Genomic DNA, 100,699 nt, shown 5'->3' with positions numbered 1-100,699 from the left:
CGCGCACTTTCGCCAGCGCGACCTCGCGGCGGGAGGCGAGGGGGCGCCGCTGGCCTGCGCGTTCCACGCAGACTGGCTGGGGCACCCGACCGAGACGCGCGCGATCCTGAACCTCGGCGGGATCGCCAACCTGACCTGGCTGGAACCGGGCCAGCCAGTGCGTGGATGCGACAGCGGCCCCGCCAACACCCTCCTGGACGGCTGGGCGCGCCGGCATCTTGGCCAGCCCTATGATGCCGGTGGCGCGTGGGCGCGCACGGGGCACACCGACCCGTCACTGCTGGCACAACTCCTCGAGGACCCGTACTTCCTGCGTCCCGCTCCCAAAAGCACCGGGCCCGAGCACTTCTCACCCCACTGGCTTCGCCAGGTCGGGGGCGAACAGCTCGACCGGATGAACGCAGAGGACGTTCAGGCCACCCTGGTCGAACTCACCGTGGACGGGGTACGCCTGACGCTCGAATCCCTGCGAGCAGCAGCGCCCGACCGCGTCATTGTCTGCGGCGGCGGCGCCCACAACGGCTACCTGATGGAACGGCTGCAAAGCCGGCTGGCCGGCAGCAAGGTCGAGAGTTCCGAACGCCACGGGATACCACCCCAGCAGGTGGAGGGGGCCGCCTTTGCCTGGCTGGCGTATCGGCATCTGCGCGGCGAGGCGGGCAACCTGCCGGAGGTCACGGGTGCGCGAGGGCCGCGCATCCTCGGCTGCCGGATCCCCGGCCGCGCGCCCGAATCGACATAGAAATACGCACAAAAAAGGCCCGACCGATACGGCCGGGCCCTGACAGTAGTGTAACGACTCTGTACGTCAGACCGAGAAGCTGGACCCGCAACCGCAGGTGGTCGAGGCATTCGGATTGCGAATCACGAACTGCGCACCTTCCAGACCTTCGGTGTAGTCAATTTCGGCACCGACGAGATACTGAAAACTCATCGGGTCGATCAGCAGGGTAACCCCGCCGTTCTCGACCACGGTATCGCCCTCGCCAATGGTTTCGTCAAAGGTAAAACCGTACTGGAAGCCGGAGCAGCCGCCACCGCTAACGAACACCCTCAGCTTGAGGTTGTCGTTGTTCTCCTCCTCGATCAGCCCCTTCACCTTGCTCGCGGCGGCATCAGAGAAGATCAGCGGGCTCGGGATCTCCATGTCCATATCCGCCTCGGTATTGGATGTCATGGCTTCGGACATTGGGTGCCTCCTGTAAGAATCATTTTCATTTACGCTACGGAATACTGACCGTCAGCGTCAAGAATACCCCACGAATGATGCTGGGCCACGTTCGGCAAAGTGCCGGTTGAATGGGTCTCCCTCAGGAAACCGCAGTCTGCGGCTCGGCCTCCTGCACAGGAGGCTCCTCCAGTTCGCCCTGCAGGGGCTCTTCCATGCGTTCGAGCTGGCCGTCGATACTCGCGCCCTCGGTGATCTGCAGACTCTTGTAATACAGGTGGCCATGCAAACGCGCGGTCGCACCGAGTTCGACGTACTCGCTCATGTGCATATCACCCCGCACTTCGCCATTCACAACCAGGTGCGGCACCATCACCTGCCCCTCGACAACCCCCTGAGGCGCCACCATCAGTACGGCTGAAGGATCGCTCGGCGCACGAATACTGCCCACCACGCGGCCCTCGACATAAAGCCCCCCGCTGAACTCCACTTCGCCACGCACCACGGCGTTCTCTCCAATCATGGTGTCGACCCGACGTGCCCGCTTGCTACCACGCCCCCGCTTGCGTCCGATCATGCCCCTTCTCCCGTCATTCGATCCCATTCCCCGCGCTTCATCGTCGGCTCGGGGCCATCCTCTTCGTCGGGCTCCACCCTAACGGTTACACCCTCCGGCGTGAAATCCTCCGGCAACACGACCCGCGCACGCACGTTACGCAACAGTCGGAAGCCCTCAATGCTGCGCGATTGCTCCACGCCCAACTCGTCCTGATCGAGAGTCGTGTCCTCGTCGTCCCCCTCGAAACGCCCGGTTATCTCCAGCGACCAGCTCACATCCAGCGACCGGTTCAGGCCAGCCCGGTATATCTGGAACACCACATCCCACACCCCGGACTGTCCCGTCGCCTGCAGCGCCAGGTCTCGCAACCCCAGACTCGAGTCATTATTGTTCTCTGCCAGCCGCTCGTAGAACGCCACCTCATCCCGCAACCGTGCCAGTTCAGCCTCCTGGCGCTCGACATCCTCGCGATAGGCGTCTTTTTCGGCCTCCAGGAGTGACAGCTGCCGCCTCGCGCGTTGCTGCTCGGCCTCCGCCTGCTGTCGCGCTGCAACCTCGCGCTGCAGCTCGCCCGTCAGGGCATCGATACGCACCTGGGGATCGATCACGCCCTCGTCCGGCCAGTGCATCCACAGCCAGCCGCCGATTCCGGCCACCAACAAGAAAGGAGCCAGCAACAATACACCCAGGCCCCAGCGCCGCCGACGCTGTCGCACCGGCCGTGGCGGCGGGATCCGGGGGCGGCGCCGCGGCACCGGTGTCGGGAGCTTGGACATTAACCAGTGTTCCCCTATGGGAAGACCGCCAAGTCGCGCAACCCCTCGTCCTCCGGGTAGCCGAACATGAGGTTCATGTTCTGCACGGCCTGCCCGGCCGCCCCCTTGACCAGGTTGTCAATCACCGACAGGACCACCAGACGATCGGAGTGCGGCGGCCGTGCCACCGCGATCCGGCAGTGATTGGTCCCCCGCACGCTGGCCGTCTCGGGATGCGACCCCGGGGGCAGGACATCGACGAACGGCTCATTGGCGTAACGCTGCTCGAAACAAACCTGCCAGTCGGTCTCGGCTTGTCGCGACCGCAGATAGAGGGTCGCATGGATACCGCGCGTCATTGGCACCAGATGCGGCTGAAAGATCAGCCCGACCTCGCCACCGACCACATCGCTCAGGGTCTGGTGAATCTCCGGCCAGTGGCGATGCCCGCCGGCCGCGTAGGCGCGGAAGTTCTCCTGCACCTCGGCGAACAGGCCACCAATCTGCGCCTTGCGCCCCGCCCCGCTGACCCCGCTCTTGGCATCCGCGATCACGTCGGCCGGGTCGATCAGGCCCTGTTCCAGCAGCGGCAGGACACCGAGCGTCACGGCCGTCGGGTAACAGCCCGGGACGGCGATCAGCCGCGCAGGACGGATCCGGTCACGGTGAATCTCCGGCAGACCGTATACCGCCTCGCCCAGATACTCCGGGGCCCCGTGCGCCTGGCCATACCAGCGCTCCCACAACGCCGGATCGCGTATGCGAAAGTCGGCCGACAGGTCAATCACCCGCGTCCCGCGCTCCAGCAGCGCGCCGGCCATCGCGTGGGCCACTCCATGCGGCGTGGCAAAGAAAACCGCATCGCACTCACCCAGCACGCCGGCATCCGGCTCGCGAAAGACCGCGTCCACGGCCCCGCGCAGACTGGGAAACAAATCGGCGACCGCCGTACCCGCCTCGCCGCGCGAGGTGACCACTGCCAGGTCTGCCGAAGGGTGTCGGGCCAGCAGGCGCAGCAGTTCCACGCCGGCGTACCCGGTCGCACCGACAACCCCGATGCGGATAGGTTTGCTATTGGTTGTTGCCATCATGCTGCGGCATGATACCGCCTTACCACAAAGCACGGAACGAAGTCGCACTCGCGCCAGTCGAAACCGGCGATTTACAACCAACGGGAACCCCTGAACCCATGAGCAGCTTTCGCATCGACCGCAAGACCATCATTGGCGGCATCTTCATCCTGACCCTGATCGGGGTTGCCCTGGCGATCTGGCTGGCCGATGACGGCATGCGCCCGGCGCCGGAATTCACCGCCACGACGCTCGATGGCGAAGAGGTAGCACTGTCGGACTACGAGGGGCGCCCGGTGATGATCTCCTTCTGGGCCACCAACTGCCCGTCCTGCGTGCGCGAAATCCCGAAGCTGATCTACCTGCACGAGACCTATGCCGAGAAGGGCTTCGAACTGCTCGCGGTCGCCGTGTCCTACGACCCGATCAACCGGGTGGAGGCGATGCGCGAGGACCGCGAGATGCCGTACAGGGTGATCCACGACACCGAAGACGGCATGTCGCAAGCCTTCGGCGGCGTGCGTCTGACCCCGACCACATTCGTGATCTCGCCGAGCGGGCGCATCGTCTACCAGAAGCTGGGCGACCCGGACTTCGAACAGATCGAACGCCACCTGCAACGCTGGCTGTCCTGAACGCACCACCCCCGCCCCGCTGGGAGACCTGAAGCATGGAAGCCTATAACTGGCTGGTAAGCCTGCACGTGATCTTCATGGTCACCTGGTTCGCCGGGCTGTTCTATCTGCCACGGCTGTTCGTCTATCATGCGATGACCGACGACGCCCTGGGCCACGAGCGCTTCAAGACCATGGAGCGCAAGCTGTTCTACGGGATCATGACACCCGGCGGGCTGCTGACGATCGCCTTTGGCGGAGTCATGCTGGCCCTGATCCCGGGGTATCTGAACGAGCCCTGGATGCACTTCAAGCTCACGCTGGTGGCCCTGCTGGTGATCTACCACATCTGGTGCGGCTGGATCGTGCGTGACTTCCGGGATGACCTGAACCGCCGCGAACACACCTGGTTTCGCTGGTTCAACGAGTTTCCGGTGCCAATCCTGGTCGGCGTGGTGGTGCTGGTGATCAACCGCTCCATCGCGGATGCCCTGATCGCGATCGGGGTCGTGCTGGCGATCTTTGTGCTGGCCGCGCTGATCGGCTGGTGGAGACGCCGGCGCGAGGCCGCCTGACGCCGGCCGAATCAGTTCTTGCCCGCGCGCACCAGGCCGCCGAGCCCGGCCTGTACCAGGGCATTGTTCAGCAGCGAGCGGATCTGTTCCGCGTTCTCCAGCATGCGGCACTGGGCCAGTAGCGCCTCGGCACGATCCGTGGAGAAGCTTCGGATCACCCATTTCACCCGCGGAATTGCGGAGACGCTGACACTGAGGCTGTCGATCCCCATACCCAGCAGCAGGATCACCGCGGCCGGATCGGCCGCCATCTCGCCGCACACACTGACCGGCTTGCCCGCCCGGTGCGCCCCGTCGGTGATGATCTCCAATGCGCGAATGCAGGCCGGGTGCAGGGTGTCATAAAGGTTGGCCACCCGCGCGTTGTTGCGGTCCACCGCCAGCAGGTACTGAACGAGATCATTGGTCCCCACCGACAGGAAGTCCACGCGCCGGGCCAGCGTCTCCGACAGATACACCGCTGCCGGGACCTCGACCATCACCCCGACCTTGGGCATCGGGATCATGAACCCCTCGTCCAGCAGCTCCTCGCGCGCCCGGTTGAGCAGCGTCATCGCCCCCTTGAGCTCGTCCAGAGCCGAGATCATCGGGAACAGGATCTGCAGGTTGTCATGCGCGCAGCTGGCCTTGAGCATCGCGCGCAGCTGCGTCAGGAAAATCTCCGGGTGATCCAGCGAGATGCGGATGCCACGCCAGCCCAGGAACGGGTTGTCCTCCTTGACCGGAAAATACGGCAGCGCTTTGTCGCCGCCGATATCCAGCGTGCGCAACGTGACCGGCATCGGGTCAAAAGACGCCAGCACCTGCTCGTAGAGCTGGACCTGCTCCTCCTCCCCGGGGAAGCGGTCGCGGATCATGAACGGGACCTCGGTGCGATAAAGCCCCACACCCTCGGCCCCGGATTCCAGCGACGGCTTGATATCGGCCAGCAGCCCGGAATTCGCCAGTACCGGGACCGCCACACCATCGCGGGTGGCCGCCGGATCCTTGGCCAGGGAGCGCAGATCCTCGGCCAGCTCGCGCTCCTCGCGTACCAGGCGCTCGAACTCCGCGCGCAGTTCCGCGTTCGGGTTCACGAACAGGCGGCCGCGATAACCGTCGACCAGGATCTCGCGGTTTTCCAGACGGCCTACCGGCAGCTCCGAGACCCCCATCACCGCCGGGATATTGAGCGCCCGCGCCAGGATCGCGATGTGCGAGGACCCGGTGCCCTTGGCCGAAACCATCGCACCCAGGCGCTCGATCGGCACCTCGGCCAGGTGTGACGCGGTCAGGTCGTCACCGACCAGGATGCCCCCGTCCGGGAATTCCTCCTGGCTGCGCTCGGCCGGCAGCAGATGAGACAACACCCGCCGACCCAGGTCCCGCACATCGGCCGCGCGCTCGCGCAGATATGGATCTTCCATGTCCTCGAACACGCGAACGCTCTCGCGCACGGTGTCGCGCAGGGCAGCCGGAGCCCATTGACCGTTGCGAATGCGCGCCTCGGTCTTGTGCACCAGAGAGTCCGAGCCCAGCAACATCAGATAAGCGTCGAACAGGACCTGCTCGTCCGCGCCGAGCGCCTCGCCCATGCGCTGCTTGAGATCCTCGATCTCGGTGCGCGTCTCGGCCACCGCCTGTCCGAAACGCTCGAGCTCCTCGTCGACCCCTATGCCCTCGCGATCCGGGATGGAGTCGAGATCCGCCAGCCGGTAGGCCACCACGGCCCGGCCGATCGCGACCCCGGGGGAACCGGCGATCCCGGTCGCCTCGACATTGACGTGCCCGATCAGCGGGGTCTCGGAGGAGATCTCGTCGTTGAATTCCGCGTAGGCGATCGCACCGGCCAGCTGCGCAGCCAGGGTAATCAGGAAGGAGACGTGCTCGTCATCGAACTTGCGCGCCTGATGCTGCTGCACGACCAACACCCCCAGCAGGCTGCGTTGGTGGATAATCGGCACACCGAGAAAGGCCAGGAAGTGTTCCTCGCCGGTCTCGGGGAAATAACGAAAGCGCGGGTGGTCCTGGGCACTGTCCAGGTTGACCGGCTCGGCGCGCGAGGCGACCAGCCCCACTAGACCCTCGGAAGGGTCCATCTCCACATGCCCGATGGATTCCTCGCGCAGACCCTCCGACGCCATCAGCACCAGACGGCCCGACTGCGGTGACTTCAGGTAAATGGAGCAGACATCGATATCCAACGCGGCCTTCACGCGGGTCACGATGATATGCAGCGCCTCGAAAAAGTCGGCGGCGCCATTGACCTCCTGCACCACGCGGCGCAGGACCTCCAGCATCGACGGGGGGTTCGGACTCGTCAACGTGGCGACACCGTCGAAGCGTGCGACGGGACCTGATCGCTGGCGTCACGCCCCGGCGCAGGACGCGAACGCTGGCCTTCCAGCTCCGGGAACATCAGCGGCACCAGCTCGCACAGCGCGCGGCGATAGACCTGGCGCTTGAAATGCACGACCTCGCGTGCCGGGCGCCAATAGTCGATCCAGCGCCAGTCGTCGAATTCGGGGGTACCCATCGCATCCAGGATCACGTCGTTCTCGTTGCCCATCATCCGTAACAGGAACCAGCGCTGTTTCTGGCCGATGCAGACCGGGCGGCGGTGACGCCGCACCATGCGCTCCGGCAGGCGGTAGCGCAGCCAGTGCTGGGTATTGCCGAGCACCTCGACATGCTCGGGCAACAGGCCCGTTTCCTCCCGCAACTCGCGGTACATCGCCTGCTCCGGCGTCTCTTCCACGCGGATACCGCCCTGGGGAAACTGCCAGGCGTCCTGGCCCACGCGCTTGCCCCAGAAAAGCTGGCGCTCCCGATTGCACAGGATGATGCCTACGTTGGCTCTATACCCCTCACAATCAATCACTTGCATCAACCAGACGCTTTCTTCACTGATTGCATTGTTCCACAGCCCGAGGCCCCGCGGCAAAGACCTTGGGAAACGCTGATGAATGTACACGCTCGCGTTGGTACCCCAGGTTTTCCGAGGCAAGGCGCGCCGCGCAGCGGGTAGTGGTTCTACCCGCAAGTGGCACAACGCAGGATCGGGGAACCTGGGGTACCAACCCCAAGGGGCTCGGCCGCCCGTTGTTATCGAAAACGGGCGTCGGAACGGCGTTGCGGCTCCCTTGTGCAGAATGACTGCACGGCAGTCACCGCGCCTTGTTCGCACGCAAAAGCGACTCGAGCGCGAGCGTGTACATCCATCAGCGTTTCCCACGCATCCCCCGTGGCAGGACAGGCAAAGCTGCGTGCGAAGTCATGCCCCGGTAAACTCCCGCCGTCTTCCCAGCGCGACCCCTAATCCGCGGAGCGATCCATGAACCTGGCCCTGTTCGACCTCGACAATACCCTGCTCGCCGGCGACAGCGATCACGCCTGGAACCAGTTCCTGGCCGAGGTCGGTGCCGTACACCCGACCTGTCACGCCGAGACCAATGACCGCTTCTATCAGGAGTATGTCGCGGGGACCCTCGACATCCACGAGTTCTGCCGCTTCGCGTTCAGCCCGCTGGCCGAGCACCCGCGCGCGCAGCTGGAACAGTGGCGGGAGCAGTTCATCGAGACGCTGATACGCCCGATGATCGCCCCCGGCGCCCAGCGTCTGCTGGCCCGGCACCGGGAAGCCGGCGACGAGCTGGTAATCATCACCGCGACCAACCAGTTCGTGACCCAGCCGATCGCCGATATCCTCGGCGTGGATCACCTGATCGCCACCCTGGCGGAGGAGCGCGAGGACGGGGAGTTTACGGGCGAGCTAACGGGCGTACCCTGCTTTCAGGAGGGCAAGATCGAGCGCCTGCGCCAGCACCTCGCGGATCACCCGGACCCCGACAGCACGATCACGCGGGCCAGCTTCTACAGCGACTCGCGGAACGACATCCCACTACTGGAACAGGTCGGTCGCCCGGTGGCCGTGGATCCCGACCCGGCCTTGGCCGCACATGCCCGCGAACGGGGCTGGCCGGTGATTTCGCTGCGCGAGCCGGAAGGTTCGATCAGCTAAACAGCCCGGCCATCTGGTTCAGACGCTGGCCGGCCTGGGTATCGCCCTTGCCGGCGGCCACGACCGCATCGCGGTAGCCCGTCACGAGCTCCGGCACCACGGCCGTCACCTGCTTGCGGCGCAGACGGCCGGCGCCGGTGACCGGCCAGGTCGCGCGGAAGTCGCAGTTATCGAGCGCATCGCAAACCCACAGGCTCCATTCGTGCCGCGTCACGTCGATCTCGTGCTGGCGGATGACCAGGCGATAGACATGCTCGGCATTCATGTCCGCCATACCCACCCCGGGGCCCACGTGCTCCACCTGCAGCTCGGCGGCGATCCGGTTGATCTCCTGTTCCAGTGCGGCCAGGGCCTGGTCGACCTCCGCATTCAGCGTACCGCCGGCCTTCGCGGCGGCGACCAGGGGACGGATGGACTCGACTTCGAACTCGTGGCTCATGCTGCGTACACTCCCGGGATTCGGAACAAGAACGCCCCGGGGGTGCCGGGGCGCGCGCAACCTTAGCACGGGAGCCCCCATTCATGAATCATCCCCCGATCGCGCTGACCATTGCCGGCTCCGACCCCGGCGGCGGTGCGGGTCTGCAGGCCGACCTGACCACCTTCACCCGCCTCGGCGTACACGGGGCCACGGCCGTGACCGCGATCACCGTCCAGGACACCCGCAATGTGGTGGACTTCACCGTGCTCCCGCCGGAGCAGCTGCGCGCCCAGATCGAGGTCACCCTCGCGGATCTCGAGGTCGCAGCGATCAAGATCGGCATGCTCGGCTCCGTGGAGAATGTCACCGTCGTCTCCGCGCTGCTGAGCGCTCACCCGCACATCCCGGTGGTGCTAGACCCGGTAATGGTCGCCGGCGGCGGCGGGGCACTGGCTACCGAGGCGGTGGTCGACGCCACGCGCGAGGCCCTGCTGCCGCGAGCCACGCTGATCACCCCGAACGGGCCCGAGGCCGCCCGTCTGGCCCGCAGCGAAGACCCCGCGCAGTGGGGCCACCAGCTTCGCCAGCTGGGCGCGCGCAACGTGCTGGTCACCGGCGGGCACGAGGGCACCGAGAAGGACCCGATCATCAATCGTCTCTACCGCGAGGACGACCACGTGCGCCCGTTCGAGCTGCCACGCCATCCGGCCGGCTTCCACGGCTCCGGCTGCACCCTGGCCGCAGCGATCGCCGCCTTCCTCGCCCGTGGCCGCGACATCGAACCGGCCGTGATCGAGGCCCAGGCCTTCATGAACGATGCCATCGCCCGCGGCTATGCGCCCGGCCACGGCCAGCACATCCCCAACCGCCTGTGCCCGCATGACGACTGACAGCCGAGCGCCCCTGCGCGGGCTCTACTTCATCACCCCCGCGGTGCCGGAGGGCGCGGACCCGCGCGCCACCCACCTCGCCCATACCACCGCCGCACTGCGTGGCGGCGCCAGCCTGATCCAGTTCCGCGACAAGGAGCTTCAAGGAGACGCTCGCGAGGCGATCGCCCGCGAGCTGGTCACCCTCGCCCATACGCACGGTGCGCGCTGCATCATCAACGACGACACCGAGCTGGCCGCACGCGTCCAGGCCGATGGCCTGCATCTGGGCCGCGACGACCCGGACCCGGCCGCGGCCCGTGCGCTCCTGGGGCCCGACGCGGTCATCGGGGTCTCCTGCTACAACGAGCTGGCGCGCGCCGAGGCCGCCGCCCGGGCCGGCGCCAGCTATGTCGCCTTCGGCACCATGTTCGCCTCACCGACCAAGCCGCAGGCCGCCTATGCCGGGCCGGAACTGATCCGCCAGGCGCGCGCGGCCCTGGACCTGCCGATCTGCGGCATCGGCGGCATCACCCCGGACAACGCGGCGGAGGTGGTCGCGGCTGGGGCGGATCTGGTCGCCGTGATCCAGGGCATCAGCTCCGCGCCCGCCCCGGAGGCCGCCGCCCGGCGCATCAGCACACTGTTCGACTGACCACTTTGCACCGCCCGGCGGCCGCCGCTATGGTTGCCGGGCCTACCGATTCCATTGAACTACAGGGACACCGTCATGCAGGAAACCGAGCGTCTGTTCGAGGCCGCCAAGCAGCACATCCCCGGGGGCGTGAACTCCCCAGTCCGCGCGTTCAAGGGCGTGGGCGGCACCCCGATCTTCATGGACCGCGCCAACGGCGCCTACATGTGGGACGCCGACGGCCAGCGCTACATCGACTACATCGGCTCCTGGGGCCCGATGGTCGCCGGCCACGCCCACCCCGAGGTGATCGAGGCGGTGCGCGAGGCCTGCAACAACGGCCTGTCCTTCGGCTGCCCGACCCGGCTGGAGAACGACATGGCCGCGAAGGTCTGCGAACTGGTGCCATCGATGGACCTGGTGCGCATGACCAACTCGGGCTCCGAGGCCACCATGAGCGCGATCCGGCTCGCGCGCGGCTACACCGGCCGCGACCGCATCGTGAAGTTCGAGGGCAACTACCACGGCCATGGCGACTCTCTGCTGGTGAAGGCCGGCTCCGGTGCCCTGACCCTCGGCCAGCCGAGCTCCCCCGGCGTGCCGAAGGAGCTGGCCGCCCTGACCAGCACCCTCACCTACAACGATCCGGACGGCGTGCGCGCCTTCTTCGCCGAAAAGGGCGACGAGGTCGCCTGCATCATCGTCGAGCCGATCGCCGGCAACATGAACTGCATCCCGCCGGAACCGGGCTTCCTGGAGACCCTGCGCGAGGTCTGTGACCAGCACGGCGCGGTACTGATCTTCGACGAGGTGATGACCGGCTTCCGCGTCTCGAAAAACTGCGCCCAGGGCTATCTCGGCGTCACCCCGGACCTGACCACGCTGGGCAAGATCATCGGCGGCGGCATGCCGGTGGGGGCCTTCGGCGGCAAGCGCGCGATCATGGAACACCTCTCGCCGCTGGGCCCGGTCTACCAGGCCGGCACCCTGTCCGGAAACCCGATCGCGATGACCGCCGGGCTCAAGACCCTGGAGATCCTGTCCCGCCCGGGCTTCCACGACGAACTGGAGCAGCGCACGCAGAAAGTCGTCGCGGGCTTCGAGGACGCCGCGCGCGAGGCCGGGGTCGCCCTGACCACCAACCAGGTGCCGGGCATGTTCGGCCTGTTCTTCTCGGACCAGAAGGTCACCGACTTCGCCGGCGCCACCGCCTGCGACACCGCCGCTTTCGGCCGCTTCTTCCACGCGATGCTGGGCGAGGGCATCTACCTGGCCCCCAGCGCCTTCGAGGCCGGCTTCATGTCCAACGCCCACTCGGAGGCGGACCTCGACGCCACCATCGAGGCCGCCCGCAAGTGCTTCAAGGCGCTCTGAGCGCCTGCCCCGTCTCTCCGGACCCGGCCGGCTCCATGCTTGCTGGCCGGGCCCTACCTGACGACCTCACCCTTACGCCCCGAACATGCTTGAGGCCCTGACCCAGTCACCGCTGGCGCTGGGGCTGCTATTTGTGCTTCTGGGCCTGGTCGCCGGCATCCCGGCCGGGATGTTCGGCATCGGCGGCGGGCTGATCCTGGTGCCGGTGTTCGTCGCGATCTTCGGCCTGCTGGCCTTCGACTCGGCCAGCCTGGTGCAGCTCGCGGTCGGCTCCTCGCTGGGCGCGATCATCCCCACCGCGATCCTGTCCGCCCGCGCCCATCATCGCCGCGGCGGGGTGAACGGCACGGCCGTGCGCCGCCTGCTGCCGGGGATCATCGTCGGGGCCCTGCTCGGGGCCTGGCTGGCCACGCGCATCGACTCCGACCACCTGGGGCGCATCTTCGGCGCCTTCGAGGTCGCAATCGGAATCTGGATGCTGTTGAACGTTCAGCCCCCAAAGGCGCCCGTACCCCGACGCAGCGTATGGCTGGGCGGCGGCACCGTGATCGGGGCCGTCTCCTCGCTGATCGGCATCGGCGGCGGCACGCTGACCACCCCGTTCCTGGTCAGCCAGGGGCTGGAACTACGCCGGGCGATCGGCTCGGGCGCGGCCCTCGGCGTGCCGATCTCCATCGGCGCGAGCCTGGTGTTCGCCCTGCCGCAGTGGACCGATCCGACCTATCAGGCGCCCGAGTGGGCACTGGGGTATCTCTACCTGCCCGCCATCCTCGGCGTGGTCATCGGCACGGCCATCAGCGTACGTGCGGGTGTCTGGCTGGCGCACTATCTGCCCGTGGGCGTCCTCCGACGCGGCTTCGCCGGCGTGCTAATCCTCGCCGGCATCCTGATGCTCCTGCGCTAGTCCAGCGCATCGCAGCGCCCCCATGCGCGACCACGCGGCCCTGTGCCTCCGCCTTGCCAGTTGGTGGCTAGGCCTGGTTCGTCATCCGGTGTTTACGGTGCCTTCGTCCGGCCGCCTGCCTGCGCTGTCTCGGCAGCGCGCCCCGAGGTACTTTCTTGCTTGCCCAAGAAAGTACCCAAAGAAGGGCACCCGGATTCCGCCCGAGGACCTTGCTCCAGGGCCCTCGGGCCGGCGGCGCTGAAACTCGCTGCGCCTTTGGCTTCGCTCAGACAGTCAGCGCCTCTTTTCCGTCCCGAGGCCCCTTCCGCAAGGGGCTTCATACGGGGGGATAAGGTCAAGACAACGGCCGCTCTGACGTTTGTGCCAATGGTTGGAGGCAAGGTATTCGGACATCTTGGCACGCGCGGCCTTCGGCCATGGCGTGCCGCGCCCGCCAGCGGGCGCCAGACCCCATGTAGGATGCGGATGAGCGCAGCGAATCGCATCAGCGATTAGCCCCGGCACCGGGATGGTGCGTTTCGCTGCGCTCAACGCACCCTACAGCTCAGGGCTTACCTCTGATGCTGGAATGCCGCCTGTCTTGACCTACCCTCCCGATATGAGCCCCTTGTGGAGGGCGTGACAGGCCGGGAGAAGGCGCTGACTGTCTGAGCGAAGCGAGTTTCAGCGCCGCCGGCCTGGCGCGTCCGGAGCAAGGTTCCCGGGCGAATCCCGGGCGTGTTTCTTGGTTCCTTCTTTGCACGAGCAAAGAAGCCCGTTTTTGATTAACAACTGGCGGGGCGCGCTGCCGAAACAGCGCTTGGCAGGCGGCGGACCAAAGCCACCGTAAACACCGGATGACGAACCAGGCCCAGCCTGAAAACGACGGAGCTAGCGGCGCAGGCGCTCCAGGCACTCGGGGGTGGAGACCCGGGGTGTCCAGCCGAGCTGCTCGCGGGCGCTCGAGCAGTCCATGTGAAGGGCGCCGTCGAGGCCCTGGACCCAGCCGGGATCGCCGGCATGGCGGGTGAGTCGCCAGGCCAGCGGGTGCAGCGCACGGATCAGGCCCGGGGGCACCGGGATGCCCCAGCGGCGCCGGTGGAGCGCCATCCGGCGCATGGACCAGACAGGCTCGGCCCCGAGGTTGAAGATGCCCTCCGCCTGGCGCGTGACCGCTCGCACCACGGCGTCCGCGGCGTCGTCCTCCCACAGGATCTGCACCGGCACCTCGACGCCACCTGGATACACGCGACTGCGCGCGACCCGGCGCAGCAGCGGGTGGGCATGCGGCCCGACGATTGCCGGGGGGCGGAAGATGCAGGTGGTCAAATCGGGATACTGCTCGGCGACCGCCAGCAGGGCCTGCTCGGTGGCGACCTTGTCCTCGGCGTATGGAAAGCGCGGCCGCGCCGGGCTGCGCTCGGTCAGTGGGCGCGGCGAATCCGGCCATGGACCGTAGACCGCGGCGCTGGAGAGGAAGACGATCTGGCTCACACCGGCCGCGGCGGCTGCCTGAAAGACGTGGCGGCTCAGCTCGACATTCTGCGCACGCACCCAGTCGCGGTCGCGGCGCCGGCTCCCGCCCTGCCCGCCCATCAGCTGGAAGGCGAGGTGGATCAGGCTGTCATGCCCGGCCAGGTGTTCCGCACCGAGATCCGCGAGGTCGGATTGCAACGGGATTGTGCGCGCGGCGGCGGCAGCAACCGGGCGGCGGTCGATCGCGGTGACAGACTGGATATCCTCGGCGGCGGCCAGGGCCGGAACAAGCACCTGGCCCAGACGCCCGGCAGCGCCGGTCACGGCGACCCGCATGGACAGCTATCCAGCCGTGCCGGTGGCGCCCGGGGCGCGTTCGGCAAAGGCCGGCATGACCTCCTCTGCAAAGCAGTCCATGGACTCCAGCGCGAGTTCGTGGGGTACGGCCCCGGCCCCGAAGGCCAGCAGGACCTGGTCGACCCCGGCCGCGCGCAGCCCCTCGATGCGCTCGCGACACTCGGCGGGCGTGCCAACCAGCGTCATGCCCAGCATGTCGAGGATCTTCAGATTGATCCCGGCCTTGACCAGGTGGCGGAAGCGGCCGAGCGAACGATAGTAGTCGTAGCCCTCGATCAGCCGCTCCAGCACCGGCAGGGTCTGCTGGAACATGTGGCGATAGAACCACTCGAACGCGGGCTTGGCCTCGCGCCGGGCGCGCTTGCCATCCGGCAGGCACAGCACCCCGAGGGTCATCCCGACGCGCGGCGGATGGGCGATATCGGTGCGCGATGCGTCCCAGGCCTCGCGGTACAGGCGGATGTCTTCGCGGATCATCTGCCACGGCTTGAACGGACCTGCCAGCGCCCCGATGCCCTGCTCGGCGGCCCAGGTGAACGATTCCGGGCTGACCGCAGCGGTCCAGATCGGCGGGTGCGGGTCCTGCACCGGGCGCGGCATCACGGGCACGTCGTCCAGATGATGGAACGGGCCGTGCTGGGTGATCCGGCCGGTGGCGAAGGCCTGGCGCAGCGCATCCAGTCCGGCATCGACCCGCGCGCGGGACTCGCTCATCTCGGCGCCGAATGTGGCATATTCGCGCGGCGAAAAGCCGCGCCCGATGCCCAGATCCAGGCGCCCGCCGGAGAGCTGGTCGAGCATGCCGACCCGCTGCGCGACCCGCAGGGGGTGGTGGTAGGGCAGCGGGACCACGCCGAGGCCCAGACGCAGGCGTTCGGTGCGCTGGCTGGCCGCGGCCAGTACCAGGTCCGGCGCGGTGCTGTGGGAGAATTCCGGCATCAGGTGGTGCTCCACCAGCCAGGCGGTGCCGTAGCCAAGACGATCGGCCTGCTCCCACAGGGCCAGGGTCCGGTCGATCACCTCGGTCTCGGAGGTCTGCAGAAACTCCGGCACCGAGAGTTCATGAAAGAGGTCGAAGCGCATGGCGCCAACTGTGCCGCGCGCGCGGTGGCGATACAAGCAAGCCCGCCAGGCTGCGGTTGAACGAGGGAGACGCGGATGTCGAAGGATCAACAAGCGCTGGAACTGCAGGCTGCCGGGGTCACGGGCCCCGGTGAGCCCTGGTGGGAGAGCTTTTTCCCGGATGACCTCCCGACCGACTGGCAGCTGGAGTACTACACCCACTATCACAGCCGTCTACTGCTGCCGGCCTCTGTCTGGTCGGCACAGGATGAAGGCCCGTTCGGGCCATGGGCCGAGGCGGTCCCCGCCAAGCTGCAGCTGACACTGGAGTGGCCACGGGATCTTCCGCCGGAGGCGGGTGCGGCCGCTCTGGCCCGAATCGAGAACGAACTGGGCGACACGCTGCACGGTGTGGCCCTCGGCGTCATGGGTGCCGAGGATGCCGCCGCCGTGGAGGCGGCACTCAAGGGCGGCAACGTGAAAACCGCCTTGCTGGCCGGACCCGCCGAGGCTCACAAACTGCCGGGCACCCGCGAGGCCCTGTGGTATCCGGGCCAAGACGGCGCCGGCCTGTGGCAGATCGAACCGGAGACGGGTCTGGACCCGATGGGGTGGCGGGCCCTGGTGGAGGCCCTGATCGCGGCCGGCGGCCAGGGCCCGACGCCCGTGTTCCTGAGAGCGCGACCGGATCGACTTTCCGAGTTTCGCACCATCGCCCAGTTGCTGGGGGTGGGATGAACTCCACCCAAACCGGTTTGACCAGGCACCCGTCCCGCGCCAGACTCCCGAATCCCATTGGCCGTACGGCAAGAGGTGCCTGTGGCTGAGCCGGTCGCCGAAGACAGCCCACATATCGTTATCGAGAACCTGCGCTTCCGGCGCGGGCGCAAGGTGGTCTTCGAGGACCTGTCCATGCGCATCCCGCGCGGTCAGGTAACCACGGTCATGGGCCCCAGTGGCAGCGGCAAGACGACCCTGCTGCGCCTGATCGGCGGCCAGCTGCGCCCGGACGGAGGCCGCATCTGGGTCGACGGCCAGGAGGTCGCACGACTCTCGACCCGGCGCCTGTACGCCCTGCGCAAACGCATGGGCATGCTGTTCCAGAGCGGGGCCCTGCTGACCGATCTCTCGGTGTTCGAGAATGTCGCCTTTCCGCTGCGAGAGCACACGGACCTGCCCGAGGACGTGCTGCGCACCCTGGTCCTGCTGAAGCTCGAGGCGGTGGGCCTGCGTTCCGCGCGGGACCTTGACCCGGCCTCGCTGTCCGGCGGCATGGCACGGCGCGTGGCGCTGGCGCGGGCGATCGCACTGGACCCGGACCTGATCATGTACGACGAACCCTTTACCGGGCTGGACCCGATCACCATGGGTCAGATCGTGACCCTGATCCGGCGCACCAACCAGAGCCTGGGCCTGACCAGCGTACTGGTGTCGCACGACGTAACCGAGGCCATGGCCATCTCCGATCACGTGGTGCTGATCGCCGATGGCCGGGCGGTGGATGCCGGGGCGCCGGACGACCTGCGTGCCCGCGCCTCGGACTGGAGTGCGCAGTTCCTCGAGGGCCGCCCCGATGGCCCGGTGCCGTTTCATTACCCCGGCGACGGCTACCGCGAGGACCTGCTCGGGGTGCGGGAACGACGCGATGATTGACGCGATTGCCTCGCTGGGCCGCAGCTCGCTGAATGCACTGGTGGTATTTGGCCGCGCATTCCTGTTTCTGCTCCAGGTGCTGGCCAGCCTCGATATCGTGATCCGGCGGTTCGGGCTGACGGTGGTGCAGATCTACTCAGTGGGCGTGCGCTCGCTGCTGATCATCATCGTCTCCGGGCTGTTCGTCGGCATGGTGCTGGGCTACCAGGGGTATATCACCCTGGTGAACTTCGGTGCCGCAGAGGCCCTGGGCGGCGTGGTTGCCCTGTCGCTGGTGCGCGAACTGGGCCCGGTGGTGACCGCACTGTTGTTCGCCGGTCGCGCGGGCTCCGCTCTAACGGCCGAGCTGGGCCTGATGAAGACCACCGAGCAGCTCTCGGCGATGGAGATGATGGCGGTAAACCCCTATCGCCGTATCTTCGCCCCGCGCTTCGTCGCCGGGTTCCTCTCCATGCCGCTGCTGGCCGCGATCTTCAGCGCAGTGGGCGTAATGGGCGGTTATATCGTCGGTGTGGGCATGCTGGGCGTGGACAGCGGCGCGTACTTCTCGCAGATGCAGTCGGTGACCGACTGGAACGAGGATGTGCTCTCCGGGGTCATCAAGAGCATTGTGTTCGGGTTCGTGGTGACCTGGATCGCGGTATTCCAGGGCTTCAACGCGATGCCGACTTCCGAGGGCATCTCGCGCGCGACGACCCAGACGGTGGTGGTCTCCTCGCTGGCGATACTGGGCCTCGATTTCATCCTGACCGGGCTGATGTTCGGCGCGGGCTGACCAACCAGTGATTTCCTAGGCAGGTGGTTACAATGAAGGTACGTTTCTTCGAACTGGCGGTCGGCGTGTTTGTGCTGCTGGGTGTGGCGGCCCTGTTCTACCTGGCGGTCCAGGTGAGCAACGTGACCGACTACCACGACCGGGACACCTACACGGTGACGGCCTACTTCGACAACATTGGCGGGCTCAAGACGCGCGCGCCGGTCACAGTGTCGGGTGTGCGCATCGGGCGCGTCTCCGAGATTCGCTATGATCCGGAACAGTTCCGCGCCGAGGTCAAACTGGCGATCCGCTCCGAGCATGACTACCTGCCTATGGACACGCAGGCCGCGATCCATACGGCGGGGCTCCTGGGCGAGCAGTACATCGCCCTGGAGCCCGGTGGCGACTATGACACCCTGCAGGATGGTGACGAGGTGATGTTCACCCAATCCGCGCTGGTCCTGGAGAACCTGATTGGTCGTTTCTTGACCAATATGGGTAGCGACTGACACCCACACCGGGGACGACACGATGAAGACATTGCGATTTCTGGCGCTGCCGGCGCCGCTCTGGCTGCTTCTGCTGCTGGCCCTCCCGGGCGCCGCGCAGGCGGACAACCCCACCGAGATCATCAAGCAGTCCATCGACGAGGTCTACGAGAAGCTCCGGGCGAACGAGGACCGCGCCCAGGAGGACCCGGATTTCGTGATCGGTGTGATCGAAGACAAAATCCTGCCCGGCGTGGATGTCGAAGGCATGTCCCGGCTGGTGCTGGCGCGGCACTGGCGCGACGCCTCCAGCGAACAGCGTAAGCGCTTTACCGAGGCCTTCAAGAACACGCTTCTGCAGGCCTACGGGGTGCAGCTGGCCGATCATCTGGACAAGGAAATCCGCGTGATCGAGCGCCGTTCGCGCCAGGACGACCGCATGGCCGTGGTGGCCACCGAAATCGTGATGGGTTCCGGCCAGTCGAACCTCCAGGTCAACTATCGCCTGCGCCCGGTGAACGGGGAGTGGAAGGTCTTCGACGTCGAAGCCGAAGGGCTCAGCTTTGTCGGCAACTTCCGCAACCGCTTCAACGAAGAGATCAACCGCAACGGCCTCGACGCCCTGATCGAGCGTCTCGAGGACGGCGACCGCGACCTCGTCGATGACGCGATGGACGGCATTGCCGACGAGGTCAACAACGGTAATGGCTGAGGCCCGCCTGCACGCCACTCCGGAGGGGATCGCCATCTCCGGCACGCTCACGCTTGCCACCGTTCCGGGCCTCGAATCCCGTATTCGCACGCTGCTCCCGGGACTGCCCGCTCGCGCACGGGCGGACCTCGGCGAAGTGACCCGCATCGACTCGGCCGGCGTGGCGCTGCTGGTTACCCTCTGGCGTCGGGTACACGAACAGGGCGGGGAACTGGACTTCCATTCCATCCCGCAGGGCCTGGCACCCCTCGTTGAGCTTTACGACCTGCAATCGGTGATCGCCGATTCGGGTCCCGCGACACAGACCGGCACGGCCTGAGGGCCGCCCCACAGCCGGAAACGCGCGCTCCGCGGGCAGATTCGTTATCATGGCGTGTTTCGCTGGGCCATGCTGGTCCCCGCGACCGACCCGGGCTTTCCATGGACAAGCTGATCATCACCGGAGGCCGCCGCCTGGAGGGGCAGGTCTGGATCTCCGGGGCCAAGAACGCGGTTCTGCCGATCCTGTCCGCCACCTTGCTGGCGGACGGGCCGATGACCATTGGCAACGTCCCACACCTGCAGGATGTGACCACCACCATGGAACTCCTCGGCCGCATGGGTGTAAGCCTCACGGTCAACGAGCGCATGCGCATCGAGGTCGACCCGACCACCCTGACCCAGTGTGTCGCCCCGTATGACCTGGTCAAGACCATGCGCGCCTCCATCCTGGTACTGGGCCCCCTCCTCGCGCGCTTCGGCGAGGCCGAGGTCTCGCTGCCGGGCGGCTGCGCGATCGGTTCGCGCCCGGTGAACCTGCACCTGCGCGGGCTGGAGGCGCTGGGCGCCGAGATCGACGTCGACGGTGGCTATATCCACGCCCGCGCCAAGCGCCTGAAGGGAGCGCGCGTCGTGTTCGACCAGGTCACGGTCACCGGCACCGAGAACCTGCTGATGGCTGCCACCCTGGCCGAGGGCGAGACCCTGATCGAGAACGCCGCGCGCGAGCCGGAGGTGGTCGACCTGGCGGACTGCCTGACTGCGATGGGGGCCAAGATCCAGGGTGCCGGGACCGACACCATACGCGTGCAGGGCGTCGAAAACCTGCACGCCTGCGAATACGACGTGATGCCGGACCGCATCGAGACCGGCACCTTCCTGGTCGCGGCGGCCGTCACTCGCGGGCGCGTGCGCTGCCGCAACACCCGCCCGGAGCTACTGGATGCGGTCCTGGCCAAGCTGGTCGAGGCCGGTGCGCGCATCGAGACGGGCCCGGACTGGATCGAACTGGACATGGAAGGGCGCCGGCCAAAAGCCGTAAACCTGAGGACCGCACCCTTCCCGGCCTTCCCCACCGACATGCAGGCCCAGATGATGACATTGAACACGGTGGCCGAAGGCACCGGGTCGGTGGTGGAAACGGTGTTCGAGAACCGCTTCATGCATGCACTGGAGTTGCAGCGCATGGGAGCGGATATCACCATCGAGGGCAACACCGCCATCGTCAAGGGCGTGGAGCAACTAGTGGGTGCCCCGGTGATGGCGACCGACCTGCGCGCCTCGGCCAGCCTGATCATTGCCGGCCTGGTGGCCGAGGGCGAAACCGCAGTCGACCGCATCTACCACATCGACCGCGGCTACGAATGCATCGAGGAAAAACTGAGCCAGATCGGCGCGGGCATCCGCCGCGAGCCGGTCTGACCCGACACAGACGGACCGACACCCGACATGATGGACCCCAACGCCCTGACCATCGCCCTTTCCAAGGGCCGCATCCTCAAGGACACCCTGCCGCTGCTCGCCAGCGCCGGGATCGAGCTCCTGGAAGACCCGGACAAGACGCGCAAGTTGATCCTCGACACCAACCGCGAGGACGTGAAGATCGTGGTGGTGCGGGCAACCGACGTCCCCACCTACGTGCAGCATGGCGCGGCAGCAATCGGTGTCGCCGGCAAGGACGTGCTGATGGAGCACGGCGCGGCAGGACTCTACGAACCGCTGGACCTGCGCATCGCCGCATGCCGGCTGATGCTGGCCGGACGCCCGGGGCAGCAGCCGGACCCGCAGCAGCGCCTGCGCATCGCCACGAAGTTCGTGAACATCACCCAGAACTACTTCGCCGAGCAGGGCCGCCAGGTGGAGATCATCAAGCTCTACGGCTCGATGGAACTGGCGCCGCTGGTCAACCTGGCCGACTACATCGTGGACCTGGTCGACACCGGCAACACCCTGAAGGCCAATGGCCTGGAACCACTGGAACTGATTACCCCCATCAGTTCCCGGTTGATCGTGAACCAGGCAGCCATGAAGATGCGACATAGAACCATTCAAAATCTCATCGAGGGCCTGCGCGAGGCCGTCACGCCCGCGACGACGTAACGAGAGCATCATGACCGCCGATACCGACGACCTGAGAATCCGCGATATCCAGGAGGTGTCCGCCCCGGACACCCTGCGCGAGGAACTGCCCATCACGGACGCGGCCTCCGAGACCGTATTCGAGGCACGCCAGGCCTGCCATCGCATCCTGCATAGCGAGGACGACCGCATGCAGATCATCGTGGGCCCCTGCTCGATCCACGATGTCGACGCAGCGCTGGATTACGCGGATCACCTGAAATCTCTGCGCGAGGAGCTGTCCGATGCTCTGCACATTGTGATGCGCGTGTATTTCGAGAAACCGCGCACCACGGTCGGCTGGAAAGGGTTGATCAACGATCCCGACCTCGACGGCAGCTTCCACATCAACAAGGGCCTGCGCGTCGCACGCGGGCTGCTGCGTGATCTGGCGATCAAGGGCATGCCGGCCGCCACCGAATACCTTGACCTGATCAGCCCGCAGTACATCGCGGACCTGGTCGCCTGGGGGGCCATCGGCGCACGCACCACCGAGAGCCAGGTGCACCGCGAACTGGCCTCGGGCCTGTCGTGCCCGGTGGGCTTCAAGAACTCCACCGATGGCAGTTTGCGCGTGGCGATCGACGCGATCCGTTCCGCGTCGCGCCCGCACCACTTCCTGTCGGTGACCAAGGCCGGGCGCTCGGCAATCTTCTCCACCTCCGGCAACGACGACTGCCACATCATCCTGCGCGGCGGCAAGCAGCCGAACTACGATGCCGAGAGCATCGAACAGGCCTGCAAGGAGCTGCGCATGGCCGAGCTCCCGGAGCTGGTGATGGTCGACTGCAGTCATGCCAACAGCCGCAAGGATCCAAAGCGCCAGGTGGACGTGGCCCGCTCGCTGGCCGAGCAGGTCAGCGGCGGCGATCGCCGGATCATGGGCGCGATGCTGGAAAGCCACCTGGTCGGAGGCCGACAGGACATCCAGCCCGGCAAGCCGCTGACCTACGGGCAGAGCATCACGGATGCCTGCATGGGGTGGGACGAGACCGAAACCAGCCTGCGCCTGCTGGCGGACGCCGTGCGCGCGCGCCGGAAAGTCGCCGTACCGGCCTAGGGAAACACGAGAGGAAGCCAACCATGCCCTCCATTGCCCGACTCGATACCCAGCAGCCCGACTTCGATCAGGCCCTGGAGCACCTGCTGTCCTGGGAGTCCGTTGCCGACACCGGCGTACGCGATGCGGTGGACGAGATCCTCGCCGCAGTGCGCACGGAGGGCGACGCCGCCGTGCTCCGCTACACCGCCAAGTTCGATCGCCTCGATCGCAGCGCGGTTGCCGACCTGGAGATCCCGCGGGAGCGCCTGCAGGCCGCGCTGGAGTCCATTCCAGCGGAACAGCGCAAGGCGCTGGAGACCGCCGCCGCACGCATCCGCCAGTACGCCGAACACCAGAAGATGCAGGACTGGGACTTCACCGATGCCGACGGCACGCTGCTCGGCCAGCGCGTGACCGCGCTGGATTCCGTCGGCCTGTACGTCCCCGGCGGTAAGGCCGCCTACCCGTCCTCGGTGCTGATGAATGCGGTGCCGGCGAAGGTCGCGGGCGTGGAACTGCTGGTCATGGTTGTGCCCGCCCCGGGCGGCGAACTGAACGATCTGGTGCTGGCCGCCGCCGCGGTGGCGGGTGTCGATCGCGTCTACACCATCGGGGGCGCCCAGGCGGTGGCCGCGCTGGCCTACGGCACCCAGACCATCCCGGCGGTGGACAAGATCGTCGGCCCGGGCAATATCTTTGTGGCCGCGGCCAAGCGCGAGGTATTTGGCACGGTCGGCATCGACATGATCGCCGGCCCCTCGGAGATCCTGGTGGTCTGCGACGGCGAGACCGACCCGGACTGGATCGCGGCCGATTTGTTCTCGCAGGCCGAGCACGACGAACAGGCCCAGTCCATCCTGCTGTCCTGGGACGAGGCCTTCCTCGACCGCGTGGCCGAAGCCATGGACCGCCTGCTGATCGAAATGCCGCGCGCCGAGATCATCCGCACCAGCCTCGACAAGCGCGGCGCGCTGGTGAAGGTACGCGACTCCGCCGAGGCCGTTGTCGTCGCCAATCGCATCGCCCCGGAACACCTCGAGCTGTCGGTGGCCGACCCGCAGGCGATGCTGGACGCCGGGCTGCGCCACGCCGGCGCGATCTTTATGGGCCGCTACACCTCCGAGGCCCTGGGCGACTACTGCGCCGGGCCCAACCACGTGCTGCCGACCTCGCGCACCGCGCGCTTCTCCTCGCCGCTGGGGGTCTACGACTTCCAGAAACGCTCGAGCATCATCCACTGCTCGGCCGAGGGGGCGGCGAAGCTCGGCAAGACCGCCGCTGCCCTCGCGCACGGCGAGGGGCTGACCGCCCACGCCCGCTCCGCCGAACTGCGCGGCGGGCAATGAGCCTGCCGCACGAAAGCCGCAGCCCGGATGCCCTGATGCGTCCGGAGGTCCTGGCGCAGCCGGCCTATCAGGTGGCCGATGCGACCGGCCTGATCAAGCTGGACGCAATGGAAAACCCGCACCCCTGGCCCGGCGCGCTGGAAGACGCCTGGCTGGAGGCCCTGCGTGACCCGCAACTGAATCGCTACCCGGATGCTCAGGCCCGCGACCTGGCCGAGCAGGTGCGCGCCGCCCATGGCGTGCCCGAGGCGGCCGGGTTGATATTCGGCAACGGCTCCGACGAACTGATTCAGATCCTGATCATGGCGGTCGCCGCCTCCGGCCGCCCGATCCTGGCGCCAGAGCCGACCTTCGTAATGTACGGTGTCCTGGCCCGCGCAATGGGCGTGCCCTTCATCGGCGTCCCGCTGAACAACGATTTCACCCTGGACCTCGACGCGATGCATGCCGCCCTGGCCGAGCACGTGCCGGCGGTCGTCTTCCTGGCCTACCCGAACAATCCGACCGGAACACTGGACGACCCGGTCGCCGTGCAGGCGATCATCGAGGCCAACCCCGGCGTCACGGTGGTCGACGAGGCCTATGCCCCGTTCGCCTCCCACAGCTTCCTGCCGGAGGTCGGCCAATACGACGGGCTGATGGTGATGCGTACGGTCTCGAAGCTGGGGCTGGCCGGTGCTCGCCTGGGCTATCTGGCCGCCTCCGCGGGCTGGATCGATGCCCTCGACCGGCTGCGCCTGCCCTACAACATCAATACCCTGACCCAGCGCTCGGTCGCCTTCGCCCTGGATCACCGTGAGGCCCTGGATGAGCAGGCGCACGGCATCATCGAAGAGCGCGGCCGGCTGTCCGACGCGCTTGCGGCGATCGACGGCGTCGACCACGTGTTCCCGAGTCAGGCGAACTTCATCCTCTTTCGGGTGCGCGAGGGGCAGGGGCATGCGAGCTTCGCGGCCCTGCGCGACGCCGGCATCCTCGTCAAGGATGTTGGCCGCGCGCACCCGCTACTGGCTGACTGCCTGCGCGTCACCGTCGGCCGCCCCGACGAGAACGACGCGTTTCTTGCGGCCCTGCGCAACGCCCTCGCCGGCTGAACCCTGATTTCTGAGGCTGGGCCTGGTTCGCCATCCGGTGTTTACGGTGCTTTCGTCCGGCCGCCTACCTGCGCTGGCGAGACAGCGCTTGGCAGTATGTGGACCGAAGGCACGTGAACACCGGATGGCGAACCAGGCCCAGCCTCGAGAAGGCATGGAGGCAGAAGGGGAGGGTTAGGCGTCCTCGCCGAAGCGGTTGGCGACGAGTTCGGTGAGGGCGTCGAGGGCCTCTTCGGCGTCATCGCCGTCAGTGGTGATGGTGACCTCGGAGCCCTGCGCCGCCGCCAGCATCATCACCCCCATGATGCTCTTGCCGTTCACTTCCTGGGAATTCCGGGATACGGTCACATCGGACGCGTACTGGCTGGCCAGGCTCACAAACTTGGCCGCCGCACGCGCATGCATCCCCAGGCGATTAACGATGGGGACTGCGCGCTGCGGCATCCGAACACTCCTGGTCACAAAGAAGGATGCCATCGTGCCCGCCCGACAGGGCCTTGTTGACCAGCTCCGTCAGCGGCAGATGGCGGTAGTTCAGCACACGGATCAGCATCGGCAGGTTGATCCCGGCAATGACGCGGGCATTCGCCCCCCGCGCCACGCGGCTGGCCACATTGGAGGGGGTAGAACCGAACATGTCGGTCAGGATCAGCACGCCGGAACCGGAATCCAGCTCGCCCAGACGCGCCCTCGCGCGGGCCAGCACCTCGTCGGGGTCGTCATTCTGCGACATCGCCATGGACTCGCAATCCTCTGGCAGGTCGCCCAGCATGCTGCGGGCCGTCTGCAGCAGGGTGTCGCCGAGGTTTTGATGCGTGATCAGGATCAGACCAACGCCCATGGACTCACTCCGATTCGAGGGGCAGGGATAGCTCGCGGTGACGGGTGCTAACAGTAACATGTTCGCGCCCCCGCCACGCAGCCGCCAGCCGCTCCACGAGATAGACCGAACGGTGGCGCCCGCCGGTGCACCCGATCGATACGGTCACATAGCTGCGGTGATCCTGCCGGATACGCGGCACCCACTGTTCCAGAAAGCCCTGTATCCCGTCATACATCTCCTCGACCTCGCCATGACGCGCAAGAAACTCGCAAACGGCGGCGTCGCGCCCGGTCAGTGGGGCCAGGTCGCGTTCGTAGTGCGGGTTGGGCAGGCAGCGGACGTCGAACACGAAGTCGGAGTCCAGCGGCGCCCCGTGCTTGAACCCGAATGACTGAAAGAGCAGGGACAGACGCTCTTCGCCCAGCAACCCAACGCGGTCGCGCAGGGTGCGTGCGAGATCATGCATCGACAACCGGGAGGTGTCCACGGTCAGATCGGCCTCGGCCGCGACATGCCCGAGCCAGTCGCGTTCACGCTCGATAGCGTCGACCAGCGGGACGCCGTCGCGCGCCAGCGGATGCCGGCGCCGCGTCAAGTGGTAACGCCGCAGCAGGACCTCGCTGGAGGCCTGCAGGAACATCACCTCGACCTGCAGCCCCTTGCCTCGAAGCTCGCGCAGCAGGTCGGCAAAACCCTCCAGCGCAGTCAGCCCGCTACGGACATCCACCCCGACCGCCAGATGACGGTCTTCGTCGGCATCGTAGTCGCCGCTGCGGACCTGATCGATGAGCCCGGGAAGCAGCGGCAACGGCAGGTTGTCGACGCAAAAATATCCGGCGTCCTCCAGCGTGTGCAGGGCGACCGTCTTGCCGGAGCCCGAAAGGCCACTAACCAGCAGAAGTCGCACTCAGCCCTCCGGATCCGGGTTGGGAACGGTGGTCGCCGGGATCGCACGGTGGTAAGGCGGCTCCTCGGGCTCGCCGCTCATCTGCCGGCGCTGACGTGCGCGCAGGTCGTCACCGGCGACATAGCCCTGCATGTGCAGCATGTGGCTGCGCACCGCCGCCTCGATCATGACCGCGATGTTGCGCCCCGGAGCGACCGGCAGGCTGATCAGCGGGATGCGCAGCCCGAGGATATCGATCTCCCCACGGCGCCCGTTCAGGCGATCGTCCGGCACCGGCGAAGGCTCGCTGTGGTCGCGCAGGTCAATGATCAGCCGCAGATACTTGCCACCCTTGATTGCCGAATCCCCGTACATGGCGCGGACGTTCAGCACCCCCAGCCCGCGGACCTCGAGCAGGTCCTGCAGCAGGGCCGGGCAATGTCCGCGCACGATATCCGGGGCGATGCGGGCGAACTCCGGCGCATCGTCGGCAATCAACCGGTGCCCGCGCGAGATGAGCTCCAGCGCCACCTCGCTCTTGCCCACGCTGGAGGCCCCGCTGATCAGCACGCCGATTCCGAGGATCTCCATGAACACGCCATGGCGCACCTCGAAATGGGCCAGCCGCTGCTGCAGGAAGTAGCGCAGCAGCGAGATGATCTCGTGGCTGCTGGTGGAGGAGCACAGGATCAGTGGCAGCTGCTCCTCGGGGACGTCCGGCATCTCCGAGAACGGGCAGGTGTCCTCGGCAAAGATCACCGCGGTCGTGCCGGTGCGGGCCATCTCCAGGATCAGCTGCTCGCGCTGCTCATCGCTCAGCCGCGCGATATAGCGCGCCTCGAAATCGCCGATCACCTGAATGCGATTTGGCCGGATCAGGTTGAGGTGCCCGGCCAGGGGCAGGTCGTCTCCGTCCCCGCCTACCAGATTGCGGTCGGGTGCGACCTGCTCGCCATGGACGTAGCGCAGGTCCAGGCGGTTGCCCATCGCCTGGATCAGGGCCTCGACGGTGATGTCGCGTGCGATGCCACCCTCCCCCAGTGCCTCGTTCATCCACGCATCTCCGGAAGAGTCAGCGTTGAGTGTCGGAACATGGTGAACACTGCTGGGGCCCCATGATCAGGCGTCGCCGAAGGCCCTGGTCAGTGCACGCTCCAGGGCGTCCGCGTCACCGGCACGACGCAGCGAGGCGATATTGTCGGGCTGAGAAAGGCCACGAGCCAGCTGCGCCAGGAGATCCAGGTGTTCACTGGTAGCCGCCTCGGGGACCAGCAGCGCGATCAGGATATCCACCGGCTCGTGATCCATGGCGTCGAAGTCGACGCCCTGGTCCAGCCGCAGGACCGCGACCCGGGGGGCGTCGATCTCGGCCAGGCGCCCGTGCGGGATGGCCACACCATGACCGAGACCGGTGGAGCCAAGCTTCTCGCGGGCAGAGAGGGCCTCGAAGATGGCCCCGCTGGCCGGACCGGCGGACTCCTCGCCGCCGACGGCCAGCAATTCGGCCAGGGTCTCGAGCGACCGCTTCTGGCTGGAACACTCGGGTTCCAGTCGAATACGGTCGCGGGTGATCAGCTCGGCAATGGTCATTGCGTTACAGGGCCTGTTCGCGGTTGCGCTGGGCACCCTCGGCGCGGTGATGGTCCTTGACCTTTTCCTTGTGCTTGATGAGCTGGCGATCCACCTTGTCGATCAGGCCATCGATCGCCGCATACATGTCCTCGTGACTGGCTTCTGCGTGGATGTGATTACCGCTGACCTGGAGATTGGCCTCTGCCTTGTTGTTCAGGTTCTGATTTTTCTCGTGGGTCAGCACCACATGCACGTCGATCACCTTGTCGAAGTGGCGCTCCAGCTTCGCGAACTTTTCGTTTACGTAGTCGCGCAGGGCGTCGGTGATATCGACGTGATGGCCGGTCAGGTTGATCTGCATGGTCAGGCTCCTTTTTGCTTGGTTCCGCTTGGCATGCTCGCCATCTGCCGGCGTTCACTGGAAGACGGTATGTGCATGGCCTCGCGGTACTTGGCCACGGTACGTCGGGCCACATTGATGCCCCGATCCGACAGGATCTGGGCCAGTTTGGCATCGCTCAGTGGCTTGTTCGCGGTCTCGCCACCAATCAGTTCTCGAATCATGGCACGGATCGCGGTCGCCGAGCATTCGCCACCGTCGGCCGTCCCGACATGACTGGAAAAGAAATACTTGAACTCGAATACCCCACGCGGGGTGTGCATGTATTTCTGTGTGGTCACTCGCGAGATGGTCGACTCGTGCATCTCCAGGGCCTCGGCGATGTCACGCAGGATCAGTGGCTGCATGGCGACTTCGCCATGCTCGAGAAACCCCTGCTGGCGCAGGACGATGGCCTGGGCGACCCGCAACAGGGTATCGTTGCGGCTGTGCAGGCTCTTCAGGAACCAGCGCGCCTCCTGCAGCTGATCGCGCATGAACGCGCTGTCACGCGCATCGGAGACCTGCCGCACCATGCCTGCATAGAGATCATTGATGCGAATGCGCGGAGCAATCTCCGGGTTCAGGTCCACACGCCAGCCATCGCGGTCATGGCGGACATAGACATCCGGCACGACGTATTCCGAAGTGGACTCGCTGATCTGGGCACCCGGACGCGGGTTCAGAGTACGGATCAGGTCCAGCGCCCGCGCCAGTTCGTCTGGATCGCGCACGCCTGACTGCCGCTGCAGGGCCCGGTAGTCCCGCTTGGCCAGGCTCTCCATGCCGTTTTCCAGGATGGCTCGAGCCGCGTCGCGCGCCGGGGCATCCGGCGCCAGATGGCGCAGCTGGATCTCCAGACACTCGCGCAGGTCCCGCGCACCGACGCCCAGCGGGTCGCACTGCTGAATCCAGTGCAGCACCGCCTCGACCTCGTCGACCCCCACGGGCTCGTCCTCGCCCTGGCTGATCATCTCCGCCAGCGCCTCGAGATCACCGTCCAGGTAGCCATCCGGGCTGATCGCGTCGATCAGCGCCGCGCCGATCCGCTGGTCGCGCGGGGTCAGGTGGCTCAGATGCAGCTGCCAGAGCAGATGGTCCTGCAGGCCCTCGTCGTCGCCGTCGGAGGTATTCTCCAGCGGATCGCGATCATCCAGGCCGCGCGGGCTCGGAGCGGGCTCGTAGATGTCGTCCCAGCGGCTGTCGGTGCTCAGCTCCTCGGGGATCACGTCATCGCCGGCCGTATCGGCCTGCATGCGATCCCCGTCGACCCGCTCGCCCCCTTCCTCCGGGCGCTCGCCCAGAGCCTCCTCGCCCTCGTCCTCCACCTGCTCGAGCATGGGATTGCTTTCCAGCGCCTGCTGGATCTCCGCCTGCAACTCCAGCGTGGAAAGCTGCAACAGGCGAATGGCCTGTTGCAGCTGCGGGGTCATCGTCAGCGTCTGCCCCAGCTGCAGATTGAGCCCGGGTTTCAGCATCGCGGTTTCAGGTCCATCGTGACCATTAAGACCCTCTCAAGAAGACATTGATCCATCTGCACCGAGAGCTCACAGCCGAAAGTTTTCACCGAGGTACACCCGGCGTACCTGCGGGTCGTCCAGCAGTTCCTGCGGAGTCCCCGCGCTCAGGATGCGGCCCTCGCTAAGAATATAGGCCCTGTCGCAGATTCCGAGTGTCTCGCGCACATTGTGGTCGGAAATCAGTACCCCGATCCCGCGCTGGGCCAGGTGTCCAATCACGGCCTGGATATCACCCACGGAAATCGGATCCACGCCGGCGAACGGCTCGTCCAGGCAGATAAAGCGTGGATCACCAGCCAGCGCTCGCGCAATCTCCGCGCGACGGCGCTCGCCTCCGGACAAGGCAATCCCCGGACTGTGCCGCACCGTCTCCAACTGAAATTCCTCGATCAGGGCATCGCCGATCCGACGACGTTCGTGGCGATCGAGCTCCGGCCGGAGCTCCAGCACGGCCTGGAGATTGTCCCAAACACTCAGTCGCCGGAATATCGAGGCCTCCTGCGGCAGGTAGCCCAGCCCGGCGCGGGCCCGCGCATGAATTGGGGCATGGGTTATATCCCGGTCGCCCAGCGTGATACGGCCGCGATTGGGCCGTATCAGGCCGACCAGGCTGTAGAAACAGGTGGTCTTGCCCGCCCCGTTCGGGCCCAGCAGCCCCACCACCTCGCCGGGCGCCAGGTCGACATCGACGCGATCCAGTACCGTACGCTTGCCATAGCGCTTGGTCAGCTCGCGTCCGGCCAGATAGCCGGCCACCGGAGGGGCTTCGCCATCCGTCCCTGCTGGTATGCTGGGGTCCACCTCGGTCATTCGCCGTCTTCGCGGGGCTGGATCCTGATGCGTACACGCTCGTCATCGGTCTCGCCACGCTCGGCTTCGATGATGTCGGTTTCCAGGTCGTAGACAATACGCTTGCCACGCGCCTCCTCGGCCGCCGTGACCACGTGTGCCTGGTCCGTCAGGATCACCCGGTCTTCGTTCAGCAGGTAGTCGATGCGCAGTGCGGTGGCGATGCGCATCTCCCCCGTCTCCGGATCCGGCGACTCCAGCCGCGCGGGCTCGCCGTGGGCCTCCATCTCGTAGGGACGCCGATCGCGGCTGCGCACATAGACCTTGTCCGCCTCCAGCGTCATATCCCCGCGGACCACAATCACATCACCGGTATAGGTACTCACGCCCCGGCGGTCGTCCATCTCCGCATGATCCGCGGTAATCTCCACCGGCAGCGCCTGCTGCTGGGCCACAAGCGGCGAGGCCAGCAGCAGCAAGACGCCCCCCACCAGCACAGACCACCCGGCCCGGGCGAGCGACGACCCACCACGTTCAGTCATTAGCGGCTTCCTCCTCGCCCGACTCGCTGTATAACGTGTACACATCATGGAACAGTTCTATGGTATCCCCTCGCGAGTCCACGCGCAGACCCACACCCCGCTGAAAGAGGCCAGGCTGATCCAGCGTCGACAGGGCCTCGGAGGTGGCGATCATGGTGTCGGTGGCCACCGTCACGTCGGAGGACTCGATCACCGTGCGTACGCGCTCGCCACGCTCGGGCTGCACACCTCGCGTGGGGCCGATCAGGTCGAGGGTCTCATCCATCGGACGGTGCAGCGCCTCGGGCGCGGTCCAGTGCCACTCGATACCGCCGGCATCGAAGATATCCAGGTCGGGGTCGTCGATCAGCTGGGGGCCGTCGCGGCCAAATTCGCGCAGCCGCGTTCCGCGCAGGCGGTGGCTCAGCTCGCCATCGTCGCCGGTCGCATGCAGCGTGAAGCCCTCGATCTCCAGCGTCACCTCGCCCTCCGGCTCATGCTCGCTGGCCACAGCGCCGGCCACCAGCGCCGCCATTGGCACCAGGAGCAGCGCCGTCAGTCCGACCCCCCACCTCATCCGTCGACGTACTCCGCGAACAGGGCCTCCAGGCGCCCCTGGGCCGCCAGCAGGCCCTCGCAGACCTCGCGCACCGCGCCACGCCCTCCGGGGGCCTGTGTGACCCAGTCGGCATGCTGCAATACCAGCGGATGGGAATCCGCCACCGCGATGCCGAGGCCCACACGACGCATCGCCGGCAGATCGACGATGTCGTCGCCCACAAAGGCGGCCTCCTCGGGCGCATGCCCGGTCTGTTCCAGCAGCTCGTGTAGTGCGGCCCCCTTGTCGCGCCGCCCCTGCAACAGATGCTGCACACCCAGATCCCGCATACGGTGCTCGACCACTCCGGAGGTGCGCCCGGTCAGAATCGCGATTTCCAGCCCGCCATCCAGCGCCAGGCGGATACCGTGCCCGTCGCGCGAGTGAAAGGCCTTGTACTGCTCGCCGGCATCCCCCATGAACAGGCTGCCATCGGTCAGCACGCCATCGACATCCAGGATCAGCAGACGCACCGCCTCCTGGCGGCTGTGCAGGTATTCGTCGCGCCGGTCCATCAGGCCACTCCCGCGCGCAACAGGTCGTGCATGTTCAAGACACCAACCAGTCGCTGATCGTCATCCACCACCGGCAGGGCGTTGATGCGCTTGCTCTCCATGGTCTCCAGCGCCTCCACCGCCAGCCACTGCGGACGGGCGGCATGCCCACCCCGCGTCATCACTTGGCCGATGGTCAGCGCCTCCAGGCTTTCACCACGATCCAGCGTGCGCCGGAGGTCGCCATCGGTAAATACACCAAGCAGATGCGCATTGGGATCGGCCACGATCACCAGCCCCAATCCCTTGCGCGTAATCTCGAACAGCGCATCCTTCAGAGGGGCCTCAGGACCCACGCGCGGAATCGCGTCACCCGTGTGCATGATGTCCGCGACATGGACCAACAACCGCCGTCCCAACCGGCCACCGGGATGCGAACGGGCAAAATCGTCCGCGGTAAAGCCGCGTGCATCCAGCACCGCAATCGCCAGGGCATCGCTCATCGCCAGCGCGGCCGTGGTACTGGAGGTCGGGGCCAGGCCCAGCGGACAGGCCTCGCGCTCGACCGAGACATCCAAGTGCACGGTGGCATCCTGCCCCAGACGCGACCCCGAATTGCCGGTCAGCGCGATCAGCGGTACATCCAGCCGCCGGATCAGCGGCAGGATGGTCAGCAGCTCGTCGGTCTCGCCGGAATTGGACAGGGCGATCACTACGTCATCGCGGGTGATCATGCCGAGATCGCCGTGGCTGGCCTCGCCGGGGTGGACGAAAAATGCTGGCGTTCCGGTGGAAGCCAGCGTGGCCGCCAGCTTGGAACCGATATGGCCGGACTTGCCCATACCGGTCACCACGACCCGGCCGCGGCACTCAAGGATGTGCCGACAGGCCTCCAGGAATGCATCGTCCACGCGGTCGGCCAGCCGACGCACGGCCTCGGCCTCGTTGTTGAGGACCGCTAGGGCCAGCTTGCGGGTGGTATCGGGATTGAAATTCATGCGGTTGCCGTCATTCCGAGATGGACAAGGTAGCCCGCGAACACCGCGAGCAGAAGCCCCCCCTGCCAGCGCCGCAGCTGGCTGCCACGCGCCAGGGCAAAAACGAACAGCGCGACGGTCATGCCGAGCATCACCGGGTAGTCGCGTACCAGCACCTCGGGCTCGATCGCCAGCGGCGCGATCAGCGCGGGGACCGCCAGCACGGCCAGCAGGTTGAACAGATTGGAACCGATCACGTTGCCGATCGCCAATCCCGCCTCGCGGCGAAAGGCCGCCACCAGGGAGGTCGCCAGTTCCGGCAGGCTGGTCCCGATCGCCACGATGGTCAGGCCGATCACCAGATCACTGATGCCCAGCTGCTCCGCAATCCCCACCGCACCCCAGACGACCAACTGGCTGCTGGCAATCAGCAGCGCCAGGCCAAGGCCCAGCCAGGCCAGGGCGCGACCGGTAGAAGTGGCCGCCGGGATGGCCTCGACCATGCCGCGCACCTCTTCAGGCGCATCGGCCGGGTCCAGCGCCTGCGCACGCCGCGCGATGTGAATCACCCAGGCGGTCACCAGCAGCAACCCTGAAATCAGAAGCCCGCCCTCCAGGCGGCCCAGCTCGCCATCCAGCAGCAGAAACAGGACCGCCAGACTCACCACCATCAGGATCGGCAATTCGCGGCGCACCAGGCCGTGCCCGATCACCAGCGGTGCCACCAGCGCCGCCATCGCCAGCACCAGTCCGATGTTCGCGATATTCGAGCCGATCGCGTTACCCACCGCGAGTCCCGGGTTCCCCTGAAGCGTCGCCAGGACGGAGACGACGATCTCCGGCGCCGAGGTCCCGAAGGCGACAATGGTCAACCCGACCAGCAGGGCACTCACACCCACGCTGCGCGCGAACGCCGAGGCACCAAACACGAAGCGGTCGGCACTCCAGGTCAGCAGTACCAGACCACCGATGACCGCAAGAACGGGCAGGACCATCAGCGGGTGCCGGGACCAAAGGTGGGTGGAGCGGGGTGTCTCTTCACCCGCCAATTGTAGCCGATCGCTGTAACCGATCGCCGGCGCCGGCCCGCCAACACGGTCACCCCCCAGGGACCAGATGTCCGGCGATGGCGAACCACAGCGGGAGGGTCAGCAGGGACAACGCCGTCGTCAGCGTGACCGCGGCCGCATACAGGCCGGTATCGAGTCGGAAGCGATCGCAGAACACGAGCCCCAGGACCATCGCCGGCATCGCCGCCTCGAGCACCGAACCAACCCCGGGCACACCCTCCAGCCCGACCCACCAGACCAGACCCAGCGCGAACAACGGTGCAATCAGCAACTGGATGACGGAGACCATGACCAGGGGCCGCAGATCGCGGCCGCGGAAGCGGTCGAACACCAGCGCCAGCCCCAGCGAAAACAGCATCAGGGGCGCTACCGAATCGGCCAGAAACCCGAGCCAGGTATCCAGCCAGGTGACCAGTGGCAGACCGGCCAGATTCAGGGCGACACCCAAAACCGCCGCCCAGATCGACGGGACGGCCGCCAGCCCGCGAATGGCCCCGCCCCCGCCATACAGCCGAACCGCTTCCGGATCCCCATAGTGCCTGGCCAGCAGGATCCCCAGTGTGAGCAACAGCGGTAGGCAGGCGAACAGGTCGTACTGGATCGCCACCGCGCGGCCGGCATCGCCGAACAGGCTGTCGAGGACAGGGAGTCCCAGGTAGGTGGCATTCGGCCAGGCCGCGGCCAGCAGCATCGCCCCGACCGCCCCGCGCTCGGCCAGACAAGCCCGGCAGGCAAGCAGGGTCACGCCCACCATCGCCAGCACGGTCGTACCGGCCACCAGCGCAATGCGCAGCGAGTCGAGCCCCAGGGGCGCGGTCCACAGCACCTGCAGTACCAGCGCGGGCAGCAGCAGATAGTAAACCAGGGTGGTAAGTACCCGGCGGGCGGTGTCGGCGTCCAGCCCGCCAGGGCGCAGCAGGCGCCAGACGACACCCGCAACGATCAGCGCCCCCATCTGGGTCATGACCGTCAGCATGGGGGCGCTCGTTTAGGGCGACAGGTTTCGCGTCAGAGGGTAATCAGGCCTGGCCGGCCTGCTGCTCCTGCTGCTGGCGTTCGACGTCGGCGCGCACCTGGTCCATATCCAGCTCGCGTACCTTGCCCAGCACCTCGTCCAGCTGCCCGGCGGACAGCACACCCGGCTGGGAGAAGACGATGATCTGTTCGCGGAAGATCATCAGCGTCGGGATGGAACGGATCTGGAACGCCCCGGCGATCCCCTGCTCCTCGTCGGTGTTCACCTTGGCGAAGACCACATCGGGATGCTGATCGGAGGCCGCCTCGAAGGTCGGGGCGAACTGCTGGCAAGGCCCGCACCAGGGGGCCCAGAAATCCAGGATCACGATGTTGTTGCCGGTGATCGTGGATTCGAAAGTATCCTGCGTGAGTTCCTGAACGGCCATTGGGCGGCTCCGGTTAAGAATGAACCGTCGACCTTACCAGCCCCGCCCGTCAGTGTCAGGATTTCGATGCCGCGAGCATGGCTGCGCGCAGGCGTTCCAGGCGCTCGATCGGGTCGTCCGCCTCCAGCAGCTGCTGCTTGACCTCGAGATCAATCGGAAGGAGCTCTGCCAACCGTCCAACGATCCAGGACGAGTCATCGAAGCGCCGCTCCAGATGCGACCAGGGCGTACCGAGCTGGTCCAGAAGCCGTTCGAGCAGATCCGCCAGCGAGGCATAATCCACCGGCAAGCTCACATCGGGGCGCTCCTGCAGCGGCTCGACCTCCGCCAGCCAGAGACCGTCATCGGCCCGGCGCGGATTGTGTATGCGGTGGCGCCGCTCGCCCTTGACCAGGATACCGAGCAGGCCGTCCGGCCGCTGGTCCCAGTCGACGATCGCGACCTCGGTTCCGATCGGGTGGAAGCCGACCGACGGGTCCGTCTCGGCCTCCGGGCGGGGCGCACCGGACTCGGTATCCGGCTCGATCGCGACGATCACGAAGCGGCCATCCTCGCGCAGGCAGCGGCGCACCATGTCGAGATAGCGCGTCTCGAAGATCCGCAGCGGCAGCAGCCCCTCCGGAAACAGCACGGTATTCAGCGGGAACAGCGGAAGCGTCGTCATGCCGGATCCTCCGGCGGCAACGACGCCTCGCCCCAGCGCGGACCCAGGGCATGCTCGACTTCCAGATGGTCCAGCACTCGCGCCACAATAAAATCAACCAGCTCGTCGATGGATTGCGGCCGATGATAAAAGGCCGGGTTGGCCGGCATCACCACCGCACCCATGCGCGCCAGACGCAGCATGTTCTCCAGGTGGATCTCGGAGAACGGCGTCTCGCGCACCACCAGCACCAGCCTGCGCCGTTCCTTGAGCACCACATCCGCCGCACGTTCGATCAGCCCGCGCGATGCGCCGGTCGCGATCGCCGAGACAGTCGCCGTGGTGCAGGGGCAGACCACCATCGCCTCCGGCACGGCCGAGCCGCTGGCCACCGGTGCCGTCCACTGCTCCGGGCCATAGCAGCGGATCTGTCCATCGGCGGCCCCATGTCGCTCGGCGAAAAAGCGTGCAATCTCGGCCGGACGCCCGGGCACGTCGAGATCGGTCTCCAGCCCCAGTACTACCTGTGCCGGTTTCGACAGCATCAGATGCACCTGAACCCCCGCCTGCACCAGGCACTCCAGCAAGCGCAGCCCGTAGGGTGCGCCGGAGGCACCGGTCAGGGCCAAGGCGATCGAGCGTGGCTGTCCACTCATGCAGGAGTCCCCGCGGATTCACGTAACTGTAACGCGGCAATCAGGCGCTGGTGCAGACCATCGAAGCCACCATTGCTCATGATGACCAGCGTATCGCCAGCACGCACGTTTGACAGAATACCGCCCATCAGGGCCTCGATCTCGCGCGTGACCGACAGGCGCTCGCCGAGGCGGCGCTCGAGGTCCGTGGTGGACCAGTCGATCTCCGGGGCATGATAAAGATGCACCACATCCGCGCACTCCAGGGCAGCGCCCAGAGCCTCGGCATGAACCCCCATGCGCATGGTGTTGGAGCGCGGCTCCAGCACCGCGATCAACCGCCCCCCGGGGGCGACGCGGCCCCGCAGGCCTTCCAGGGTCAGGCGGATCGCAGTCGGGTGATGGGCGAAGTCGTCGATCACCCGGATCCCGTCGATGTCGGCACGCAGTTCCTGACGACGCCGCACACCACGGAAGCCCGGCAAGGCCGCGATCCCCGCGGCCAGTGGCACCCCGGCATGGCGTGCCGCTCCGAGCGCGGCCAGGGCATTGGAAAGATTGTGCTGCCCCGTCATTTCCCAGGCCACACGGCCCTGGACCACCCCGTTGGCCAGCACCTCGAACTCCGACGCATCGGCATTCAAAGGCCGCGCCCCCAAGGCCACGGTATCCCCGGTATCCGGGTCGGTCGTGATGCGTTCCACCGGCGTCCAGCAGCCCATTTCCAGCACGCGCTCCAGCGCGGCATCGCCCGAGGGCAGCAGGATCAGGCCCTGCCCGGGAATAGTCCGGACCAGGTGATGGAACTGGCGTTCGATCGCGGCCAGGTCCGGGTAGATGTCCGCGTGGTCGAATTCGAGATTGTTCAGCACCAGGGTACGCGGCCGGTAGTGGACGAACTTCGCGCGCTTGTCGAAGAAGGCGGAGTCGTATTCGTCCGCCTCGATCACGAAGAATGGAGCCTCGCCCAGGCGGGCGCTGACACCGAAGTTGCCGGGCACGCCCCCGATCAGGAATCCCGGGCTCAGCCCGGCATGTTCCAGAATCCACGCCAGCAGGCTCGCGGTCGTAGTCTTGCCATGGGTCCCAGCCACTGCCAGCACCCAGCGGTCATACAGCACATGCTCGGCCAGCCACTGTGGACCGGAAGTGTAGGACAGGCCGCGATCCAGCAGGGCCTCGATGACCGGCATGCCCCGGGTCATCACGTTGCCGACCACGACCGGCCCGGCATCCGGCAGGGTGGCCGGGTCATGGCCCTCGTGATACGGAATACCGGCCTGCTCCAGTTGCTCGCTCATTGGCGGGTACAGCTTCTGGTCGGAACCGGTGACCTCGTAGCCGCGCGCCCGGGCAAGCTGGGCCAGCCCGCCCATGAAGGTTCCGCCGATGCCAAGTATGTGCAGCTGACCCGTGCTCACTACAGCGCTCCCAGGGCCACCTGGGTGATCACGCTGGAGACCACCACATACCCCAGCGCGATGAGCATGCCGACAAAGCGGCTGCCCAATTCCAGGGCCTGCTGCAGGATGTGCCCGAAGACCAGCAGCAACCAGCCCACCAGCGTCAACAAAGCCAGAAGGGCCCCGGTGGAGACCTCTTCCGGATCGGTCGGGGCATCGATCAGCATCAACAGGGCCATCAGCAGGCCCAGCAGGGCCCCGGTGCCGGCCATTGCGGTAAAGGTCTGCAACCAGCGGTCCGGCACACCCCCCATGCGCAGCACCACGACGATAAACATGTACAGCACGACCAGGTCGAGCACATTCAGGACCAGGGCCTGGCCCGTGCCGTACATCGGAATGCCGACGGCCATACCCGTGACCAGGGCAATCCCGAGCCAGAAGATCAGCGTAGCGCTGTCGGGCGGCAGATCCTGCGGTCCACTGCGCAGGCGCAGGATGTCCAGCATCGTCCAGAGGCTGTTCAATCCATGCCCTCCTCGGCTTCCATCGCCTCCAGGGCCTCGAGTTCGTCCAACTCGTCCAGCATCTCGGTCGCGCGCTCGTCCGAGGCCCCGCGCACCATGAAGTCACGGCGCTGCAGGTAGGCCTCGCGCATGGCGATGTAGCGATCGTCGGAGATCTGCTCCAGCATGCGCTCGGTCGGGATCAGCCCGGCGCGCATGTCGACCACGTCCAGCGCGATCAGACCCACCCACCAGCCGGTGTGATCGGTGCGCAGGTCCGTGTGATACATGGGGCTAGTGTAGCCGTCGACCAGGCGCGCCGGCGCGTCACGCGCGGTGCTCGGGCCCAGCAGCGGCAGCTGCAGGTACGGTCCCCGCGCCACACCCCAGGCACCCAACGTCTGGCCAAAGTCCTCGTTGTTCTTCTCGAGTCCCATCGGCGAGGCCACGTCGATCAGGCCGAGCAGCCCGAAGGTCGTATTGAACATGATGCGACCGGTATCCGAAGCGGCGTTCTCCAGGTTGCCCTGCAGCAGATTGTTGAACAGGACCGTAAAGTCATTGAGGTTGGAGAAGAAATTGCCCACCCCGGTCTGGACCGGCTGCGGCAGGCGGCGGTACTGGACCGCTGCCGGGCGCAAGAGCGCCTGGTCGAAGTCGTCGTTGATTTCGAATACCACCCGGTTGTATGACTCCCAGGGGTCGTCCGGATGACGATCCTCGCTGGGAACGGTCGCGCAGCCGGAGAGTGCCAGCACCATCAGGGCCGCCAGCCCCATGCGTATACGGGAAACAACCGACATAACGATTCCTTTTTCGCCGCGCCCGACGCTGGGCGTCAGGAACCGGTAATGGGGTGAACATCCGCCGGGCGGGCCACACCGACCTGGCCGCGCCCCTCGCTCTTGGCGGAATAGCAGGCCCGGTCAGCGGCCACGAAAGCCGCGTCCACGCCCGGCAGCCCCTCGATCAACTGCACCACACCGACCGAAGCACCAATGGTGACGTCCCGAGCCTCGACCTGCAACGGCCGATCCCCCAGGGCACTGCAGATTCGCTGGCCGAGGACCTGGGCCTGTTCGGCGTCGGTGTCGTACGCGATCACCGCGAACTCGTCGCCACCGATGCGGGCCACGGCATCGCGCGAGCGCGTCAGTTGGCGCAGGATGGTCGCCACCCGCCGCAGCAGTTCATCACCTACCTGATGGCCGTGGCGATCATTGACCGCCTTGAAGTAGTCCAGATCCACCAGCAGCAGGCTCGCCGCCACCGACGAGTATTCCCCTGCACTGTCCATTGCGCGCTGCATCTCGCGTTCGAATGCGCGCCGGTTCAACAACCCGGTGAGCGGATCGTGACTCGCTTCATGAACCAGGCGGTCGACCAGCTCGCGCTCCTCGGAAATATCGGTCAGCACCAGCAGGGTCCGCACCGAACTGCCCGCCACCGGGTCCAGCGCTGTGCGGTCGATCCGCACGATTCGCTCCTGACCGTCCGGGGTCACCAGCCTGGCCTCGGTATGCTCGCCCAGTTGGGGGGCGAGCGGCCCTGGATGGTCCGCGCCCAGCGGCCGATCTGTCCCCATCTCGCGCAGATCCAGGACCTGCTCCAGGGCGCAACCCAACGCCTGCAAACGAACCAGTCCCGCCATCTGCTCGGCGGCGGGATTCATGTACGAGACCCCGCCACGGTGGTCCAGGGTAATCACCGCATTCGGGATCGCGCCCATCGCCCTGCGCAAGTTGTCCCCGGCCGTGCGCATGCGGGCATGCACCTGCAGTACATACAGAAGGACCAGCGCAATACCGGCCGCGAGCACGGCAAACAATACCCCCAGGTTGTCGCGAGCCCATCGCATCACGGCGAACGGCTCCGGCGCATAGAGCCCGACGCCCAGTTCGTGCATCAGACCGTGCACGTCCTCGTAGGAGCGCGGCGCGGCCCAGCCCGCTATCCCGGCCGCCTCGCTCACCGGGTGCTCGGCGTCCAGCTCCAGGATGGCGCGGAGCACGGTTTGCGCGATATCGACATCGAGATCGCCGCGCATGGCCAGAGGCCACTCCGGATACAGACGGGTGGACGTCCGATACGAGAAACCGGGAATAGCCCGTTCGCCGACCAGGCGCAACTGGTCCACGCGTGGGTCGCCCTGCTCGCGCAGGTCCTCGAGAATTCCCGTGCGAAAGGTCGCGGCATCCACCTCGCCCGACAGCACTAGGTCCAGCCCACTGGAGACCGGAAAACCCGTGAAGACCACGTCTTCCAGGTCACCCTCGATATCCAGCCCTGCCGCCTGCAATTCGCGCCAGGCCATCCACCAGCCACCAAAGGCATCCGGATGAACCGCAGAAACTCGCTGCCCGGCCAGATCCCGCAGCTCGACCAGATCCGAACGATCCGCACGGGCAACGATCACGGCCCCAAAGCGGTCTTCCTCGCGCCCGACCTCGGCCGGGAGCATGGTCGCGATACGGGAGATACCATGGCGATGCTCAAGCATCACGTAGGAGCCGGAATTGGTCAGCACCAGGTCGAAGCGGTCCTCGGCGGCACCCGCCTGCAGGGTATCGTTATCGACCGGCACCAGACGCACATGAATGCCGCCCAGCGCCTGCTCCAGATACTCGGCGAACGGTGTCCACTGCTCGCGCGCCACGTCCTCGCCGCGGTGCGCGAGCACCCCGAGCACCAGTTCGTGCTCGGCCGATTCGACCTCCGCCCCGGCCGGGCCCGCCACAAGCGCACCAGGCACCAGGCACCACACCAGAAGCGCACCCCCGAGGCTGGTCCTGCTCACCTGCGACAGCCAGCCAAGTGATCGGCGGACAACCGCACACCAGTTCATCTCATGTGGGTTTCCGATGGCGGCTGGCGGCGATACGCAGACGCAGCGCGTTCAGACGGATGAAGCCTTCGGCGTCTTTCTGATCGTAGGCACCGGCATCGTCCTCGAAAGTGGCAATGGCATCGTCGAACAGAGTGTCCTCCGAACGGCGGCCAGCGACGATCACGTTGCCCTTGTACAGGCGCAGGCGCACCTCGCCGTTGACCACGCCCTGGGTGTCGTCGATCGCGGCCTGCAGCATGCGCCGCTCCGGGCTCCACCAGTAGCCGTTGTAGATCAGACTGGCGTAGCGCGGCATCAGCTCGTCCTTCAGGTGCGCGGCCTCGCGGTCCAGGGTGATCGACTCCAGCGCGCGGTGCGCCTTGAGCAGGATGGTGCCGCCCGGGGTCTCGTAGCAGCCGCGCGACTTCATGCCGACATAGCGGTTCTCGACGATATCGAGACGGCCGACGCCGTGGGCCCCGCCGCGCTCGTTCAGCTTCGCGAGCAGTTCCGCGGCGCTCAGGCGCTTGCCGTTGATCGAGACCGGGTCGCCCTTCTCGAAACCGATGGTCAGCGTCTCCGACTCGTCCGGTGCGGCCTCCGGGGAGACCGACCAGCGCCACATGTCTTCCTCGGCCTCGGTCCACGGGTCTTCCAGCGGGCCGCCCTCGTAGGAGATGTGCAGCAGGTTGGCATCCATCGAGTACGGCGACTTGGTGCCCTGCTTCTTGTAGTCCACCGGGATGTTGTGCTGCTCGGCGTAGGCCATCAGGCGCTCGCGCGAGTTCAGGTCCCACTCGCGCCAGGGGGCGATCACCTGGATCCCCGGCTTCAGCGCATAGGCCCCGAGCTCGAAGCGCACCTGGTCGTTGCCCTTGCCGGTGGCGCCATGGGCGATGGCATCGGCGCCGGTCTCCTCGGCGATCTCCACCATCCGGCGCGCGATCAGCGGCCGCGCGATCGAGGTGCCCAGCAGGTACTCGCCCTCGTAGATCGTGTTCGCGCGGAACATCGGGAACACATAGTCGCGCACGAAGGTCTCGCGCAGGTCCTCGATGTAGATCTGCTTCACGCCCAGGGCCTCGGCCTTGGCGCGGGCCGGTTCGACCTCCTCGCCCTGGCCCAGGTCGGCGGTGAAGGTGATCACCTCGCAGCCGTACTGATCCTCGAGCCACTTGAGGATCACGGAGGTATCCAGGCCCCCTGAATAGGCCAGCACGACACGGGAAATCTTCGAACTCATGGGAATACCAATCCTTCTTTCATCTTGAGAGTTATAGTCGGTTTTGTGACGGGCTTCACTACCAGCCCGCGGAGTCCGGCACGCCAGGCGCCGACTCCGGCTCCGCCAGTGGCTCGGCCGGAGGCAACTCGTGGCGCGTCTCGGTAGCGGCTTCAGAACCGGAGGACGGCTCGGCGGCGGCATCCGCCCCACCCAGCCACCAGATATCCACCCGGCGCGATCCCTCGCGCTCGCCTTCCGCCTCCGGATCGACGCCACCGGCCTCCACCGCCAACCCGTCGGCCGGCACACCGGCCTCGATCAGCGCTGCACGCACCGCCTCCGCGCGCTGTCGGCTCAGGCGCTCGTTCAGTTCGCGCGGGCCCTCAGCGTCGGTCAGCCCGACCAGACGCACCTGCGGGCGTTCCACCGTACGTAGAGTCTCGGCCGCGCGAGCGACCGTCTCGCGCCCTCTGGAATCCAGATCCCGGCTGCCGGTTGCGAAGTACACCGACCAGCGATCCAGCGCCCCGACATCCGGGCCCTCGGCCCCTGTGTAGCAGGCCTTGAAACCCTCGGCGCGCTGGGCAAAACGAATGCCGCGAAAATGCACCGCGTCCTCGGCACCGGGGAAATCGATACGCACGTCATGGCCCACTAGAAGGCGGGCCTTGAGTGCCTGAACCTGCGCGTCCGGCACCCGGAAGCGATCCGGCCGTTCGGCACGCAAGTCGAGATCCAGGGGCGATTTCGGACTCGCCCCAAGCCATTCCGGGGCCCCGGTGCGCAGTCGCGCCGTGGCGCCCTCGGGCATTGCGTAAGGGGCGAGCCAGAAAGCGCGAAGGGCCAGACCTGGCTGGGTCTCGAAGCGCAGCGTACCGCCGTGGCGAACGCCTTGTTCGATGCGGCAGGCGTCGTCCAGCTCGATCACCTGCCAGTCGCTGCGCTCCAGCGATTCGCGGTGGGGGACCACCCCCGCCTGGGCAACGTGCGCCAGCCACAGCCCGCCGAAAAACAGGATCAAAAGTGGGCGCAGCTCAGGCATGCAACCCGTGTGCTAGCGCTTCTTGGGTGGCAGGATATCGGTGATGGAGCCGTGCGCGACCTCGGCGGCAAAAGCCACCGTCTCGCTAAGGGTCGGGTGCGGATGCACGGTCAGACCAATGTCTTCCATCTCCGCACCCATCTCCAGCGCCAGCATCGCCTCGCCAATCAGATCACCGGCGGAGGGCCCAACAAGACCCGCGCCGATCACCCGACCATCGGCGTCGAACAGCAGCTTGGTCATGCCGTCCTCGGCACCCAGCGCGATCGCGCGGCCGGAGGCAGCCCAGGGAAACACACCCTTGGTGTACTCGATGCCGTCGGCCTTGGCCTGCTCCTCGGTCACGCCCATCCAGGCGACCTCGGGATGGGTATAGGCCACCGACGGGATCGCGCGGGCGTCGAAGTGCACCTTGTGCCCGGCGATCACCTCGGCCGCGACCTTGCCCTCGTGGGTGGCCTTGTGTGCCAGCATCGGCTGGCCGACCACGTCGCCGATGGCGAAGATGTGCTCGACATTGGTGCGCTGCTGGCTGTCGACCTCGATGAAGCCACGCTCGGTGACCTGCACGCCCGCCGCCTCGGCCTTGATCTTCGCGCCGTTCGGGCTACGTCCCACAGCGACCAGCACGCGGTCGAAGGTGTCCTCTTCCGGCAGGCCCTTGGCCTCGCCGTCGAACTGGCAGACGATGCCGGCCTTGGTGGCCTTGGCCTCGGCGACCTTGCTCTTGAGGAAGATATTCTCGAAGCGCTTCTTCGCGCGCTTCTCGAACGGGCGCACGATGTCGCGATCCGCACCCGGCATCAGGGTATCGGACAACTCGACCACCGTGACCTTCGTGCCCAGCGACTCGTACACGCAGGCCATTTCCAGGCCGATGATGCCGCCGCCGACCACCAGCATGCGCTTGGGGATCTCCGCGAGATCGAGGGCGTCGGTCGAGTCCATCACCCGCTCGTCGTCCCAGGGGAAGCCGAGCAGCTTGATCGCCTGCGAACCGACCGCGATGATCGCATGCTCGAAGCCGATCACTTCGCGGCCGTCATCGCCCTCCACTGCGATGCTGTTGGCGCCGACGAACTCGCCCGTGCCCTGCACCACGCGCACGTTGCGCTGCTTGCACAGCTGCTTGAGCCCGCCGGTCAGCTTCTTGACCGCATTGCCCTTATAGCCACGCAGGCCGTCGAGATCGATCTCCGGCTCGCCGAACTTGATGCCCAAGGCGGCAAAGCGCTCGGCCTCGTGCAGAACCTCGCCGGCGTGCAGCAGCGCCTTGGACGGGATACAGCCGACGTTCAGGCAGACCCCGCCGATCTGCGGGTAGCGCTCGACCATCACCACATCCAGCCCCAGGTCCGCCGCGCGGAAGGCGGCGGTGTAACCGCCGGGGCCGGAGCCCAGCACCAGCACCTGGCACTGGCTGTCTGTGTTCGGGTCGGCGGCCGCTTTGGGCGCGGCCTTCTGCGACTCACTCCCGGCCGAGGATTCCGCTTTGTCGGACTCGGTCTTGTCACCGCCGGACGCGGGGGCGTCATCGCTGCCCGCGGCCTCGCCGCTGGCCTCGAGGTCCAGGAGCTTGCTGCCCTGGGAGACCTTGTCGCCGACCTTCACATGCAGCTTCTTCACCGTACCGGCCTCAGGGGCGGGCACGTCGATGGTCGCCTTGTCGGACTCCAGCGTGATCAGCGGGTCTTCCGGCGCAATCTCGCTGCCCGGCTGTACCAGGACCTCGATGATCTCGACGTCCTTGAAATCCCCGATGTCCGGGACTTCGATGGTCTTCGTCTGGCTCATCCAGTCACTCCGGTTGCAATTACAGAAGCATGCGGCGCATGTCGGACAGCAGCGCGCTCAGCGTGGTGGCGAAGCGGGCGCCCAGGGCGCCGTCGATCACCCGGTGATCGTACGACAGTGCCAGCGGCAGGATCAGGCGCGGCTCGAACTCTTCACCGTTCCAGACCGGCTTCATGCTGGAGCGCGACACACCCAGGATCGCCACCTCGGGGGCATTCACGATCGGGGTGAACTGCGTACCACCGATCCCGCCGAGGCTGGAGATGGTCATGCAGCCGCCCTGCATGTCCGCGGGCTTGAGCTTCTTGTCGCGGGCGCGCTGGGAGATGTCCATCAGCTCGGCGGCGATATCAACCAGGCTCTTGCGATCCACATCGCGCACCACCGGGACGACCAGGCCGTCCGGCGTGTCCACCGCGATGCCGAGGTTGTAGTACTGCTTCAGGATCAGGTTCTCGCCGGTCGCATCCAGCGAGGCGTTGAAGCGCGGGTACTGCTTGAGCGCGGAGACCACCGCCTTCATCAGGAACGGCAGGAAGGTGACCTTCACGCCCTTCTTCTCGTACTCCGCCTTCAGCGACTTGCGGAAGTCCTCGAGCTCGGTGATATCGGCCTCGTCGAACTGGGTCACATGCGGGACGGTGACCCAGTTGCGATGCAGGTTCTTGCCGGTGAGCTTGTTGATCTTCGACAGCGGTTGGGTCTCGATCGGGCCGAACTCGGAGAAGTCGATCTCCGGCATCGGCTCGACCCCCAGACCGCCACCGGCGCCCTGGCTCAGCGCGCGCTTGACGAATCCCTGGACGTCCTCGCGCAGGATGCGCCCCTTGCGCCCGGAACCATCGACCTTGCTCAGGTCCACGCCCAGCTCGCGTGCGAACTTGCGCACCACCGGCGAGGCGTGGGCCTTGCGGAAGGCCGATTCGTCGCGGATGTGCTCGGTCGGCGACGGGCGCGGATCGGCCCGGTCAGCCGCTTTTGGCGCCTCGGACGGCGGCGGCTGCTCGGCCTGCGCGTCCGAGGAAGGCGGTGCTTCCTCCTTCGGCGCTTCTTCCTTCGGCACCTCGTCCTTGGCGGAGGTGTCCTCGGCCGCGCCCTCGTCGGAGGGCTCCAGTTCCAGGATCGGGTCGCCCTCGTTGACGCGGTCGCCAGCCTTCACCTTCAGCGCCTTCACCGTCCCGCCCTGCGGGGCCGGAATCTCGATGGAGGCCTTGTCGGACTCCAGCGTGATCAGCGGATCCTCGGGAGCCACAGTGTCACCGGGGCTGACGATGACCTCGATGATCTCGACGTCCTTGAAGTCGCCGATATCCGGGACGTGCACAGTAGTCGTGTTGCTCATGTCTGCTCCTGCCTCGGGTCCGGCGGCCTCAGGCCTGCAAGGGGTTGGGCCGTTCGACGTCGATCTTGTACTTCTTGATCGCATCACTCACGGTCTTGACCTCGACGGTCCCGGCATCGGCCAGGGCCTTCAGGGCCGCGACCGCGATGTGGTAACGATCGACCTCGAAGTGCCGGCGCAGCGCGGCGCGGGTATCCGAACGACCAAAGCCGTCGGTGCCCAGCACGCGATAGTCGGCCGGCACGAAGGCACGGATCTGGTCGGCATAGGCCTGCACATAATCGGTCGCGGCGACCACCGGCGCATCCGAGCCACCCAGGCATTCCTCCACCCAGGATTTGCGCGGTTTGGCCTCCGGGTGCAGACGCGCGTGGCGCTCGACATCGCGACCGTCGCGGGCCAGCTCGTTGAAGCTGGTGGCACTCCAGACCTCGGCAGCCACGCCAAAGTCCTTGTCCAGCAGATCGGAGGCCGCGATGGCCTCGCGCAGGATGGTGCCGGAGCCCAGCAGGCGCACCTTCTTTTTCTTGCGCCCGCCCGCCTGCAGCCGGTACAGGCCGCGGCGGATGCCTTCCTCGGCGCCCTTCGGCATGGCCGGCTGCGGGTAGTTCTCGTTCATTACAGTGATGTAGTAGAAGATGCTCTCCTGCTCCGCGTACATGCGGCGCATGCCGTCCTGCACGATCACCGCCAGTTCAAAGGCGAAGGTCGGATCGTAGGCGATGCAGTTGGGCACGTTGGCGGCCATCATCAGGCTGTGGCCGTCGTCATGCTGCAGGCCCTCGCCGGCCAGCGTGGTGCGCCCGGCGGTCGCCCCCATCAGGAAGCCACGGGCACGCATGTCGCCGGCGGCCCAGATCAGGTCGCCGACGCGCTGGAAGCCGAACATCGAGTAGAAGATGTAGAACGGCACCATCGCCACGCCATGGGTGGAATAGGACGTGGCCGCCGCGATCCAGGAGGACATTGAGCCGGCCTCGTTGATGCCCTCTTCGAGGATCTGGCCCTTCTTGTCCTCCTTGTAATACATCACCTGTTCCTTGTCCTGCGGCTCGTATAGCTGGCCGACCGAGGAGTAGATCCCCAGCTGGCGGAACAGCCCTTCCATGCCGAAGGTACGTGCCTCGTCGGGCACGATCGGGACGATGTTCTGGCCGATCTTCTTGTCACGCGCGAGCAGGGTCAGCATGCGCACGAAGGCCATGGTGGTGGACATCTCGCGCTCGCCGGAGGACTCCAGCAGACCGTTGAAGGCGTCCAGCCCCGGCACCTCCAGCGGGGTGGCCAGCGGGCGGCGTACCGGCAGGTACCCGCCAAGATCCTTGCGCCGCTCGTGCATGTACTTCATTTCGTCGGAGTCCGGATCCGGCTTGATGTACTCGGCCTTCTCCACCTGGTCGTCGGACAGCGGGATGTTGAAGCGGTCGCGGAACTGCTTCATGTCGTCCGCGTCCATCTTCTTCTGGCTGTGAGTACGGTTCTGGGCCTCGCCCGCCGCACCCATGCCGTAACCCTTCACCGTATGCGCGAGGATCACGGTCGGCTGGCCCTTGTGCTCGGCCGCCGCCTTGTAGGCCGCATAGACCTTGACCGGGTCGTGGCCGCCACGATTCAGGCGCCAGATGTCCTCGTCGGACATGTTGGCCACCATGCGCTTGAGCTCGGGGTATTTGCCGAAGAAATGCTCGCGCACGTAGGCACCGTCGCGCGACTTGTAGTTCTGATAGTCGCCGTCGACCGCCTCCATCATGCGTTTCTGCAGCAAGCCGTCCGTGTCCTTCGCCAGCAGCGGGTCCCAGTAACGGCCCCACAGCACCTTGACCACGTTCCAGCCGGCGCCACGGAAGATCGCCTCCAGCTCCTGAACGATCTTGCCGTTGCCGCGGACCGGGCCATCCAAGCGCTGCAGGTTGCAGTTCACCACCCAGGTCAGGTTGTCCAGCTTCTCGCGCGAGGCCAGCGTGATCGCCCCCAGGGTCTCCGGCTCGTCCACCTCGCCGTCGCCGACAAAGCTCCAGACACGACGATTCTCGGTCTGCGCCAGGCCGCGATCCTGCAGATAGCGCATAAAGCGCGCCTGGTAGATGCTCATGATCGGGCCCAGACCCATGGACACGGTCGGGAATTGCCAGAAGTCCGGCATCAGCCACGGGTGCGGGTAGGAGGACAGGCCCTTGCCGTCGACCTCGCGGCGGAAGTGGTCCAGCTGCTCCTCGGTCAGGCGGCCTTCCATGAACGCGCGGGCATAAATGCCCGGCGAGGAGTGCCCCTGGGCAAACAGCAAATCACCACCATGGTCATGCGACGGGGCGTGCCAGAAGTGGTTGAAGCCGACGTCATAGAGCGTCGCGGCGGAGGCGAAGGTCGCGATATGCCCGCCCAGCTCGGCCGAGACACGGTTGGCCTTGACCACCATGGCCATCGCGTTCCAGCGGATATAGGAACGAATGCGATGCTCCACCGCGCCGTCGCCCGGATACTCGGGCTCCAGGTGGGTGGGGATGGTATTCACATAGGCAGTGTTGGCCGAATACGGGAGGTAGGCCCCGCTGCGGCGCGCCTTATCGACCAGACGTTCCAGCAGGGCGTGCGCCCGTTCGGGGCCGTCGGTCTCCAGCACGGAGGCCAGGGCGTCAATCCACTCCTGGGTTTCCTGCGGGTCGATATCGTGTTCGGTCGCGTTCGGGTCCATGCGTCTACCCCTGAAAACGGGTTGGGAATCAGGATGCCATCACGGCTCCAGCCCACCGGGCGGGCGGGCATTTGCTACCATGCGCCGGTGTTGGGCGGGCATAAAAGGCGCAAGTATCCCGACTGAGCCGCCAACAGGTCAAGCGAAAGCCGCCTATGGCGCCGATCTTCGGGGAAATCTGCGGGAAAAGCCGCAAACATCACGAAAGCGCACGCTCTCGCCGCCAACACCCTCGAATACCGCCCGCCGACCCCATTCAGGACCGAGTACACCGATGGCCGAACCCGTCCAGCTGGACCCGCAGCACCGCCCCATGGCAAACCGATTTCGTGGCTTTCTGCCCGTCGTCGTGGATGTCGAGACCGGGGGCTTCGACTGCCGCCGCCATGCCCTTTTGCAGGTCGCGGCGGTATTCCTGCGCCGCGACGAAAACGATCACCTGGTGCGCGACCGCACCGTGAGCCTGCATGTGCGCCCCTATGAAGGGTCGGAGATGGACCCGAAGTCGCTGGAGGTGAACGGGATCGACCCCTACCACCCGTTGCGTGCGGCCTACCCCGAGGATCAGGCCATGGGCCGGCTGTTCAGCGAGGTCCGGCGGGAGGTGAAGATCAACCACTGCAAACGGGCGATCCTGGTCGGGCACAATGCCCACTTCGATCTCGGCTTCGTGCATACCGCCGCCGAACGCTGCGGGATCAAGCGCAACCCGTTCCACCCGTTTTCCAGTCTGGATACCGTGTCCCTGGCCGCACTGGCATTCGGCCAGACGGTGCTGGCACGGGCAGCCGATGCCGCAGGGCTCGGCTGGGATACCGAGGCCGCCCACAGCGCGGCATTCGATGCGGAAAAGACGGCAGACATCTTCTGCCAGATCGCGAACCGCTGGCAGGACGGGGTCGGGGTCCCGCAAAACGCGCTGCGCCTGCCCGACCCGGAAGAACTCCCGCCGGGGAACTGACCGCGACTCGGGGCAACATCACGCAGATCGCCACGGCCCCGGACGGGGCCTCGTGACGACGGTTCCGGGGTATGCGGCAGCCCCACGGGCTGCCGCAGCACAAGTCTTAACTTGCGGCGCGCTTGGCGTGAGCCTCGTCGACCACCTTCTTCAGTTCGCCGTTCTCGAACATCTCGAGGGTGATGTCGCAGCCACCGATCAACTCACCATCCACATAGACCTGCGGGAAGGTCGGCCAGTCGGCGAAGCGCGGCAGGTTCTGCATAACCTCCTGGTCGGCGATCACGTTGACGTAGGCAAACTCCTGCTCACAGCGCTTGAGCGCCTCGACCGCGCGACTGGAGAAGCCGCACATCGGGAACTGCGGGGTGCCCTTCATGAAGATCACCACCGGATTGTCTTCCACCTGCTGGCGGATGCGGTCCATTACGTCCATCGAAGTACTCCCAAAGATTCGGTGCAAAACAGGGCGAGGCACCCGCGGCGCCACGCCCGATAATCAATTCGCAGTGTAACGCTCAGACATTGAAGCGGAAATGTACCACGTCGCCTTCGTGCATTAGGTATTCCTTGCCCTCAAGGCGCCATTTCCCGGCGTCCTTCGCACCCTGCTCGCCATTGTTCGCGACGAAGTCGTCATAGCCCACTACTTCGGCACGGATGAAGCCGCGCTCGAAATCGGTGTGGATGACGCCCGCGGCCTGCGGCGCGGTGGAACCCCGACGCACAGTCCAGGCGCGGACCTCCTTTTCGCCGGCGGTAAAAAACGTCTGCAGGTCCAGCAGCCGATAGGCGGTACGAATCACCCGGTCCAGCCCCGGCTCCTCGAGCCCGAGATCGGCCAGGAACTCGGCCCGCTCCTCCGGGTTCAGCACGGCAATCTCGGCCTCGATCGCCGCACAGACGCTGACCACCTCGGCACCCTCCTCGGCCGCCCGGGCCTGCACGGCCTCGACCATTGCATTGCCACCGGCCAGCGAGGCCTCGTCGACGTTGGCGATGTACATCAGCGGCTTGATCGTCAACAGGTGCAGATCATAGAGCAGCCGGCGTTCGTCCTCGTCCAGGTCCTGGGCTCGCGCCGGGACCCCCTGATCCAGGCCGTCTGCGACCTTCTCGGCCGCCTTCAGCTGCGCAATCGCGGTCTTGTCCTGCGACTTCGCCGCGCGCGTCAGGCGGGTCAGCGCCTTGTTGGTGGTCTCGAGATCCGCCAGCATCAGCTCGGTGCTGATGGTCTCGATATCGGCCAGCGGGTCGACCTTGCCGGCCACGTGCACGATGTCGTCATCCTCGAAACAGCGCACGACCTGCGCGATCGCGTCGGTCTCGCGGATGTGGGCCAAGAACTGGTTGCCCAGCCCCTCACCTTGCGCGGCACCGGCCACCAGGCCCGCAATATCGACAAACTCCACCGTGGTGGCCAGCGTACGCTCGGGCTTCACGATCCCGGTGAGCCGCGCCAGGCGCGGATCCGGCACCTCCACCACGCCCACATTCGGGTCGATGGTGCAGAACGGATAGTTTTCCGCGGCGATTTCCGCGCGGGTCAGGGCATTGAACAGGGTGGACTTGCCGACGTTCGGCAGGCCCACGATCCCGCATTTCAGGCTCATCGGGCTTCCTCGTCCTCGGATTTCTTGCGACCGGGTGACTTCGACCCGCCGCCATGCAGATTACGTACGGCTTCATCCCAGCGCCCGGCAATCAGCGCCGGCACCTGGTCCAGCGCGGCATCGATGGCATCCTCGATCGCACGCGCATCGTCCCGGCCGGGACGGTCCAGCACGAACGGAACCACCTCGTCGCGGTGCCCGGGATGGCCGATACCCACGCGCAGACGCGCATAATTCGGCCCACCCATGTGGCGATGCAGATCGCGCAGCCCATTATGGCCGCCGTGCCCACCGCCCATCTTCAGACGCGCCACACCCGGGTCCAGGTCGAGCTCGTCATGCACCGCCAGGATTTCCTCCGGCGGTATACGGTAAAAATCCGCACACTTGCGCACCGGGAGACCGCTCTTGTTCATGAAACTCATGGGCTTGAGCAGCCAGCAGTCGCCCTCGGGCAAGGTCAGCCGCGCCGCCTCACCGTCGAAGCGACTCTCGCTGCGGAACTCGACGGAATGACGACGGGCCAGGGCATCCACAAACCAGAAGCCCGCGTTATGCCGGGTCTCGGCATAACGCGGGCCCGGATTGCCCAGCCCGACGATCAAACGAATCGCCATAGGTCAGAAGGGTACAGGAACGGCCGTAAGGCTTATTCCTTGCCCTCGGACTCGCCTTCGTCGCCGGAGGCGGCTTCTTCGCCACCCTCGTCTTCGGCGCCCTCGGCCTCGGCGGCTTCGACTTCCTCGCCCTCTTCGTCCTCGGCCTTCGCGGCGCGCGGGAGCAGGACACTGACCACGGCGTAGTCGTAATCCTCACCATGCATAAGGGCCACGCTCTCCACACCCTTCGGCAGGGTCAGCTCGGAGATGTGGATGGTGTCACCGACGTCCATCTCGGCCACATCGATGTCGATGGACTCGGGCAGATCGCCCGGCAGGCACTCGACTTCGATGTCGTTCAGACTGCGGCTGACCATGCCGCCACCCAGCTTCACGCCCTTGCACTCTTCCTCGTTGTGGAAGTGCAGTGGCACGTGCACGCGGATCGGCTGGTTCGCGGAGACTCGCAGCAGGTCGACGTGATAGATGGTCGGCTTGAACGGGTGGCGCTGCACATCGCGCAGGATCGCCTTCTCGGTCTTGCCGCCGAGCTTGACGCTCAGAATGTGCGAGTAGAAGGCATCATGCTTCAGGTTGTGCACCATCGCGTTGTGATCGAGGGTGATTGCCTGGGCGTCTTTGTCGCCCCCGTACAGGATGGCGGGCAGCCTGCCGGCGCGACGCAGGCGGCGGCTCGCACTCGATCCCTGCTCGTCCCGCTTCTCGGCTTCAATGGTAAAACTCATGCTCATCGTTGCTTTCTCCAAATGAACACGCCTCATCCGCGACCAGATGAGGCGTGAGGTTGGGGGTCAAGCCCCCGAAATCGTGACGCCGGAACGCCCTGCGCGTCAGTCCACAACGCGTCAATCTACGACGCGTCAATCTACAAACAGCGAACTGACCGACTCCTCGCGGTTGATCCGGCGAATAGTCTCGGCCAGCATCTCCGCCACCGACAACTGTCGGATCTTCGCACAGGCCTGGGCATTCGGCTGCAGTGCCAGGGTATCGGTCACCACCAGCTCGTCCAGCGCCGAACCGTTTATGTTATCAATTGCCGCACCAGAAAGCACGGGGTGCGTGGCATAAGCGCTCACGGACGCCGCTCCATGTTCCTTCAGGGCCCTGGCCGCCTGGCACAACGTGCCCGCCGTATCCACCAGGTCGTCGATAATGATGCAGGACTTGTCGCGTACGTCGCCGATAATGTGCATCACTTCGGATTCGTTCGCACGCGGGCGCCGCTTGTCGATAATCGCCAGATCGGCATCGTCCAGACGCTTGGCAATCGCACGGGCCCGCACCACGCCACCAACATCCGGCGAAACCACGGTCAGATTGCCGGAGACATGCCGCCAGACATCGCCCAGCAGTACCGGCGAGGCATAGATGTTGTCCACCGGGACGTTGAAAAAGCCCTGCACCTGATCCGCGTGCACGTCTATCGTGAGCACGCGATCGGCACCGACTGCCTCGATCATGTTCGCGACCACCTTGGCCGAGATCGGCACCCGCGCCGAGCGCACCCGGCGGTCCTGGCGGGCATAGCCAAAATACGGGATCACCGTGGTAATGCGGCCGGCCGAGGCGCGACGCAGCGCGTCCACCATGATCACCAGCTCCATGATGTTCTCGTTGGTCGGCTGCCCGGTCGGCTGGATCAGGAAGACGTCGCGCCCACGCACGTTCTCCAGAATCTCGACCTGCACCTCGCCATCGCTGAAGCGCCCTACAATCGCCTTGCCCATCGGCAGGCCCAGGTGCTCGGCGACGCTCTGCGCCAGGCGGGGATTCGCGTTCCCCGCGAAGACCATCATTCGGCTCTTGTCGACCACGGTTTCGTCCGGTCTGAGTGGTGCGGAGCGGGTGAACGGGTCACCTGGCTCCAGATATAGACACCGGCGTGGCGCCGGGGTCTGTGGTGTATGGCGCGGTGGCGATATCCAGCATCACCACCCGCGTTGTATGGCTGGGCCGGCAGGATTACGGCGCTGCGCGCCGCCCTTCGGGCCGCCGCCAGTGGCGGCGTTCTCTCGCGGCTACACCGCTCGAGTCGAACCCGGTTCTCATCCTGCCGGCCCTTTGGCCGGTGCCGCGGCGGCAAGCGCCGCGGGTCTCGTTGTATGGCTGGGCCGGCAGGATTCGAACCTGCGCATGACGGGATCAAAACCCGTTGCCTTACCGCTTGGCTACGGCCCAATTACTCGTTACTGCCTGCCTCGCCCCTGCCCGGGTTCCACTTCCGGAACCTGATGGCGGATCGGCTGCCGCCGATCCGGGCCGGCAGGATGATGGCGCTACGCGCCACCCTTCGGGCGCCACCTGCGGTGGCGTGCTCTCGCGGCTACGCCGCTCGGGTCGAACCTGCGCATGACGGGATCAAAACCCGTTGCCTTACCGCTTGGCTACGGCCCAATTGCTTCTTGTTCGGCACCTTCGCCCCCGGCCGCGCCACGCGGAAGCCACTGCCGCAAGGGCGACACATTGGTCAGCGGCGTCACCCAGCTTTGCCAGGACACGGGCTGTGCGGACTGCGCCTGGCGCGCGGCCGACTCGCTCGGGAACATCCCGAAAATGCAGCCCCCGGTACCACTCAAACGCGCACGCTTCGTCTGCCCGCCCATCCAGTCCAGTGCCTCGCCAATGGAGGGATACTGCCGGCGAACCAGCGGCTCGAAGACATTACGAAAGCGCGCGGCGTCGATTTCGGGCGAAATTGTCTCGGCGGGACAGTCGCGTGTCAATTCCGCTGCGCCAAACATGGCGGCTGTCGCCACCGAAACGCCGGGGTCCACCAGCAACAGCCAGGCCAGATCCGGCTCCACGGAAACCAGGCGATCGCCGACACCCTCGGCCCAGGCCGCCCGGCCGCGCACAAACACTGGAACGTCGGCTCCCAGATCAAGCCCGAGGGTCGCCAGATCGTCTTCCGACAAGCCGAGACCAAAGAGATGGTTCAATGCGACCAGCGTGGTCGCGGCATCGGAGCTCCCGCCACCCAGGCCGCCTCCGATCGGGATGCGCTTGTCGAGGTGTACCCGCACTCCGAGGGGCGCCCCGCTGGCGTCCGCCAGCGCCCGTGCCGCCCGCAGGCACAAGTTGTCAGCCCCGTCGACGGCACCAGCCGCCATCTCGATCCGCCCCCGCTCGAGCGGTTCAAAGCGCAGCGAATCCGCCAGTCCGACAAACTGAAAAACGGTCTGCAGTTCGTGATAGCCATCTGCGCGGCGACCCGTGACATGCAGGAACCGGTTGATCTTGGCTGGCGCGGGAAAGGCCGCATCGAAAGGGCCGCTCATGGCGTTGCCAAATGCCAGTTCGCGATGCGCACACGCAACTCCACACCCTCGCGCTCCAGATCCATGCGCACCGGCAACGCCACGCCGTCAACTTCGTCGAACTCGCCGAATTCGATCACCCAGCCGGACTGTTCGATACGACGAGGCAAGCCGTCCTCGTCCGTCGCCAGTTCGTAATCGGCGTCCGGGGCGAGCAATCCCCGCACCCAGTAGCGCATGCCGGAAACCGGGATCGACTCGTTCGTCAGGTAGGCGACCAGGGCATCCGGATCCTCGGCCTGGTAGTGCTCGCCAGAACGCGTGACCAGCACGGCTGACTGGTTCGGAGCCAGTGTCAGACGCCCACCCCCGCGTCCCATCGGGCCGGACAGGTCGAGGACATGGCGGCCCTGCTGCACCCGCCAGTTCAGCTGGGCGGACCAGTATTCGGTCTCGGTGGAAAGTCCCAGACGTGCCGCGAGACGCCACTCGTCGAAGGCCTTCACGATCTCGGCACGCTCGTCGAATGCCTGACGCGTGTCCGGGTCGGGCTCGGTGCGAGGCATAGGGGCCGTACAACCGACCAGCACCAGTGTCACGACGATACCCGACGCCCAGCGGGTCATTCCCGCCCACGAGGGTGCGCGGGACTTTCGGGATCCAGGCAACATCACTTGAGGAGTTCGTCGCGCACCCGCAGCAGGCGCTCGTGATCCGGTTCACGTTCCAGCGCCGCCTCCAGAATGGCGCGCGCTTCATCCCGTTCACCCCGCTCCCAGAGCACCACGGCGAGGTTGCTCGCGATCTCGCCATCATCGGAAAGATCGTAGGCACGACGCAGGAAATCCTCGGCCTCGTCGAGCCGCCCGAGACGGTAGAGGACCCAGCCATAGCTGTCGATGATCGCCGCATCGTCGGGCTCCTTCGCGTAGGCCCGCTCGATCAGGTCCAGCGCTTCCTCGTAGCGCTCGGTACGATCAGCCAGGGTGTACCCCAATGCATTCAGAGCCGCGACGTTCTCCGGATCGTTGTCCAGTATCGTGCGAAAGTCCGCTTCTGCGGCCTCGATATCATCCTTGCGCTCGTGAACCAGACCGCGCATGTACAACAAGCGGGTATCGCCCGGGAACTGGACCAGCCCCCGATTCAGACGCTCGCGTGCGGCCGCGTACTCGCCCTTTTCGCGCAACAGGTTCGCTTCGCCGAGATAGGCGCGTCGTGCCAGCTCCGTATCCGGGCCCTGCTGCATTTGCTGGAAACGCTCGCGTGCAGCCGGCTCGCCTTCGATCTCGAACGTCATGCGTGCCGCACGCAGACGTGCATCGTCCGCGTGACTCCCGCCATCGACCCGCTCGTAGGCCAGGCGCGCACCCTCCGGATCCTCTTCCATCTCATGCAGCCGGCCCAAGTAGTACGCGATGTCGTCCTCGCGCTCGCCCAGGGCATCCAGTCGCTCCAGATAGGTCCGGGCCGGCCCCAGTTGCTCGGCCTCCAGATTCATCAGTGCCAGTGCCAGCAGTAGCTGCACATCCTCCGGATCCTGCTCGACCAGGCGATCCATCTCCTCGCGCGCCATTTCGCGATCATCATGCTCGGCCAGCATACGGGCATAGCCAAAACGGGCCTCGCGACTCTCCGGGTGATCGGACACTGTCGCACGCAGGACTTCCAGGGCCTCGTCCGACTCCCCCGCCTCGTCCAGTGCGCGGGCATGGAGCAACCGCAACGGTACGGACTCCGGAAACCGCTCCACACCCCGCGTGGCCGCTTCCAGTGCCGGCTCGCCCGGAGCGAACCGCAGCGCCGCCTCGGCATACACACGGTGTACACCGACATCGTCCTGGCGTTGATCCGTCAACTTCTCCAGGGCTTCGAGCGCCGCCTCGCGGTTACGCGTCTGGCCCACAACAGCTCCGAGCGCCGCATAGGGATCACCCCCCTGCACGGCCTGCAGGTCGATGACCTCGCCCATCTGCTCGGCCGCCGGACCCGGTTGGCCCAGGTCCAGCCGCAGCACTGTGGACAGTTGCAGGGCATCCAGACTCTCCGGTGCCAACTGGCGCCAGCGCTCGGACGACTGCAGGGCCTGGTTGCGGTCCTGGGCAAACAGCGCGATGCGGGTGGCGCGTTCGGCGATCGCCGGATCGTCACTGATCAGGGCCGCGGCACCGTAATAGCGCGCCGCCTCCTGATATTCCCCGGAACGCACGGCGATCTCGCCCACCAGCACGCCGAGCATCAGAGCTGCCTCCGGGTCCTGCGCCGGCATGATCGGGAGGATGACGGGGCGATCCGTCTCCGGGGCCTCGCCCTCCGAGGCGCCCAGAGGCATGTGGGCACAGCCCACCAGCACTAGCACGGCCAGCGCCGCAAAAAGGGGTCGAATCATTTCGGGTCTGATCGGACTGCTCCATTTCATGAACGGTGAGACTCGAATGCGTGCATCATTATTGGGACGCCCGCCGCGCGCCACGGTTCCGGACCACTAACCGTGTGGTGCACCAATTGGACACTGTAACGGACGGCACGGGTCAGTACACTAGGGACGTCTCCCCTCGGGAAGCACAAGCACCCCGGGTGACTTGTATGTTTTGGGGGCCTTTTCCGGGCATTTGCGGCACAATAGCGTCAGCATGCTGTTCACTCTTGGCATTAATCACAAGACCGCCCCGGTCGCGATCCGCGAACGGCTGTCGGTGAACGAAAGCCAGCTCGGCGAGGCCCTGCACTCGCTGCGCTCGGGTGTCCTGTTGCCGGAAACCGCGATCCTGTCGACCTGCAACCGCACCGAGGTGTACTTCCGCGAGGGCGGCAATCAGTCGGAACACCGTGTGCTGGACTGGCTGGGCGGCTACCACGGCATCGACCGCGACGAACTCAGGCCCTACCTCTACCTGCACCACGACGGCTCCGCGGTGCGCCACACCCTGCGTGTGGCGAGCGGACTGGACTCGCTGGTCCTCGGGGAGCCCCAGATCCTCGGGCAGATGAAGACGGCCTACCAGCATGCCCACGACGCCGGCACGCTGGGCCGTTCGCTGGAGCGCCTGTTCCAGCATGCCTTTGCCACCGCCAAGGACGTGCGCACCCAGACCGCGATCGGCCAGAGCGCCGTCTCCGTGGCCTTTGCCGCGGTCTCGCTGGCGCGCCAGATCTTTGGCGACCTGAAGCCGCTGACCGCACTGGTGATCGGCGCCGGGGAAACGATCGAACTGGCGCTGCAGCACCTGTCCGGCCACGGGATCGGCCAGGTGATCGTCGCCAACCGTACCGAGGAGCGCGCGCAGGCCGTGGCCGAGCGCTTCGATGCCCACGCGATCAGCCTGAACCAGTTGCCGGATCGCCTGGCCGAGGCCGACATCGTGATCTCCTCCACCGCCGCGCCGCTGCCGATCCTCGGCAAGGGGGCGGTGGAACGTGCCCTGCGCAAGCGCCGGCACAAGCCGATCTTCATGGTCGACATCGCCGTCCCGCGCGACATCGAGCCCGAGGTCGGCCAGCTCGAGGACGTCTACCTCTACACGGTGGATGACCTCCAGGAAGTGATCGACGAGAACATGGCCTCGCGCCAGGCCGCCGCCGCGCAGGCCGAGGAGATCATCACCCAGCGCGCCAGCGAATTCATGCGCTGGCTGCGCGCCCGCGACTCCGTCGACAGCATCCGCCAGCTGCGTCAGCGCGCCGAGGCCGTCAAGGCGGAATCCCTGTCCAAGGCCGAGGCGATGCTGCGCGCCGGCAAGTCGCCGGAAGAGGCCATGCAGCTGCTGGCCCACAGCCTGACCAACAAGCTGATGCACGCCCCCTGCAAGTCGCTGAACACCGCCGCGCACGAGGGCGACGCGCGCCTGCTTGATGCCGCCCACCGGCTGTTCCAGCTGCCCAGCCCGGAAGACGACCCCGGCCACGACCCTGAATCCGGCCCCCGTTCGTGAAGGCCTCGTTCCGCACCAAGCTCGAGGGCCTGGCGGAGCGCCATGCCGAGATCGCGCAGCTGCTGGCCACGCCGGACGCCGCCGAGGACGCCGACCAGCTGCGCCGTTTGTCGCAGGAATACAGCCAGCTCGAACCGGTCGCCGAGGCCTGGCGGGCCTGGCACGACAACCAGGCCGCGCTGGAAGAGGCCCGCGCGATGCTCGCGGAGGACGACCCCGAGCTGCGCGCAATGGCCGAGGCCGAGATCGAGACCCTGACGGAACAGACCGAGGCGCTGGAGGCCGAGCTCCATCGCCATCTGATCCCGAAGGACCCACACGACAACGCCAACGTGTTCCTCGAGATCCGTGCCGGCACCGGCGGCGACGAGGCCGCAATCTTCGCCGGCGACCTGCTGCGCATGTACACCCGCTACGCCGAACAACAGGGCTGGAAGCTGGAAATCCTCAGCGCCAGCGAGGGCGAGCACGGCGGCTACCGCGAAGTGATCGGACGCCTGGCCGGCCAGGGCGCCTTCTCGCGACTCAAGTTCGAATCCGGCGCCCACCGCGTTCAGCGCGTCCCGGAGACCGAATCCCAGGGCCGCATCCACACCTCCGCGGCCACGGTCGCCATCCTGCCGGAGCTGGACGAGGTCGAGATGCCGGAGATCAACCCGGCCGACCTGCGCGTGGACACCTTCCGCGCCTCCGGGGCCGGCGGCCAGCACGTCAACAAGACCGACTCGGCGATCCGCCTGACCCACCTGCCCACCGGCATCGTGGTCGAGTGCCAGGAAGAACGCTCGCAGCACAAGAACCGCGCCAAGGCCATGACCTACCTCGCCGCCCGCCTGTTCGAGGCCGAGCGCGAGGCCCAGGACGCCGCGCAGAGCGCCGAGCGCAAGAGCCTGGTCGGAAGCGGCGACCGCTCCGAACGCATCCGCACCTACAACTTCCCGCAGGGCCGCGTCACCGACCACCGCATCAACCTGACCCTGTACAAGCTGGAACAGGTGATGGCCGGCGACCTCGACCCGGTGATCGACCCACTGATCCACGAATACCAGGCCGAACAGCTCGCGACTCTCGCGGACGCGTAATGGAAACGCCTGCCACGCTGGATGCCCTGCTGCGGGAGCTGCGCGACCGTCTGCAGGCGGCCGGATCGGACGAGCCGGGTCTCGAGGCCCGGCTGCTGCTCGGCGCGGCGACCGGGCTCGACACCAGCGCCCTGATCGCCCGCGGGCTCGATGTCGCCTCCGCGTCGCAGCGCGAACGTGCCGACACCCTGTGCCGGCGTCGCGAGGCGGGTGAGCCGATCGCCCACATCCTCGGCCGGCGCGCCTTCTGGACCCTCGATCTCGGGGTCTCCCCCGCCTGTCTGATCCCGCGCCCGGAGACCGAACTCCTGGTGGAACAGGCAATCGCGACCATCGACGCCTGCGAGCGCGCGCATCCCCGGGTGCTGGACCTGGGCACCGGCAGCGGCGCAATCATCCTCGCGCTGAAGGCGGAACGCCCGGCCATAGAGGCCGTCGCCACCGACCGCAGCGCGGACGCCCTGCGCCAGGCCCGTGCGAACGCAGACACCCTGGGGCTGGACGTGACCTTCCTGCAGGGGACGTGGCTCGCCGCGCTCAAGCCCGGGGACACCTTCGACGTGATCGTCAGCAACCCGCCCTACATTGACCCCGACGACCCCCACCTGACCCGAGGCGACCTGCGCTTCGAGCCACGGGAGGCACTGGCCGCGCCGGAAGCCGGGCTCGGCGACCTGTACACCATCATCGACACCGCATTCCTCCACCTGCTCCCGGGCGCGCCTCTGCTCCTGGAGCACGGGTTTGATCAGGCCCGCGACGTTCGGGCCCGCATGGAGCGGGCAGGCTATCGCGAGGTGCGGAGTTTGCGTGACCCCGCCGAACTCGAGCGCGTCACAATCGGAAGCCGCCCATAAAAAAAGCCCCGGCGCGAACGCCGGGGCCAACCGTGTGATGCGGGTATAGCCTAGAACGGCAGATGCAGATGCAGGTTCATCGAGCCACTCGGCGAGCGGTGTCGCGGGCGGCTGTGGTAGTGGTAATGATGGTGCTGCTGGTAGCTGTGATAGTGCCGGTGATGATGACCACGCCCGCGTTTGTGCGAGCGCTTGGAATGCTTGTAGCCACGATAGCCGGGATGGCTGCGGGCATGCGGCGGGCCGCCATAATGGCCCGGGCGATGATGCACATGCTGCAGGGCATCGGGGTCGAAGGCCGCGGCACCGGTGTGCACAAAGCCGGAGACCGGCTGGGCCGCATGCGCCGGGGCCGCCAGGGCAAACACCAGCAACGCCGCCGGCGCCAGGGCGATCATCATGCGTTTCATCGTGTACCTCCTTGGACTGCGCAACTGGCAGAATTGCCAAGGTCCAAATTACGGGGTCTTCCTGAACGGTTCCTAACCGAGCCGCCCCAGGAGCGTGACGCCGGTTACACTTTTCCGTACTACGTGACTAAGCCTTGACCCGATTCACACTGGAGAACGCCCCGTGGATGACCCGGAACTGCTGCGCTACAGCCGCCAGATCATGCTGCCCGGTGTCGGGGTCGAGGGGCAGCAGGGCCTGCAGGAGGCCCACGCGGTCATCATGGGCCTGGGTGGCCTGGGTTCGCCCGTAGCCGCCTACCTCGCGGCTGCCGGGGTCGGGCGACTCACGCTCGTCGACCCGGATCATGTCGAGGTCACGAACCTGCAGCGACAGATCCTGCATACCGATGCGGATATCGGTCGCGACAAGGTGGAGTCCGCGGCGCGGCGCCTGGCGGCGATGAATCCCAACTGTCGCGTCGAGACCCGCGCCGAACGCCTGGATGTGCCTGCCATGAGCACCCTGTTCGCGAAGGCCGACGTGGTTCTGGACGGCACCGACAACTTCGCCAGCCGGGGCGCAATCAACCGCGCGGCGGTTGCCAGCGGTACACCGCTGGTCTCCGGCGCGGTAATCCGCTTCGAGGGACAGCTCACCACCTTCGACTACCGCGACCCGGGGGCCGCCTGCTACCACTGCCTGTATGGCGAGGGCGGCGGGGACGAGGACACCTGTGCAGCCAATGGCGTGCTGGCCAGCCTGCCGGGGGTAATCGGCAGCCTGCAGGCCACCGAGGCGCTCAAACTGCTGATCGGGCTCCCGACCCTGAGCGGGCGGCTGCTGATCGTGGATGCGACCAGCATGCAGTTTCGCGAGATTCGTCTGCGCCGCGATCCGGATTGCCCGGTCTGCGCACAGCGTCCGGCCCGGGCCTGACGAAGACGCTGAGTCAGTCGCTGGAGCGGGGCCGGAAGGCGACCACCTGGCCACGGGGGATACGTTGATCCTCCTGGGCCAGAGCAGCGGCCAGACGGTCGGCCATGCAAGCCAGGGCGCGATTGGTGACCATGGTTGCCATGGAGTGATAAAGGCGCAGCTCGCAGGCCACCGGGCGATGCAGGTTATGACGATGGGCGGCGCGAAAGGCCGTCCAGGCCACCACCGGCATGTCGTTGAGCACGCGATCCACCACGACCCACGCATCCGGCTGCAGGATCAGGTCCAGGTGCTTCAGGATTGGCAGGGGCAGGCGGATCTCGGGGCCCAGCCGACGCAGGGCCAGGGCCGCCTGGTTGTAATAGCGGGCCTCGACCTGCCATCCGGGCCGGGTATCCAGAGTGGGAATCTCGGTATGCCGGGAATACATGACCAGCCCCCGCTAGGGAAACACTGATGCCATTGCTATCTCTATAGCAAAGACTGCCGCCCGGCGGGAAGATTCCGTGTCCGGTTTATTTGAACCCGGCTACTGGCGCGTGTCGGGGGTTGGCGGCTGGACCGCCTGGGTGGCGCAGAGGGCCTCGGCATCCACCGGGTCGAAGTGATATTGCGCGTTGCAGAACTCGCAGGTCACCTCGATGCGGCCCTGCTCCTCGATGATGCTGCGGATCTCGTCCTGCCCGAGGCCGCGCAGGGTCTCGGACACCCGTTCGCGCGAGCAGGGGCAGTGGAACTGGACCGGGGTCCCGTCGAACAGGCGTACGCGCTCCTCGGCGAACAGCCGGCCGAGCAGCGTGCCGGCATCCAGCTTCAGCATCTCCTCGGGGCTCGTGGTATCGGCCAGGATGTTCGCACGGTTCCAGTCCTCGGAATCACGCGTGACTGCATGACCACCCTCGCCGGGTACCGCCTGCAAGAGCATCCCGGCCGCGGACTGGCCATTGGCCGCCAGCCACAACCGGGTGGGTAGTTGCTCGGAACGCTCGAAGTAAACGTTCATTGCATCCGCCAGGGTCTCGCCCTCCAGCTCGACCACGCCCTGGTAGCGCTCGCCGCCGTCGCCCGGGTCCAGCGTCAGCATCAACCGGGCGTTTTCGCCGGCACACTGGGCCAGCGTCGCATCCTCGGGCGGCGTCTCACGGAAGCGGGCCAAGCCGCGCAGCCGACCCTGGCCATCGGCCTGGGCCACGATCATGTGCACGGGACCGGTGCCGGTCACCTGCAGGATCAGCGAGCCGTCGAACTTGAGCGTGGCGGCCGTCAGCGCCACAGCCGCATAGGCCTGACCCAGCAGGTCGCGCACCACCGGCGGATACTCGTGGCGTTGCAGCAGGGCCTGCCAGGCGGCGTCCAGGTGCACCCATTCGCCACGCACCCCAGCCTCCTCCAGCATGAAGCGGTGCAGGGTGTCGGTTTCACGCATGGAGTCCGCAGCCCTGCATCATCCGTCCAGCTTGGCCTTCAGGCGCTCGTTTACCTGGGCCGGGTTGGCCTTGCCCTGGGTGGCCTTCATTACCTGGCCGACAAAGAAGCCGAACAGCTTGTCCTTGCCGCCGCGGTACTGCTCCAGCTGCTGCGGATTGTTGGCCATCACCTCGTCGATGATCGCGTCGATCGCGCCGGTATCGGTGATCTGCTTGAGCCCCTTGGCCTCGATCACGGTGTCGGCATCGCCCTCGCCGTTCCACATCGCTTCGAAGACCTCCTTGGCGATTTTGCCGGAGATGGTCTCGTCCTGGATGCGGGCCAGGAGCCCGGCCAGGCCCTCGGCGTTCACCGGGGCCTCGGCCAGTTCGACCTCGGAGCGGTTCAGCGCCGCGGAGAACTCGCCCATCACCCAGTTGGCGGCGAGCTTGGGCGCGCCACAGCCGGCGGCGACGGCCTCGTAGAAATCGCCCATCTCGCGCGCGGCGGTCAGCACACCGGCGTCATAGTCGGACAGGCCGTACTGCTCGACAAAGCGGGCGCGCTTGGCATCCGGCAGCTCCGGAAGCTTCTCGCGCATCTGGTTCACGAACGCCGTGTCCACCACCACCGGTAGCAGGTCCGGATCGGGGAAATAGCGGTAGTCGTTGGCCTCTTCCTTGGTGCGCATGGAGCGCGTCTCGTCGCGATCCGGGTCGTACAGACGAGTCTCCTGGACGACACTGCCGCCACCCTCGATCACGTCGATCTGGCGCTCGATCTCGTGATTGATCGCGCGCTCGACGAAGCGGAAGGAGTTCAGGTTCTTCAGCTCCGCGCGGGTGCCGAACTCGGTCTGTCCCTTGGGCCGGATGGAGACGTTCGCATCACAGCGGAAGCTGCCTTCCTGCATGTTGCCATCGCAGATATCGAGATAGCGCACCAGCGAGTGCAGCTTTTTCATGTAGGCGACCGCCTCTTTCGCCGAGCGCAGTTCCGGCTCGGAGACGATCTCGATCAGCGGGGTACCGGCACGGTTGAGGTCGATGCCGGTCATCAACTCGAAGCCTTCGTGCAGGCTCTTGCCGGCGTCTTCCTCCAGGTGTGCGCGGGTCACCCCGATGCGCTTGATCGTGCCGTCCTCCAGCTCGATATCCAAATGCCCGCGGGCGACGATCGGCAGCTCGTACTGCGAAATCTGGTAGCCCTTGGGGAGGTCCGGGTAGAAGTAGTTCTTGCGCGCGAACACCGAGCGCGGGGTGATCTCGGCGTCAATCGCCAGCCCCAGCATCACGGCCTTCTCCACCGCACCCTGGTTGAGCACCGGCAGCACGCCGGGCATGCCCAGGTCCACCGCGCAGGCCTGGCGGTTGGGCTCGGCACCGTAGGCGGTCGGCGCCCCGGAGAAGATCTTGGAGATGGTGTTGAGCTGGGCGTGAATCTCCAGCCCGATGACGGTTTCCCATTCCATGCGGCGATCCTCAGGCGAAGGCCGCCGGCACACGGGTGTGCCAGTCGGTTTCTTGCTGGTACTGGTGGGCGACACCGAGCAGGCGCGCCTCGTCGAAGTAATTGCCGATCAGCTGCAGGCCCACCGGCAGGCCGTCGATCTCGCCGGCCGGCAGCGACATCGCCGGCAGGCCCGCGAGGTTCGCGGCGATGGTGTAGATGTCCGACAGGTACATGCTGACCGGATCGGCCTTGGCGCCCAGCGCGAACGGCAGCTCCGGCGTGGTCGGCCCGAGCAGGACGTCGACGTCCTGGAAAGCGCTGCGGAAGTCGTCGGCAATGATGCGGCGGACCTTCTGCGCCTTCAGGTAGTAGGCGTCGTAATAGCCGGCAGACAGTACGTAGGTGCCGACCATGATGCGGCGCTTCACCTCGTCGCCGAAGCCCTCCCCGCGCGAACGGGTGTAGAGGTCCATCAGATCCTTGGGGTCGTCGCAGCGGTGGCCGTAGCGCACGCCGTCGAAGCGCGCAAGATTGGATGAGCACTCCGCCGGGGCAATCACGTAATAGGCCGGCACCGACAGATGGCTGTTCGGCAGGCTGACCTCGCGGATCTCGGCGCCGCGGCCCTTGAGCACCTCAACGGCCGCGTCGATCACGCCGCGCACCTTCTCGTCCAGGCCCTCGCCGAAAAACTCCTTCGGCAGACCGATACGCAGCCCCTTCAGGTCCTGGTTCAGACCGGCGGTGAAGTCCTCGGCCGGACGCTCGACGCTGGTGGAGTCGCGCGGATCGAAACCGGCCATGGCGTTCAGCATCAGGCCACAGTCCTCGGCGGTCGCGGCCATCGGACCGCCCTGGTCGAGACTGGAGGCGAAGGCGATCATGCCGTAGCGCGAAACGCGGCCATAAGTGGGTTTGAGGCCGGTAATACCGCAGAACGCGGCGGGTTCACGGATCGATCCGCCGGTGTCGGTGCCGGTCGCCCCCGGCACCAGGCGCGCGCCCACCGCCGCGGCGGAGCCACCCGAAGAGCCGCCCGGGACACGCTCGATATCCCAGGGATTGCGCACCGGGCCGTAGAAACTGGTCTCGTTGGACGAGCCCATCGCGAACTCGTCCATGTTCGTCTTGCCGAGCATCACCGCACCGGCGGCATTCATCCGCTCGACGACGGTGGCGTCGTAAGGCGAGACGAAGGGATCGAGCATGCGCGAACCGCAGGAGGTGCGCACGCCCTCGGTGCAGAAAATGTCCTTCTGCGCGACCGGCACACCCAGCAGCGGGGTCTGTTCACCATTGGCCAGACGGGCATCGGCCGCTTCGGCCTGCGCCAGCGCGGACTCGGCGGTCACGGTAATAAAGCTGTTGAGCTGCGGATCGAAGCGCTCGATCCGCTCCAGATACAGCTGAGTCAGCTCGCGCGAGCTGATCTCGCGGGCCTGAAGCCTGCGCACCCAGCCGGACAGGGTTTCCTGGGACATGGTTTCGAGAACTCTTGTCGACAAAAAGCGTGATGAATTCGGCGGAATCGTACCGGTGGCGCCCGCGGGTTACTCGATGACGCGCGGCACCAGGTAGAGCCCACCCTCGACGGCCGGCGCAATCGCCTGAAATCCCTCGCGATTATCGGGCTCGGTGACGGCGTCCGGGCGCAGCCGCTGCTCGGCGTCCAGCGGATGGGCCATGGGTTCCACACCCTCGATGGGGGCGCCGTCGAGTTGTTCGACGAAAGCAAAGATGTCGCTCAAACCGCCGGCAAACTCACGGGCCTTTTCGTCGCTCATCGCCAGACGAGCAAGATGCGCGATGCGCTGAACTTCGGAGGCTTCTACGGACATGGTTCGGACAGGGCCCCTGTATCAGTCGATGATGATGCGGGAAACGGCCGGCAAACTTACCACAAAGCCGTTATTGCCCAAACCCCGGGCAGTTGCTAGAGTCTCGGGCTTTCCCGCCCGACCACCAACGCAGGTTTCTTCTTCATGTTCAAACGCCTCCTGGGGTTGTTCTCCAACGACATCTCCATCGACCTCGGCACTGCCAACACGCTTATTTACATGCGCGGGCAGGGCATCGTCCTGAACGAGCCATCCGTGGTCGCGATCCGGCAGGACCGGGGGCCGGGAGGCCCGCGCTCCATCGAGGCCGTGGGGATCGAGGCGAAGAAGATGCTGGGACGCACACCCGAACACGTGGTGACGATCCGCCCGATGAAGGACGGCGTGATCGCCGACTTCACCACCACCGAGAAGATGCTCCAGTACTTCATCAAGAAGGTGCACGAGCGGCGGATCTTCCGCCCCAGCCCGCGCGTGCTGGTCTGCGTGCCCTGTGGCGCGACGCAGGTGGAGCGCCGCGCGATCCGCGAGTCCGCGTTCGGTGCCGGGGCGCGCAAAGTGTATCTGCTGCAGGAGCCGGTGGCGGCCGCGATTGGTGCCGGCATCCCGTTGGACGAGGCCGTCGGCTCGATGGTGCTGGACATTGGCGGCGGGACCTCCGAGGTCGCGGTGCTGTCGATGAACGGCATCGTCTACTCCGAGTCCGTGCGCATCGGCGGCGATACCTTCGACGAGGCGATCATGTCGTATGTGCGTCGCAACTACGGCGTGCTGATCGGCGAGGCCACCGCCGAGCGCATCAAGCATGCGGTCGGGTCGGCCTATCCGGGCAAGGAACTGCTGGAGATCGAGGTCAAGGGCCGCAACCTGGCCGAGGGCGTGCCGCGCTCGTTCACGCTGAACTCCAACGAGATCCTCGAGGCCCTGCAGGATCCGCTGTACGGGATCGTCTCCGCCGTGCGTACCGCGCTGGAGCAGACCCCACCGGAACTGGGCTCCGATGTCGCCGAGCGCGGCATCGTACTGACCGGCGGCGGCGCGCTGCTGCAGCAGATCGATCGCCTGCTGATGGAAGAGACCGGCATCCCGGTGGTCATCGCCGACGATCCGCTGACCTGTGTGGCGCGTGGTGGCGGCCGCGTACTGGAGATGCTCGACGAGAAACAGGTGGACTTCCTGTCCATGGAGTAGACTCCGGGCTGGATCGGGGCGAGATGGGGCGCCGCCCCGCATTCCGGGTACACGGTGGGGTCCAGCCCGTCGCGCCCGCCGACCGCGGGGCGCCCCCGGCCCAACCACGACCCGCAACCGGAGGTTGAACTATCAGCAAGCCGCTGTTCAGACTGGGCGTATCGCCCACTCTGCGCCTGCTCGCGGTCATCCTGCTGGGGGTGGCGCTGATGGCGCTGGACCACCGGCTGAACGAGCTGCAGACGGTGCGCAATGCACTGTCCACCATCGCCTACCCCTTGCAAGTCGCAGTGGATGCCCCGATCCGGGCGGGCAGTCGACTGCTCGAATCCTTCACCAGTCGCGAAGATCTGATCACCGAGAATCGCATCCTGCGCGACGAGAATGCGGAGTTGCGGGCTCGTCAACTGCGCTTCGACGCGTTGCAGATGGAGAACGACCGCCTGCGGGCGCTGCTGAATACGGCCGAACGCGCGGAAGAACGCGTCGAGATCGCCAAACTCCTGGCCGTGGACCTGGACCCCTTTCGCCAGCAGATCGTACTGAGCAAGGGCAGCCGACACGATGTCTACCCCGGGCAGCCGGTGATTCACCCCGATGGCGTAATCGGCCAAGTCCTTTCGACCCAGATGACCAGCTCCACCGCCCTGCTGATCTCCGACCCGGGCCATGCCCTGCCCGTGCTCAGTGCGCGCACCGGCCTGCGCGGCATTGTCGTCGGCACCGGCAATCCGCGGCGCCTGGAGATGCGGCACGTGCCACCCCAGGAGGATATCGAGGAAGGCGACCTCCTGCTGACATCCGGTCTGGGCGGACGCTTCCCGCCGGACTACCCGGTCGCCCGTGTGATCTCGGTCGAACGTCAGCCCGGCCAGCCATTCCTGGATATCCAGGCCGAACCGCTGGCGGCCCTGGATCGCTCGCGGGAAGTCCTGTTGCTGTGGACCGACGAGGTCCCGGATGCGGATGCCGACACGACATCAAACACCGAAGAGGATGAACTGGACGACAGCGGATCAGAGCCCGCAACCGGGACCAGCACTCCGGAGGCGGATGAGGCCCCATGAACCGAGCACTGGGCATCCCCTGGCTGGTCGCCCTGACCCTGGTATTTGCACTGGCGCTATCCATCGTGCCCATGCCGGACACCCTGCCCCCGGCCCGGCCTGAATGGCTGTTGCTGACGCTGGTGTACTGGACCATGGCTTTCCCCCAGCGTATCGGTGTACTGACGGCTTTTGCCATGGGGCTGTTGCTGGACACCCTGCACGGCCAACTGCTTGGGCAAAACGCCATCGCCCTCGCGGTCGTGGCCTACATCGTGCTGCAGATCCACCCGCGACTGCGCGTTTATCCCCTGTGGCAGCAAGCCATCGTGATCGCCGTGATCACGGCGCTTTACAAGCTGTTGGCCCTGTGGCCGCAGGGCGCGATCGGACTGCCGCCCGGAAGCGCCTGGTACTGGGCCCCGGTGGCCACCAGCGCACTCGTCTGGCCCCTGATCTTTCTGCTGTTGCGCGACATGCGTCGACGCTGGCTGCTCCATCTAAGCTGAACGCCCGAGGTCAGTCCCGGTCGAACGCCCCCAAAAGCTGTTCCATACTGTGTGCACCGAGGGAAACACTGATCAATGGAGATATCCACGATGGATCCGAAGACCCGCACCGAGATCGAAGCCGCCGTCTTCCAGCGCCTTCTGCAACACCTGGATGAACGCAAGGATGTCCAGAACATCGACCTGATGAATCTCGCCGGCTTCTGCCGCAACTGCCTGTCCAAGTGGTACGTCGCGGCCGCCGAAGAACGCGGCGAGTCGATCGATTACGAGGGCGCCCGCGAGATCGTCTACGGCATGCCCTACAGCGAATGGAAGGAACGCTACCAGAAGGAAGCATCCGCCGAGCAGAAGGCGGCTTTCGACGCGAGCCAGAAATCGAATCATGCATGACCACGGGCTGATCGAGACGCCCGAAGACCTGCAGGCGTTCCTCGACTCCATTGCCGGAACAGACTGGATCGCCCTGGACACCGAGTTCCTGCGCGAGAAGACCTACTACCCGCAGCTCTGCCTGATCCAGGCCGCCACGCTGGATCAGCTCGCCTGCATCGACCCGTTGCAACTCGATATCCAGCAACTGGCCCCTCTGTTCCGGGACCCGGGCATCACCAAGGTTTTCCACGCCGCTTCGCAGGACATGGAGCTGCTGTATCGCGAATTGGGGTTTGTGCCCAGCCCGGTCTTCGACACCCAGATCGCGGCCAGCATGCTTGGCTACGGGGAACAGGTCGGCTACGCAAACCTGGTCAAGACCGTGCTCGAACGCGATCTCGACAAAAGCCAGACGCGGACCGACTGGTCCCGTCGGCCGCTAAGCGCAGAACAAATCCGCTATGCCGCGGACGATGTCCGCCACCTCGCAACGCTGTTCAATCGACTGTTGCACGAGCTGGACACCCACGACCGCATGCACTGGCTCCGCCCGGAGATGGAGGCCCTGAGCGATCCGGCACTGTACGAGCCGGACCCGGACCAAAGCTGGCAGCGAGTGTCGGGCGTGAAACGACTGAAGCCCAAGGAACGCGCCGTACTCAAGTGTGTCGCAGCCTGGCGCGAGCGCACTGCACAAAGCAGCAACCGACCCCGGCGTTGGGTGTTGTCCGATGATCTCCTGCTGGATATTGCGCGCCGCACACCGAGCACTGCCGAGGGCTTGCGCGAACTACGCCAGTTCCCCGGCGGGATGAAACCGGAACACATCAACTCGCTACTGGCAGCCATCAAGGAGGGGCAGGGCCTGCCGCGCGAAGATTGGCCGCATCTGCCCGAAAAGCCACGCCTTGGCGAACGCGACGAGGTCCTGGTCGATATCGGCATGGCGCTGCTACGCGAGTGCGCACGCGAACATCAGATCAGCGCCTCTGCGATCGCACAGCGCAAGGATGTGGTCGAACTCCTGAAGAGTGGCGGCAAAAATGGCCGCCTGGCAAGCGGCTGGCGCCAGGAGATTGCAGGCCACACGATCCAAAGCTGGTTCAACGGCGAGAGCCGCCTTGTCTGCAGCCCCGGGAATGGGGTCGAACTCGAACCTCTGCCCGACACGATTGCGGCGGAATAACCGCCGCAATCGACAAACGTCAAATCGGCTCAGGCCGCGGTCTTGTACACCCCGCGGCGCGGAGACTTCAAACGCCCCTGGCGCTTCAGATAGGCCAGAGTCTGCGAGATATTCTTGGTGTCCAGGCCGGCCTTCTCGGCGCGCTCCTTGATCTCCTTGGTCGCCATTTCGGATTTCTCGGCGACGATCTCGACCAGTTGCTGACTGACCGAGCTGCCTCCCCGGCCCCCACGCCGGCCACCACCAGCGCGACCAACGCGGCCGCCCAGCTCGCGTATCTGGCGCTCAAGCTCGTTGAGTTCCTTGCGGTGACGCGCGATCATCTCCTTGCGCTTTTCCATCAGCTTCTCGCGCTTCTTGCGGCGCTCCGCTTCCTGGCGCTCGGCTTCTTCCTTTTCCCGCTGACGGGCCAGGGCATACAGCTCTTCGGCGGAAAGTTCGGAGGCCTTCTTGCTATCCAGACTCATTTATATGACTCCTCGTTCGGAACTTCTCAATGACCAGAACGGCTCTCAATCCCTCGCACGCCCTAGACGAAATCTGCCGGACAGGAGAATATGATAAAAATGGAAGTAAATTACAAGACCCCCCCGAAATCAATTGACCAGGGACCAGGAAGCGAAGATTCACCAAAAGGTAAGGGAGCTTTACCGCAAGGCCAACCTCGACCTGCGGCACAGGACACCCGAGGTACTCTTTGATCTGCGGGGAAAAGCTGCGGGGCAATGGCGCGTCCGCGACGGGCGTGAGCAACTTCGTTTCAACCCCGAGGCCTTTTCTCAGGACTGGGATGCACACTTCCCGGATACCGTTGCCCACGAAGTCGCGCACTCCCTTGTATATCGAGCATCCGAATGGCGGCGTGTTCGGCCCCACGGTGCGGAATGGCGAGCCTGGATGCAGACCTTTGGCTGCCAGCCACGAGTCACACACAACACGCCCCTGCAGGGCAGGAGGGTCAAGACCTATACGTATCGTTGCGCCTGCCAGACGCATGCGCTGAGTGCACGCCGGCATTACTTGATCCAACGACGCCGATACCGCTATGAGTGCCGGGAATGCGGGCAACGACTACGGCGGGAAAAATAAGCAACCGAAAACAACCTGCTAAAGATTTGGTTGACACTCAACCATGCAGCCTAGGCTCCATCTCGGCCAGCACGCGGTCCACCGCACCGCGCCCTTCCTCGATCACAGAGCGCGCCGCATTGCCCATTGATCGTCGACATCCAGGATCGCGCAGCAAATCCGTGACTGAACGCCCCAGCGCCGCGGCATCCTGCACGCACCATAGCGCACCACGCTGTTCCAGCTGCTCAACCGCAAAAGCAAAATGCTCGGTACTGGGCCCCACAATCACCGGCAAACCAAGTGCGGCGGGCTCGAGTACGTTCTGCCCACCCTGGGGTACAAGACTCCCCCCCACAAAGGCAACATCCGCCGCCCCGAGATAGATGCCAATCTCGCCGATCGTATCGCCCACCAGCACATCCACCGGCGGACTCGGAAACTGTGTGCGCCTCCCAACGGAAAACCCCGATTGCCTGGCCGCCTCGAAAGCAACATCAAAGCGATTGCGGTGACGCGGCACCCAGAACAGCACGGTACCGGGATGAGATTCGCGCACCACGCGGTGGGCCTCGAGCACGGCCTCTTCTTCGCCTTCCCGCGTACTGACCGCGACCCAGACCGGTACTCCCTCGGGCGCAACGGACGCACGCAGCTTCCCCGCCTGTTCATACCCAGGCGGCAATGCGCGATCGAACTTCAGATTCCCCATCACCTGAACGCGCGCGTTCGACGCGCCCAGCTCGCGAAAGCCCCGCGCGGCCGACTCGTCCTGCGCGAGGATCTTCTCGGCACGTTCAAGGGTTTCCCGCACCAGTGGCTGCAAACGCCGATACCGCTTCAGCGATCGCGGCGACAGCCGCGCGCTCACCAACCAGAGCGGAATACCGGCCCGTTCACAGGCGCGATAGAGATTGGGCCAGAGTTCGGTCTCAATGATCAGAGCGGCGGCCGGGCGCGCTCGACGCAGGAATCGGCAAACGGCCCCGGGCAGGTCCAGCGGCAAGTAGGCATGCTGAACGTCGTTCCCTAGAGCAGCCTCCACACGGGCCGCCCCTTCCGGGGTCGTGGTCGTCATCAGCAACGCGCGCCCCGGATAATGGCTGCGCAAGGCACGCGCGAGCGGCAGCGCGGCCTCTACCTCACCCACCGAGGCCGCATGGAGCCAGATGGAACCGGGTGCCAGCGACTCCCCGAACCCCAACCACTCGCGCCAGCGGGCGACCGGCACACCGTTCGCCCGCGCACGGCGCGCCAGCCGCGCCAGCAATGCCGGAGAGGCCAGTCGCAGCAGCGCGGTGTACAGGACCTGGCGCATCACGGATAGCGGCTCAGTCGAGCCACGCAATGGCCTCGGGCAGGGCACGGATTCGAACGGCCCCGTCTTCGGCCAACCGCGATTCCGTGCCCGACGGATCAAACAGTATTCGCGTACCAACCCCGGCTCGACGCCCCGCCTCGAGGTCGGAGGCGCGATCCCCTACGAGGACCGAACCGGGGAGATCCAGACCCAGGTCATCCCGCGCCCGCAGCAGCATGCCCGGCTCCGGCTTGCGATCAGGACAGGCTCGACGATAGTCGGGCTGCGCATCATGGGGGTGATGAGGACAGTGATAGACCGCCTCGATGCGGCCGTCGCGCTCGGAAAAGCGCTTGCGCATCCAGTCCGTCAGCTGCCGGAATTCGCTGTCGCCGTAATAGCCGCGGCCAATCCCGGACTGGTTGGTGACGACCACCACCGGCCACTGACGGGCGGTCGCAGCCGCCACCAGCTCGAAGATCCCGGGGACAAACTCGACCTGGTCAGGGCGATGCACGTAGCCATGGTCGACATTGATCACCCCGTCGCGGTCGAGAAACAGGGCACGCGCGCTCACGCCGACCCCGAGCGTTCCTGATCGGCCACCAGCGCATCCTCGACGATCCCGCACAGCAGATGCCCGATCAGCCCGTGGACCTCCTGCACCCGTGCGGTGGCGGCATCGGGCACCCGCAGCACATGATCCGCGGGATGCGTCTCCGGCAGCCCCTTCTCGCCGGTCAGGGCAACGGTCACCAACCCACGCTGACGCGCCACCCCGAGGGCCTCAAGCACGTTGGGCGAATGCCCGGATGTACTGATCCCGACGAACACATCACCCGGCTGCCCCAGCGCCTCGACCTGACGCGAGAACACATGCTCGTAGCCAAAATCGTTACCGATCGCCGTCAGCACCGAGGTATCGGTGGTCAACGCAATCGCCGCCGCACCCGGGCGCACCGCCCGATAACGGCACACAATCTCCGCCGCAATGTGCTGCGCATCCGCCGCGCTACCACCATTGCCCGCCAGCAGCACCTTGCCGCCTGCACGCAAGATACGCAGCCAAACTTGCGCAACGAGCTCGACCTCGGCGACAAATTCCGCATCGTCGGCCAGGCGCCCAAATAACCGGCTCGCCGCCGCCAACTCTTTCACGATCCCGTTGCGCAATCCCATTCTCCGCTGCTCCCAACCGGGCAAAGTACCTCGCTCCCATTGACTCCGACAAGCCGCGCAATACGCACTCTACGTACGGCTGGAGCCGGGGAACGAGCCCTGCTTCTGGTAGCATGGCGGCTTTTGCCGGGGCTGGCCACCGGACCCATGACGGCCGGTCCACGGCAAGCACCCCAAGAAGGATCCGGATGAAAGGCAAAGGAAAACGCGTCAAGCCCACCCGCCCCACAGCGGGGACCTCGTGGGAGCTTTACCGGCGCATCTTCGAATTCATCAAGCCCTACTGGCGCCTTGGAATCGTGGCCATTGTCGCGATGATCATGGCGGCTGCGGGACAGACGGCCTTTGCCTGGATCATCCAGCCCCTGGTGGATGGCACCTTCATCGAACAGGATCCGGCAGCCCGCGTATGGGTGCCACTGGGACTGGTGGCCATCTTTGTCTACTACGGCGCCACCACCTTTGCCTCCGACTACACGGTGGCCTGGATTGGGCGCAAGGTGGTCAAGGACATCCGCCAGGCCGTGTTCGAGCAATATCTGCGCCTGCCGGCGGCCTTCTTTGACCGACATTCGCCGGGCACCCTGCTCGCGAAGCTGACCTACAACGTCAACCAGATCAGCTCCGCAGCGTCCCGCGCCATCGTTGTACTGATTCGTGACTCCTTCACCGTGCTGTTCCTTATGGCCTATATGGCTTACCTCAGTGGATGGCTCGTACTGATCGTCTTCACGCTCGCGCCGGTAGTCGCCCTGGTCATCACCGGCGCGAACCGGCAATTCCGCAAGATCAGCCGACGCATGCAGCGCTCCGTGGGCGACTATGCACAGATTGCGGAGGACGGCATCCGCGGACAGGCCGAGGTGAAGATTTTCGGTGCCACGGATTACGAAGCGGCTCGCTTCGACGACACCAACACCCGCTTTCACCGCCAGGCCATGCGCCACAAAGCGGTGCAGGCCGCCGCCCAGCCGCTGTCACAGCTGGGCGCCATCGTCGCCCTGGCCGTGATCGTGTATCTCGCCACGATGGATGTCATCCTGGAGGCGATTACGCCAGGCGGCATGATCTCGTTCATCGCCGCCATGCTGCTGATGCTGCCCCCCCTGAAGCGCATCGTGGGGGTCAACGCTGCAATTCAAAAGGCACTGGCCGCAGGCGAAAGCGTATTCGAGGTACTCGACACGCCTGCCGAACCTGACCACGGTCAGCGTCCGCTGGAACAGACCAATGGGCGCATCGAATTCAAGCACGTGGGCTTTCGCTACCCCACCAGTCATGACCGGGTGCTGAAGGACATCAGCCTGACCGTGGAGCCAGGGCAGACCGTGGCACTCGTCGGCCGCTCCGGCAGCGGCAAGACCAGCCTCGCGCGGTTACTGCCCCGCTTTTACGAGATTGAGGAAGGCGAGATCCGGCTGGATGGTCACCCGATCCAGGAATACCGCCTGCGTGACCTGCGGGCACAAATGGCCCTGGTAAGCCAGCACGTCGTGCTGTTCAACGACACCCTCGGCCACAACATCGCCTACGGGCTCAATCGCGAACCCTCGCTCGACGAGCTGCGCGAGGCGGCGCGCGCGGCGAACGCCCTGGACTTCATCGACGAACTGCCCGACGGGTTTGATACCGTGGTTGGCGAGAACGGGATCATGCTCTCCGGTGGCCAGCGCCAGCGGGTCGCCATCGCCCGTGCAATCCTGAAGGACGCCCCGATCCTGATTCTGGACGAGGCCACCTCGGCACTGGACACGGAATCCGAACAGAAGATCCAGAATGCGCTGGAACGGCTGATGGAAAACCGCACCACGCTGGTCATCGCCCATCGGCTCTCTACCATCGAGAATGCCGACCGCATCGTGGTACTGGATCAGGGACGTATCATCGAAGCCGGCACCCATGCGGAACTGCTCGAGCGAAACGGGCACTACGCCGCGCTGCAAATGGCCCAGTTCGAGGAAGCGCCCGAGCCGGCTGATCACGCGGATGACGATGCCTCCGCTCCCTGAGCCGGGCAGCCGGGTATGCGATGTACAATATGCTGCTTCCGGCCCTTGCCTGACAGGATCTGCCCCGCGCGATGAAAGGCCCGCGTAGCGACAACGCCCTACACCCGTCCAACTGGGGGCAAACCACTGCGATCGCCGCTCTGTGGCTTATTGCGCGCCTGCCGTGGCGCTGGGCCATTGGCCTGGGCGAAACCTTGGGCGGAGCCCTCTACCACGTGGCGAAATCACGCCGCTACGTCGTACGCCGAAATCTGGAGCTGTGCTTCCCGGAGCTGTCGGAAACCCAGCGCGAGGAATGGGTGCGCGCCAACTTCCGCTATACCGGGCGCGGCCTCGCCGAAGTCGCCCTGGGCTGGCTAGGCGGCAAGGCCGTCGACCGGATTCCCTGCCGCATCGATGGTCTGCATCACCTGCGTGCCGCCGCCGAAGAAGGCGCCCCCGTGATTCTGCTGTCCGGCCATTTCAGTTGCATCGAATTGGCCGGAAGGCTGTTCGGCCAGCGCGCCGAGATGGCCGTGATCTACAAACCGATGGAGAAAAAACCCGTGCTCGAGCGCGCCATGAAGAAGGGGCGCGAAAAAAGCCTGAGCCGAGCGATCTCCAAGGACGACATCCGCGGCATTTTGCGCACGCTCAAGGCCGGGGTTCCGGTCTGGTATGCAGGCGATCAGAACATTCGCCAGGCAGATCTGGTCTTCGCCCCGTTTTTTGGACAGCCAGCGGCCACCACCACCGGCCTTTCCCGTCTCGCCAGCATGGGCAAGGCACGCGTGCTGCCGTTGTTCTATCGCGTGGACTCACAGGAGGGTGGCTACGAGATCGTGATCGGGCCGCCTCTGGAGAACTACCCCTCCGGCGACCGAACCGCGGATGCGGCGCGAATGAACCAGGTCCTGGAAGAGGCCGTGCGAGCCTATCCGCAGCAATATTTCTGGGCACACCGACGCTTCAAGACCCAGCCCGAGGGAGCCCCGGACCCCTATCCGGGCATTCGCAGCAAACACATCGGTCGCCTGCCGTGGCAGAAAAACAAGCTCAAAAAGAAGAACAAGCGGAAGACGCCCGGTGACGACTCCTGACCAGTCGACCATAGCCCCATCGACCCCGGGGCCGCCCCGGGAGATCGCACTTCTGCGCCTCTCGGCGCTGGGTGACGCCACGCACGTAGTCCCCGTGGTGCGCTCGCTACAAAAGGCCTGGCCCAGCACCCGCATCACCTGGATCATCGGGCACCTCGAATACCAGTTGCTGGGAGACCTGCCCGGTGTGGAGTTCGTCGTGGTCGACAAGGCGCGGGGGCTACGTGCCTACACAGACCTCCGACGCGCCCTGAAGGGCCGCCAGTTCGACACCCTCCTGCAGATGCAGGTCTCCCTGCGCGCCAGCCTGATGGGGATGCAGATTCCGGCACGGCGCAAGATCGGATTCGACCGTGAGCGTGCACGCGACTTCCAGTGGCTGTTCACCCGGGAGCGCATCGCCGCCCGGCCGCGCCAGCACGTGCTGGACGCGTTCTTCGGCTTTGCCGAGGCGCTGGGCGTACAGGAGCGCGAACTGCGCTGGGACATCCCGATCCCGGATAGTGCGAGGGAATGGGCCGCTCGGCACCTGCCCACCGACCGCCCCGTCCTGGTCATCAACCCGTGTTCCAGCGCCCGCTTTCGCAACTTTCGCAACTGGGCCGCCGAACACTACGCGGCCGTCGCCGAACATGCGGTGGAGCACCACGGCATGACCGTCGTGCTGACCGGCGGCCCCACCGAACTGGAGCGAGACTATGGCGAAGCCATCGCCTCCGACTGCCGCCACTCGCTCATTAACCTGATCGGGACAACCAGCCTCAAACAGCTACTGGCGGTGCTCGAACGGGCTGACGTGGTGATCTCACCCGACTCGGGCCCGGCCCACATGGCCAACTCAGTCGGCACACCCGTGATCGGACTCTATGCCGGTTCCAATCCCGAGCGTACGGGGCCGTACTGCAGCCGTGAGTGGGTCGTCAATGCATACCCCGAGGCCTGCCAGGCGGCCTTCGGCAAGCTACCGGAGGCGCTGCGCTGGGGACAGCGGGTCCGCAATCCCGCCGTGATGGACCGCATCAAGGTCGCGGACGTCACCGCGAAACTGGATATGCTGGTGGAGGCGACGGCGAACCATGCCTGAATCCCCCTCGCCCCGGGTTGCCCTGCTGTTTGCCACCTCGGGGCATAGCGGGGTCGATCGAGTGGTCGCCAACCTCGTCCGGGAATTTGGCCACTACTCCCTGGAATTCGATCTGCTGACCCTGCGCGGACATGGCCCCTATATCGACGACCTGCCCCCGAACGTACGCCGGATACCGCTGCGCGCCGCCCATCGCAACACGGCCCTGCCCGCCCTCATCGTCTACCTGCTGCGCCATCGCCCACAGGCGCTATACACCGCCAGCCATCGACTTAACCGAACCGCACTCCTGGCACGCCGCCTGACCCGGCCCGGCATGCCGGTGGCGATCCGCATGGGCATGTCCATCAGCGCCACCCTCGCCGAGATGAAGCCCTCCCGCGCCCGACGCCTCCAGCACTCGATGCAGCGCTGGTATCCGCAGGCGGACGCCGTAGTCGCACCTTCCGAGGGAGTCGGCCACGATCTGAACACCCTAGCGGGCGTTCCCGCCGAGCGGCTGCATGTCATCCCCAACCCGATCGTATCCACGGACTTGATTGATCAAGCTGCCGCCCCTCTGGAAGACCCGTGGCTCCAAGACAGCCGCACCCAGAAGATCCCCGTGGTCCTCGGGGCGGGTTCGCTGGAACTGCGCAAGGACTTTGCCAGCCTGATCCGCGCATTCGCCAAGCTCCGGCAGCGACGCCCCCTGCGACTGGTCATTCTAGGCGAGGGCCGCGAACGCACGAATCTGGAACAGCTCGCCAGAGATCTCGGGGTGGAGCAGGACCTGCGACTACCCGGTTTCCAGTACAACCCTTACGCCTGGATGGCACGCGCCAACGCATTCGCACTCACATCCAAACGCGAGGGGTCCGGGGCCGTGCTGATCGAAGCCCTCGCCTGCGGCACCCCATGCGTAGCCACCGACTGTCCCTCCGGCCCCGCCGAAATACTGGACCAGGGCACCCTGGGCCCCGTTGTGCCCATAGGCGACATCGAGGCCCTGGCTCAGGCCCTGGACACCCTGCTGACCACACCGCCAGACCCGGCCACCCTGCAGGCGGCTACTCTCCCTTTCACCGCAGAAGCCTCAGCGCGGGCCTACCTGAAGGCGCTGAGGCTCGCCCCGTAATGCACCGCTGAATTGTCCGGCGCAGAAACCCTGTGCTCTAATCTCGCCTCCCGCATGCGCCACCAGCAAGGGCTTCAAAACGCGTGATAATTTCCCACCGCCATCAGTTCGTATTCATCAAGACACGCAAGACCGCGGGTAGCAGCCTCGAAATCGGGCTTTCACGCGTATGCGGCCCTCAGGACATCGTGACCCCGCTCAGCGAAAACCGCGGCGAGGAATCATTCCGGCGTCAGGAAGGGGGCATCGGCCCCATCAATTACCTCAAACCCGTTTCCAGGCATCGCGGCTTCAAGGAGTGGCGGCGGTTGCTCACGCGCGGGCAACGGGCCAGCTACGGTCAGCACACCCGAGCACCCGAGATTCGCGACCTGCTCGGGGAAGACAAATGGAACCGCTATTATCGTTTCACGGTCGAGCGAAATCCCTGGGATCGCGCCCTGTCCCGCTATTGGTGGCAAAAGCACCGCTGGGAGAGCAAGGGGCGTACCGAGTTCCCCAGCTTGAGCGAATACCTGGCCTGGATGGAGCAGCACAAGCCCCACTGGTTGAGCAACTGGGGGCATTACACGATCAATGACGAATTGGCCGTTCACAAGGTGTTGCGCTACGAGACGCTGAGTGCCGACCTGGAGGCCCTGCAGTCCGAACTGGACATGGATGGTGACATCTCGCTACCGACCTACCGCGCGAAGGGCGGCTTTCGCAAGGACAGCCGGCATTACAGCGAAGTCCTTGGGCCAGAGGACCGCGCCATCATTGAGCGCGTCTGCCACCACGAGATATCTGTCCTCGGCTACCGCTTCGAGGACGCCTGAACGTGGCTGCAATCACGCGCAAGCGGGGTCCGGCGCGCCGACTGGTCCAACTGGTCCGCCGACGCTGGCGGCGCTGGCGCGCCGATGTCCACATCGTCTCCTACCCCAAATGCGGCCGCACCTGGCTGGTCGTTCTGCTCAGCAAGGCCCTGGAGCTCCACTACGGCATCCGCCTGCGCAAACCCTTGCGCCTGCGCGGCTACTGCAAGCCATGGCGTGATATTCCGTACATCCTCCAACACCATGACGGCGGCCCCGAATTCCAGTACCCCGAGGAGCTTGATACCGACAAGTCCGCCTACGCCCGCAAGAAAGTCGTATTCATGGCCCGCGACCCCCGCGACGTTCTGGTCTCTTCCTATTTCCAGAAGACCCGGCGCAACGCGAACTACGAGGGGACCATGGACGACTACGTCCACGAACGCCGCGGCGGCATCGAGACCATCGTGGATTTCTACTCCATCTGGGCGCGCAACCGCCACGTACCCGAAGACTTCCTGCTATTGACCTATGAGGACCTTCACGCCGATACCGCGGGCGAACTACGTCGGGTGCTGGACTTCATGGGCATCCACGGAGTGAGCGATACGGTAATCGCGCAGGCAGTCGAGTACGGCCGGTTCGACAACATGCGCCAACTGGAGGCCAGCAATGCGATGGGCTCCAGCGCCCTCGCCGCCCGCGACCAGGACGATTCCGACAGCTACAAGACCCGGAAAGGCGAGGTGGGGGGCTACCACGAATACCTCGACGGGAAGAGTCTCCAGCACGTAGAAGATGTCATCGCCTTGCGCCTGGACCCCTGGTTCGAAAGATACAGGCACCAGGGCACGCCAGCGCATAACGAAGCCAACCGCCCCCCAACCCCGGATGCGGCTGCGCCATGAGCACCCGAGCACAACCGCCCGTCATCATCATCGGCATGCACCGATCGGGTACGAGCCTCCTCACCCGGGTTCTGCAGGAGTCCGGCTTCTTCATGGGCGTTGGCGCCAGCCGCAACGAGGAGGCGGCCTTCACCAACGCAATCAATGCCTGGCTTTTTCGCGAAGCGTCCGCCACCTGGGACCGGCCCGAATCCCTCGACTGGCTGCTCGCAGACGAGGCACTCCAGCCCTGGCTTCTGGACTACATGCGCGACACGGTCGACGGTCCGTCCAGTCTGCGATTCCTGGGGCTACAGCGAAGCCTGCGGGGGTGGGGCCTGAGCCGCCAGCAAACTCCATGGGGATGGAAAGATCCCCGCAACACATTCACGCTGCCGCTGTGGCTGGAGCTCTTTCCCTCTGCCCGTGTCCTCCACATCGTTCGCCACGGCGCCGATGTAGCCGCGAGTCTGCTCACACGCCGTCGCGATGTGTTCAACAAACGCACGCGCCGCTACCGGCAGTATCGCCAGATGTATCGGATGAACCCCTTCGGACCAGGGCGCCGAGGATTCGCGCCCCAAGTTCGTTGCGGCACGCTGGAGGGCGGGCTCGATCTCTGGGCCCTTTATGTGACGAGGGCGCGCCAACACCTGCAGACGTTGGGAGACCGGGGCCTGGAAATTTCCTACGAGGCACTGCTCACCGAGCCAGAAGGTACGCTGGACGCGGCCCTGCGATTCTGCGGGTGCCCGCTCGATCCCGCACAGCTGGCAGCGACAGCGGCAAGCTTCCGCCCTGATCGGGCTCACGCCTGGCACCAGGACGAGCAATTGCGCGAGTTTGCGGAGCACCACCGCCAAACCCTGCAGGCCCAGGGTTATGACTCGCGGCCCCATGGCGGATGAACTGCCCCCAGCCAGACAGCACGCGCGATCGCTTTGAATGTTTATTGGGGCCCTGACGCGCCTCGGTCGGTAAACGAGTATTCGAAGTACTCGATCTCCTGGCTGAACAGTTGCTCCACCTTCTCCCGTTCCTCCGGGCCGTAGTACTCCTGCCAGGGTTTGGGGTAGGTACGCCGCTTGGCCGATGACAGGGTGTCCACGCCCTCGATGCCAACCTGCGACAAGGCGTGCCGGAAATCGGCCTCCAGGTTTTCGTAACGCCCGACAAAGTCCACGGCCACCTCGTCATTGATGGTGTACATCGGCCAATTGTCATGCTTTTGCCGCCCCGAGCGGGCGTCGGCGATCACCTCGCTCAGAAAACCGCTAAAACTCGGGGGCGCTTCATCCTTCCGTGTGCGATAGAGGTAATCCGACACCGCGCGTTCGTACGGATTCCGGACAAAACAGAATTTGTAGTAGTCACGCCAGATATCGGGCATGGCATCGCGTATCTCCACCGCCGGGGGATGCGACGAGGAGGACAGCCCGAATTCCCGTTTGAAGCGCTTTTTCATTACTTTGTTCAGCGCCGATGCCCAGCCCCGCCGCTTGAGCATTGCGCTCCAGAGTTCGGAAATACCAAGAGGTGTCAGAAGCTGGCGCCGCATCCAGGGCTGCATAGCCCCCTCTGCCTGAATGCTCTCGTGGACACTACCCAGCATCACGTCGTCCGGACCGAGATGCGGCGCGAGAGAGACCTTCATCGAACTGCCGGCGACCTTGCGGCAGTGGATGAAGATGAAGCGATGCCGATGGCTGATGATCATCCCTGCACTCCTCGCATAACAACCTGGTTCGCGACTCCCGACTCCACGAGATTCATGTCGATTTGAGCCCCATCACCTGCAGGTACTGCAGCGCAACCCGGTCACTGCGAAAGCGATCCAGCCCATCACGCAACACATCGCTCCTCGGAGGATCGCAGAGGGTCGCATCCATCGCATGGCACATCGCCTCGACATCTCCGACCGGAACCAGTCGCCCCACACGCCCGTTCCGGAGAATCTCGCGCGGACCAGACGGACAGTCTGTAGCGACCACGGGCACGCCCGCCGCCAGGGCCTCCACGATCACATTACCGAGCCCTTCATACCGGGACGACAATACAAACAGCGCCGCACGGGCAAAGTACGGGATGGGATCCGGCACGTACCCGGGCAGATCCACCGCCTCGGACACGCCGAGTTGCTCTGCCCGCTGCCGCAGTGACTCGCGTAGTGGGCCATCGCCCAGGATCACCAGTCGGGCTGGCTGGCGCGCTGTCAGACAGGCAAAGGCCTCAATCAGGGTGGCGAAATCCTTCTGCCCAGTCAGCCGGCCCGCACCCACGATCACGGGCGGGCCCTCACCTTGAAACCAGGGGTGGTCGACCGCGTTTGCGGCGCGCTCGGGAATATCGGGCGTCACGGTCGGGTTGTAGATCACCTGGACCTTGTCCGTGGGCATGCCAAAATGCGTGGTCAGGTCGTCCCGTACGCCTTCGGAGATCGCAATCACACAATCCGCCTGGCGATACAAAAGCCGCGCCGTCCAGCGCTTGAAACGCCGCCGGAGCGTCTGGCTCGGAGTATTGGTGACCTTCACGAATACCGGCACAGGGCAGCCTGACAACCGGCGCGCAATAACGGCAACCTTGGCTGCGTGATCCTTGGCGGTTAGCAGGGCATCGGGCGGGTCTTCTTTCAACAGACGTGCCAGCTTGCGAATGCTGTCCAGCTTTCCGCCACTGGCAAGATCGACCACATCCACCTCGGATGGTATTTCGTCGGGATACGGGACTACGCCCCCGCGCGTAAGGATCAGCTGCGGCTGCACCCCCTGCGCGAGGAACTCCCGACACAGGATCACCATTTTGCGCTCAATACCGCCCCACGCCTTGAAGGGCGAGAGGATCGCGACCCGTGGTTTTCCCAACACCTGCCCTCCATTAGACGCGACCGATGATAGCGCAGACGCCCTGGAAACGCTGACCCGCGTCGGCCCGCGGATGGGCATCGGCGGGCCAGCCTGCAGGGGAGAGAGGGGACATGAGCGTGCTACAATTCGTGAACTATGCACGCCTCACGCTTCTTCAGTGAGCGGTTCAATCCGCTCCTATCCAGCCTTGATGGTCGAGTACAGAAGCATCGCGTCAACCCCCGCATCCTGGTATCCACGTCGCAACGCTTTGTGTTTTACCGGATTCCCAAGGCCGGACACTCCACCGTCGGAAACACCCTCTTGCGCTATGACCCGTCGATCACCGACGAACAGCGCGAGGCAGTCCAGGCCTCCGGCGACAAGATCGGTGTTTATCGCCATCCCCGCGACATCGGACTGATGCGCAGCCGCGAGGCCTGGCGCAACTATTTCCTGTTCACCTTTGTGCGCAACCCCTTTCATCGCACCCTGTCCGCCTATCTCGACAAGATCATGCGCGACCGCCCGCCCGCAGCGAAGAACCTTGGCACTGGGTCAGTGCAGAATGGAGCGCCCCTCAGTTTTGCCGATTTCCTCCAGCGCCTGGAAAACGGAGCCCTTTATCGTGGTCCCCACTGGGCACCCCAGGTCAGTTTGTTACCCCGCGACCGCAGCCGGCTGGATTTCACGGGCAGGCTGGAGCGCATCGACAGCGATCTCCCAGCGCTGGTTGAAAAGCTCTTCGGGACCGAATCCCTTGCAGAGGTACACAACTGGGATCCTCACCGGACTGGCTCGTCCAACAAACTTGCGGACTACTATGGCGGACCCGAGATCGACCGCATCCGCAAACTGTACCGTGAAGATTTCGAAGCCTTCGACTACGCACTCGAACCGAACGAGTGAGGCACGCCAACGTTACGGTCGCCAGGCCGGATCATATCGCCCAACGGTAAAATCCTGCTGATACAAGGCGGCCACACGCGGATAGAGCGAGTCGTCGTAGAACTCAGCCACTCGGCCCGCCGCACCCTGAACCTTGCCCTGATAGCTGCGCTCCAGCGAATGGGGCTTGCTCAGGTCCAGTGACACTGGGAGTGTTACACCCACCGCCGCACACACCCGCTTCATCTCCTCCCTCAGGTTTTCCAGCTGACCGACATGATCGAACTCATCCGGAGGCGCCATCAGCAGGTCGCACTGCGGCCAGAAATGCTTGTTTACCCAAAGACCGCCCGTCTCGAGGAACCCAACGAATTCGGAAAAACCGTCCGCATCCTGACGCCCGGCCCCCGGAAAACAGGAATATCGAGACTTGGCCGATGCCACCTTGTCCAGAAAGCCCGAAAGGCAGCGCGCGTAGGGATTACGAAAAATGGTAAATCGGTAGTAACGGCGCGCCGCCAGGAGTTCCCGAACCGAGAGATCATCCAGTCGCTTCCCCGAACTGCGCGCGCTTTTCAGCTCCGACCGATAGGCCGCCCGCGTCATCGGCGTGCCCGCTGAAATGCTTTCGCCCGCCACCAGCTCGTTCAAGTAGAGGGAAATGCTTGAGTTACCCGACTTCTTGATCCGGTTATAGATCAACCCCAGGTCAGGATAGACATGAGCGCGGTCCATGGTGGCCACCCGCAGTCCTCGCGTAGCGGTCAGCCACGCGACTTTGGAACGAGTCAGCCTCTTACGGATACTCGGTGTGTGTTTTGCCATAACAGTACTCGATATCACCGCGGCCGAGATGCGAGGCAGCGTAAGGGTTCCCCGCAAAGGGGCGCTGGAACGCCGTCCCCTTCCATCGGGGTGGTACCACGCCCAGCCTAACCTTCGTTATGTTCCAGACTGTCCGCGAGAAATCGGGCCGCCTTGTCAGGGGGCGCGCTCGAATCCAGGTGCACAAGCGGGATGCCCCTGTCGCCGCAGATGCTCGCAGCAATCTCGGTAATGTCGAGAGCCTGCTCAACCATTTCGTGGAAACGTGTTACGTCCGGGTTGCGCTGGCGCAGGCGCGCATTCACGAGATCGGGCGGGGCGACCACCAGAACCAGCGCGTCCGGGGCCGGCATGCTGTCCAGATAGGCCTGGACCTGTTCCGGCGACGCCCCCTGACCCAGACTAATGGCCCGCTGGGCAAGTCCTTCGTCAAACGGAATCCAAGTGTTTCCCGGCAACCGTTCGGTCGCTCGTGCCAGTGCGACACTACCCATGAAGCTCTGCATCCGTTCCAGCGCAAGCGCCTCTCCTCCCTCCGACTCGCCACCGCGCACCAGCGCCAGACGCAAGAACTCGGGCCATGGGGATCCGGCCTCGCGCAGGGATCGGAACTCGTGACGCACCATCTCCTTCTCAAGCTTGGGGCGCATCCATCGTTGCAGACCCTTGCGGGCGTACAGGGCCGCCTCAAACCGTCGCCGGAAAGCGCCCGCGCCCTGACGCTCCTGATAGGTCCACAGCGGAAGTAATCGTGGAGATGCGGCCTCGATACCCCGCCGTTTCCATTCTGCCTGGAGAGGTCCGAGCAGCGCGGTCTTGCCCACACCAGGCGGCCCCATCAATTCCAGTCGACGCATGCGTTAATCCACCCTGAGAGCAGAGCGCAGCTTTTCGCTGGCACCCACAAACTTGTCTCGACGCTTGTGCGAAGCAGCGCTCGCAAACTGGGGGTGAAAGGCATGCGCGAGCGCCATCGACAGCAGCGAGGCAACGCGGTGCTCCGGGCACCATTCGCGCCCGGCGGAATGCCACAAAGAAGCCATTTCCGGGTCGTAGTCGCCCCGCAGATAGTTTGTGCGCAACGCAGCATTCACCGGCGCGGTCCCGCGCAGGAGCGACAGCGCGTCGTAGAAAAAAGGTAACGGTTGCACCCGTTCCAGGTCGATCAGCACAACACGGCCATCCGGACGAACAAAGACATTCCCGTTGTGACAGTCGCCGTGGCATTCGAGCAGGGGCGCCTCGCGCAGGACATGTTCGACACCCGTCTCATACTGATCCAGCGCCCTGCGCAACCAACCCGGAAGGTTCCATCGTCGAACCTCGCTCCAGACCCGATCGAGGTCGAAACAACCCTCGCAATGCTCGACATGGTGCTCGCAACTGGCCAACAACTGGCGATATACCGGATCCCATTGCGCTTCGTCCGCATCACGGACAGGAACACCATCGACAAAGGATTCACGGACGGCAAAAGCACCCGGGATCTCCACCGTGGCCTGGTGAATCTCGGGGCAGGGATAGGACCGTGCCAGCCACTGTGCATGGCGTAACAGCCTGTCGACCTGCCCCGGGCGATCGGTTACCCGAAGCATCCAGCGCCGCTCTCGATCCACCAGCAATGTCCAGTCGCTACGCGCAATCAGCGTATCGCAGGTCCCGGCAGCACCTCCTGCCTGCAGCCCGCGCTTGCGCCCGGCATGGCCCTGTCCGGCGGAACGCAGAAGCCTTTTCTGATACGCATCGGGGTGAACGCCGTCCTTTGGGCAGTAGGCCACACCCGCGGACACCTGCCATTCTCCTCGCGTCAGCTCCGGTTCCACCCAGCGCAGCTTGAGCCGCGTTTGCCGCGCCTGCTTCCATTGGGCGAGAAGACCCTTCAACGCGGCATCCCTTGCCCCGGAGACGCCAGGCCGAAAAAGTCGAGGTATGCCCGGGCGGCCGTTTCCGCCCGAAAGGGGCGCACCGCATCCTCGCGCTCGAACGCGGGCCCCTCGCCACGTAACGTACGATCCAGGGCATCGGCGAGGGCCTCGGGATCCTGCATCGGCACCAGGGTGCCAAAACGACCATCGGCGAGGATCTCGCGCGGCCCACTGGGACAATCGGTCGACACCACGGGCACGCCGAGTCCCAGGGCCTCCATCACCACATTGACCAGACCCTCCCAGCGAGAGGACAGCGCAAACACGTCAGAACGCGCCATCCATGCATAGGGATTGGAGACGAAGCCCGGCAGATCCAGGTCGCCCTCGATACCCAGTTCCCTGGCGAGGGACCTCAGGGCAGCTTCCTCGCGCCCCTTGCCGAGAATGATCAGCCTTGCCTCGCGCCGTTCCCTCAGGCGGGCAAATGCGCGCAGCAAGGTCGGGTAATCCTTTTGCGGCACCAGGCGCCCTGCTGACAAGATCACGGGGCAGGTCTTGTTGACTAACCAGGGATGGTCCACGGACTCACAGGCCCGCTCCAGCGTAGACGGGGCCACCGAGCCACTGTAAATACGCTGTACGGTCACCCCTTTCAGGCCCACGGTATCCACCAGATCATCACGCACACCGTCGGAAACGGCGATTACCCCGTGCGAACGCGGATACCAGCGACGAATCTGACGGAACTTCCGTTCCCGCCGCAGCGGCTCGGCCGCCAGCTTTTCCGATTCACCAAAGGTATTGGGTACGCTCAGGAAGCGCTTCGCTCCCGTATCCGGCAGCATACCCACCTGAGCCAGGATCATGTTGGTGATATGGTTCACCGAGAGGATCACCCGCGGCCGACGTCGTCGCAGGTAGCGCCAAAGGGCCAGAGTAGTCGCGAATTTCCCGCGGGTACCAAGGTGCACGCACGCCACCGATGATGGCATCTCGTCGGGGTAAAACATCTCCCCGTCGCGGAAAGTCACCAACTCCACCGACCAGCCCTCGCGCGTCCACACGTGGATCTGATTCATCAGCCGCCGATAGGTACCTCCCCACGGCCGAAACATCCCGAAAAGCACGATATCCGGCACGCCACGTCATCCGTTTGTGCGGGGGGCGTTAATGTGCCGGGCCAGGGCCGCGGCAACCATTGGCGCCAGGAACATCGTATACAAGTGGATCTGCTTGAATGAATCGAGAAAATACGTGCCCAGCATCGCCACCAGCATGAAAGGCACGAAACCGATCGTCGTAAATGCCAGCCCCAACCCTACGCGATCCGTGCGCGGCCGCGCGCGTACCTGGCGAAAGGCCTCCCAGATGATGGCTATGAAGAACGCGATCATCAGGACATATCCAATTCCGCCCAGGCGCGAAAGCAATTCCACGTGGGCGTCATGAAAATGCCCCGAGCGACCTTCAAGCACCGGTGGCAGAGGGCGCTCTGCCATCATGTGGTAGGGATCTCCGGGGCCCCATCCCGTCATTGGGCGGTCGAGCCACAGCTGGATGGCGAACACCTTGTACGCACCGCGGGCTCCGACATTGCCATCCTCGAACTCCCAGGCATCTTCCAGGCTCTCCATGGCCAGGATCTCACCAATCGCGTCCGCTCGGTCCATCGCACGACGTTCGATCTCGTCCCAGGCAAAGTGGACCCCGGAAGCAAACAGGGCCACCAAGACCAGCAATCCTGCCATCACGGGTGGACGGCGCAGCTCGCGGCGGAAGTGCCAGGCCAGCAGAATGGCCAACACTGACAAGGCCACGATCAGGGACAGCCATCCTGTGCGCGACTTGGTGACGAAAATGGCGACCAGGAGCATGACCACGGCCACCAGAACACCGCTGGCGCGGAACGCAATAGCCCAAGTGCCGCGCGCCCGGGGTTGGACGCCATTACCCAGTAGCAAAGCCGGCACGAACATCAACAGGCCGATCAGCATCGCCCCCATCGCCAGGGCGGCCCGCGAATGCCCCATACCGAATATGTAGCGGAAGGTTCCGGTGAGGGCCTGATTGAAGTCTTCCCAGGACCACGTGGGCAGTATTTCGAAGAAGAGAAACCCAAGGGCCATTACTACCAGGGCACCCACGGCGTGACGCAACCAGTCGCCAGTGGCCACCAGCGCCATGGCCAGAATCAGTACGGGTAATGCAAGGATACGGACCCAGGTCCCCATACCGTCCAGATGTTCGCTGGACAGCTCCGGCTGTTCGATAAAGGCCGCCGACAACCCTCGCAAAAGCACATAGACGATAAATGCCACGGCAATCCAGAACACCGGGCTACGAATGACACCCTGCCAGTGGCGCACTACTACAAGAGCGGTGATGATCAGCATACCGAACTGGGCAAGCTGCCCCAGCGTAATGCTGAGCGGCGACAGGAAGGCGAACACATACACACAGGCGATAGCCGCATAGCGAAGCCCGCCCTGTGATAGCCCAGTGGAATTCATGGGCACGGCGCGCCCGTTCATTGCTGTCATGCGAGTCTCGTTGGTTGTTCGTGCAGGCGTAGAAGCCGACCACCTTTCGGGGCGGCATCTGACTCATGGAAAATCGGTCGCCAGTATAATGGGTGCTCACAGGGGGTACAGCCCAACAGCGCCCATCGTCACGTCCCCATCATGGGTCCGGATCACAACCAGAGAAACCGATGCGAGGCGCCCGTTGCGATTGCCCGATGCCAGACGATAACCGCGTTCACATTCCGCGCCATCGGCCTGACGCCCGCGCATTGGCGCCGGACGCGGCAAACCATGCCCCGACATCGCCCGGCACATGCCTCGAGCGCCTGGCCCGAAACCGGTGGATCCTGCACGACACGTCACTGCTCCCAACGGTTTCCGAGGAGTTGTTTCAGCCACAGAGGCTGCGTCAGCAGGGGGCTATAACCGCAACCCGTACCGGGCGCCGGACCACCCACTTCCTCAGGCACGAAGAACTCGACCTTGTATTGCGGCACTACTGGCGCGGCGGCTGGATCGCCAGACTGTCGGAAGACCACTACTGGTGGACCGGCCTCGCGCGCACACGCCCATTGCAGGAATGGCACCTGCTGCGTGCCTTGTATGATCTCGGTCTCCCGGTCCCCCGCCCTGTCGCAGCCCGGGTCGTCCGCCACAGCCTGTGGTATTCGGGGGACTTGATCACCACCGCTATCCCAAAGGCCCTGCCGCTTGATGAATACATCCGGGAAGAACTCGACACCCCGGCCCTGTGGCGCGGAATCGGGACCACCGTTGCCCGTTTCCACAATGCCGGCACCTGGCACGCCGACCTCAATGTTCGCAACATCCTGGTCGGACCAGGTGACGAGGTCTGGCTGATCGACTGGGACCGGGGTCGCCTCGGCGTCCATCGAGGGCTGAAGCGTAACCTGACCCGGCTACAGCGTTCGCTGGCCAAGTGGTCCGGCACACGGGAGCGAGGAGCCAGAGGCTGGTCCCATCTGCTGCAGGGCTACAACGACGAACGAAAACCGGCATGACGACCAGGCGGCTGGCTGTGCTCGTGTCCTACACCGGCGATGGTGGTGTCGAGAAGATGATGAACCATCTTCTGCGAGGCTTCGTGGATGCCGGCATCCAGGTTGACCTTCTGTTGCTGAAGGCGCGTGGCGGTCATCTCGAACAAATCCCCGAGGCCGTGAACGTGATCCGGCTGGACGCACGAACCTCTCTGCTGGCGCTGCCCGCCGTCATCGGTTATCTCCGCCGTCAACGCCCGGCGGCATTACTGGCCGCCAAGGACCGTGCCGGCCGCGTGGCCCTGCATGCACGGCGTCTGGCGCGGGTACCCACAAGGGTCGTTCTCCGGATGGGCATGCACCTGAGCGGTTCGCTTGCCGGCAAGACCTCGTTGCAAAGGCTGCTCCGTTATCGCCCTGTCAGGCGGCTGTACCCGCAGGCGGATGCGATCGTTGCGGTAGCGGGTCCGGTCGCGGAGGACCTCGCCCGCATCGGCAGCATCCCGCCGGAGCGGTTCCGCGTGATTCCCAACCCGGTGATCTCCCCGGAGCTGCCTGAACGCGCGGGGCAGGTCGCAGATCATCCCTGGCTGGATCCGGCCGCCCTGGAAGAGACACCGGTCGTGCTGGCCGTCGGTCGTCTGAAACCGCAGAAGGATTTCGCGACGCTCCTTCGGGCTTTCGCTCGGTTACACGCTCAGCGCACCTGTCGGCTGATCATCCTGGGAGAAGGGCCCGAGCGGGCCCGACTGCAAAACCTGGGGCGGGAACTGGATATCGCGGACCATGTCGATCTGGCGGGCTTCCGCGCCAACCCGTATCCGTTCATGCGTACGGCCAGCCTGTTGGTCCTGTCATCACGCTTCGAGGGTTCACCCAACGTCCTGGTCGAGGCCATGGCACTCGGGACGCCGGTCGTCGCCACGGACTGTCCCAGTGGTCCACGCGGCATCCTCGACGGCGGGCGCTTTGGACCGCTCGTTCCTGTAGGCGATGCTGCTGCACTGGCCGATGGTATGGCCCGAGGGCTGGATGCACCGACCGAACCGGCCCAGCTCCAGCAGGCGGTCGCCGACTACACCGTTGAAAAGAGCGCCCGCGCCTACCTGGATGCGCTGGGCCTCGTATCGACCTTAAAGCCGGACACCAACACCCCATGAAAGCCCCCATCCTCATCGATCTGCCCACCGAAAATCTCGAGCGGTATCTCGACAAGCGCGACCCGGCGACCAAGGTCCGGTTCTTCATGGATGGGTTGCTCCTTCCCCGGGGCGTGCGTCGCGGACAATGGCACCGGCGGACCAAACCCTTTGACCAGCACCCGATCTACGGACTGCTGGAACACCTGCTGAACGAAGGGCGCAACCGAGACGAACACATCAACGCGCTGCGGTACTACTATCGGGAGCGGGGCAAGACCGCGGACCAGGCCGAGGACAAGATCGCCCGCTCCCTGGACAAGTACCTCGAACGATACCGCGGGCTGGCTCGAAGCATGGCCGAGAATGGATATGTGGCCGGTCTGGGCAAGGACGAGATTGGCGTGGCAATCGGCCCGGACGGCGAATTCATTAAGGTGGCGAACGGCAATCACCGGCTGGCGGTGGCCCGCTTGGTCGGTGTCCCACAGGTGGTCGGAGAGATCCAGTTCGTGCACCGCAACTGGCTGCGCCGCCAGCCCCCGCAACGCGACGTCGACGAGACCCTGCTGCATACCCTGGGCTCGCTGAATGCCCGACGCAATCCCGCGGATTCCTGACACACCCGCGGTTACAATACCGCCACTGCCCCCTGCCAGCCTCCGCTACATGCTGATTTCATACCGCAAGAATTTCCTGTTCGTGCACATCGCCAAGACGGGCGGGACCAGCATCCGGGCGGCGCTGCGGCCGTACCGCTGGGGCGGGTGGTACAGCATTCCGCTGTGGGCGGCGAGCCAGGTCAGCCAGCTGACCCGCCCCCGGCACAAGCTGGGACTGAAGTTCCCCCGCCACGCGAAAGCGATCGCGGCGAAGGAGATGCTGCCGGAGCCGGTCTACCGCGAGCTGTTCAAGTGCGCGATCGTGCGCAACCCGTGGGATCTTCAGGTGAGTTCCTGGCATCACATCCAGCGGGAGAAGCCGGAGATCCTGAAAGGGGTCAAGTCCTTCGGAGATTTCCTGCGCCTGAAGTTCGATCCCGAGCGCCCGTACGACTACATGCTGGACACCTCGGCGGAGTTGCAGCACGAGTACATCGTGGATCTCCAGGGCCGGGTGATCGTCGACTTCATCGGCCGCTACGAGAACCTGCAGGAGGATTTCCGGACCATCTGCGACCGCATCGGGATACCTGCGCCGGAGCTGCCGCATCTGCGCCGCGCCACCGAACGCGACGACTACCGGACCTACTACGACGATGCCCTCGTGGAGCTGGTCGCGCAGCATTATCGCCGCGACCTGGACCTGCTGGGCTACCAGTTCGATGCGCCGCACACCGGAAACGGGTGACCGCCCGGAGATCCCCGGGCTTGGAACGCTCGCACTGGAACAGTGCATTCACGAGTACCCGGGCAAACGACGGATCTTCCGCGCCCGGCTTGCCAGTGGGCAGCCGGTGGTCGCCAAGTTCTACCTTGGACGCATCGGCCAGTGGGCCGAATGGCGGCGCGGGACGCGTGGAGCGCGCCTGCTGGAAGCCGCTGGCGTCCCCGCTCCAGCCGTACACCACGCCGCTTACTGCCCCCGATACCGCGCCTGGCTGCTGGTCCTGGATCTCGTCGAGGCGGACGAACCCTGGCCACCGTCCGGGGAAGACCCGGGAGACCAGGCCCATGCACGCCTGCTGGCCACACTGGCCGAACACCATCGCGCCGGCATCGTCCAGAACGATCTCAACTGGCTGAACTTCATCCCCCGTGAGGGGCGTCTGTTCGCCATCGACGGAGATCGCGTGCGTCGCCGCAACGGGCCACTCGGCCGCCGAGCGGCCCTCGACCACCTGCAACGGCTGTACGCCTCCAAGACCCGCTTGCCCGAGACACTAATACGGGAGGGCTTCCGGCAGTATCACGAAATGAGAGGCTGGGAAGTGACGGAAGCCGGGTTGCAACGCTGCCTGCGCGACCTGCGCCGTGCCCGCCTCCGGCACGCCCGCCGCGTCGCCCGGCGGGCGTGCCGGGGGTGGAAGCACTACCCCCGATTCCGTATGGATGAGCTCGGGGTGATTCATGACCGACGGGCGCTTGCCCGTGGACAGGCCGAACACCTCGCTCGCCAACTGCACGAAACCGGCGAACTGCCGGATGGGCTCTCCGGCCATGCCGATCGGTCATACCGGGCACAGCGAATCGATGCCCACTGGCAGGCGCTACCCGGCCTGCTGCGCCCGGTCCTCACGCGCCAGATCGCCCGGCGGGCCTGGAGTCATGCCCTCACGCTGCGGCGTCTGGGACTCTCGGTGCCGCGGCCGGTAGCGATTATCGCCGCAGATCGCGGCCTGGTCTGGCTGGTCTGGGAGACGGACCCGGAGTTGCGCCCGCTGAATGCCGCCAGCGATCCCCCGGGAGCGGCGGCCGAGACCCTGTGGGCCGAGCTGCGCGATTACGGGATCCGCTTTCGGGGGCGGGACCCGCGCATGCTGGGCAGCGATGGCCAGGCGCTGTGGATCCTTGATCCCCTGCCGCTGGCCTTCGGACGTCCGGAGTCGCGGGGGTTTCTGCGGGCCGCGGAGGGCGACCGGTCATGGCTGGAACGGGTCAGTAAGCCTCGCTGAACCAGCGGGGACTCAGTCGATTCCCCAGCGACGCTCCTTGGCGTCGTTGGCGACCCGGCCCGGCCAGGCAATCAGGTTCTGGATGCGCTGCATGTAGGGCGGGATCACCTGTTTCCAGGCATCGTCGGGCCGTATCTGGCTGCCCTCGGTCTTGCGAAAGACATCCGCGGAACCGATGTTGTGGTGCGGCATCTCCGCCCAAGCGTCGAGCTGCGGCCGCTCGAACTCCAGGCCCAGCCGGGCCATCAGCTTCGGCAGCTGATCTTCCGGATCGTACGCCAGCTTTTCGTAGTTCAGCACGATGTGCGGCTCGTTGCGCAGGAGGTAGTAGAGCCGCAGCGAGCGATGCGAATACGAAAACGTGGGGATGTAGTTCTGCTGTTTGCGCTTGCGCAGCGACTGGGCGCGGCCGCGCGGGTCACGCAGGACATGGATCGGAATGACGTCGATGTCGGGCGCGGCCATCAGGCGTCGCAGGCGCTGCACCGATTTGGAGTTGTCGGTCACGAACGGTACGTTGCTGACCTCGGAGACCACCTCGAACAGCGTGCGATTGTGTTCATTGAAACGCGCCGGATCGCGGGCGTGCACATCGAGCGTCTCCAGGGTACAGCCAAGACGTTCCTCCAGGCGGGCATTGACGGCCGACCAGAACTCGCACTCCCAGAAACTGGGGGCACCACAGGGACAGGGATGCTTGCGCGCATAGTGTGCCAGCCGCCGCACCCCGCCCAGCGCCCGAATCTGGCTGTGGGCGTCCAGCAGGATATCCGTCAGCGTCGAACCACTGCGGCCCATCCCCACAAGGTAGAGTACTTTCATCGTTGTTCCTGACTCGCTCGTATGCGTTCCACCACAGCGCTGGTGGAACAGTCGCCCATGAAATCCAGCACTCGTACCTCGCCGCCGTTCGCCACCACCGCATCGTGTCCGGCGATGGCGTCGGGTCGATAATCGCCGCCCTTGGCCAGTACGTCCGGCAGGACGTCGGCGATCAGGTCGGCCGGGGTGTCCTCGGAGAACGGGACCACCCAGTCCACCGCGCCCAGGGCCGCCAGGACAGCCATGCGCTGGTCCAACGGATTCACCGGGCGTCCTTCTCCCTTCAGTCGACGCACGGAGGCATCGTCGTTAACCGCGACCAGCAGCCGGTCTCCTAGGGCACGGGCCTGGGCGAGATAGGCGACATGGCCGGCGTGCAGGATGTCGAAACAGCCGTTGGTCATCACGACCCGCTCGCCCGCTGAACGAGCCCGGCGCAGCACCTCCGCCAGCTCGGCACGGGACAGCATGCCCTGACCGGCCGCCCGGGGAGCGTAGATCTCGCGCTCGATCTCGGGCAGCGAGACGGTGGCGGTACCCAGCTTGCCGACCACGATGCCCGCCGCCAGGTTGGCCAGCTGCATCGCGTCCTCGATGGTCGCGCCCGCCGCCAGGGCGGCGGCCAGGGTGGCGATCACCGTATCGCCCGCACCGGTCACGTCGAACACCTCGCGCGCCCGGGCCTGCTGATGCACGGCCGCCTGCCCCTCGCGGAACAACGTCATCCCGGCCGCGCCGCGCGTGACCAGGAGCGCCGGGATCCCGCAGCGCTCCGTCACGCCGCGGGCCGCCTGTTCCAAGCTTTCATCGTCCGGACAGGGACCTGCCACACCCTCCAGTTCGGCGAGATTGGGGGTGATCAGATCCGCGCCTCGGTACCGCGAGAAGTCGTGGCCCTTGGGGTCCACCAGTACGGGGACTCCGGCGGCGCGGGCGGCCTGGATCAGGGGTTGCGGGTCGCGCAGCGCACCCTTGGCGTAGTCGGACAGGACCACGGCGCCGCAGTTGGCCAGCAGGGGTTCGACCTGCGGGAGCAGATCGGCGGCGCGGGTGCCGGGGAAACCGTCCTCGAAGTCGAGGCGGATCAGCTGCTGATGACGGCTGATCACGCGCAGCTTGGTGATGGTGGCCGCACCCGCCTGGCGGCGGAAGTGGCAGGCCACACCCGACCCCTCGAGCAGACCGGTCAGTTCGGCCGCGGCCTCGTCCTCGCCGGTCACACCGACCAGATCGGCATGACCGCCCAGGGCAGCAAGATTCAGTGCGACGTTGCCGGCCCCGCCCGGGCGCTGTTCGATCTCGCGCACATGGACTACCGGGACCGGGGCCTCGGGCGAGATCCGGTCGGTACCGCCGTGCCAGTAGCGATCCAGCATCAGATCGCCAATCACCAGCACACGGGCCTGATCGAACGGGGGCAGGGAGAGCTTCATCGGATGCGTGCGCGGGAACGCCCGGGACGGGCACGATTCGCCCCGACATGTGCGCCGGGGGGCGGGTGCCCGGTGATCAGGCGTCGTCCTTCAGGATGAACTGGGTACCGCAGTACGGGCACTGGAAGCGGCCGTCCGGGGTCTCGTCGATCGGCAGAAAGACGCGCGGATGCGAGGCCCACAGCGCCATCTTCGGCGTCGGGCAGTGCAGCGGCAGGTCTTTCTTGGTGACCGTGATCTCCGGCTGCGCGTTCGCGGTCTCGTACTGGTCCTGGTGATGGGCGGTATCGGGATTGACCATGGTTTTCGTCTCGCGTGTTGGGGAAACACTGATTAATGCACGCGCTCGCGCTCGAGTCGCTTTTGCGTGCGAACAAGGCGCGGTGACTGCCGTGCAGTCATTCTGCACAAGGGAACCGCAACGCCGTTCCCGCGCAAAAGCGGCCGAGCCCCGTCTTTCAATAGCTTGTGGGGGTTGGCACCCCAGGTTCCCCGATCCTGCGTTGCGCCGCTTGCGGGTAGAATCACTACCCGCTGCACGACGCGCCTTGTCTCGGAAAACCTGGGGTGCCAACGCGAGCGTGTGCATTAATCAGTGTTTCCCTAGAGGTAGGTCAGCCACCCGTCGTGCTGACGGTCGCGGCCCTGTACGACATCAAAATAGCGCGATTGCAGGCGCTCGGTAATCGGTCCGCGGGTACCGGAGCCAATCGGGCGGTCGTCGACCTCGCGGATCGGGGTTACCTCGGCGGCGGTACCGGTGAAGAAGGCCTCGTCGGCGATGTAGACCTCGTCGCGGGTGATGCGCTTCTCCACCACGCGCAGGCCCTCCTCCTCGGCCAGGGTGATCACCGTGCGACGGGTGATGCCGTCCAACGCGGACGTCAGATCCGGGGTGCACAACACGCCATCGTGGACCAGGAAGATGTTCTCGCCACTACCCTCGGCCACGTAGCCTTCGGTGTCCAGCAGCATGGCTTCGTCATAGCCGCAGCGGGTCGCTTCCTGCAGGGCCATCATCGAGTTCATGTAGTTGCCGTTGGCCTTGGCCTTGCACATGGTCACGTTCACGTGGTGCCGGCTGTAGGAGGAGGTGCGAATGCGGATGCCCTTCTCCATCCCCTCGTCGCCGAGATA

The 100,699-nt window shown here is 65.8% G+C and carries 107 protein-coding genes, 2 tRNA genes and 1 other RNA gene (2 of these 110 only partly in view); 43 read left to right on the top strand and 67 right to left on the bottom strand.

Going from position 1 to position 100,699, the window contains the following annotated elements:
- Positions 1 to 742, top strand: partial view of an anhydro-N-acetylmuramic acid kinase gene (locus F623_RS0103450; RefSeq protein WP_026278572.1) — the 3' portion only. It extends 389 nt beyond the left edge of the window; only the last 742 of its 1,131 coding nucleotides appear in the window; its start codon lies beyond the left edge, outside the window; it ends in the stop codon at positions 740 to 742.
- Positions 743 to 808: 66 nt separating this feature from the next.
- Here the strand turns inward: F623_RS0103450 and erpA are convergent, their stop codons facing one another.
- The 4 genes from erpA to argC all read right to left on the bottom strand — a co-directional run bounded on the left by erpA (position 809) and on the right by argC (position 3,573).
- The gene (erpA, locus tag F623_RS0103445; protein ID WP_018860691.1) at positions 809 to 1,189 is read right to left on the bottom strand and encodes an iron-sulfur cluster insertion protein ErpA; all 381 of its coding nucleotides are present in this window, start codon (positions 1,187 to 1,189) and stop codon (positions 809 to 811) included.
- 121 nt (positions 1,190 to 1,310) lie between these two features.
- On the bottom strand, positions 1,311 to 1,745 hold the full coding sequence (locus tag F623_RS0103440) for a polymer-forming cytoskeletal protein (protein WP_018860692.1): 435 nt from the start codon (positions 1,743 to 1,745) through the stop codon (positions 1,311 to 1,313).
- A complete protein-coding gene (locus F623_RS0103435) occupies positions 1,742 to 2,503 on the bottom strand; it encodes a DUF6776 family protein (protein ID WP_018860693.1) in 762 nt (253 codons plus the stop codon). Before F623_RS0103435 ends, F623_RS0103440 begins: the two co-directional genes overlap by 4 nt.
- 14 nt (positions 2,504 to 2,517) lie before the next feature.
- Positions 2,518 to 3,573, bottom strand: a complete 1,056-nt coding sequence (gene argC / locus F623_RS0103430; RefSeq protein ID WP_018860694.1) for an N-acetyl-gamma-glutamyl-phosphate reductase — start codon at positions 3,571 to 3,573, stop codon at positions 2,518 to 2,520.
- A gap of 98 nt (positions 3,574 to 3,671) precedes the next feature.
- On the opposite strand from argC, the gene F623_RS0103425 reads away from it, so the two are divergent.
- Positions 3,672 to 4,187, top strand: coding sequence for a peroxiredoxin (locus tag F623_RS0103425; RefSeq protein WP_018860695.1), 516 nt, complete (start codon positions 3,672 to 3,674; stop codon positions 4,185 to 4,187).
- Positions 4,188 to 4,222: 35 nt separating this feature from the next.
- Positions 4,223 to 4,741, top strand: a complete 519-nt coding sequence (locus F623_RS0103420; RefSeq protein WP_018860696.1) for a CopD family protein — start codon at positions 4,223 to 4,225, stop codon at positions 4,739 to 4,741.
- A gap of 11 nt (positions 4,742 to 4,752) precedes the next feature.
- On the opposite strand, the gene ptsP is transcribed toward F623_RS0103420, so the two are convergent.
- Positions 4,753 to 7,020, bottom strand: coding sequence for a phosphoenolpyruvate--protein phosphotransferase (gene ptsP, locus F623_RS0103415; protein ID WP_018860697.1), 2,268 nt, complete (start codon positions 7,018 to 7,020; stop codon positions 4,753 to 4,755).
- 20 nt (positions 7,021 to 7,040) lie between these two features.
- Positions 7,041 to 7,607, bottom strand: a complete 567-nt coding sequence (locus F623_RS0103410; RefSeq protein ID WP_026278574.1) for an RNA pyrophosphohydrolase — start codon at positions 7,605 to 7,607, stop codon at positions 7,041 to 7,043.
- Positions 7,608 to 8,054: 447 nt separating this feature from the next.
- On the opposite strand from F623_RS0103410, the gene F623_RS0103405 reads away from it, so the two are divergent.
- Positions 8,055 to 8,741 carry an HAD family phosphatase gene (locus F623_RS0103405; RefSeq protein ID WP_018860699.1) on the top strand — a complete coding sequence of 229 codons (687 nt, stop codon included), beginning with the start codon at positions 8,055 to 8,057 and terminating at the stop codon, positions 8,739 to 8,741.
- Here F623_RS0103405 and F623_RS0103400 read toward each other — a convergent pair.
- Positions 8,734 to 9,180 (bottom strand): hypothetical protein, encoded by a 447-nt coding sequence (locus F623_RS0103400; protein ID WP_018860700.1) that lies wholly within the window; start codon positions 9,178 to 9,180, stop codon positions 8,734 to 8,736. The two genes, F623_RS0103405 and F623_RS0103400, sit on opposite strands and share 8 nt — an antisense overlap.
- An 83-nt stretch (positions 9,181 to 9,263) precedes the next feature.
- Between F623_RS0103400 and thiD the strand changes: the two genes are divergently transcribed.
- From thiD to F623_RS0103380, 4 genes are all read left to right on the top strand, one after another.
- Positions 9,264 to 10,052 carry a bifunctional hydroxymethylpyrimidine kinase/phosphomethylpyrimidine kinase gene (gene thiD / locus F623_RS0103395; protein WP_018860701.1) on the top strand — a complete coding sequence of 263 codons (789 nt, stop codon included), beginning with the start codon at positions 9,264 to 9,266 and terminating at the stop codon, positions 10,050 to 10,052.
- Positions 10,042 to 10,686, top strand: a complete 645-nt coding sequence (gene thiE, locus F623_RS0103390) for a thiamine phosphate synthase (RefSeq protein ID WP_018860702.1) — start codon at positions 10,042 to 10,044, stop codon at positions 10,684 to 10,686. Before thiD ends, thiE begins: the two co-directional genes overlap by 11 nt.
- Positions 10,687 to 10,761: 75 nt before the next feature.
- A complete protein-coding gene (hemL, locus tag F623_RS0103385; protein ID WP_018860703.1) occupies positions 10,762 to 12,039 on the top strand; it encodes a glutamate-1-semialdehyde 2,1-aminomutase in 1,278 nt (425 codons plus the stop codon).
- 85 nt (positions 12,040 to 12,124) lie between these two features.
- The gene (locus F623_RS0103380; protein ID WP_018860704.1) at positions 12,125 to 12,943 is read left to right on the top strand and encodes a sulfite exporter TauE/SafE family protein; all 819 of its coding nucleotides are present in this window, start codon (positions 12,125 to 12,127) and stop codon (positions 12,941 to 12,943) included.
- Between the two features lie 870 nt (positions 12,944 to 13,813).
- On the opposite strand, the gene F623_RS0103375 is transcribed toward F623_RS0103380, so the two are convergent.
- Entirely contained in the window at positions 13,814 to 14,734 is a 921-nt protein-coding gene (locus F623_RS0103375) for an NAD-dependent epimerase/dehydratase family protein (protein WP_018860705.1), read from the bottom strand.
- A 6-nt stretch (positions 14,735 to 14,740) separates the two neighbouring features.
- Positions 14,741 to 15,838: an LLM class flavin-dependent oxidoreductase gene (locus tag F623_RS0103370; protein ID WP_018860706.1), complete on the bottom strand. Its 1,098-nt coding sequence runs from the start codon at positions 15,836 to 15,838 to the stop codon at positions 14,741 to 14,743.
- A 75-nt stretch (positions 15,839 to 15,913) separates the two neighbouring features.
- Between F623_RS0103370 and F623_RS0103365 the strand changes: the two genes are divergently transcribed.
- The 11 genes from F623_RS0103365 (at position 15,914) to hisC (ending at position 25,285) form a co-directional block, all read left to right on the top strand.
- Complete coding sequence (locus F623_RS0103365; RefSeq protein ID WP_018860707.1) at positions 15,914 to 16,555, top strand: hypothetical protein; 642 nt, start codon at positions 15,914 to 15,916, stop codon at positions 16,553 to 16,555.
- Positions 16,556 to 16,636: 81 nt separating this feature from the next.
- Positions 16,637 to 17,470, top strand: a complete 834-nt coding sequence (locus F623_RS0103360; RefSeq protein ID WP_018860708.1) for an ABC transporter ATP-binding protein — start codon at positions 16,637 to 16,639, stop codon at positions 17,468 to 17,470.
- Entirely contained in the window at positions 17,463 to 18,245 is a 783-nt protein-coding gene (gene mlaE, locus F623_RS0103355) for a lipid asymmetry maintenance ABC transporter permease subunit MlaE (protein WP_018860709.1), read from the top strand. Before F623_RS0103360 ends, mlaE begins: the two co-directional genes overlap by 8 nt.
- A gap of 32 nt (positions 18,246 to 18,277) precedes the next feature.
- Positions 18,278 to 18,736, top strand: coding sequence for an outer membrane lipid asymmetry maintenance protein MlaD (gene mlaD, locus F623_RS0103350; protein WP_018860710.1), 459 nt, complete (start codon positions 18,278 to 18,280; stop codon positions 18,734 to 18,736).
- Positions 18,737 to 18,758: 22 nt separating this feature from the next.
- Entirely contained in the window at positions 18,759 to 19,427 is a 669-nt protein-coding gene (locus tag F623_RS0103345; protein WP_018860711.1) for a phospholipid-binding protein MlaC, read from the top strand.
- A complete protein-coding gene (locus tag F623_RS0103340; RefSeq protein WP_018860712.1) occupies positions 19,420 to 19,746 on the top strand; it encodes a lipid asymmetry maintenance protein MlaB in 327 nt (108 codons plus the stop codon). The genes F623_RS0103345 and F623_RS0103340 overlap by 8 nt, the downstream gene beginning before the upstream one ends.
- A gap of 101 nt (positions 19,747 to 19,847) precedes the next feature.
- Positions 19,848 to 21,107 carry a UDP-N-acetylglucosamine 1-carboxyvinyltransferase gene (murA, locus tag F623_RS0103335; protein WP_018860713.1) on the top strand — a complete coding sequence of 420 codons (1,260 nt, stop codon included), beginning with the start codon at positions 19,848 to 19,850 and terminating at the stop codon, positions 21,105 to 21,107.
- Positions 21,108 to 21,134: 27 nt separating this feature from the next.
- Positions 21,135 to 21,785: an ATP phosphoribosyltransferase gene (gene hisG, locus F623_RS0103330; RefSeq protein WP_018868065.1), complete on the top strand. Its 651-nt coding sequence runs from the start codon at positions 21,135 to 21,137 to the stop codon at positions 21,783 to 21,785.
- 10 nt (positions 21,786 to 21,795) lie between these two features.
- A complete protein-coding gene (locus F623_RS0103325; protein WP_018860715.1) occupies positions 21,796 to 22,863 on the top strand; it encodes a 3-deoxy-7-phosphoheptulonate synthase in 1,068 nt (355 codons plus the stop codon).
- A gap of 23 nt (positions 22,864 to 22,886) precedes the next feature.
- Positions 22,887 to 24,191: a histidinol dehydrogenase gene (gene hisD / locus F623_RS0103320; RefSeq protein ID WP_018860716.1), complete on the top strand. Its 1,305-nt coding sequence runs from the start codon at positions 22,887 to 22,889 to the stop codon at positions 24,189 to 24,191.
- On the top strand, positions 24,188 to 25,285 hold the full coding sequence (hisC, locus tag F623_RS0103315; RefSeq protein ID WP_018860717.1) for a histidinol-phosphate transaminase: 1,098 nt from the start codon (positions 24,188 to 24,190) through the stop codon (positions 25,283 to 25,285). Before hisD ends, hisC begins: the two co-directional genes overlap by 4 nt.
- 174 nt (positions 25,286 to 25,459) lie before the next feature.
- On the opposite strand, the gene F623_RS0103310 is transcribed toward hisC, so the two are convergent.
- The 26 genes from F623_RS0103310 to aceE all read right to left on the bottom strand — a co-directional run bounded on the left by F623_RS0103310 (position 25,460) and on the right by aceE (position 50,426).
- Complete coding sequence (locus F623_RS0103310; RefSeq protein ID WP_018860718.1) at positions 25,460 to 25,729, bottom strand: HPr family phosphocarrier protein; 270 nt, start codon at positions 25,727 to 25,729, stop codon at positions 25,460 to 25,462.
- Entirely contained in the window at positions 25,701 to 26,126 is a 426-nt protein-coding gene (locus tag F623_RS0103305; RefSeq protein ID WP_012981788.1) for a PTS sugar transporter subunit IIA, read from the bottom strand. Before F623_RS0103305 ends, F623_RS0103310 begins: the two co-directional genes overlap by 29 nt.
- A gap of 4 nt (positions 26,127 to 26,130) precedes the next feature.
- Positions 26,131 to 27,015, bottom strand: a complete 885-nt coding sequence (rapZ, locus tag F623_RS0103300) for an RNase adapter RapZ (protein ID WP_018860720.1) — start codon at positions 27,013 to 27,015, stop codon at positions 26,131 to 26,133.
- Positions 27,016 to 28,047, bottom strand: coding sequence for an HPr(Ser) kinase/phosphatase (gene hprK, locus F623_RS0103295; protein ID WP_018860721.1), 1,032 nt, complete (start codon positions 28,045 to 28,047; stop codon positions 27,016 to 27,018).
- 66 nt (positions 28,048 to 28,113) lie between these two features.
- Positions 28,114 to 28,584: a PTS sugar transporter subunit IIA gene (locus F623_RS0103290; RefSeq protein ID WP_018860722.1), complete on the bottom strand. Its 471-nt coding sequence runs from the start codon at positions 28,582 to 28,584 to the stop codon at positions 28,114 to 28,116.
- 4 nt (positions 28,585 to 28,588) lie between these two features.
- Positions 28,589 to 28,927, bottom strand: coding sequence for a ribosome hibernation-promoting factor, HPF/YfiA family (gene hpf, locus F623_RS0103285; RefSeq protein ID WP_012981784.1), 339 nt, complete (start codon positions 28,925 to 28,927; stop codon positions 28,589 to 28,591).
- 2 nt (positions 28,928 to 28,929) lie between these two features.
- Positions 28,930 to 30,423 (bottom strand): RNA polymerase factor sigma-54, encoded by a 1,494-nt coding sequence (locus tag F623_RS0103280; RefSeq protein WP_018860723.1) that lies wholly within the window; start codon positions 30,421 to 30,423, stop codon positions 28,930 to 28,932.
- Positions 30,424 to 30,492: 69 nt separating this feature from the next.
- Positions 30,493 to 31,275, bottom strand: coding sequence for an LPS export ABC transporter ATP-binding protein (gene lptB, locus F623_RS0103275; RefSeq protein ID WP_018860724.1), 783 nt, complete (start codon positions 31,273 to 31,275; stop codon positions 30,493 to 30,495).
- Positions 31,272 to 31,796, bottom strand: coding sequence for a lipopolysaccharide transport periplasmic protein LptA (lptA, locus tag F623_RS0103270; RefSeq protein ID WP_018868066.1), 525 nt, complete (start codon positions 31,794 to 31,796; stop codon positions 31,272 to 31,274). Before lptA ends, lptB begins: the two co-directional genes overlap by 4 nt.
- Positions 31,789 to 32,310: an LPS export ABC transporter periplasmic protein LptC gene (lptC, locus tag F623_RS0103265; RefSeq protein WP_369771386.1), complete on the bottom strand. Its 522-nt coding sequence runs from the start codon at positions 32,308 to 32,310 to the stop codon at positions 31,789 to 31,791. Before lptC ends, lptA begins: the two co-directional genes overlap by 8 nt.
- Before the next feature lie 38 nt (positions 32,311 to 32,348).
- Positions 32,349 to 32,888, bottom strand: coding sequence for a 3-deoxy-manno-octulosonate-8-phosphatase KdsC (gene kdsC, locus F623_RS0103260; protein ID WP_018860727.1), 540 nt, complete (start codon positions 32,886 to 32,888; stop codon positions 32,349 to 32,351).
- Positions 32,888 to 33,865, bottom strand: coding sequence for a KpsF/GutQ family sugar-phosphate isomerase (locus tag F623_RS0103255; RefSeq protein WP_018868067.1), 978 nt, complete (start codon positions 33,863 to 33,865; stop codon positions 32,888 to 32,890). Before F623_RS0103255 ends, kdsC begins: the two co-directional genes overlap by 1 nt.
- The gene (locus tag F623_RS0103250; protein WP_018860729.1) at positions 33,862 to 34,839 is read right to left on the bottom strand and encodes a calcium/sodium antiporter; all 978 of its coding nucleotides are present in this window, start codon (positions 34,837 to 34,839) and stop codon (positions 33,862 to 33,864) included. The genes F623_RS0103255 and F623_RS0103250 overlap by 4 nt, the downstream gene beginning before the upstream one ends.
- A 103-nt stretch (positions 34,840 to 34,942) precedes the next feature.
- Positions 34,943 to 35,890: an AEC family transporter gene (locus F623_RS0103245; RefSeq protein ID WP_018868068.1), complete on the bottom strand. Its 948-nt coding sequence runs from the start codon at positions 35,888 to 35,890 to the stop codon at positions 34,943 to 34,945.
- A gap of 43 nt (positions 35,891 to 35,933) precedes the next feature.
- Positions 35,934 to 36,317: a thioredoxin gene (gene trxA, locus F623_RS0103240; RefSeq protein WP_018860731.1), complete on the bottom strand. Its 384-nt coding sequence runs from the start codon at positions 36,315 to 36,317 to the stop codon at positions 35,934 to 35,936.
- Positions 36,318 to 36,372: 55 nt separating this feature from the next.
- Positions 36,373 to 36,981 carry an LON peptidase substrate-binding domain-containing protein gene (locus tag F623_RS0103235; RefSeq protein WP_018860732.1) on the bottom strand — a complete coding sequence of 203 codons (609 nt, stop codon included), beginning with the start codon at positions 36,979 to 36,981 and terminating at the stop codon, positions 36,373 to 36,375.
- Positions 36,978 to 37,616 (bottom strand): flavin prenyltransferase UbiX, encoded by a 639-nt coding sequence (locus F623_RS0103230; RefSeq protein ID WP_018868069.1) that lies wholly within the window; start codon positions 37,614 to 37,616, stop codon positions 36,978 to 36,980. Before F623_RS0103230 ends, F623_RS0103235 begins: the two co-directional genes overlap by 4 nt.
- A complete protein-coding gene (gene mpl, locus F623_RS0103225; RefSeq protein ID WP_018868070.1) occupies positions 37,613 to 39,016 on the bottom strand; it encodes a UDP-N-acetylmuramate:L-alanyl-gamma-D-glutamyl-meso-diaminopimelate ligase in 1,404 nt (467 codons plus the stop codon). Before mpl ends, F623_RS0103230 begins: the two co-directional genes overlap by 4 nt.
- The gene (locus F623_RS0103220) at positions 39,016 to 39,525 is read right to left on the bottom strand and encodes a hypothetical protein (protein ID WP_026278575.1); all 510 of its coding nucleotides are present in this window, start codon (positions 39,523 to 39,525) and stop codon (positions 39,016 to 39,018) included. The genes mpl and F623_RS0103220 overlap by 1 nt, the downstream gene beginning before the upstream one ends.
- Complete coding sequence (locus F623_RS0103215; protein ID WP_038040143.1) at positions 39,522 to 40,307, bottom strand: VacJ family lipoprotein; 786 nt, start codon at positions 40,305 to 40,307, stop codon at positions 39,522 to 39,524. Before F623_RS0103215 ends, F623_RS0103220 begins: the two co-directional genes overlap by 4 nt.
- Positions 40,308 to 40,342: 35 nt before the next feature.
- Positions 40,343 to 42,349 carry a diguanylate cyclase gene (locus tag F623_RS0103210; RefSeq protein ID WP_026278576.1) on the bottom strand — a complete coding sequence of 669 codons (2,007 nt, stop codon included), beginning with the start codon at positions 42,347 to 42,349 and terminating at the stop codon, positions 40,343 to 40,345.
- Between the two features lies 1 nt (position 42,350).
- Positions 42,351 to 43,574, bottom strand: coding sequence for an argininosuccinate synthase (locus F623_RS0103205; RefSeq protein WP_018860738.1), 1,224 nt, complete (start codon positions 43,572 to 43,574; stop codon positions 42,351 to 42,353).
- Positions 43,575 to 43,632: 58 nt separating this feature from the next.
- On the bottom strand, positions 43,633 to 44,598 hold the full coding sequence (locus tag F623_RS0103200; RefSeq protein ID WP_018860739.1) for an OmpA family protein: 966 nt from the start codon (positions 44,596 to 44,598) through the stop codon (positions 43,633 to 43,635).
- A gap of 12 nt (positions 44,599 to 44,610) precedes the next feature.
- Entirely contained in the window at positions 44,611 to 46,392 is a 1,782-nt protein-coding gene (lpdA, locus tag F623_RS0103195; protein WP_018868071.1) for a dihydrolipoyl dehydrogenase, read from the bottom strand.
- Positions 46,393 to 46,411: 19 nt separating this feature from the next.
- The gene (aceF, locus tag F623_RS0103190) at positions 46,412 to 47,818 is read right to left on the bottom strand and encodes a dihydrolipoyllysine-residue acetyltransferase (protein ID WP_081616559.1); all 1,407 of its coding nucleotides are present in this window, start codon (positions 47,816 to 47,818) and stop codon (positions 46,412 to 46,414) included.
- Complete coding sequence (aceE, locus tag F623_RS0103185) at positions 47,763 to 50,426, bottom strand: pyruvate dehydrogenase (acetyl-transferring), homodimeric type (RefSeq protein ID WP_018868072.1); 2,664 nt, start codon at positions 50,424 to 50,426, stop codon at positions 47,763 to 47,765. The genes aceF and aceE overlap by 56 nt, the downstream gene beginning before the upstream one ends.
- Before the next feature lie 274 nt (positions 50,427 to 50,700).
- Here aceE and rnt point away from each other — a divergent pair, with 274 nt between their 5' ends.
- Positions 50,701 to 51,387 carry a ribonuclease T gene (gene rnt / locus F623_RS0103180; protein ID WP_018860743.1) on the top strand — a complete coding sequence of 229 codons (687 nt, stop codon included), beginning with the start codon at positions 50,701 to 50,703 and terminating at the stop codon, positions 51,385 to 51,387.
- Between the two features lie 106 nt (positions 51,388 to 51,493).
- Here rnt and grxD read toward each other — a convergent pair whose 3' ends face one another.
- The 11 genes from grxD to F623_RS0103135 all read right to left on the bottom strand — a co-directional run bounded on the left by grxD (position 51,494) and on the right by F623_RS0103135 (position 59,269).
- Positions 51,494 to 51,823: a Grx4 family monothiol glutaredoxin gene (grxD, locus tag F623_RS0103175; RefSeq protein ID WP_018868073.1), complete on the bottom strand. Its 330-nt coding sequence runs from the start codon at positions 51,821 to 51,823 to the stop codon at positions 51,494 to 51,496.
- An 82-nt stretch (positions 51,824 to 51,905) separates the two neighbouring features.
- Positions 51,906 to 53,000, bottom strand: coding sequence for a redox-regulated ATPase YchF (gene ychF / locus F623_RS0103170; protein WP_018868074.1), 1,095 nt, complete (start codon positions 52,998 to 53,000; stop codon positions 51,906 to 51,908).
- The gene (gene pth / locus F623_RS0103165) at positions 52,997 to 53,617 is read right to left on the bottom strand and encodes an aminoacyl-tRNA hydrolase (protein WP_018860746.1); all 621 of its coding nucleotides are present in this window, start codon (positions 53,615 to 53,617) and stop codon (positions 52,997 to 52,999) included. The genes ychF and pth overlap by 4 nt, the downstream gene beginning before the upstream one ends.
- Before the next feature lie 32 nt (positions 53,618 to 53,649).
- On the bottom strand, positions 53,650 to 54,351 hold the full coding sequence (locus F623_RS0103160; protein ID WP_026278577.1) for a 50S ribosomal protein L25/general stress protein Ctc: 702 nt from the start codon (positions 54,349 to 54,351) through the stop codon (positions 53,650 to 53,652).
- A 129-nt stretch (positions 54,352 to 54,480) separates the two neighbouring features.
- Positions 54,481 to 55,437, bottom strand: coding sequence for a ribose-phosphate diphosphokinase (locus F623_RS0103155; RefSeq protein WP_026278578.1), 957 nt, complete (start codon positions 55,435 to 55,437; stop codon positions 54,481 to 54,483).
- 131 nt (positions 55,438 to 55,568) lie between these two features.
- Positions 55,569 to 55,693: non-coding RNA, RtT sRNA (locus tag F623_RS13015), on the bottom strand.
- 33 nt (positions 55,694 to 55,726) lie between these two features.
- Positions 55,727 to 55,801: transfer RNA gene (locus F623_RS0103150), tRNA-Gln, on the bottom strand.
- 142 nt (positions 55,802 to 55,943) lie between these two features.
- Positions 55,944 to 56,015: transfer RNA gene (locus tag F623_RS13375), tRNA-Gln, on the bottom strand.
- On the bottom strand, positions 56,008 to 56,901 hold the full coding sequence (gene ispE / locus F623_RS0103145; protein WP_018860749.1) for a 4-(cytidine 5'-diphospho)-2-C-methyl-D-erythritol kinase: 894 nt from the start codon (positions 56,899 to 56,901) through the stop codon (positions 56,008 to 56,010). The genes F623_RS13375 and ispE overlap by 8 nt, the downstream gene beginning before the upstream one ends.
- Positions 56,898 to 57,506 (bottom strand): lipoprotein insertase outer membrane protein LolB, encoded by a 609-nt coding sequence (lolB, locus tag F623_RS0103140; protein WP_018860750.1) that lies wholly within the window; start codon positions 57,504 to 57,506, stop codon positions 56,898 to 56,900. Before lolB ends, ispE begins: the two co-directional genes overlap by 4 nt.
- A 44-nt stretch (positions 57,507 to 57,550) precedes the next feature.
- Positions 57,551 to 59,269, bottom strand: coding sequence for a tetratricopeptide repeat protein (locus F623_RS0103135; protein ID WP_018860751.1), 1,719 nt, complete (start codon positions 59,267 to 59,269; stop codon positions 57,551 to 57,553).
- 244 nt (positions 59,270 to 59,513) lie between these two features.
- Here F623_RS0103135 and hemA point away from each other — a divergent pair, with 244 nt between their 5' ends.
- From hemA to prmC, 3 genes are read left to right on the top strand one after another with little or no spacing between them, the layout of a single operon-like run.
- The gene (gene hemA, locus F623_RS0103130; protein ID WP_018860752.1) at positions 59,514 to 60,812 is read left to right on the top strand and encodes a glutamyl-tRNA reductase; all 1,299 of its coding nucleotides are present in this window, start codon (positions 59,514 to 59,516) and stop codon (positions 60,810 to 60,812) included.
- The gene (gene prfA / locus F623_RS0103125) at positions 60,809 to 61,894 is read left to right on the top strand and encodes a peptide chain release factor 1 (protein WP_018860753.1); all 1,086 of its coding nucleotides are present in this window, start codon (positions 60,809 to 60,811) and stop codon (positions 61,892 to 61,894) included. The genes hemA and prfA overlap by 4 nt, the downstream gene beginning before the upstream one ends.
- Positions 61,894 to 62,751, top strand: coding sequence for a peptide chain release factor N(5)-glutamine methyltransferase (gene prmC / locus F623_RS0103120; protein ID WP_018860754.1), 858 nt, complete (start codon positions 61,894 to 61,896; stop codon positions 62,749 to 62,751). Before prfA ends, prmC begins: the two co-directional genes overlap by 1 nt.
- Positions 62,752 to 62,801: 50 nt before the next feature.
- Here the strand turns inward: prmC and F623_RS0103115 are convergent, their stop codons facing one another.
- The gene (locus F623_RS0103115; protein ID WP_026278580.1) at positions 62,802 to 63,161 is read right to left on the bottom strand and encodes a hypothetical protein; all 360 of its coding nucleotides are present in this window, start codon (positions 63,159 to 63,161) and stop codon (positions 62,802 to 62,804) included.
- A gap of 163 nt (positions 63,162 to 63,324) precedes the next feature.
- On the opposite strand from F623_RS0103115, the gene F623_RS0103110 reads away from it, so the two are divergent.
- Entirely contained in the window at positions 63,325 to 64,080 is a 756-nt protein-coding gene (locus F623_RS0103110; RefSeq protein ID WP_018860755.1) for a molybdopterin-synthase adenylyltransferase MoeB, read from the top strand.
- Between the two features lie 13 nt (positions 64,081 to 64,093).
- On the opposite strand, the gene F623_RS0103105 is transcribed toward F623_RS0103110, so the two are convergent.
- From F623_RS0103105 to gatC, 5 genes are all read right to left on the bottom strand, one after another.
- Positions 64,094 to 64,510, bottom strand: a complete 417-nt coding sequence (locus F623_RS0103105; RefSeq protein ID WP_018860756.1) for a hypothetical protein — start codon at positions 64,508 to 64,510, stop codon at positions 64,094 to 64,096.
- Between the two features lie 99 nt (positions 64,511 to 64,609).
- The gene (gene hslO / locus F623_RS0103100; protein ID WP_018860757.1) at positions 64,610 to 65,506 is read right to left on the bottom strand and encodes an Hsp33 family molecular chaperone HslO; all 897 of its coding nucleotides are present in this window, start codon (positions 65,504 to 65,506) and stop codon (positions 64,610 to 64,612) included.
- Between the two features lie 18 nt (positions 65,507 to 65,524).
- Positions 65,525 to 66,958, bottom strand: coding sequence for an Asp-tRNA(Asn)/Glu-tRNA(Gln) amidotransferase subunit GatB (gene gatB / locus F623_RS0103095; protein WP_018860758.1), 1,434 nt, complete (start codon positions 66,956 to 66,958; stop codon positions 65,525 to 65,527).
- A 10-nt stretch (positions 66,959 to 66,968) separates the two neighbouring features.
- On the bottom strand, positions 66,969 to 68,420 hold the full coding sequence (gene gatA / locus F623_RS0103090) for an Asp-tRNA(Asn)/Glu-tRNA(Gln) amidotransferase subunit GatA (RefSeq protein ID WP_018860759.1): 1,452 nt from the start codon (positions 68,418 to 68,420) through the stop codon (positions 66,969 to 66,971).
- A 69-nt stretch (positions 68,421 to 68,489) separates the two neighbouring features.
- Positions 68,490 to 68,777: an Asp-tRNA(Asn)/Glu-tRNA(Gln) amidotransferase subunit GatC gene (gene gatC, locus F623_RS0103085; protein WP_018860760.1), complete on the bottom strand. Its 288-nt coding sequence runs from the start codon at positions 68,775 to 68,777 to the stop codon at positions 68,490 to 68,492.
- A gap of 144 nt (positions 68,778 to 68,921) precedes the next feature.
- Here gatC and F623_RS0103080 point away from each other — a divergent pair, with 144 nt between their 5' ends.
- The 5 genes from F623_RS0103080 to rnd all read left to right on the top strand — a co-directional run bounded on the left by F623_RS0103080 (position 68,922) and on the right by rnd (position 73,084).
- Positions 68,922 to 69,968, top strand: a complete 1,047-nt coding sequence (locus tag F623_RS0103080) for a rod shape-determining protein (RefSeq protein ID WP_012981744.1) — start codon at positions 68,922 to 68,924, stop codon at positions 69,966 to 69,968.
- A gap of 131 nt (positions 69,969 to 70,099) precedes the next feature.
- Positions 70,100 to 71,035 (top strand): rod shape-determining protein MreC, encoded by a 936-nt coding sequence (mreC, locus tag F623_RS0103075; RefSeq protein WP_155984189.1) that lies wholly within the window; start codon positions 70,100 to 70,102, stop codon positions 71,033 to 71,035.
- Positions 71,032 to 71,523, top strand: coding sequence for a rod shape-determining protein MreD (gene mreD, locus F623_RS0103070; RefSeq protein WP_018860762.1), 492 nt, complete (start codon positions 71,032 to 71,034; stop codon positions 71,521 to 71,523). Before mreC ends, mreD begins: the two co-directional genes overlap by 4 nt.
- Before the next feature lie 90 nt (positions 71,524 to 71,613).
- A complete protein-coding gene (locus tag F623_RS0103065; protein ID WP_018860763.1) occupies positions 71,614 to 71,916 on the top strand; it encodes a DUF1244 domain-containing protein in 303 nt (100 codons plus the stop codon).
- Entirely contained in the window at positions 71,909 to 73,084 is a 1,176-nt protein-coding gene (gene rnd, locus F623_RS0103060; RefSeq protein WP_018860764.1) for a ribonuclease D, read from the top strand. The genes F623_RS0103065 and rnd overlap by 8 nt, the downstream gene beginning before the upstream one ends.
- A gap of 29 nt (positions 73,085 to 73,113) precedes the next feature.
- Here the strand turns inward: rnd and F623_RS0103055 are convergent, their stop codons facing one another.
- On the bottom strand, positions 73,114 to 73,551 hold the full coding sequence (locus F623_RS0103055; protein ID WP_018860765.1) for a hypothetical protein: 438 nt from the start codon (positions 73,549 to 73,551) through the stop codon (positions 73,114 to 73,116).
- A 133-nt stretch (positions 73,552 to 73,684) separates the two neighbouring features.
- Between F623_RS0103055 and F623_RS13010 the strand changes: the two genes are divergently transcribed.
- Positions 73,685 to 74,173, top strand: coding sequence for a SprT-like domain-containing protein (locus F623_RS13010; RefSeq protein WP_081616561.1), 489 nt, complete (start codon positions 73,685 to 73,687; stop codon positions 74,171 to 74,173).
- A 37-nt stretch (positions 74,174 to 74,210) separates the two neighbouring features.
- On the opposite strand, the gene waaA is transcribed toward F623_RS13010, so the two are convergent.
- The 3 genes from waaA to F623_RS0103040 are packed head-to-tail and all read right to left on the bottom strand — an operon-like array spanning position 74,211 to position 76,631.
- Positions 74,211 to 75,470, bottom strand: a complete 1,260-nt coding sequence (waaA, locus tag F623_RS0103050; protein WP_018860766.1) for a lipid IV(A) 3-deoxy-D-manno-octulosonic acid transferase — start codon at positions 75,468 to 75,470, stop codon at positions 74,211 to 74,213.
- 13 nt (positions 75,471 to 75,483) lie between these two features.
- Positions 75,484 to 76,029, bottom strand: coding sequence for a D-glycero-beta-D-manno-heptose 1,7-bisphosphate 7-phosphatase (locus F623_RS0103045; RefSeq protein ID WP_018860767.1), 546 nt, complete (start codon positions 76,027 to 76,029; stop codon positions 75,484 to 75,486).
- Positions 76,026 to 76,631 carry a D-sedoheptulose 7-phosphate isomerase gene (locus F623_RS0103040; RefSeq protein WP_018860768.1) on the bottom strand — a complete coding sequence of 202 codons (606 nt, stop codon included), beginning with the start codon at positions 76,629 to 76,631 and terminating at the stop codon, positions 76,026 to 76,028. The genes F623_RS0103045 and F623_RS0103040 overlap by 4 nt, the downstream gene beginning before the upstream one ends.
- 188 nt (positions 76,632 to 76,819) lie before the next feature.
- Here F623_RS0103040 and msbA point away from each other — a divergent pair, with 188 nt between their 5' ends.
- The 7 genes from msbA to F623_RS0103005 all read left to right on the top strand — a co-directional run bounded on the left by msbA (position 76,820) and on the right by F623_RS0103005 (position 84,512).
- Positions 76,820 to 78,640: a lipid A export permease/ATP-binding protein MsbA gene (gene msbA, locus F623_RS0103035; protein ID WP_018860769.1), complete on the top strand. Its 1,821-nt coding sequence runs from the start codon at positions 76,820 to 76,822 to the stop codon at positions 78,638 to 78,640.
- A gap of 71 nt (positions 78,641 to 78,711) precedes the next feature.
- Complete coding sequence (locus F623_RS0103030; RefSeq protein WP_018860770.1) at positions 78,712 to 79,719, top strand: lysophospholipid acyltransferase family protein; 1,008 nt, start codon at positions 78,712 to 78,714, stop codon at positions 79,717 to 79,719.
- Entirely contained in the window at positions 79,706 to 80,803 is a 1,098-nt protein-coding gene (locus F623_RS0103025) for a glycosyltransferase family 9 protein (RefSeq protein ID WP_026278582.1), read from the top strand. The genes F623_RS0103030 and F623_RS0103025 overlap by 14 nt, the downstream gene beginning before the upstream one ends.
- The gene (locus F623_RS0103020) at positions 80,796 to 81,920 is read left to right on the top strand and encodes a glycosyltransferase (protein WP_018860772.1); all 1,125 of its coding nucleotides are present in this window, start codon (positions 80,796 to 80,798) and stop codon (positions 81,918 to 81,920) included. The genes F623_RS0103025 and F623_RS0103020 overlap by 8 nt, the downstream gene beginning before the upstream one ends.
- A gap of 83 nt (positions 81,921 to 82,003) precedes the next feature.
- Entirely contained in the window at positions 82,004 to 82,738 is a 735-nt protein-coding gene (locus F623_RS0103015; protein WP_018860773.1) for a sulfotransferase family 2 domain-containing protein, read from the top strand.
- 2 nt (positions 82,739 to 82,740) lie between these two features.
- Positions 82,741 to 83,625 carry a sulfotransferase domain-containing protein gene (locus F623_RS0103010; RefSeq protein ID WP_018868077.1) on the top strand — a complete coding sequence of 295 codons (885 nt, stop codon included), beginning with the start codon at positions 82,741 to 82,743 and terminating at the stop codon, positions 83,623 to 83,625.
- On the top strand, positions 83,622 to 84,512 hold the full coding sequence (locus F623_RS0103005) for a sulfotransferase (RefSeq protein WP_018860775.1): 891 nt from the start codon (positions 83,622 to 83,624) through the stop codon (positions 84,510 to 84,512). The genes F623_RS0103010 and F623_RS0103005 overlap by 4 nt, the downstream gene beginning before the upstream one ends.
- A gap of 41 nt (positions 84,513 to 84,553) precedes the next feature.
- Here the strand turns inward: F623_RS0103005 and F623_RS0103000 are convergent, their stop codons facing one another.
- Together F623_RS0103000 and F623_RS0102995 are read right to left on the bottom strand one after the other, a co-directional pair.
- Entirely contained in the window at positions 84,554 to 85,321 is a 768-nt protein-coding gene (locus F623_RS0103000; RefSeq protein WP_018860776.1) for a sulfotransferase family 2 domain-containing protein, read from the bottom strand.
- 52 nt (positions 85,322 to 85,373) lie between these two features.
- Positions 85,374 to 86,447: a glycosyltransferase gene (locus tag F623_RS0102995; protein WP_255349365.1), complete on the bottom strand. Its 1,074-nt coding sequence runs from the start codon at positions 86,445 to 86,447 to the stop codon at positions 85,374 to 85,376.
- Between the two features lie 159 nt (positions 86,448 to 86,606).
- Between F623_RS0102995 and F623_RS0102990 the strand changes: the two genes are divergently transcribed.
- Positions 86,607 to 87,359 (top strand): sulfotransferase family protein, encoded by a 753-nt coding sequence (locus tag F623_RS0102990; protein ID WP_018860778.1) that lies wholly within the window; start codon positions 86,607 to 86,609, stop codon positions 87,357 to 87,359.
- Positions 87,360 to 87,371: 12 nt separating this feature from the next.
- Here F623_RS0102990 and F623_RS0102985 read toward each other — a convergent pair whose 3' ends face one another.
- The 5 genes from F623_RS0102985 to F623_RS0102965 all read right to left on the bottom strand — a co-directional run bounded on the left by F623_RS0102985 (position 87,372) and on the right by F623_RS0102965 (position 92,562).
- Complete coding sequence (locus F623_RS0102985) at positions 87,372 to 88,073, bottom strand: sulfotransferase family protein (protein WP_196799759.1); 702 nt, start codon at positions 88,071 to 88,073, stop codon at positions 87,372 to 87,374.
- Between the two features lie 197 nt (positions 88,074 to 88,270).
- On the bottom strand, positions 88,271 to 89,020 hold the full coding sequence (locus F623_RS12795) for a hypothetical protein (protein ID WP_038040133.1): 750 nt from the start codon (positions 89,018 to 89,020) through the stop codon (positions 88,271 to 88,273).
- Positions 89,021 to 89,023: 3 nt separating this feature from the next.
- Positions 89,024 to 90,046: an aminoglycoside phosphotransferase family protein gene (locus F623_RS0102975; RefSeq protein WP_018868078.1), complete on the bottom strand. Its 1,023-nt coding sequence runs from the start codon at positions 90,044 to 90,046 to the stop codon at positions 89,024 to 89,026.
- On the bottom strand, positions 90,043 to 91,146 hold the full coding sequence (locus tag F623_RS0102970) for a glycosyltransferase (RefSeq protein ID WP_196799755.1): 1,104 nt from the start codon (positions 91,144 to 91,146) through the stop codon (positions 90,043 to 90,045). The genes F623_RS0102975 and F623_RS0102970 overlap by 4 nt, the downstream gene beginning before the upstream one ends.
- 30 nt (positions 91,147 to 91,176) lie before the next feature.
- Positions 91,177 to 92,562, bottom strand: coding sequence for an O-antigen ligase family protein (locus F623_RS0102965; protein ID WP_018860783.1), 1,386 nt, complete (start codon positions 92,560 to 92,562; stop codon positions 91,177 to 91,179).
- A gap of 179 nt (positions 92,563 to 92,741) precedes the next feature.
- Here F623_RS0102965 and F623_RS0102960 point away from each other — a divergent pair, with 179 nt between their 5' ends.
- From F623_RS0102960 to F623_RS0102940, 5 genes are read left to right on the top strand one after another with little or no spacing between them, the layout of a single operon-like run.
- On the top strand, positions 92,742 to 93,575 hold the full coding sequence (locus F623_RS0102960; protein WP_369772112.1) for a 3-deoxy-D-manno-octulosonic acid kinase: 834 nt from the start codon (positions 92,742 to 92,744) through the stop codon (positions 93,573 to 93,575).
- The gene (locus tag F623_RS0102955; RefSeq protein WP_018860785.1) at positions 93,572 to 94,714 is read left to right on the top strand and encodes a glycosyltransferase; all 1,143 of its coding nucleotides are present in this window, start codon (positions 93,572 to 93,574) and stop codon (positions 94,712 to 94,714) included. The genes F623_RS0102960 and F623_RS0102955 overlap by 4 nt, the downstream gene beginning before the upstream one ends.
- Positions 94,711 to 95,313, top strand: a complete 603-nt coding sequence (locus tag F623_RS0102950; protein WP_018868080.1) for a hypothetical protein — start codon at positions 94,711 to 94,713, stop codon at positions 95,311 to 95,313. The genes F623_RS0102955 and F623_RS0102950 overlap by 4 nt, the downstream gene beginning before the upstream one ends.
- A gap of 49 nt (positions 95,314 to 95,362) precedes the next feature.
- Positions 95,363 to 96,043, top strand: a complete 681-nt coding sequence (locus F623_RS0102945) for a sulfotransferase family 2 domain-containing protein (protein WP_018868081.1) — start codon at positions 95,363 to 95,365, stop codon at positions 96,041 to 96,043.
- Entirely contained in the window at positions 96,018 to 97,307 is a 1,290-nt protein-coding gene (locus F623_RS0102940; RefSeq protein ID WP_018860788.1) for a hypothetical protein, read from the top strand. Before F623_RS0102945 ends, F623_RS0102940 begins: the two co-directional genes overlap by 26 nt.
- Before the next feature lie 12 nt (positions 97,308 to 97,319).
- Here the strand turns inward: F623_RS0102940 and F623_RS0102935 are convergent, their stop codons facing one another.
- From F623_RS0102935 to F623_RS0102920, 4 genes are all read right to left on the bottom strand, one after another.
- Complete coding sequence (locus tag F623_RS0102935; protein ID WP_018860789.1) at positions 97,320 to 98,129, bottom strand: sulfotransferase; 810 nt, start codon at positions 98,127 to 98,129, stop codon at positions 97,320 to 97,322.
- Positions 98,126 to 99,562 carry a bifunctional D-glycero-beta-D-manno-heptose-7-phosphate kinase/D-glycero-beta-D-manno-heptose 1-phosphate adenylyltransferase HldE gene (gene hldE / locus F623_RS0102930; protein WP_018868082.1) on the bottom strand — a complete coding sequence of 479 codons (1,437 nt, stop codon included), beginning with the start codon at positions 99,560 to 99,562 and terminating at the stop codon, positions 98,126 to 98,128. Before hldE ends, F623_RS0102935 begins: the two co-directional genes overlap by 4 nt.
- A gap of 76 nt (positions 99,563 to 99,638) precedes the next feature.
- Positions 99,639 to 99,863: a zinc-finger domain-containing protein gene (locus F623_RS0102925; protein ID WP_018860791.1), complete on the bottom strand. Its 225-nt coding sequence runs from the start codon at positions 99,861 to 99,863 to the stop codon at positions 99,639 to 99,641.
- 302 nt (positions 99,864 to 100,165) lie between these two features.
- Positions 100,166 to 100,699, bottom strand: the 3' portion of a protein-coding gene (locus tag F623_RS0102920) for a branched-chain amino acid transaminase (protein WP_018860792.1). The gene runs 387 nt beyond the window's last position; the window shows 534 of its 921 coding nt (coding positions 388–921); the start codon falls outside the window, past its right edge — the gene reads right to left on this strand; the stop codon is at positions 100,166 to 100,168.

Origin of the sequence: Thioalkalivibrio sp. ALD1 (assembly GCF_000381245.1) — a bacterium.
GTDB lineage: Bacteria > Pseudomonadota > Gammaproteobacteria > Ectothiorhodospirales > Ectothiorhodospiraceae > Thioalkalivibrio.
Note: the sequence above shows the minus strand (reverse complement) of the source record. Positions and strands in the feature narration are given on the sequence as shown.

Bases quoted from the DNA above. Each gene is read 5' to 3' on its own strand.
- lptA (WP_018868066.1), bottom strand. From the start codon at position 31,796: ATGACTGAACGTGGTGGGTCGTCGCTCGCCCGGGCCGGGTGGTCTGTG.
- gatC (WP_018860760.1), bottom strand. From the start codon at position 68,777: ATGTCCGTAGAAGCCTCCGAAGTTCAGCGCATCGCGCATCTTGCTCGT.
- lolB (WP_018860750.1), bottom strand. From the start codon at position 57,506: ATGACCCGCTGGGCGTCGGGTATCGTCGTGACACTGGTGCTGGTCGGT.
- F623_RS0103310 (WP_018860718.1), bottom strand. From the start codon at position 25,729: ATGCCGCAGCGCGCAGTCCCCATCGTTAATCGCCTGGGGATGCATGCG.
- mlaE (WP_018860709.1), top strand. From the start codon at position 17,463: ATGATTGACGCGATTGCCTCGCTGGGCCGCAGCTCGCTGAATGCACTG.
- F623_RS0103235 (WP_018860732.1), bottom strand. From the start codon at position 36,981: ATGACGACGCTTCCGCTGTTCCCGCTGAATACCGTGCTGTTTCCGGAG.
- F623_RS0102940 (WP_018860788.1), top strand. From the start codon at position 96,018: ATGCGCCGCACACCGGAAACGGGTGACCGCCCGGAGATCCCCGGGCTT.
- F623_RS0103420 (WP_018860696.1), top strand. From the start codon at position 4,223: ATGGAAGCCTATAACTGGCTGGTAAGCCTGCACGTGATCTTCATGGTC.
- F623_RS0103405 (WP_018860699.1), top strand. From the start codon at position 8,055: ATGAACCTGGCCCTGTTCGACCTCGACAATACCCTGCTCGCCGGCGAC.
- gatB (WP_018860758.1), bottom strand. From the start codon at position 66,958: ATGGAATGGGAAACCGTCATCGGGCTGGAGATTCACGCCCAGCTCAAC.
- argC (WP_018860694.1), bottom strand. From the start codon at position 3,573: ATGATGGCAACAACCAATAGCAAACCTATCCGCATCGGGGTTGTCGGT.
- F623_RS0103135 (WP_018860751.1), bottom strand. From the start codon at position 59,269: ATGATTCGACCCCTTTTTGCGGCGCTGGCCGTGCTAGTGCTGGTGGGC.
- F623_RS0103345 (WP_018860711.1), top strand. From the start codon at position 18,759: ATGAAGACATTGCGATTTCTGGCGCTGCCGGCGCCGCTCTGGCTGCTT.
- waaA (WP_018860766.1), bottom strand. From the start codon at position 75,470: ATGCGCCAGGTCCTGTACACCGCGCTGCTGCGACTGGCCTCTCCGGCA.
- ychF (WP_018868074.1), bottom strand. From the start codon at position 53,000: ATGAGCCTGAAATGCGGGATCGTGGGCCTGCCGAACGTCGGCAAGTCC.
- hslO (WP_018860757.1), bottom strand. From the start codon at position 65,506: ATGCGTGAAACCGACACCCTGCACCGCTTCATGCTGGAGGAGGCTGGG.
- hisG (WP_018868065.1), top strand. From the start codon at position 21,135: ATGATGGACCCCAACGCCCTGACCATCGCCCTTTCCAAGGGCCGCATC.
- hisD (WP_018860716.1), top strand. From the start codon at position 22,887: ATGCCCTCCATTGCCCGACTCGATACCCAGCAGCCCGACTTCGATCAG.
- kdsC (WP_018860727.1), bottom strand. From the start codon at position 32,888: ATGGACCGGCGCGACGAATACCTGCACAGCCGCCAGGAGGCGGTGCGT.
- mlaD (WP_018860710.1), top strand. From the start codon at position 18,278: ATGAAGGTACGTTTCTTCGAACTGGCGGTCGGCGTGTTTGTGCTGCTG.
- trxA (WP_018860731.1), bottom strand. From the start codon at position 36,317: ATGGCCGTTCAGGAACTCACGCAGGATACTTTCGAATCCACGATCACC.
- gatA (WP_018860759.1), bottom strand. From the start codon at position 68,420: ATGTCCCAGGAAACCCTGTCCGGCTGGGTGCGCAGGCTTCAGGCCCGC.
- F623_RS0102965 (WP_018860783.1), bottom strand. From the start codon at position 92,562: ATGAACGGGCGCGCCGTGCCCATGAATTCCACTGGGCTATCACAGGGC.
- mreD (WP_018860762.1), top strand. From the start codon at position 71,032: ATGAACCGAGCACTGGGCATCCCCTGGCTGGTCGCCCTGACCCTGGTA.
- ispE (WP_018860749.1), bottom strand. From the start codon at position 56,901: ATGAGCGGCCCTTTCGATGCGGCCTTTCCCGCGCCAGCCAAGATCAAC.
- F623_RS0103030 (WP_018860770.1), top strand. From the start codon at position 78,712: ATGAAAGGCCCGCGTAGCGACAACGCCCTACACCCGTCCAACTGGGGG.
- F623_RS0103230 (WP_018868069.1), bottom strand. From the start codon at position 37,616: ATGAGTGGACAGCCACGCTCGATCGCCTTGGCCCTGACCGGTGCCTCC.
- F623_RS0103115 (WP_026278580.1), bottom strand. From the start codon at position 63,161: ATGAAACGCATGATGATCGCCCTGGCGCCGGCGGCGTTGCTGGTGTTT.
- F623_RS0102945 (WP_018868081.1), top strand. From the start codon at position 95,363: ATGCTGATTTCATACCGCAAGAATTTCCTGTTCGTGCACATCGCCAAG.
- F623_RS0103255 (WP_018868067.1), bottom strand. From the start codon at position 33,865: ATGAATTTCAATCCCGATACCACCCGCAAGCTGGCCCTAGCGGTCCTC.
- F623_RS0102925 (WP_018860791.1), bottom strand. From the start codon at position 99,863: ATGGTCAATCCCGATACCGCCCATCACCAGGACCAGTACGAGACCGCG.
- F623_RS0103040 (WP_018860768.1), bottom strand. From the start codon at position 76,631: ATGGGATTGCGCAACGGGATCGTGAAAGAGTTGGCGGCGGCGAGCCGG.
- F623_RS0103005 (WP_018860775.1), top strand. From the start codon at position 83,622: ATGAGCACCCGAGCACAACCGCCCGTCATCATCATCGGCATGCACCGA.
- F623_RS0102950 (WP_018868080.1), top strand. From the start codon at position 94,711: ATGAAAGCCCCCATCCTCATCGATCTGCCCACCGAAAATCTCGAGCGG.
- F623_RS0103200 (WP_018860739.1), bottom strand. From the start codon at position 44,598: ATGCCTGAGCTGCGCCCACTTTTGATCCTGTTTTTCGGCGGGCTGTGG.
- aceE (WP_018868072.1), bottom strand. From the start codon at position 50,426: ATGGACCCGAACGCGACCGAACACGATATCGACCCGCAGGAAACCCAG.
- F623_RS0103250 (WP_018860729.1), bottom strand. From the start codon at position 34,839: ATGGTCCTGCCCGTTCTTGCGGTCATCGGTGGTCTGGTACTGCTGACC.
- F623_RS12795 (WP_038040133.1), bottom strand. From the start codon at position 89,020: ATGCGTCGACTGGAATTGATGGGGCCGCCTGGTGTGGGCAAGACCGCG.
- thiD (WP_018860701.1), top strand. From the start codon at position 9,264: ATGAATCATCCCCCGATCGCGCTGACCATTGCCGGCTCCGACCCCGGC.
- rnd (WP_018860764.1), top strand. From the start codon at position 71,909: ATGCATGACCACGGGCTGATCGAGACGCCCGAAGACCTGCAGGCGTTC.
- aceF (WP_081616559.1), bottom strand. From the start codon at position 47,818: ATGCGATCAAGAAGTACAAGATCGACGTCGAACGGCCCAACCCCTTGC.
- F623_RS0103340 (WP_018860712.1), top strand. From the start codon at position 19,420: ATGGCTGAGGCCCGCCTGCACGCCACTCCGGAGGGGATCGCCATCTCC.
- F623_RS0103080 (WP_012981744.1), top strand. From the start codon at position 68,922: ATGTTCAAACGCCTCCTGGGGTTGTTCTCCAACGACATCTCCATCGAC.
- F623_RS0103290 (WP_018860722.1), bottom strand. From the start codon at position 28,584: ATGACCATTGCCGAGCTGATCACCCGCGACCGTATTCGACTGGAACCC.
- F623_RS0103400 (WP_018860700.1), bottom strand. From the start codon at position 9,180: ATGAGCCACGAGTTCGAAGTCGAGTCCATCCGTCCCCTGGTCGCCGCC.
- msbA (WP_018860769.1), top strand. From the start codon at position 76,820: ATGAAAGGCAAAGGAAAACGCGTCAAGCCCACCCGCCCCACAGCGGGG.
- lpdA (WP_018868071.1), bottom strand. From the start codon at position 46,392: ATGAGCCAGACGAAGACCATCGAAGTCCCGGACATCGGGGATTTCAAG.
- F623_RS0103305 (WP_012981788.1), bottom strand. From the start codon at position 26,126: ATGGGCGTTGGTCTGATCCTGATCACGCATCAAAACCTCGGCGACACC.
- F623_RS0103280 (WP_018860723.1), bottom strand. From the start codon at position 30,423: ATGCTGAAACCCGGGCTCAATCTGCAGCTGGGGCAGACGCTGACGATG.
- F623_RS0103055 (WP_018860765.1), bottom strand. From the start codon at position 73,551: ATGAGTCTGGATAGCAAGAAGGCCTCCGAACTTTCCGCCGAAGAGCTG.
- F623_RS0103375 (WP_018860705.1), bottom strand. From the start codon at position 14,734: ATGCGGGTCGCCGTGACCGGCGCTGCCGGGCGTCTGGGCCAGGTGCTT.
- F623_RS0103325 (WP_018860715.1), top strand. From the start codon at position 21,796: ATGACCGCCGATACCGACGACCTGAGAATCCGCGATATCCAGGAGGTG.
- F623_RS0103160 (WP_026278577.1), bottom strand. From the start codon at position 54,351: ATGAGCATGAGTTTTACCATTGAAGCCGAGAAGCGGGACGAGCAGGGA.
- pth (WP_018860746.1), bottom strand. From the start codon at position 53,617: ATGGCGATTCGTTTGATCGTCGGGCTGGGCAATCCGGGCCCGCGTTAT.
- lptC (WP_369771386.1), bottom strand. From the start codon at position 32,310: ATGGCGGCGCTGGTGGCCGGCGCTGTGGCCAGCGAGCATGAGCCGGAG.
- hldE (WP_018868082.1), bottom strand. From the start codon at position 99,562: ATGAAGCTCTCCCTGCCCCCGTTCGATCAGGCCCGTGTGCTGGTGATT.
- F623_RS0103020 (WP_018860772.1), top strand. From the start codon at position 80,796: ATGCCTGAATCCCCCTCGCCCCGGGTTGCCCTGCTGTTTGCCACCTCG.
- rnt (WP_018860743.1), top strand. From the start codon at position 50,701: ATGGCCGAACCCGTCCAGCTGGACCCGCAGCACCGCCCCATGGCAAAC.
- thiE (WP_018860702.1), top strand. From the start codon at position 10,042: ATGACGACTGACAGCCGAGCGCCCCTGCGCGGGCTCTACTTCATCACC.
- F623_RS0103205 (WP_018860738.1), bottom strand. From the start codon at position 43,574: ATGAGTTCGAAGATTTCCCGTGTCGTGCTGGCCTATTCAGGGGGCCTG.
- F623_RS0103440 (WP_018860692.1), bottom strand. From the start codon at position 1,745: ATGATCGGACGCAAGCGGGGGCGTGGTAGCAAGCGGGCACGTCGGGTC.
- F623_RS0102955 (WP_018860785.1), top strand. From the start codon at position 93,572: ATGACGACCAGGCGGCTGGCTGTGCTCGTGTCCTACACCGGCGATGGT.
- F623_RS0103215 (WP_038040143.1), bottom strand. From the start codon at position 40,307: ATGTCGGTTGTTTCCCGTATACGCATGGGGCTGGCGGCCCTGATGGTG.
- hisC (WP_018860717.1), top strand. From the start codon at position 24,188: ATGAGCCTGCCGCACGAAAGCCGCAGCCCGGATGCCCTGATGCGTCCG.
- F623_RS0103370 (WP_018860706.1), bottom strand. From the start codon at position 15,838: ATGCGCTTCGACCTCTTTCATGAACTCTCGGTGCCGGAGTTTCTGCAG.
- F623_RS0103105 (WP_018860756.1), bottom strand. From the start codon at position 64,510: ATGTATTCCCGGCATACCGAGATTCCCACTCTGGATACCCGGCCCGGA.
- lptB (WP_018860724.1), bottom strand. From the start codon at position 31,275: ATGACCGAGGTGGACCCCAGCATACCAGCAGGGACGGATGGCGAAGCC.
- F623_RS0103425 (WP_018860695.1), top strand. From the start codon at position 3,672: ATGAGCAGCTTTCGCATCGACCGCAAGACCATCATTGGCGGCATCTTC.
- F623_RS0103410 (WP_026278574.1), bottom strand. From the start codon at position 7,607: ATGCAAGTGATTGATTGTGAGGGGTATAGAGCCAACGTAGGCATCATC.
- F623_RS0102960 (WP_369772112.1), top strand. From the start codon at position 92,742: ATGCGAGGCGCCCGTTGCGATTGCCCGATGCCAGACGATAACCGCGTT.
- hemA (WP_018860752.1), top strand. From the start codon at position 59,514: ATGCTGTTCACTCTTGGCATTAATCACAAGACCGCCCCGGTCGCGATC.
- F623_RS0103210 (WP_026278576.1), bottom strand. From the start codon at position 42,349: ATGAACTGGTGTGCGGTTGTCCGCCGATCACTTGGCTGGCTGTCGCAG.
- F623_RS0102990 (WP_018860778.1), top strand. From the start codon at position 86,607: ATGCACGCCTCACGCTTCTTCAGTGAGCGGTTCAATCCGCTCCTATCC.
- F623_RS0102935 (WP_018860789.1), bottom strand. From the start codon at position 98,129: ATGAAAGTACTCTACCTTGTGGGGATGGGCCGCAGTGGTTCGACGCTG.
- grxD (WP_018868073.1), bottom strand. From the start codon at position 51,823: ATGGACGTAATGGACCGCATCCGCCAGCAGGTGGAAGACAATCCGGTG.
- F623_RS0103365 (WP_018860707.1), top strand. From the start codon at position 15,914: ATGTCGAAGGATCAACAAGCGCTGGAACTGCAGGCTGCCGGGGTCACG.
- hemL (WP_018860703.1), top strand. From the start codon at position 10,762: ATGCAGGAAACCGAGCGTCTGTTCGAGGCCGCCAAGCAGCACATCCCC.
- F623_RS0102985 (WP_196799759.1), bottom strand. From the start codon at position 88,073: ATGGACCGCGCTCATGTCTATCCTGACCTGGGGTTGATCTATAACCGG.
- erpA (WP_018860691.1), bottom strand. From the start codon at position 1,189: ATGTCCGAAGCCATGACATCCAATACCGAGGCGGATATGGACATGGAG.
- murA (WP_018860713.1), top strand. From the start codon at position 19,848: ATGGACAAGCTGATCATCACCGGAGGCCGCCGCCTGGAGGGGCAGGTC.
- F623_RS0103435 (WP_018860693.1), bottom strand. From the start codon at position 2,503: ATGTCCAAGCTCCCGACACCGGTGCCGCGGCGCCGCCCCCGGATCCCG.
- F623_RS0102970 (WP_196799755.1), bottom strand. From the start codon at position 91,146: ATGTTTCGGCCGTGGGGAGGTACCTATCGGCGGCTGATGAATCAGATC.
- ptsP (WP_018860697.1), bottom strand. From the start codon at position 7,020: ATGCTGGAGGTCCTGCGCCGCGTGGTGCAGGAGGTCAATGGCGCCGCC.
- F623_RS0103245 (WP_018868068.1), bottom strand. From the start codon at position 35,890: ATGCTGACGGTCATGACCCAGATGGGGGCGCTGATCGTTGCGGGTGTC.
- F623_RS0103380 (WP_018860704.1), top strand. From the start codon at position 12,125: ATGCTTGAGGCCCTGACCCAGTCACCGCTGGCGCTGGGGCTGCTATTT.
- F623_RS0103000 (WP_018860776.1), bottom strand. From the start codon at position 85,321: ATGATCATCAGCCATCGGCATCGCTTCATCTTCATCCACTGCCGCAAG.
- prmC (WP_018860754.1), top strand. From the start codon at position 61,894: ATGGAAACGCCTGCCACGCTGGATGCCCTGCTGCGGGAGCTGCGCGAC.
- hpf (WP_012981784.1), bottom strand. From the start codon at position 28,927: ATGCAGATCAACCTGACCGGCCATCACGTCGATATCACCGACGCCCTG.
- hprK (WP_018860721.1), bottom strand. From the start codon at position 28,047: ATGAACGAGGCACTGGGGGAGGGTGGCATCGCACGCGACATCACCGTC.
- F623_RS0103065 (WP_018860763.1), top strand. From the start codon at position 71,614: ATGGATCCGAAGACCCGCACCGAGATCGAAGCCGCCGTCTTCCAGCGC.